The sequence below is a fragment of the Oceanobacter sp. 3_MG-2023 genome, assembly GCF_030688925.1.
In the GTDB taxonomy this organism is placed as follows: Bacteria; Pseudomonadota; Gammaproteobacteria; order Pseudomonadales; family Oceanobacteraceae; genus Oceanobacter.
Map to the genome: position 1 here is coordinate 1 of NZ_JAUYVX010000005.1, position 115,343 is coordinate 115,343.

Annotated in this window: 108 protein-coding genes and 1 pseudogene (1 of these 109 running past the window's edge); 56 read left to right on the forward strand and 53 right to left on the reverse strand. The window is 53.7% G+C overall.

The window, feature by feature from the left end; translation table 11 throughout:
• Positions 1 to 321: 321 nt before the first annotated feature.
• Complete coding sequence (locus tag Q8W32_RS05775; RefSeq protein ID WP_305414115.1) at positions 322 to 1,305, forward strand: fatty acid desaturase; 984 nt, start codon at positions 322 to 324, stop codon at positions 1,303 to 1,305.
• Between the two features lie 137 nt (positions 1,306 to 1,442).
• Positions 1,443 to 1,943: a GNAT family N-acetyltransferase gene (locus tag Q8W32_RS05780; RefSeq protein ID WP_305414116.1), complete on the forward strand. Its 501-nt coding sequence runs from the start codon at positions 1,443 to 1,445 to the stop codon at positions 1,941 to 1,943.
• Positions 1,944 to 1,956: 13 nt separating this feature from the next.
• Here the strand turns inward: Q8W32_RS05780 and Q8W32_RS05785 are convergent, their stop codons facing one another.
• Entirely contained in the window at positions 1,957 to 2,085 is a 129-nt protein-coding gene (locus tag Q8W32_RS05785) for a hypothetical protein (protein WP_303431755.1), read from the reverse strand.
• Positions 2,086 to 2,393: 308 nt separating this feature from the next.
• Positions 2,394 to 2,552, reverse strand: a complete 159-nt coding sequence (locus tag Q8W32_RS05790) for a hypothetical protein (RefSeq protein WP_303431754.1) — start codon at positions 2,550 to 2,552, stop codon at positions 2,394 to 2,396.
• A 152-nt stretch (positions 2,553 to 2,704) separates the two neighbouring features.
• Here Q8W32_RS05790 and Q8W32_RS05795 point away from each other — a divergent pair, with 152 nt between their 5' ends.
• Positions 2,705 to 3,379 (forward strand): arylesterase, encoded by a 675-nt coding sequence (locus Q8W32_RS05795; RefSeq protein WP_305414117.1) that lies wholly within the window; start codon positions 2,705 to 2,707, stop codon positions 3,377 to 3,379.
• 61 nt (positions 3,380 to 3,440) lie between these two features.
• The gene (locus Q8W32_RS05800) at positions 3,441 to 4,250 is read left to right on the forward strand and encodes an inositol monophosphatase family protein (RefSeq protein ID WP_305414118.1); all 810 of its coding nucleotides are present in this window, start codon (positions 3,441 to 3,443) and stop codon (positions 4,248 to 4,250) included.
• Between the two features lie 138 nt (positions 4,251 to 4,388).
• Here Q8W32_RS05800 and ilvN read toward each other — a convergent pair whose 3' ends face one another.
• On the reverse strand, positions 4,389 to 4,880 hold the full coding sequence (gene ilvN, locus Q8W32_RS05805) for an acetolactate synthase small subunit (protein ID WP_303431904.1): 492 nt from the start codon (positions 4,878 to 4,880) through the stop codon (positions 4,389 to 4,391).
• 4 nt (positions 4,881 to 4,884) lie between these two features.
• Complete coding sequence (locus Q8W32_RS05810; protein ID WP_303431751.1) at positions 4,885 to 6,609, reverse strand: acetolactate synthase 3 large subunit; 1,725 nt, start codon at positions 6,607 to 6,609, stop codon at positions 4,885 to 4,887.
• 387 nt (positions 6,610 to 6,996) lie between these two features.
• Here Q8W32_RS05810 and Q8W32_RS05815 point away from each other — a divergent pair, with 387 nt between their 5' ends.
• Positions 6,997 to 7,446 carry a DUF4124 domain-containing protein gene (locus Q8W32_RS05815; RefSeq protein ID WP_303431750.1) on the forward strand — a complete coding sequence of 150 codons (450 nt, stop codon included), beginning with the start codon at positions 6,997 to 6,999 and terminating at the stop codon, positions 7,444 to 7,446.
• 57 nt (positions 7,447 to 7,503) lie between these two features.
• Here Q8W32_RS05815 and pgeF read toward each other — a convergent pair whose 3' ends face one another.
• The gene (gene pgeF / locus Q8W32_RS05820) at positions 7,504 to 8,238 is read right to left on the reverse strand and encodes a peptidoglycan editing factor PgeF (protein WP_305414119.1); all 735 of its coding nucleotides are present in this window, start codon (positions 8,236 to 8,238) and stop codon (positions 7,504 to 7,506) included.
• On the reverse strand, positions 8,219 to 9,184 hold the full coding sequence (gene rluD, locus Q8W32_RS05825) for a 23S rRNA pseudouridine(1911/1915/1917) synthase RluD (protein ID WP_303431748.1): 966 nt from the start codon (positions 9,182 to 9,184) through the stop codon (positions 8,219 to 8,221). Before rluD ends, pgeF begins: the two co-directional genes overlap by 20 nt.
• A 128-nt stretch (positions 9,185 to 9,312) precedes the next feature.
• Here rluD and Q8W32_RS05830 point away from each other — a divergent pair, with 128 nt between their 5' ends.
• Positions 9,313 to 10,134 carry an outer membrane protein assembly factor BamD gene (locus Q8W32_RS05830; protein ID WP_305414120.1) on the forward strand — a complete coding sequence of 274 codons (822 nt, stop codon included), beginning with the start codon at positions 9,313 to 9,315 and terminating at the stop codon, positions 10,132 to 10,134.
• A gap of 95 nt (positions 10,135 to 10,229) precedes the next feature.
• On the opposite strand, the gene Q8W32_RS05835 is transcribed toward Q8W32_RS05830, so the two are convergent.
• Entirely contained in the window at positions 10,230 to 11,864 is a 1,635-nt protein-coding gene (locus tag Q8W32_RS05835) for an NAD+ synthase (protein WP_303431746.1), read from the reverse strand.
• Between the two features lie 114 nt (positions 11,865 to 11,978).
• Here Q8W32_RS05835 and Q8W32_RS05840 point away from each other — a divergent pair, with 114 nt between their 5' ends.
• The 10 genes from Q8W32_RS05840 to Q8W32_RS05885 all read left to right on the forward strand — a co-directional run bounded on the left by Q8W32_RS05840 (position 11,979) and on the right by Q8W32_RS05885 (position 22,492).
• Positions 11,979 to 13,517 (forward strand): PAS domain-containing sensor histidine kinase, encoded by a 1,539-nt coding sequence (locus Q8W32_RS05840; protein WP_305414121.1) that lies wholly within the window; start codon positions 11,979 to 11,981, stop codon positions 13,515 to 13,517.
• The gene (locus Q8W32_RS05845; RefSeq protein ID WP_303431744.1) at positions 13,514 to 14,878 is read left to right on the forward strand and encodes a sigma-54 dependent transcriptional regulator; all 1,365 of its coding nucleotides are present in this window, start codon (positions 13,514 to 13,516) and stop codon (positions 14,876 to 14,878) included. The genes Q8W32_RS05840 and Q8W32_RS05845 overlap by 4 nt, the downstream gene beginning before the upstream one ends.
• 127 nt (positions 14,879 to 15,005) lie before the next feature.
• Positions 15,006 to 15,560, forward strand: a complete 555-nt coding sequence (locus tag Q8W32_RS05850) for a GspH/FimT family pseudopilin (RefSeq protein WP_303431743.1) — start codon at positions 15,006 to 15,008, stop codon at positions 15,558 to 15,560.
• Between the two features lie 131 nt (positions 15,561 to 15,691).
• Positions 15,692 to 16,282: a hypothetical protein gene (locus Q8W32_RS05855; protein WP_305414122.1), complete on the forward strand. Its 591-nt coding sequence runs from the start codon at positions 15,692 to 15,694 to the stop codon at positions 16,280 to 16,282.
• 20 nt (positions 16,283 to 16,302) lie between these two features.
• Complete coding sequence (locus Q8W32_RS05860; RefSeq protein ID WP_303431741.1) at positions 16,303 to 16,653, forward strand: hypothetical protein; 351 nt, start codon at positions 16,303 to 16,305, stop codon at positions 16,651 to 16,653.
• A gap of 11 nt (positions 16,654 to 16,664) precedes the next feature.
• Positions 16,665 to 20,066 carry a PilC/PilY family type IV pilus protein gene (locus tag Q8W32_RS05865; protein WP_305414123.1) on the forward strand — a complete coding sequence of 1,134 codons (3,402 nt, stop codon included), beginning with the start codon at positions 16,665 to 16,667 and terminating at the stop codon, positions 20,064 to 20,066.
• Complete coding sequence (locus Q8W32_RS05870; protein ID WP_305414124.1) at positions 20,063 to 20,560, forward strand: GspH/FimT family pseudopilin; 498 nt, start codon at positions 20,063 to 20,065, stop codon at positions 20,558 to 20,560. The genes Q8W32_RS05865 and Q8W32_RS05870 overlap by 4 nt, the downstream gene beginning before the upstream one ends.
• On the forward strand, positions 20,554 to 21,165 hold the full coding sequence (locus Q8W32_RS05875) for a prepilin-type N-terminal cleavage/methylation domain-containing protein (RefSeq protein WP_303431738.1): 612 nt from the start codon (positions 20,554 to 20,556) through the stop codon (positions 21,163 to 21,165). Before Q8W32_RS05870 ends, Q8W32_RS05875 begins: the two co-directional genes overlap by 7 nt.
• Positions 21,162 to 22,001: a PilW family protein gene (locus Q8W32_RS05880; protein WP_305414125.1), complete on the forward strand. Its 840-nt coding sequence runs from the start codon at positions 21,162 to 21,164 to the stop codon at positions 21,999 to 22,001. Before Q8W32_RS05875 ends, Q8W32_RS05880 begins: the two co-directional genes overlap by 4 nt.
• 50 nt (positions 22,002 to 22,051) lie before the next feature.
• Positions 22,052 to 22,492 (forward strand): type IV pilin protein, encoded by a 441-nt coding sequence (locus Q8W32_RS05885; protein WP_305414126.1) that lies wholly within the window; start codon positions 22,052 to 22,054, stop codon positions 22,490 to 22,492.
• 88 nt (positions 22,493 to 22,580) lie between these two features.
• Here the strand turns inward: Q8W32_RS05885 and ispH are convergent, their stop codons facing one another.
• From ispH to rplU, 12 genes are all read right to left on the reverse strand, one after another.
• Positions 22,581 to 23,525: a 4-hydroxy-3-methylbut-2-enyl diphosphate reductase gene (gene ispH / locus Q8W32_RS05890; RefSeq protein ID WP_303431735.1), complete on the reverse strand. Its 945-nt coding sequence runs from the start codon at positions 23,523 to 23,525 to the stop codon at positions 22,581 to 22,583.
• Positions 23,515 to 23,973 carry a peptidylprolyl isomerase gene (locus tag Q8W32_RS05895; protein WP_303431734.1) on the reverse strand — a complete coding sequence of 153 codons (459 nt, stop codon included), beginning with the start codon at positions 23,971 to 23,973 and terminating at the stop codon, positions 23,515 to 23,517. Before Q8W32_RS05895 ends, ispH begins: the two co-directional genes overlap by 11 nt.
• A 77-nt stretch (positions 23,974 to 24,050) precedes the next feature.
• Positions 24,051 to 24,572 (reverse strand): signal peptidase II, encoded by a 522-nt coding sequence (lspA, locus tag Q8W32_RS05900; RefSeq protein WP_305414127.1) that lies wholly within the window; start codon positions 24,570 to 24,572, stop codon positions 24,051 to 24,053.
• The gene (ileS, locus tag Q8W32_RS05905) at positions 24,572 to 27,478 is read right to left on the reverse strand and encodes an isoleucine--tRNA ligase (protein WP_305414128.1); all 2,907 of its coding nucleotides are present in this window, start codon (positions 27,476 to 27,478) and stop codon (positions 24,572 to 24,574) included. Before ileS ends, lspA begins: the two co-directional genes overlap by 1 nt.
• On the reverse strand, positions 27,468 to 28,484 hold the full coding sequence (gene ribF / locus Q8W32_RS05910) for a bifunctional riboflavin kinase/FAD synthetase (protein WP_305414129.1): 1,017 nt from the start codon (positions 28,482 to 28,484) through the stop codon (positions 27,468 to 27,470). Before ribF ends, ileS begins: the two co-directional genes overlap by 11 nt.
• A gap of 177 nt (positions 28,485 to 28,661) precedes the next feature.
• Positions 28,662 to 30,254 (reverse strand): murein biosynthesis integral membrane protein MurJ, encoded by a 1,593-nt coding sequence (gene murJ, locus Q8W32_RS05915; RefSeq protein WP_305414130.1) that lies wholly within the window; start codon positions 30,252 to 30,254, stop codon positions 28,662 to 28,664.
• A 123-nt stretch (positions 30,255 to 30,377) separates the two neighbouring features.
• A complete protein-coding gene (gene rpsT / locus Q8W32_RS05920) occupies positions 30,378 to 30,644 on the reverse strand; it encodes a 30S ribosomal protein S20 (RefSeq protein ID WP_303431729.1) in 267 nt (88 codons plus the stop codon).
• A 120-nt stretch (positions 30,645 to 30,764) separates the two neighbouring features.
• Positions 30,765 to 31,604, reverse strand: a complete 840-nt coding sequence (gene kdsA / locus Q8W32_RS05925; protein ID WP_305414132.1) for a 3-deoxy-8-phosphooctulonate synthase — start codon at positions 31,602 to 31,604, stop codon at positions 30,765 to 30,767.
• Between the two features lie 101 nt (positions 31,605 to 31,705).
• Complete coding sequence (gene proB / locus Q8W32_RS05930; protein WP_303431727.1) at positions 31,706 to 32,854, reverse strand: glutamate 5-kinase; 1,149 nt, start codon at positions 32,852 to 32,854, stop codon at positions 31,706 to 31,708.
• A gap of 130 nt (positions 32,855 to 32,984) precedes the next feature.
• Positions 32,985 to 34,187, reverse strand: a complete 1,203-nt coding sequence (cgtA, locus tag Q8W32_RS05935; protein ID WP_305414134.1) for an Obg family GTPase CgtA — start codon at positions 34,185 to 34,187, stop codon at positions 32,985 to 32,987.
• Between the two features lie 100 nt (positions 34,188 to 34,287).
• Positions 34,288 to 34,545 (reverse strand): 50S ribosomal protein L27, encoded by a 258-nt coding sequence (rpmA, locus tag Q8W32_RS05940; protein WP_303431725.1) that lies wholly within the window; start codon positions 34,543 to 34,545, stop codon positions 34,288 to 34,290.
• Between the two features lie 91 nt (positions 34,546 to 34,636).
• Positions 34,637 to 34,948 (reverse strand): 50S ribosomal protein L21, encoded by a 312-nt coding sequence (rplU, locus tag Q8W32_RS05945; RefSeq protein WP_303431724.1) that lies wholly within the window; start codon positions 34,946 to 34,948, stop codon positions 34,637 to 34,639.
• A 289-nt stretch (positions 34,949 to 35,237) separates the two neighbouring features.
• On the opposite strand from rplU, the gene Q8W32_RS05950 reads away from it, so the two are divergent.
• The 3 genes from Q8W32_RS05950 to trxC all read left to right on the forward strand — a co-directional run bounded on the left by Q8W32_RS05950 (position 35,238) and on the right by trxC (position 38,942).
• Positions 35,238 to 36,206 carry a polyprenyl synthetase family protein gene (locus Q8W32_RS05950; RefSeq protein WP_305414136.1) on the forward strand — a complete coding sequence of 323 codons (969 nt, stop codon included), beginning with the start codon at positions 35,238 to 35,240 and terminating at the stop codon, positions 36,204 to 36,206.
• 28 nt (positions 36,207 to 36,234) lie between these two features.
• Positions 36,235 to 38,133, forward strand: a complete 1,899-nt coding sequence (gene dsbD / locus Q8W32_RS05955; RefSeq protein ID WP_305414138.1) for a protein-disulfide reductase DsbD — start codon at positions 36,235 to 36,237, stop codon at positions 38,131 to 38,133.
• 380 nt (positions 38,134 to 38,513) lie between these two features.
• Entirely contained in the window at positions 38,514 to 38,942 is a 429-nt protein-coding gene (gene trxC / locus Q8W32_RS05960) for a thioredoxin TrxC (protein ID WP_303432560.1), read from the forward strand.
• Positions 38,943 to 38,972: 30 nt separating this feature from the next.
• Here the strand turns inward: trxC and Q8W32_RS05965 are convergent, their stop codons facing one another.
• The gene (locus Q8W32_RS05965; protein ID WP_305414141.1) at positions 38,973 to 39,713 is read right to left on the reverse strand and encodes a CvpA family protein; all 741 of its coding nucleotides are present in this window, start codon (positions 39,711 to 39,713) and stop codon (positions 38,973 to 38,975) included.
• A 423-nt stretch (positions 39,714 to 40,136) separates the two neighbouring features.
• Here Q8W32_RS05965 and glnL point away from each other — a divergent pair, with 423 nt between their 5' ends.
• The 3 genes from glnL (at position 40,137) to Q8W32_RS05980 (ending at position 43,767) form a co-directional block, all read left to right on the forward strand.
• A complete protein-coding gene (gene glnL / locus Q8W32_RS05970) occupies positions 40,137 to 41,219 on the forward strand; it encodes a nitrogen regulation protein NR(II) (RefSeq protein ID WP_305414143.1) in 1,083 nt (360 codons plus the stop codon).
• Positions 41,216 to 42,640, forward strand: coding sequence for a nitrogen regulation protein NR(I) (ntrC, locus tag Q8W32_RS05975; RefSeq protein WP_303432564.1), 1,425 nt, complete (start codon positions 41,216 to 41,218; stop codon positions 42,638 to 42,640). Before glnL ends, ntrC begins: the two co-directional genes overlap by 4 nt.
• A gap of 359 nt (positions 42,641 to 42,999) precedes the next feature.
• Positions 43,000 to 43,767, forward strand: coding sequence for a 3-hydroxybutyrate dehydrogenase (locus Q8W32_RS05980; protein ID WP_303432565.1), 768 nt, complete (start codon positions 43,000 to 43,002; stop codon positions 43,765 to 43,767).
• A gap of 111 nt (positions 43,768 to 43,878) precedes the next feature.
• Here Q8W32_RS05980 and Q8W32_RS05985 read toward each other — a convergent pair whose 3' ends face one another.
• Positions 43,879 to 44,082, reverse strand: a complete 204-nt coding sequence (locus Q8W32_RS05985) for a hypothetical protein (protein WP_303432566.1) — start codon at positions 44,080 to 44,082, stop codon at positions 43,879 to 43,881.
• A gap of 675 nt (positions 44,083 to 44,757) precedes the next feature.
• On the opposite strand from Q8W32_RS05985, the gene trmL reads away from it, so the two are divergent.
• Positions 44,758 to 45,240, forward strand: a complete 483-nt coding sequence (gene trmL / locus Q8W32_RS05990; protein ID WP_303432567.1) for a tRNA (uridine(34)/cytosine(34)/5-carboxymethylaminomethyluridine(34)-2'-O)-methyltransferase TrmL — start codon at positions 44,758 to 44,760, stop codon at positions 45,238 to 45,240.
• A gap of 99 nt (positions 45,241 to 45,339) precedes the next feature.
• Here trmL and secB read toward each other — a convergent pair whose 3' ends face one another.
• Positions 45,340 to 45,807, reverse strand: coding sequence for a protein-export chaperone SecB (gene secB / locus Q8W32_RS05995; protein ID WP_303432568.1), 468 nt, complete (start codon positions 45,805 to 45,807; stop codon positions 45,340 to 45,342).
• 14 nt (positions 45,808 to 45,821) lie between these two features.
• Positions 45,822 to 46,235: a rhodanese-like domain-containing protein gene (locus tag Q8W32_RS06000; RefSeq protein WP_305414145.1), complete on the reverse strand. Its 414-nt coding sequence runs from the start codon at positions 46,233 to 46,235 to the stop codon at positions 45,822 to 45,824.
• Positions 46,236 to 46,446: 211 nt separating this feature from the next.
• On the opposite strand from Q8W32_RS06000, the gene gpmI reads away from it, so the two are divergent.
• The 4 genes from gpmI (at position 46,447) to Q8W32_RS06020 (ending at position 51,803) form a co-directional block, all read left to right on the forward strand.
• Positions 46,447 to 47,982, forward strand: coding sequence for a 2,3-bisphosphoglycerate-independent phosphoglycerate mutase (gpmI, locus tag Q8W32_RS06005; protein WP_305414146.1), 1,536 nt, complete (start codon positions 46,447 to 46,449; stop codon positions 47,980 to 47,982).
• A 3-nt stretch (positions 47,983 to 47,985) separates the two neighbouring features.
• Entirely contained in the window at positions 47,986 to 49,137 is a 1,152-nt protein-coding gene (locus Q8W32_RS06010) for a murein hydrolase activator EnvC (protein ID WP_305414147.1), read from the forward strand.
• 117 nt (positions 49,138 to 49,254) lie between these two features.
• Positions 49,255 to 50,595: a S41 family peptidase gene (locus Q8W32_RS06015; RefSeq protein WP_305414150.1), complete on the forward strand. Its 1,341-nt coding sequence runs from the start codon at positions 49,255 to 49,257 to the stop codon at positions 50,593 to 50,595.
• A gap of 92 nt (positions 50,596 to 50,687) precedes the next feature.
• Complete coding sequence (locus Q8W32_RS06020; protein ID WP_305414152.1) at positions 50,688 to 51,803, forward strand: divergent polysaccharide deacetylase family protein; 1,116 nt, start codon at positions 50,688 to 50,690, stop codon at positions 51,801 to 51,803.
• Positions 51,804 to 51,950: 147 nt separating this feature from the next.
• Here Q8W32_RS06020 and Q8W32_RS06025 read toward each other — a convergent pair whose 3' ends face one another.
• From Q8W32_RS06025 to Q8W32_RS06045, 5 genes are read right to left on the reverse strand one after another with little or no spacing between them, the layout of a single operon-like run.
• Positions 51,951 to 53,123 carry a porin gene (locus tag Q8W32_RS06025; RefSeq protein WP_303432574.1) on the reverse strand — a complete coding sequence of 391 codons (1,173 nt, stop codon included), beginning with the start codon at positions 53,121 to 53,123 and terminating at the stop codon, positions 51,951 to 51,953.
• A gap of 46 nt (positions 53,124 to 53,169) precedes the next feature.
• Positions 53,170 to 54,255 carry an imelysin family protein gene (locus tag Q8W32_RS06030; protein WP_305414153.1) on the reverse strand — a complete coding sequence of 362 codons (1,086 nt, stop codon included), beginning with the start codon at positions 54,253 to 54,255 and terminating at the stop codon, positions 53,170 to 53,172.
• A gap of 20 nt (positions 54,256 to 54,275) precedes the next feature.
• Positions 54,276 to 55,487: a DUF1513 domain-containing protein gene (locus tag Q8W32_RS06035; protein ID WP_303432577.1), complete on the reverse strand. Its 1,212-nt coding sequence runs from the start codon at positions 55,485 to 55,487 to the stop codon at positions 54,276 to 54,278.
• Between the two features lie 14 nt (positions 55,488 to 55,501).
• Entirely contained in the window at positions 55,502 to 57,013 is a 1,512-nt protein-coding gene (locus tag Q8W32_RS06040; protein ID WP_305414154.1) for a di-heme oxidoredictase family protein, read from the reverse strand.
• A gap of 37 nt (positions 57,014 to 57,050) precedes the next feature.
• Positions 57,051 to 58,532, reverse strand: a complete 1,482-nt coding sequence (locus Q8W32_RS06045; protein ID WP_305414155.1) for an imelysin family protein — start codon at positions 58,530 to 58,532, stop codon at positions 57,051 to 57,053.
• 310 nt (positions 58,533 to 58,842) lie between these two features.
• Between Q8W32_RS06045 and Q8W32_RS06050 the strand changes: the two genes are divergently transcribed.
• The 4 genes from Q8W32_RS06050 (at position 58,843) to Q8W32_RS06065 (ending at position 62,256) form a co-directional block, all read left to right on the forward strand.
• Positions 58,843 to 60,075: a cytochrome-c peroxidase gene (locus tag Q8W32_RS06050; RefSeq protein WP_305414156.1), complete on the forward strand. Its 1,233-nt coding sequence runs from the start codon at positions 58,843 to 58,845 to the stop codon at positions 60,073 to 60,075.
• Positions 60,062 to 60,601, forward strand: coding sequence for an FMN-binding protein (locus Q8W32_RS06055; protein WP_305414157.1), 540 nt, complete (start codon positions 60,062 to 60,064; stop codon positions 60,599 to 60,601). Before Q8W32_RS06050 ends, Q8W32_RS06055 begins: the two co-directional genes overlap by 14 nt.
• Before the next feature lie 20 nt (positions 60,602 to 60,621).
• The gene (locus tag Q8W32_RS06060; protein WP_305414158.1) at positions 60,622 to 61,425 is read left to right on the forward strand and encodes a PepSY-associated TM helix domain-containing protein; all 804 of its coding nucleotides are present in this window, start codon (positions 60,622 to 60,624) and stop codon (positions 61,423 to 61,425) included.
• Positions 61,426 to 61,497: 72 nt separating this feature from the next.
• On the forward strand, positions 61,498 to 62,256 hold the full coding sequence (locus Q8W32_RS06065) for a sulfite exporter TauE/SafE family protein (protein WP_303432583.1): 759 nt from the start codon (positions 61,498 to 61,500) through the stop codon (positions 62,254 to 62,256).
• A gap of 1 nt (position 62,257) precedes the next feature.
• Here Q8W32_RS06065 and Q8W32_RS06070 read toward each other — a convergent pair whose 3' ends face one another.
• From Q8W32_RS06070 to Q8W32_RS06100, 7 genes are all read right to left on the reverse strand, one after another.
• On the reverse strand, positions 62,258 to 63,322 hold the full coding sequence (locus Q8W32_RS06070) for a 3-deoxy-7-phosphoheptulonate synthase (RefSeq protein WP_303432585.1): 1,065 nt from the start codon (positions 63,320 to 63,322) through the stop codon (positions 62,258 to 62,260).
• Between the two features lie 716 nt (positions 63,323 to 64,038).
• Positions 64,039 to 64,878, reverse strand: a complete 840-nt coding sequence (locus Q8W32_RS06075) for a class III extradiol dioxygenase family protein (protein WP_303432586.1) — start codon at positions 64,876 to 64,878, stop codon at positions 64,039 to 64,041.
• Positions 64,871 to 65,236 carry a protocatechuate 3,4-dioxygenase gene (locus Q8W32_RS06080; protein WP_303432587.1) on the reverse strand — a complete coding sequence of 122 codons (366 nt, stop codon included), beginning with the start codon at positions 65,234 to 65,236 and terminating at the stop codon, positions 64,871 to 64,873. The genes Q8W32_RS06075 and Q8W32_RS06080 overlap by 8 nt, the downstream gene beginning before the upstream one ends.
• 46 nt (positions 65,237 to 65,282) lie before the next feature.
• Complete coding sequence (locus tag Q8W32_RS06085; protein WP_303432589.1) at positions 65,283 to 66,152, reverse strand: amidohydrolase family protein; 870 nt, start codon at positions 66,150 to 66,152, stop codon at positions 65,283 to 65,285.
• A 120-nt stretch (positions 66,153 to 66,272) separates the two neighbouring features.
• Positions 66,273 to 67,364 carry a 4-oxalomesaconate tautomerase gene (locus Q8W32_RS06090; protein ID WP_305414161.1) on the reverse strand — a complete coding sequence of 364 codons (1,092 nt, stop codon included), beginning with the start codon at positions 67,362 to 67,364 and terminating at the stop codon, positions 66,273 to 66,275.
• Positions 67,357 to 68,034: a 4-carboxy-4-hydroxy-2-oxoadipate aldolase/oxaloacetate decarboxylase gene (locus Q8W32_RS06095; RefSeq protein ID WP_305414163.1), complete on the reverse strand. Its 678-nt coding sequence runs from the start codon at positions 68,032 to 68,034 to the stop codon at positions 67,357 to 67,359. The genes Q8W32_RS06090 and Q8W32_RS06095 overlap by 8 nt, the downstream gene beginning before the upstream one ends.
• A 46-nt stretch (positions 68,035 to 68,080) precedes the next feature.
• Positions 68,081 to 69,091 (reverse strand): amidohydrolase family protein, encoded by a 1,011-nt coding sequence (locus Q8W32_RS06100; RefSeq protein ID WP_303432593.1) that lies wholly within the window; start codon positions 69,089 to 69,091, stop codon positions 68,081 to 68,083.
• Positions 69,092 to 69,307: 216 nt separating this feature from the next.
• On the opposite strand from Q8W32_RS06100, the gene Q8W32_RS06105 reads away from it, so the two are divergent.
• Positions 69,308 to 70,537, forward strand: a complete 1,230-nt coding sequence (locus Q8W32_RS06105) for a LysR family transcriptional regulator (protein WP_303432594.1) — start codon at positions 69,308 to 69,310, stop codon at positions 70,535 to 70,537.
• A gap of 99 nt (positions 70,538 to 70,636) precedes the next feature.
• On the opposite strand, the gene Q8W32_RS16585 is transcribed toward Q8W32_RS06105, so the two are convergent.
• Positions 70,637 to 70,840 carry a transposase gene (locus Q8W32_RS16585; RefSeq protein ID WP_370693672.1) on the reverse strand — a complete coding sequence of 68 codons (204 nt, stop codon included), beginning with the start codon at positions 70,838 to 70,840 and terminating at the stop codon, positions 70,637 to 70,639.
• 327 nt (positions 70,841 to 71,167) lie between these two features.
• Entirely contained in the window at positions 71,168 to 71,788 is a 621-nt protein-coding gene (locus tag Q8W32_RS06110) for a hypothetical protein (RefSeq protein ID WP_303432595.1), read from the reverse strand.
• A 135-nt stretch (positions 71,789 to 71,923) separates the two neighbouring features.
• Here Q8W32_RS06110 and Q8W32_RS06115 point away from each other — a divergent pair.
• The 5 genes and pseudogenes from Q8W32_RS06115 to Q8W32_RS06135 all read left to right on the forward strand — a co-directional run.
• Positions 71,924 to 72,031 (forward strand): annotated as a pseudogene (locus Q8W32_RS06115) (transposase); the annotation flags it as partial.
• Positions 72,032 to 72,757: 726 nt separating this feature from the next.
• Positions 72,758 to 73,708 carry a Gfo/Idh/MocA family oxidoreductase gene (locus tag Q8W32_RS06120; protein WP_305414165.1) on the forward strand — a complete coding sequence of 317 codons (951 nt, stop codon included), beginning with the start codon at positions 72,758 to 72,760 and terminating at the stop codon, positions 73,706 to 73,708.
• A gap of 113 nt (positions 73,709 to 73,821) precedes the next feature.
• Positions 73,822 to 74,817 carry an aldo/keto reductase gene (locus Q8W32_RS06125; protein ID WP_305414167.1) on the forward strand — a complete coding sequence of 332 codons (996 nt, stop codon included), beginning with the start codon at positions 73,822 to 73,824 and terminating at the stop codon, positions 74,815 to 74,817.
• 99 nt (positions 74,818 to 74,916) lie between these two features.
• Positions 74,917 to 75,879 carry a helix-turn-helix domain-containing protein gene (locus tag Q8W32_RS06130; RefSeq protein WP_303432598.1) on the forward strand — a complete coding sequence of 321 codons (963 nt, stop codon included), beginning with the start codon at positions 74,917 to 74,919 and terminating at the stop codon, positions 75,877 to 75,879.
• 110 nt (positions 75,880 to 75,989) lie between these two features.
• A complete protein-coding gene (locus Q8W32_RS06135; RefSeq protein WP_303432599.1) occupies positions 75,990 to 76,559 on the forward strand; it encodes a peroxiredoxin in 570 nt (189 codons plus the stop codon).
• 42 nt (positions 76,560 to 76,601) lie between these two features.
• On the opposite strand, the gene Q8W32_RS06140 is transcribed toward Q8W32_RS06135, so the two are convergent.
• From Q8W32_RS06140 to Q8W32_RS06180, 9 genes are all read right to left on the reverse strand, one after another.
• The gene (locus Q8W32_RS06140) at positions 76,602 to 77,123 is read right to left on the reverse strand and encodes a GAF domain-containing protein (RefSeq protein ID WP_305414169.1); all 522 of its coding nucleotides are present in this window, start codon (positions 77,121 to 77,123) and stop codon (positions 76,602 to 76,604) included.
• Between the two features lie 277 nt (positions 77,124 to 77,400).
• On the reverse strand, positions 77,401 to 77,847 hold the full coding sequence (locus tag Q8W32_RS06145; RefSeq protein ID WP_303432602.1) for an OsmC family protein: 447 nt from the start codon (positions 77,845 to 77,847) through the stop codon (positions 77,401 to 77,403).
• Positions 77,848 to 78,009: 162 nt separating this feature from the next.
• Positions 78,010 to 78,585, reverse strand: coding sequence for a DUF3365 domain-containing protein (locus Q8W32_RS06150; protein ID WP_305414171.1), 576 nt, complete (start codon positions 78,583 to 78,585; stop codon positions 78,010 to 78,012).
• Positions 78,586 to 78,687: 102 nt separating this feature from the next.
• Positions 78,688 to 79,068, reverse strand: coding sequence for a rhodanese-like domain-containing protein (locus tag Q8W32_RS06155; protein ID WP_303432605.1), 381 nt, complete (start codon positions 79,066 to 79,068; stop codon positions 78,688 to 78,690).
• Between the two features lie 151 nt (positions 79,069 to 79,219).
• Positions 79,220 to 79,528, reverse strand: coding sequence for a cyd operon YbgE family protein (locus Q8W32_RS06160; RefSeq protein ID WP_303605453.1), 309 nt, complete (start codon positions 79,526 to 79,528; stop codon positions 79,220 to 79,222).
• A 4-nt stretch (positions 79,529 to 79,532) separates the two neighbouring features.
• Entirely contained in the window at positions 79,533 to 79,640 is a 108-nt protein-coding gene (cydX, locus tag Q8W32_RS06165; RefSeq protein ID WP_303432607.1) for a cytochrome bd-I oxidase subunit CydX, read from the reverse strand.
• Between the two features lie 145 nt (positions 79,641 to 79,785).
• Positions 79,786 to 80,925 carry a cytochrome d ubiquinol oxidase subunit II gene (gene cydB, locus Q8W32_RS06170; RefSeq protein WP_368501372.1) on the reverse strand — a complete coding sequence of 380 codons (1,140 nt, stop codon included), beginning with the start codon at positions 80,923 to 80,925 and terminating at the stop codon, positions 79,786 to 79,788.
• A gap of 6 nt (positions 80,926 to 80,931) precedes the next feature.
• Positions 80,932 to 82,557: a cytochrome ubiquinol oxidase subunit I gene (locus Q8W32_RS06175; protein WP_305414173.1), complete on the reverse strand. Its 1,626-nt coding sequence runs from the start codon at positions 82,555 to 82,557 to the stop codon at positions 80,932 to 80,934.
• A 241-nt stretch (positions 82,558 to 82,798) separates the two neighbouring features.
• The gene (locus Q8W32_RS06180; RefSeq protein ID WP_303432610.1) at positions 82,799 to 83,341 is read right to left on the reverse strand and encodes a hypothetical protein; all 543 of its coding nucleotides are present in this window, start codon (positions 83,339 to 83,341) and stop codon (positions 82,799 to 82,801) included.
• Between the two features lie 275 nt (positions 83,342 to 83,616).
• Between Q8W32_RS06180 and Q8W32_RS06185 the strand changes: the two genes are divergently transcribed.
• The 5 genes from Q8W32_RS06185 to Q8W32_RS06205 all read left to right on the forward strand — a co-directional run bounded on the left by Q8W32_RS06185 (position 83,617) and on the right by Q8W32_RS06205 (position 88,814).
• The gene (locus Q8W32_RS06185; protein ID WP_303432611.1) at positions 83,617 to 85,017 is read left to right on the forward strand and encodes a sigma-54-dependent Fis family transcriptional regulator; all 1,401 of its coding nucleotides are present in this window, start codon (positions 83,617 to 83,619) and stop codon (positions 85,015 to 85,017) included.
• A gap of 132 nt (positions 85,018 to 85,149) precedes the next feature.
• Positions 85,150 to 85,983, forward strand: a complete 834-nt coding sequence (locus Q8W32_RS06190; protein WP_303432612.1) for a TRAP transporter TatT component family protein — start codon at positions 85,150 to 85,152, stop codon at positions 85,981 to 85,983.
• Positions 85,984 to 86,017: 34 nt separating this feature from the next.
• A complete protein-coding gene (gene dctP / locus Q8W32_RS06195) occupies positions 86,018 to 87,013 on the forward strand; it encodes a TRAP transporter substrate-binding protein DctP (RefSeq protein ID WP_303432613.1) in 996 nt (331 codons plus the stop codon).
• Between the two features lie 2 nt (positions 87,014 to 87,015).
• Positions 87,016 to 87,534, forward strand: a complete 519-nt coding sequence (locus Q8W32_RS06200; protein ID WP_305414174.1) for a TRAP transporter small permease — start codon at positions 87,016 to 87,018, stop codon at positions 87,532 to 87,534.
• On the forward strand, positions 87,531 to 88,814 hold the full coding sequence (locus Q8W32_RS06205) for a TRAP transporter large permease (RefSeq protein WP_305414175.1): 1,284 nt from the start codon (positions 87,531 to 87,533) through the stop codon (positions 88,812 to 88,814). The genes Q8W32_RS06200 and Q8W32_RS06205 overlap by 4 nt, the downstream gene beginning before the upstream one ends.
• Positions 88,815 to 89,115: 301 nt before the next feature.
• Here the strand turns inward: Q8W32_RS06205 and djlA are convergent, their stop codons facing one another.
• Genes djlA through Q8W32_RS06220 form a run of 3 tightly spaced genes read right to left on the reverse strand, consistent with a single transcriptional unit; the run spans position 89,116 to position 91,624 of the window.
• The gene (gene djlA, locus Q8W32_RS06210) at positions 89,116 to 89,916 is read right to left on the reverse strand and encodes a co-chaperone DjlA (RefSeq protein WP_303432616.1); all 801 of its coding nucleotides are present in this window, start codon (positions 89,914 to 89,916) and stop codon (positions 89,116 to 89,118) included.
• Positions 89,916 to 90,608, reverse strand: coding sequence for an N-acetylmuramate alpha-1-phosphate uridylyltransferase MurU (murU, locus tag Q8W32_RS06215; RefSeq protein ID WP_305414176.1), 693 nt, complete (start codon positions 90,606 to 90,608; stop codon positions 89,916 to 89,918). Before murU ends, djlA begins: the two co-directional genes overlap by 1 nt.
• Positions 90,605 to 91,624, reverse strand: a complete 1,020-nt coding sequence (locus Q8W32_RS06220) for an aminoglycoside phosphotransferase family protein (RefSeq protein WP_303432618.1) — start codon at positions 91,622 to 91,624, stop codon at positions 90,605 to 90,607. Before Q8W32_RS06220 ends, murU begins: the two co-directional genes overlap by 4 nt.
• Positions 91,625 to 91,786: 162 nt before the next feature.
• On the opposite strand from Q8W32_RS06220, the gene Q8W32_RS06225 reads away from it, so the two are divergent.
• From Q8W32_RS06225 to nadN, 11 genes are all read left to right on the forward strand, one after another.
• Entirely contained in the window at positions 91,787 to 94,252 is a 2,466-nt protein-coding gene (locus tag Q8W32_RS06225; protein ID WP_305414177.1) for an LPS-assembly protein LptD, read from the forward strand.
• A complete protein-coding gene (locus tag Q8W32_RS06230) occupies positions 94,242 to 95,522 on the forward strand; it encodes a peptidylprolyl isomerase (protein ID WP_303432620.1) in 1,281 nt (426 codons plus the stop codon). Before Q8W32_RS06225 ends, Q8W32_RS06230 begins: the two co-directional genes overlap by 11 nt.
• Entirely contained in the window at positions 95,519 to 96,523 is a 1,005-nt protein-coding gene (pdxA, locus tag Q8W32_RS06235) for a 4-hydroxythreonine-4-phosphate dehydrogenase PdxA (RefSeq protein WP_305414178.1), read from the forward strand. The genes Q8W32_RS06230 and pdxA overlap by 4 nt, the downstream gene beginning before the upstream one ends.
• Complete coding sequence (gene rsmA, locus Q8W32_RS06240) at positions 96,520 to 97,365, forward strand: 16S rRNA (adenine(1518)-N(6)/adenine(1519)-N(6))-dimethyltransferase RsmA (protein ID WP_303432622.1); 846 nt, start codon at positions 96,520 to 96,522, stop codon at positions 97,363 to 97,365. Before pdxA ends, rsmA begins: the two co-directional genes overlap by 4 nt.
• Positions 97,352 to 97,729, forward strand: a complete 378-nt coding sequence (apaG, locus tag Q8W32_RS06245; RefSeq protein ID WP_303432623.1) for a Co2+/Mg2+ efflux protein ApaG — start codon at positions 97,352 to 97,354, stop codon at positions 97,727 to 97,729. Before rsmA ends, apaG begins: the two co-directional genes overlap by 14 nt.
• 211 nt (positions 97,730 to 97,940) lie before the next feature.
• Positions 97,941 to 98,744: a symmetrical bis(5'-nucleosyl)-tetraphosphatase gene (locus Q8W32_RS06250; protein WP_303432624.1), complete on the forward strand. Its 804-nt coding sequence runs from the start codon at positions 97,941 to 97,943 to the stop codon at positions 98,742 to 98,744.
• 38 nt (positions 98,745 to 98,782) lie between these two features.
• The gene (gene glpE / locus Q8W32_RS06255) at positions 98,783 to 99,106 is read left to right on the forward strand and encodes a thiosulfate sulfurtransferase GlpE (RefSeq protein WP_305414179.1); all 324 of its coding nucleotides are present in this window, start codon (positions 98,783 to 98,785) and stop codon (positions 99,104 to 99,106) included.
• A 500-nt stretch (positions 99,107 to 99,606) separates the two neighbouring features.
• Positions 99,607 to 101,529: a PrkA family serine protein kinase gene (locus tag Q8W32_RS06260; protein WP_303432626.1), complete on the forward strand. Its 1,923-nt coding sequence runs from the start codon at positions 99,607 to 99,609 to the stop codon at positions 101,527 to 101,529.
• 103 nt (positions 101,530 to 101,632) lie between these two features.
• The gene (locus Q8W32_RS06265) at positions 101,633 to 102,919 is read left to right on the forward strand and encodes a YeaH/YhbH family protein (protein WP_303432627.1); all 1,287 of its coding nucleotides are present in this window, start codon (positions 101,633 to 101,635) and stop codon (positions 102,917 to 102,919) included.
• Positions 102,916 to 104,442 carry a SpoVR family protein gene (locus tag Q8W32_RS06270; protein WP_303432628.1) on the forward strand — a complete coding sequence of 509 codons (1,527 nt, stop codon included), beginning with the start codon at positions 102,916 to 102,918 and terminating at the stop codon, positions 104,440 to 104,442. The genes Q8W32_RS06265 and Q8W32_RS06270 overlap by 4 nt, the downstream gene beginning before the upstream one ends.
• A 178-nt stretch (positions 104,443 to 104,620) precedes the next feature.
• Entirely contained in the window at positions 104,621 to 106,642 is a 2,022-nt protein-coding gene (nadN, locus tag Q8W32_RS06275; protein WP_305414180.1) for an NAD nucleotidase, read from the forward strand.
• Between the two features lie 221 nt (positions 106,643 to 106,863).
• Here nadN and Q8W32_RS06280 read toward each other — a convergent pair whose 3' ends face one another.
• Positions 106,864 to 108,243, reverse strand: a complete 1,380-nt coding sequence (locus Q8W32_RS06280; protein ID WP_305414181.1) for a deoxyguanosinetriphosphate triphosphohydrolase — start codon at positions 108,241 to 108,243, stop codon at positions 106,864 to 106,866.
• Positions 108,244 to 108,555: 312 nt separating this feature from the next.
• Between Q8W32_RS06280 and Q8W32_RS06285 the strand changes: the two genes are divergently transcribed.
• The 3 genes from Q8W32_RS06285 (at position 108,556) to Q8W32_RS06295 (ending at position 111,740) form a co-directional block, all read left to right on the forward strand.
• A complete protein-coding gene (locus Q8W32_RS06285) occupies positions 108,556 to 108,819 on the forward strand; it encodes a DUF4212 domain-containing protein (protein ID WP_303432632.1) in 264 nt (87 codons plus the stop codon).
• A gap of 27 nt (positions 108,820 to 108,846) precedes the next feature.
• Complete coding sequence (locus Q8W32_RS06290; RefSeq protein WP_305414182.1) at positions 108,847 to 110,628, forward strand: sodium:solute symporter family protein; 1,782 nt, start codon at positions 108,847 to 108,849, stop codon at positions 110,626 to 110,628.
• A gap of 398 nt (positions 110,629 to 111,026) precedes the next feature.
• On the forward strand, positions 111,027 to 111,740 hold the full coding sequence (locus Q8W32_RS06295; protein ID WP_303432636.1) for an NYN domain-containing protein: 714 nt from the start codon (positions 111,027 to 111,029) through the stop codon (positions 111,738 to 111,740).
• A gap of 93 nt (positions 111,741 to 111,833) precedes the next feature.
• Here the strand turns inward: Q8W32_RS06295 and Q8W32_RS06300 are convergent, their stop codons facing one another.
• The 3 genes from Q8W32_RS06300 to ettA all read right to left on the reverse strand — a co-directional run.
• Complete coding sequence (locus Q8W32_RS06300) at positions 111,834 to 112,481, reverse strand: replication protein P (RefSeq protein ID WP_305414183.1); 648 nt, start codon at positions 112,479 to 112,481, stop codon at positions 111,834 to 111,836.
• Positions 112,405 to 113,586: a DnaT-like ssDNA-binding domain-containing protein gene (locus tag Q8W32_RS06305; RefSeq protein WP_305414184.1), complete on the reverse strand. Its 1,182-nt coding sequence runs from the start codon at positions 113,584 to 113,586 to the stop codon at positions 112,405 to 112,407. The genes Q8W32_RS06300 and Q8W32_RS06305 overlap by 77 nt, the downstream gene beginning before the upstream one ends.
• Positions 113,587 to 113,932: 346 nt before the next feature.
• A protein-coding gene (gene ettA, locus Q8W32_RS06310; protein WP_303432642.1) for an energy-dependent translational throttle protein EttA crosses the window boundary here: on the reverse strand, positions 113,933 to 115,343 show its 3' portion. Its footprint extends 251 nt past the window's final position; only the last 1,411 of its 1,662 coding nucleotides appear in the window; the start codon falls outside the window, past its right edge; it ends in the stop codon at positions 113,933 to 113,935.

Genomic DNA, 115,343 nt, shown 5'->3' on the forward strand with positions numbered 1-115,343 from the left:
TTTCGCTGCATTCGTCGCCTTGCTCTGAACAACGGCAACACTCGCGCAGAGCCGTGCAGGATTAAATAGATGTCCCCATCAGCAAGAAACCCGCGAGCGCCGAATGTGAATAGCGTCACATTTATTGAATTGCTCAATAAAAAAATACCATTTATACATTACCATGCAGGAGCCTGAGAACGAGAAAAGCCAGAATAATACAAAGATGCCGCTTAAAAGATGCCGCTTAATAGTTTCAGGTGATATTTAGGCGACTACTGCCTTGAAAAACACTGAAGCATGGGTTATCGTGATTTTTGAATCTGATTCAAAGTATATATTATGAAAAAATCGCACTGGAATACAATAAGAGAGCAATTCCCGCGAAAAGGTTTTTCCAGTGCAACACTATTCATCTGGATATGCGATTTTATTTTGCTTGGACTCTCTTTCTACCTCTTTCAACTAAAAGGGGTTTACATAATATTATCCTGGTTTTTTCTGACCACAGTTTTATTACACGCATATTTATTCCAACACGAAGCCACACACAATACTTTAACCAGGAAAATCACAACCAATGATTTTTTAGGACATTTATTTAGTTGGTTGATTTTTATGCCTTATTTGTCAAGAAAACGGTCACACGTATTACATCACCGTTATACAGGGCATCCGACTCTCGACCCTGCCAACAAAAGAGCGATTGATTTCTTCTCCGTCCTCTCTGACGAAATGTCCAGAAAACTAGAATTTGTCTGGAAATATTGGATACCATTATTTGTACTAAATGACAGAATCGGCCTTTGGCGAGATCCATTTCAAGATATACATAAAAATTATAATTCCCTGTCACTAAAAAAAGAGCGAAAGTATTCTGCTATTTATTTTTCTTTATACCTGTTAGCACTAATAATACTGTTTAGTTCCTCTCTCTTGGTAACGGCATTATTTTGGTATATTCCCGCACTTATATTATTATTCTATCTCGAAGAGCTCGTTAATTTACCACATCATGCAGAAACACCACTATTAGACAAGGAAGACAAACCGTTGCATTTTTCTAAGCAATACTTGGTGTCTCATTCATGCAAGCATGTTCCAGTCTGGTCAAATTTTTTCTTGCTAAACTTCAACCGCCATATTCCGCATCATTTTTTTCCTTGGGTATCCTGGAATCAACTACCTCAATTAGATGAAAAAATCAGAATGAACATTGATCCGGGCTTGATAGAAGACAAAACACGTAATGAAATCAAGTGGTCCATAACCAATCGCAAGCGTTCCATTCTAGATATAATGGGGCATTATTTTGATAAGCGATAGTGTTTTTTGAGATTAGAGAACCCGGCCAATACAAACAAAATCCTTCAATCACAATTATATTACTCCATATGAAATTCAAATTAGTAGAAACTGATCAAGAACGCTATTTGGTACAAAAACTGTATCATGATTGCCTAGTGTCAGAAAACACCATACCTGCCCAAGCATCCGGAATTATCAATATGTATCCTCAACTAGAGGATCTGTACAATAGTGATGTAATATTCGTCAAAGAAGACGATAAAATAGTGGGGACAATCAGTGTTTCAAGAGATGTTCATATGGGCGCACCTGCTGATAAATACTTTCCCAAAGAAATGACACAGATACGTAAAAACAACAGCAATATTTGTAATGTTTGGCGTATTTGCACACACCCGGACTACAGGTCAAAGAACAGTTTGATAAAACAGCTTGTAAAGCAAGCGATACAGATTATCATTAAAAAAGACTATGAAGAGATTGTTATAGCAGTCAATCCTGAAAATGATTTTTTTTATAAGAGAGTTTTAAAATTCACTGAAATCGCCCGGATAACTCAAATGCCCAACGAACTGATACCGGCAGGTGTGGTGCTAATGAAGGTACCTCTACAAAATTTACCAGAATATTGGAAAAAAGGTGTGTCATACTTTTAATCAAGCTATCAGATCACTGGCTTTCATCCAGGTCAATTCGACTGAGTTTTGGCGATAATTCTTCGTTCATCGCACCGCGTTTATCGCCGCAAATCATCCCTCCGGTTGCATCCACCAATACCAGACAGTCATTCAATGGCATCGGGATACCCGCTGGTGAATGTTGTTTCTGATGGCCAATCAATAGCAGAAGGTCAGGGCATTATCGATTGACGGCATTGGCTTTTACTGCGGTTTTCACGTGATTTATTCGACGACGAACAGATGTGTGATCCAGTGTTTCTGGCGGCTGCAGCCATGTCTGCCCGAGCAAACCGTTGTAACAGTACATTGCCCTTGAACAGCCAATGCCAGCGCAGTAGCCCCATATCGTTCCAGTTCTTCCCCTGCTGAATATCAACAAACAGCGCCACATGATAGTGATTCGACATCACTGCATAAGCGGCCTGACTAATAATTTACCGGACAACCATGTTGGAAAATACCGCGGTGTCCGAGCAGTGACAGCTCGCCAACAGAAGGGAAACCCAACCCGGCCATAATCCCTAACAGCGTCGGCTTGTCACTGCCCGAGGTGCCCACCATCGCCAGACTGGTACCGACTTCCACTTTTCCTCTTGCAGAGAAACCGACCCCTTTAACAGGGTCAGCGGTTGTCCTCTTGCTTGCACTGTTTTGCCAACACAGGTTAACTCAGAGCTGGACTGTGGCTACCACCAGCCACAAAGGACGATGTCGATTTTTCAAGGGGACTAAGCGATATGTCACTGTTATCACGCATGGCTGGTATCAAAATCCTGTTAGTGGGGCTGGTCGTATTGACCGGCCTGCCGTCATGGGCTGAGCCAATAGACACCGGTCACAGCAAGAATCCGGTCGTCCTGGTCATTGGAGATAGTATTAGTGCCGGATTTGGCGTGCCGGTTCAACAGGGATGGGTCACTCTGTTCCAACAACAGTTGCAGCAACGTGTTCCACACGTCACGGTAGTTAATGCCAGTATCAGTGGCGACACCACCCAGGGCGGTGTGGCGCGTTTGCCTGCGCTGATACAAAGCCATCAGCCAGACCTGCTGATTATCGAACTTGGTGGCAACGATGGCCTGCGCGGTACGCCACTCAGTGTCATTCGCAGCAATCTGGAACGGATGATCACCATGGCGGAGCATGAGGGTATTATGGTGATGTTACTGGGTATGCAGATACCCCCCAATTACGGCAGCCGTTATACCGAAGGCTTTGCCAATATTTACAGCGAACTCGCCAATCAGCAAGAAACCCTGTTACTCCCCTTTTTGCTGGAAGGCATCGCCACGCAGCCAGAGTTGATGCAGGCTGACGGCATTCATCCTGCCACCGCAGCCCAGCCAATGATGAGCACCGCCGTGATCGATGCCCTCGATATCTGGATACAGTTTGTTAACAACGAACTGTAACCAGGGTTGCATTTAATCGCTGAACGATTCAGCCCTTACTCGCCGACAGGAATCATGCACCATGAATTATCAACCCATGCTCGATCTGGCACTGTCACTGGCGCAACAGGCCGGTGATACTATTGCCCAACTGCGTAATGACCTGCAGATCAATTTCAAATACGACGGTGCTGAATTGGTTACCCAGGCCGACGTCGCCGCTGACCAGTTGATCAGTAACGGCATTCTGGCTGCTTTTCCGGATCATCATTTGTTATCGGAAGAACTGGGGCCGGAAAACAGCACCGAGTGCGAGCATCTCTGGATCATTGATCCGATCGATGGCACCGTCAATTACGCCCATGGCCAGCACCAGGTGGCTGTCTCGATTGCTTATTACCACCAAGGCAAAGCCCGGGCTGCGGTAGTGCATAGCCCGTTTCAGGGAGAAACGTTCCATGCTCTCGAAGGCCAGGGTGCTTGTATGAATAACCAGCCGATTCACTGCTCCGGCAAAACCGAGTTAAACCGCGCCCTGATTGGTACCGGCTTTCCTTATCAGAAAGATGATCTTGATTACCTGATCGGTCGTTTTGGACAAGTGCTCAAGCACTGTGCCGATCTGCGCCGGGTCGGTGCCGCCGCCCTCGATATGTGCTGGGTCGCCTGTGGCCGCCTCGATGGTTACTACGAAAACGTTAAAATCTGGGACTGCGCCGCAGCACAATTGATTGCCCGCGAAGCCGGTGCCCGACTCGGGCATATTCATCCCCTGCCAGACAGCACCAATCCGCAGTTGGTCAGCAGTAATATCATGATTGTGACCCCTGCGCTGTTTGAGCCATTACAAGCGCTGCTACGCCAGTCGGATGCCAGCTTCGGTCGCCACTAGACCACAGCCACCTTCCAGACAGCACTGACCGGCTTGCCGAGCCACTATCCGTCGGTCATTAAAAAACCCGTTGCCAAAAAATATCGGCAACGGGTTTTTTGTATCGATCACCTCCTCTCGGGAAGGTGGCCGGGATCATTACAGGCTCAGGACTTTCTCGCCACGAGAAATACCGGATACCCCTGTCCGCACGGTTTCCAGAACCGCCGCAGACCCAATCGCATCGATAAAGGCTTCCAGTTTGTCAGTCGCCCCTGTCAGCTGAATGGTGTACACACACGGAGATACATCCACGATCTGGCCACGGAAGATATCCGCCGTCCGCTTGATTTCTGCACGCTGGGCTCCTACCGCTTTCACCTTGATCAGCATCAGCTCACGTTCGATATGCTGACCTTCAGACAGGTCCACCAGCTTGACCACTTCAATCAGCTTGTTGAGCTGCTTGGTGATCTGTTCGATCTTGCGATCATCACAGTGTGTGGTCATGGTCAGACGCGACAGCGTTGGATCTTCCGTCGGTGCAACCGTCAGGGTTTCAATGTTGTAGCCACGCTGGGCGAACAGTCCGACCACCCGTGACAAGGCACCTGGTTCGTTTTCCAGCAGGATAGAAATTATATGTCGCATCATCTCAGGTACGCTCCGTCTTGCTCAGCCACATGTCGCGCATGGAACCCAAAGGCACCTGCATTGGATAAACGTGTTCTTCCGGATCAACAGCGACGTCAAGGAAGACCAGACGATCCTTGTACTTGTTCAGAGCATCGTCCAGCGCTTGCGGCAACTCGTCACGGCTTTTCACCTGAATACCGACATGGCCATAGGCTGCTGCCAGCTTGACAAAGTCCGGTAGCGATTTCATGTAGGAATTGGAGTGACGCCCTTCGTAGTTCATATCCTGCCACTGACGCACCATACCCAGAGAACCATTGTTCAGGCAGATGATCTTGACCGGAATACCGTACTGCAGGCAGGTCGACATTTCCTGAATGTTCATCTGGATCGAACCTTCACCGGTAACACATACCACTTCGTGATCCGGGAAGTTCATTTTCACGCCCATCGCAGCCGGAAAACCAAAGCCCATGGTGCCCAGACCGCCAGAGTTGATCCAGCGATTCGGCTTGTCGAACTTGTAGTACTGGGCAGCAAACATCTGGTGCTGACCAACATCAGAGGTAACGTAGGCATCACCCTTGGTCGCAGTCCACAGCGCTTCGATCACTTCCTGGGGTTTCATCAGGCCGTTGTCGTTTTTCTCGTAACGCATGCCATGACGTGGACGCCAGTCGTTGATCTGTTTCCACCAGGAGGCAAGCGCATCGGCGTCGGGAGTTTCTCCGGCTTCGTCCAGCAACGCGGTCATTTCGTCCAGCACGGTACCCACTGGCCCAACGATCGGTACATCGGCAGTGATCGTTTTGGAAATCGACGATGGGTCGATATCGATATGAATGATCTTCGCATCCGGGCAAAACTTGTTGGTCGCATTGGTGACACGGTCGTCAAAGCGCGCACCAACCGCCAGAATAACATCCGCATGGTGCATCACCACGTTGGCTTCGTAGGTGCCGTGCATACCCAGCATGCCGAGGAAACGCTCACCGGTACCGGGATAACCACCCAGCCCCATCAGGGTACTGGTACATGGGAAATCCAGACGGTCGACCAAGGCCCGCAGTTTGTCGGAGCTGCCATCGATAATAACGCCGCCGCCGCTGTATACCACCGGACGTTTGGCCGCCAGCAGCAACTCAACAGCCTTTTTGATCTGGCCGGAGTGACCACGCTGAGGGGGCGTGTAGGAGCGCAACTTGACCTTTTTCGGATAAACGTATTCGTAACGTTCATTCGGCATGGTCATGTCTTTTGGAATATCAATCAGTACAGGCCCTGGGCGGCCGGTATTGGCAATATAAAACGCCTTGGCGATCAGCTCCGGAATTTCTTCTGGCCGACGAACGCTGAAGCTGTGCTTCACTACCGGGCGTGAAACACCCAGCATGTCGGTTTCCTGAAAGGCATCGTCGCCCACCAAATGACTCATCACCTGACCAGAAATGACGACCATTGGAATGGAGTCGGTAAACGCTGTCGCGATACCGGTAATCGTGTTTGTAGCACCAGGGCCAGAGGTCACCATGACCACACCGGCCTTGCCGGTTGCACGTGCATAACCATCTGCCATATGGGCCGCCGCTTGCTCGTGGCGGACCAGGACATGTTTCACGGCACTTTGTTTGTAGACTGCGTCGTAAATGTGCAGCAGTGAGCCGCCCGGATAACCGTAAATGTATTCAACGCCTGCTTCGTGCAGGGCACGAACCAACATCTCTCCGCCGGAAAGTAATTCCACCGTACTATCCTCTTGCACAGGCTCTTGTCAGAGCATGAGTGATATAAAAATTGCAGGATCAACATCATCACACCCTGAAGGTGGATTGATCCCGGTGAGGATGAATAACTTGTAGTTGCTCATCAAGGTCCCGCAATCTGGTCATAAACGGCGGGTTGGAACCGAATCGGAGGATAACTCTGATCCAGAGGCCATGACTGCCAGAGTCCAGTACAGGGGTGTTGACTGTTCAATCCGGCAAAAGCGCTGCAATTTTAGCAGCATAGCGCCGTTTGTCCAGAGAACACGCGGGTCGCAGCATTCCGGAATTGCGGCTGTTTCCTTGACTTATTCCCCCGTTGCCATAGTGTTCGCTGCATCCCGGTTCTGTTGATTTATCAGGTTTTTATGAAATATCTATTTTCAACATCAGCGCTACTGCTAACCATATTGTTATCCAGCCCGTTACAAGCGCAGGTCTATCGCTGGACGGACGCCAATGGCCAGGTACACTTCGGCTCTCAACCGCCGCGGGACCAGCAGGTCAAGGCCGAAGCCTATGAGGTCCAGGTGTCACGCCCTGAAGCCGGCCAGGTTGCCGATGCCGCAGCACCAGCCAATGGCAAGCCGGAAAACGAAGCGCAACAACCAGACCCCGACGCAGGCAAGCCCAAAGTATCCAAAGAAGAGGCTGACAGCCGCTGCCAGCAGGGCCAGCAATACATGAACCAGCTCAGCAGCAATTACAGCCGTCGTTTCAAGGATGCCGAAACCGGTGAATTCCGCCCGTTAAGTGATGCCGAACGGCAACGGGAACAGGATAAGGCCCGTAAAATCATGGCGGATTATTGCCAGTAACGGAAAACACCGTCCGCGCTGGGCACTGCTCACAGATCCCGGAAACACGACAGCGCTTTATTCGCGCCAGATCAGACTGGCCTGGCGTCCGGTCTGGCCATCCCGGCGATAGGAATAGAAACGCTGCGGCTCACTGAAAGTACACCAGTCGCCTCCCAATACCCGCTCAACTCCGGCCTGCTGCAAACGCCAGCGGGCCAGGCCATACAGATCAGCGAAATAACGATCCCCTGCACCGGCTACAAAACAATCTGCCGGCGCATCCGCAAAGCAAGCCTTTACCTCTGGCCCCACTTCAAACGCCGTCGGCCCAATGGCCGGCCCCAGCATGGCGATCACCGGTCGACTGAAACAAGCCAGGGTCTGCTCCAGCACACCTCCCGCCAGACCACGCCAACCGGCATGGGCGGCGGCAACCTGCAAACCATCGTCGCTGACCAGCAACAGCGGCAAACAATCTGCAGTCATGACCGCACAGGCCATGCCGGCTTCTGCACTCCAGCTGGCGTCGGCGCGCAGCAGCACATCGCTGCCACAGGCCTGTACGCAACGATTGCCATGCACCTGATCCAGCCACTGAATCGACTGCAGGCCCGGTAGTTGCCGGATCAGCGACAAGCGGTGCCGCAGTACCTGCTGTCGGTCATCACCTACGTGCAGCCCGAGGTTGGCCCCCTGCCACGGCGATGCAGACCCGTCACCGCACAACAGACGCCGGGTACTGAAAGCGATCTGTACCCCGTCAGGTAAAGACCAGTCCGGACGGATCAGCTCAACGGTTGTGCGCGTCACGCCGGTCTTCCTCCAGCATTTCCAGCAGTTCGATGATGTCATCGGGCAGATCAACTTCCCATTCCATCCATTCCTGTTCTACCGGATGCAATAGCCCCAGCGCCTTAGCATGTAACGCCTGACGGGGAAAACTCTGCAACAGGCTGCGCAGGGAAGAACCAATACCCTTGGTCAGACGCGTACGGGCAGCGTAGGTGGCATCACCAACCAGCGGATGACCGATATGCGTCATATGCACCCGGATCTGGTGTGTCCGGCCGGTTTCCAGCTTGCAGCGAATATGGGTGTGGGTCGGAAATTTATGCAGCACCCGGTAATGGGTTACCGCGTCTTTGCCAACCGGATTGACGGCCATACGGGTACGCTGGGTACCGTGTCGGCCAATCGGCTCGTCCACCTTGCCGCCACCGGTCATATACCCTTGTACAACCGCTTCGTACTCCCGTCCCATGGTGCGGTCTTGCAGCTGCGCCACCAGGTGAGCCTGGGCTTGCAGGGTCTTGGCCACCACCATCAATCCGGTGGTGTCCTTGTCGAGCCGATGCACAATCCCTGCCCGTGGAATATTGGCCAGTTCCGGGCAATGGTGCAGCAGGCCATTCAGCAAGGTGCCTTCGCGATTGCCGGCGGCAGGGTGCACTACCAGATCGGCTTGTTTGTTGAGCACCAGAATATGATCGTCTTCGTAGACGATATCGAGATCCATCGCCTCCGGCAGCCAATCACCTTCCGGTGACAATTCAGCTTCCAGCGCGAGGGTTTCGCCGCCAGTGAGTTTGTCCCGGCCACGCCAGAGCTTGCCATCAACGGTCAGCTGGCCGTCCTTGATCCATTGCTGCAGTCGTGAACGGGAATAATCAGGGAACAGTTGTGCCGCTACCTGGTCTAGTCGTTTGTTGCCCTGGTCGAAGGGCACCTGGGTACTGATAGAAATCTGATTGGTCATAGTTTGCCAAATCGGAGAGGGTCGATACGGTACCAGACCTCTGCGCCGCCAATTGGTTGGGGCTGTGTCGGGACTGTGTTTTAATACCGCGCTTTACTGAAGTATATCCACAATTAGGAATGCGCTCCATGACGTGCCGCTGGCTGTTGATTTTATTATCTGTCCTGATGGTCGCCTGCTCCGGAAATCCGGACAAACCCAGAGAACAGACCGAGCAACAATTGTATCAGGAAGCCCGAGCCGCACTGGACAAGGACAGCAATGTGCTTGCCATTGAAAAACTCAAGGCCCTCGAATCCCAATACCCTTTTGGTGAGTATGCCGAACAGGCCCAGCTGGAGCTGATTTACGTTTATTTCAAAACCAGTGATCTGGAATCTGCCCTCGAAATGGCAGAGCGGTTTATTCGCTTGCATCCGCTGCACCCCCAGATCGACTATGCCTATTACATTCGCGCACTGACAACCTATGAAATGGGCTTCACCATGGTCGAGCGACGCTTGTCCAACGATGTCGCCCAACGGGACCCGACGCCACTGCGCGATGCGTTCCAGTATTTTTCTGAATTATTAACCCGCTTCCCGGACAGCCCTTACACCGCAGATGCCCGGGCACGCATGGTCTATCTGCGTGAACGGCTGGCCAGCCACAATATTGGTGTTGCACGCTATTACATGAAACGCCACGCCTTTATCGCCGCAGCCAACCGGGCCAATAAAGTGGTCTCCGACTACCCTGGCACCACAGCGGTTGCCGATGGTCTGGTTATTATGACGGAAGCTTACCGGGAGCTGTCGATGGACAAGGAAGCCGATCGCTCACTGGCCTTGCTGAAGTACAATTTTCCTGACCATTCACAACTGCAGGATGGTGAATTTATAACCAGCGGTCTGGCTGAGACGGATCGTCGCAGCTGGCTGGAAATCATTACCTTTGGTCTGAGCAAGTAAATCCGCCAACCTGAACAGGCAGCGATCACATGAGCAGCCAGTCTGGCTGCTCATGTTCCCATCCTGCCATAGCGATGACCATGGCAGGACGCCAATCAGATACCGGCGCGCCAGCCACTGGTGATCGGGTAACGGCGGTCACGACCGAAGCCTCGCGGGGTAACCCGCACCCCGACCGGAGCCTGGCGACGCTTGTATTCGTTAACGTCCACCAGCCGCAGTACCCGCATCACATCCTCACGATCAAAGCCGCTGGCAATAATGGCTTCGGCGCTCATGTCCTGTTCGATGTACTGTTCCAGAATGGTATCCAGCACCGGATAAGGTGGCAGACTGTCTTCGTCTTTCTGATCCGGGGCCAATTCTGCAGACGGTGGACGGTCGATCACCCGTTGTGGGATCACTTCGCCATCGCCGATGGTATTGCGGTAGTGTGCCAGCGCAAACACCCGTGTTTTATAAACATCCTTCAAGGCCCCGTAACCACCTGCCATATCGCCATACAGGGTGGCGTATCCGACGGCCATTTCACTCTTGTTTCCGGTAGTCAGCACCATGTATCCGGTTTTGTTTGACAGCGCCATCAGCAGGACACCGCGGCAACGGGCTTGCAGGTTTTCTTCCGTCGTATCAACAGGCAAGCCGGCAAAGTCCGGTGCCAGGGTGTTCATAAACTGTTCGTAGATAGGGGCAATCGATAACGACTGATAACGGACCCCCATTACCTCTGCCTGCCGGGCTGCGTCTTCCTTGCTCATGCCCGAGGTATAGGTAAAGGGCATCATGACGGCCTGCACCCGGTCAGCACCCAGGGCATCTACCGCAATCGCCAGCGTCAGGGCTGAGTCAATACCGCCCGACAATCCCAGAATCACGCCCTTGAAGTGGTTTTTATTGACGTAGTCACGCACCCCCAGCACCAGTGCGTCGTAGAGACTGGCCAGTTCATGATGATGGGCTTCCGGCAGCGGTGCGCTATCCATTCCCTGCAAGGTACCATCAACAAAGCGGATATCCGCCATGGCTTCCTGGTACGCCGGTAACTGAGCCACATTGCGCCCTTCTGCGTCCATCGCAAACGAGGCACCATCAAACACCAGCTCATCTTGTCCACCGACCTGATTGACGTACACAATTGGCACCCCCAGACGGCTGATATGCTCGCGCAGGATGCCCTGGCGTTCGTGGTGTTTGCCAATATGGAACGGCGAAGCGTTCAGGTTAAGAATCAGTTCGGCACCTGCAGCCACACTTTGCTCGGCTGGCCCGGTAAACCAGATGTCTTCACAAATCGTTAATCCCAGTGCAACACCGGCAATGGTCACCACCAACGGCTGATCACCAACACTGAAGTAGCGTTTTTCATCAAACACCTGATAGTTTGGCAAACATTGTTTGGCGTAACGCCCCAGCGATATCCCCTGATGCCACACACCGGCGCAATTATAGAGTTGCCCATCTTGCCGCCATGGAAAACCCGCCACTATGGCGATGTCCTGGCTGGCGTCGGCCAGGCGTTGTATGGCGGCTTCGACACGTGGCTGCAAACTGGGTCGCAGCAACAGATCTTCTGGCGGGTAACCGGTCAGCGCCAGCTCAGAAAACAGGATAAGATCAGCGCCGCGCTGACGGGCGGCGTCCACTTGGCTGAGCATCTGATCGCAGTTGCCGGTAATATCGCCAACCAGAAAGTTGCATTGCGCCATGGCGATGTGGAGTGACTCTGTCATGCTGTCGCGTTACCTTATGCTGTTTTTCCGCGGTATTGTCTGGAAATTCTGCAAGTTAGGCAAACACATTAACGCCCGACCTTATGAACACCAGCAGGCAACAGGACAGTTAACATGCCATCCAACGTGAGTGATCTGGTCGTCAACGGCAAACGACTGCTGCAAATATACAGCTACTATTCATTATTGCTGGCCTTGTTGATTATGGCGGCTCATACCGTCGATGACGCTACCCTGATTGGCCATGATGCCCCTTATATCAGCCTGGTAGCGACGGTACTGTATGTTGTAATCGCCGCCAGTTTTGTTGCCATTGCCAGCCTGGGGCCCCATGTTCAACTGGCAACCAGCTATTTTTTCCTCGAAACCGCTCTGCTATCGATACTGATGTTTGCCTCCGGCGGTCTCGATACCGGGTTTTCCAGTCTGATCCTGCTTTGTGTGGTGATCGCCAACTTGCTAGCCCCGGGAGTCCTCGGCTTTGCGGTCGCCGCCTGGACCACGCTGGCCATTATGGTGATTCAGCATTTCTGGCCGGAACGTTATCAAACGGGTGAGTTGGTCAATTCTGGCATTTACGGCTTTTTGTGCTTTTTGTTGGCGGCCCTGACCCAGGCACTGTCCCGGCGACTGAACAGTGCCCTGGAACTGGCCAGTGACCAATCGGTGCGGTTGCGCCGCCTGCAGAATATCAGCTGGCAGGCATTGGCTGACTTGCCCAACGGTATCATTGCCTGTGATCGCGACAACCATATCCTGTTTTTTAACCAACAAGCACAACGCTGGCTTAATATCAGCGATGACGAAGAGTTGCCGGCACCATTGCTAACCGTGCTGGATGACCCCGGCCGCAAACACGCACTGACACTGCGGGGGGAGTCCCTGCAGGTCAGTAAAATGCTGTTGCCAGATTCCTTGCCTGGCGACTACTTGCTGTTTATCGAAGACCAGTCCCGTATCGCCGCAACAGCACAACAATTGAAACTGGCTTCTCTCGGGCGCCTGACCGCCAGTATTGCCCACGAAATACGCAATCCGCTCAGCGCGTTACGTCAGGCCAGCCAGCTGTTGGCGGAAACCCCTTACCTGAAAGAAGAAGAGCTGTATCTCAGCCAGGTTATTGAACAGCATTGTATGCGAATCAATCGTACCGTCGAAGATATCTTGCAGCTCAGTCGCAAACGCCAGCCCTCGATTGAGGTCTTGCGCCTGAAACCCTGGCTGGAGCACTTTCGTGAGCAGTTTATCGGGATGCACAGGGAGCAGCCGTTCCAGCTGTTTATCCATTGCCACGATCAGCAGCAAATCGCCTTTGACCCGGATCATCTGCAGCAGATTCTGCATAACCTCTGCGCCAACGGTTTGCGTTATGCCCTCAAACAGCAGCCCAAGGATGCCCGCCTGATGCTTTCGGCCAAACCCCAAAGTCACAACCGCATGTCACTGGATGTGATGGACAACGGCACGGGCATCGCCGACGACAAAATCGAACAACTGTTCGAGCCTTTTTTTACCACCGAGCATAACGGCACCGGCCTGGGGCTTTATCTCTGTCGTGAGTTGTGCGAAGCCAATCAGGCCAACATCCAGTATCATCGTATCCGGGCGGGTTCCTGTTTCCGCCTGACATTGAGAACGGACTTAACCCTATGAAAAAATACTCCGCCCTGATCATCGACGATGAACCGGATATCCGCCAACTGATCGCCCTGACCCTCAGTCGTATGGACATGGAGTGTTACCAGGCTGCCAACGTCAGTGAAGCACTGTCATTACTCAGCGAACGCCCATACCATTTCTGCGTCACCGACATGAAACTGCCGGATGGCAACGGCCTCGAGATCATCCAGCTCTGTCACGCCCGTTATAGCGATATGCCAGTCGCCATGATTACCGCGTACGGCAGCATGGACATGGCAGTTGAAGCCCTGAAAGCCGGCGCCTTTGATGTCGTCGCCAAGCCCCTCGATATTACTCGCCTGCGTGAACTGGTTGCCGCCGCCCTGCAACTGACCCGGGTGCCAGTGCATCTGGAGTCGCTGCCATCCAGTGATGCGTTGCTGGGACGCTCCACGGCGATGATGGCACTCAAGGAAAAAATCCAGAAAGTCGCCCGCACCCAGGCACCGGTTTTTATCCATGGCGAATCCGGTACCGGCAAGGAGCTGGTCGCTCGACTGATTCACCATCAAAGCTCCCGCGCCGATAGCCCGTTTATCCCGGTTAACTGCGGTGCGATCCCGAAAGACCTGATGGAAAGTGAATTTTTTGGTCACAAACGCGGGGCATTTACCGGCGCCAGTGCTGACAAGGACGGTTTTTTCAAAGCCGCGGAAGGTGGCACCCTGTTTCTCGATGAAGTGGCCGAATTGCCCATTGAAATGCAAGCCAAGCTGTTACGGGTAATCCAGGAAAAAGCCACCCGTGCCGTTGGCAGTGAGCACGAGATCCCTATCGATGTACGGATTCTCAGTGCCAGCCATAAAGACCTCGCCCAATTGGTCGAGCAGGAGCGTTTCCGCCAGGATTTGTTTTTCCGCCTCGATGTGATCCAGATTGCCGTGCCACGCTTGTCAGAACGACAGGAAGACATCCCCACCCTCGTTGGCCACTTTATTCGCAAATACAGCAGCGAATGGGGTATGCCGGAAGCCAGCATCGATCAGAAGGCCATGACGGCCCTGATCCAGTACCACTACCCCGGCAATGTCCGAGAGCTGGAGAATATTCTCCAACGCGCCGTTACCATGGCGGAAGGAGATGAAATCAGCCAGGCTGACCTGAACCTGCCTGATCAGGTCACTACCACTCCCAGCACGCTATTGATGCCCGCCATCGACCCGGCGGCGGCGATAGAAACCAGTAATCTGGAAGCCTACCTCGAAAATATCGAACGTAATGCCATTACCCAGGCACTGGAAGCGACTCGCTGGAACAAGACAGCGGCAGCCGAGAAACTGGGTATCAGTTTTCGGGCATTACGTTACCGTTGCAAAAAGCTTGATATTGATTAAACCGTGATCAGTCGATGGCATGAGTAACAACCGGTATCACTAAGCCATCTGCCTGAGTGACAAAAGCCGGATCCTCGCTAAGATAACCAGCAAACCCATCGGAATAGCCAGTCAAGGAGGACAGGCCATGACACGGTTTGCACACGGAATGACCTTGACCGAACTGATGGTCGTGATCGCCGTCCTGGCGATCAGTAGCGTGACCATTACTCCTGCCGCGACCCATATTATCCAGCAACAACTCGCGGATCGGGATATTTCCCGGATTCATATGGCCATTGCCAGCGCCCGAACTCGCGCCATCCTGACACAGACCTCCCATACGTTATGCCCGCTCGACAGCAGCAAGCGCTGCAGTTCACTCTGGAATGGCGAATTAACCCTGTTTTCTGACCGTGAGCGTAACCGCACACTGGATGATGACGACCAGGTGTTGCAGCGTATCCCCGCCGCCGATGACACCGTGCTGCGCAGCTACAACCGTATTGCCATCGCCTTCAGCGCCACTGGATTTGCTGGCGGCTACAACGGCTCTTTCGGTTATTGCCGCACCATGCCCGACGGCCAGTACAAAAGCGCCGCTTTTATTCTCTCGCGCATCGGCCGTTTGCGACCGGGCATCGACGCCAACAACAATGATCGCGTCGAGCTGGCCAACGGCCAAGACGTATCGTGTCGCTGAAACCTCACCGACCCCAGGCCAGGGCCAGATACCATTTGTCGTCTTCACTACTCCGTTAGTCCAGCATCTCTGGGCCTCACAGGGTCGCAACAGGTACTGTCCTACAATCAGTACGTCGGCGGAGATTTATCATGCACATTCACTGGACCACACAAGCATCCCGGCAACGAGGGTCAACCCTTCTGGTTAGCTTGGGGGTACTCACTGCGATTACCATTGGCGCCACCGTAGCCATGCAACAATCCACCACGCAAGTACGCATGGTGACCAGTATGAATGTTGAAAAACAGACCTTTGCAGCCTCTTATAGCCACCTTAGCCGAGCCGTAAAAAACCTGGGAAACTCCGGTGGTACCCTGCTAACCGATTTGATCACCCGACAAAATGCCAATATCGAGGCACAGATTAATGACGGTGTGGAGGAAAGCGACCTGCAATACAACTCCGAATACATCAATGCCTATTCCGATTTTGGCTGGCAGACCCCGGACGTGGATTTACTCACCGGCGTCGCCGCCACCACCGTGCTGATTACCTACCCTTCCGACCAGATTGCACAGACTGACACCAGCACACCGAATCTGAAAAACACCGAAGGCTCGTCCGGATCAGCCAGCTCTGCCTATCCATTTGTATTAACGGCTACAACGGCCAGTTCAAGCGGCAATATTTCGTCGACCCAGCAGGTTGGCATAAAAAGAATTGGTGCTTCGGCTCAGTAACGACATTCGCGAGGATTATCATGAATACCCGACTTATTAGCTTGTTCTCCCTGCTGTTATTGTTCAGCCCGATCAGCCTGGCGGTCTCTCCCAACCTGATGCGACATGCTGAATTTCATGTACCGCCGCAAGATCTGATCACCTTTTCCAGTGCCGCCATCACCGTCAAGCTGTGTGATGAATGCCAGGCTGAAAGTATTGCCCTGAAAGCCGATACCGCCTTGTTTGAATATGAACAAGCCATTGACCTCAGCCGGGCATCTGAGATTTACCTGCGCAAGAACATCCCGGTTATTTTTATCGGCATCGACCGCCAGCAAAAACTGGTGGACTACATTAACTTTGGCGGCCATGCGCCGGGCGAACACTGAGGAGCCTTCTTATGAAACTCTACTGGCTAACACTGATCGCCCTGGGGCTGTTCAGTCATCGTCCGGTCCTGGCCGACGACACCGAAATTTACGTTCAGACCACCACCACCACAGCGCCGAATGTGGTCTTTATCATGGATACCTCGGGCAGTATGGGCAGCAGCGTCTACGAAGACGGTTCTTATGCCGGCTCTCGCCTGGATGTGGTTCGGGATGCCGCGATTGAGGTGATCAACAGCACAACCGGTATCAACCTCTCCTTGTTCCGCTTCAACAGTTCCAGCTCCGAGGGTGCCTGGATGAGTAGCCCGATGTTATCGATTGATGCTGAAGGCGTCCGTAGCATGGTCGAGGATATTCTCGATTCCTACTCTCCCGGTGGTGCCACCCCGATTACAGAAAGTGTTTATGAAGCGGCGGCCTACCTCCGTGGCGATGCCATGAAATACGGCAAAACCACCACCGCCAACTCCGATTTGTGTATGGTCTGGGAAGAACAGGAAATCGCTGTTACCGGCTCCGGCTCCGGTTCCAGCAGTAGCTCCAGCTCATCTTCTGGCAGTGTTGATACCAGCCTCTGGTGGTTTCAAATGATGGCCGGTGATGATACCTGGGCCATCGAAGACTACTATCTGAAAAACAACAACACTGACTGGAACTCCTGGAACAAGGTCCATAAAAACTACAAGGGAACCTTACTGGAGAGCTACGGCGTAACCCAGTCGGAGTACGAAGCCAGTGAACCCGCCTGGTTTATGGTAATGGATACCTGGAGATGGCCATATGTGGTTGATACAGACACCGGGGCTTATACACCATGGGACGACCTGGACAGCTGGTTTCAAAACGCTCTGATCAAAACTTACGGCATCAGTGAATCCGACTATATTGCCTATACCGCCTCCTCTTCTGAAGATGATGATGATTCAGGGGATGACAGTGAACCTGCCACAGAAACCATTCTGGTCTGTACCGAGTATCTGAACCTGGATGATACCCACGATGGTAACGGCAATTATATCTCGCCCATCACCGAAGAATGCCAAACCAACCACGTGGTGATTTTCAGTGACGGTGCGCCTTACTACGACACCAGTATCAACTCCAAGGTGAGATCATTACTGACCGAACTGCCCAGTGCCGATTTCCCCAATGACGATGACTTCAGCTCCTCTTGCACCGGTGACGGTGGTTGCGCCGAAGAACTGGCCTATTACCTGTATAACGCCGACAACAGTGATGACTTCAGTGGCCGTCAGCCGATTTATGTGCACACGATTGGTGGTTTTGTCGCCGGCAGCACCCAGGAACGACTCGATGATATGGCCTCTTACGGTGGCGGTGTTGCCGGTAGCGGTTCCGATTCAGACTCCCTGCGCCTGGCGCTGGTCAAGGTTTTTGAAAACATCTCCAAAACCTCCGGTACCTTTGCCGCCCCCGCCGTGGCGGTCAACGCCTATAACAGCCTGGAGCATCTCGACCAGCTGTATTATTCCGTATTCAGTCCATCCACTGCTGCAGACTGGACCGGCAATATCAAACGCTACCGGCTCGACAGCAGCGGTGACATCATGGACGTTGATGGCGATCTTGCCATCGACTCATCCACAGGCTACTTTTCTGACAATGCCCGCAGCTACTGGACCCTGGATGAAGATGCTCCGGATGGCGAAACCGTCACCAAGGGAGGGATCGCCCGTCGCCTGTCTGATCCTGGCAGCCGCCGTATCATGACCGATATCGCAGGAAGCAGCATCAGCACAACGGACAACCGTATCAGCAGCAGCAATACGTCACTGCCGGACAACCTGCCGAGCGTCGTACCGGATGACGAAAAATCCGACTTTATCCTCTGGCTGGCTGGCTACGATCCCGACTCATCCAGCACTACTCCACGACGGGAAATCGAAGACGCCCTGCACAGCCGCCCGGTATTGATGTCCTACAGTTCCGGCAGCAGCAGCAAAACCGCGCTGTTTGTTGGTACCAACTCGGGCTATCTGCACGCATTTAACACCGATGAGGATAATCCTGAAGAATACTTTGCCTTTATTCCTTCGGATCTGTTTGAAAGCGCTTATGCCTATTTCGACCAAAGTCCTGATCGGACCTACGGTATGGATGGGTATATCTCCAAATATCACATCGACAGTAACAGCAACAATATCGTCGACTCCGGAGAAAAAGCATATCTGTACAGCGGCATGCGCCGTGGCGGACGAAACTATTACGCACTCGACGTCAGTGATCTTGATTCCCCAACACTGGCCTGGACCATTGAAGGCGGCAGCGGTGATTTTGCTGAGCTGGGACAAACCTGGTCCAAGATGCTGCCAATTACCGTACTGTGGAAAGGTGAGCAAACCGATGTACTGGTCTTTGCCGGTGGTTATGACGAGGCTGAAGACGACTATACCAAGCGCACCGCCCACAGCATGGGTAACGCCATTTATATGGTTGACCCGACGACTGGAGAGCTGCTCTGGAAAGCCTCGAAATCCAGCGGTAATCTGAGGCTGAGTGATATGACCAGTGGCATAGTTGGTGATCTGGTACCTGCCGATAACGATGGCGATGGCGATGTTGACACTATGTATGCCGCAGACCTCGGTGGTCGTATCTGGCGTATAGACTTCGCCCAGGAAGACAGCCTGTCCAATAATGCCTCTACTTTTGCAACCGGCGGCATGATTGCCGACCTGGGTAATGACGAGACCGAAATCAATAACGTCCGGTTTTTCGCCACACCGGATCTGACTTACTCGTCACGGGATACTTTTCTGGATAAAACCACCGGTTACAGTTACGCCGCCAGTCGCTACCAGCTGGTCATCGGCTCTGGTTACCGGGCGCACCCGTTAAACACCATCACCAAGGACCGTATCTATATCATCAACGATTTTGATGTAGATGCGGCACCGGAAACGTACACAGCGCTAACGCAGGATGATCTGGTTGATTACGACGATATCGCAACAGCCGATACCGACGATCTCAAGAACGGGGTCTACCTCGACTTGTCAGGCAGTGGCGAAAAAGTACTTTCCAATGCCATCTCATTAAATTACTACAGCTATATCAACAGTTATCAGCCAACGGATGAGGCTTATCGTTCCGGTTGTGAGCCAGATACCGGCCAGAGCACCCTGTACGTCCTGTCATTGCAGTACACCGCTGGTGAACTCTCGGTCTACAAGGATGAAATTGAATCCAACTTCCCCGGTATCCAGGACACCCCGGTTGTTGTGTACCAGGAAACTGCACAGCCCGTTGATGAAGATGATGAGGAAGAAGATCAGGACAGCACCGTCATCACTTCCAAGCCCACTATCGTCAACGGCACCACTACCGTTGATGCCCTGGGCGCATCAGAACCGGTTGAACAAACCTTCTGGAGGGAATTGGAACAATGATTCAGGCCAGACGGGTTGCAGTATCAGCAAGGGGACCAGTGGCAGGGCTTACCCTGATCGAACTGATGATCACCATCGCGGTATTCGCCATTCTGGCTGCGGTGGGCACCCCTTCCATGACTCGTTACCTGAATAACCAGACTGCCGACCGGATTGCCCGACAGCTGCATACCGACATTCAGTATGCCCGCAGCCATGCCGCCAATTACAAGCTGACGGTTAATGTTCAGCCCAAATCCGGCAGCTGGAGCAATGGCTGGGAGGTCCGCGAGGCCACATCCAATACCATCCTGCGCCAGTCCAGCCTGGATTCCAGCGACGGTACCATCACGGCATCCTCCATGGGTTCCGGGCTTTTATCCTTCAATGGTGCCGGTCGCGCAACCGCCGTCGGAGCCTTGACCATCAAGATTACCGGCTGCAGCGGGAACAGGGTATACCGCATAGAAATACTGGCGATTGGTCAGATCATTCGATCGGAGAGTGCATGTTGATCCAAAGCAAGCGGAGCATATCCGCCACAAAAGGTTTCAGCCTGATAGAAATTCTGGTGACTGTCGCCATTACCACCGTCGGGCTGGTTGGACTGGTGGCTCTGTTGCTGGAGTCTGACCGTTCAGCCCAAGATTCGACCAGTCGCTCCCTGGCGGCCTGGATGATCGATGACCTGACCAACCGTATCATGGCCAATCAGGATGCCGTTGCCAGTTATGACACTGGCGCAGCGGCGGTCAGCTGCGCCGCTCGCCCGACCATGTGTGCCTACTATCACGATGGCACTTCACGCAAGGCCAGCGCCAATTGCAGCGGCGCTCAAATGGCAGCGTTTGATTTATGGGACGTGGCCTGCCCTTCTGATGTATCGGTAACAGACTCCGATATTACCCGCGCCGGTAATGCCGACTTTCTTGCACCGCCTTCCCTCGTTGTTGATGTACAGGCCGGACTCGGCGTCGGTGCTTCGTCAACCCAAGTGCAAATCACGATAACCTGGGATGTCAGAACCTCAGGTACCCTGGATGATGGCAGCACCAACTATCTGAACGAAGGCGACATTACCAACCGTACCGACTCTCTTTCAACGGAGATCGACTTGTGAAAACGTTACCGATAAAACAGCAGGGCATGACACTGATCGAGTTAATGATCGCCGGGATTATCTCGATCATTATCGGTCTGGCTGTGATGCAATTAATGGTCGGCTCCAACCGTGCATCCAACCGTATTGATGGCATGTCACAAGTGCAAGAGAGTGCCCGCTTCACCCTCACCTGGCTATCCAAGCAGGTTCGCCACGGAGGATTCAACCCAGACCTGTTTGGTGAGGCCATTCAACCCGTTGCCGACCTTTGCAGCGATGCCACCCTGATACCTCCAGCCGCTAATGCGGACTGCAACTGGGAATCCACAGATCAGGCCGGTGACCGACTGGCCATCCGCCGCACCTTTGAAGATTCAACGGCGAATACCTGGGACCAGACGACCTGTAGCGGTGTCGACCTGTCAGGGGCGGGCGTTGCTTCGGGTTCAGTGATCGTTGATGTGTACTGGGTTGCACTGGATACCAGCGGTGGTACTGATGATGAATATGACGATGTCTTGCGCTGTGCCAGCTATCTGGAAAATGATGCCGGTTCTGACACTATTCTCGGAGACGGTGTACAGACGATTGCCTCCGGGATCGAATCCTTTCAGGTGCTGTATACCGACCCGGGCGCAGGCAACACCAATGCCAGCCGTTATGTCAGCGCCGACCTCGCCACTCTGGCTGACGTTACAGCTGTCCGTATTGCTATCCTGACCAAAGCGTTCAGCGATGCAGCCCGAGTCGATGGTACCCGCAGCTATCTGGTACTGGATGCTGATCCGATTACCCGGACAGATAATATACCGCGCCAGATTCTTGAAACGACTGTATTTTTCCCGAACCGCTAACCTTCACCATGAAGGCTATTTCCCGATCGACAACAGGAAACCTGAAACCGATGAGATTGCCAGCCCACCTTGCTCCCAGCCGAGGTTTTACCCTGATTGAACTGATGATTGTGATTGCCATTATCGGCATTCTGGCAGCAATCGTTATACCTGGCTATCACAGCTATATAAGCCGGGCCATTCGTGCAGACACTGCCCAGGAATTATCACGTATCATGGCCGCCCAGGAACGTTATTATTCCGATGAGCTGACCTACACCACGGATTTGAGCAAACTGGGACTGACTCTCAGCAGCGGCTATTACCTGATCAAAAGCGGCGATACCACCGCCTACAAAGTGAGTGCTTCCAGTTGCTCTGGAGCTTCCCTGAGCCAATGTATCCAGATCACTGCCACGGCGGTCGGCAGCCAGGCAAGCGACGGTAATCTGGTACTGGACTCCACCGGTACCCAGACCCGTACCGTAGGCAGTGACGTCTTCGAATGGTAAAACGGCCAGCCGGTATTGGTTGACAGCCTGCGGCTATCACAAATGACGGCAGGTCGGCCAACCACCGTCAGCAGGCGCCAGACCGGGCTCAGACTTCGCTCAAGCGCAGTTCCTTGGGCAGCGAAAACACCACGTTTTCTTCGGTTCCCTGAACTTCTTCAGGGGTCCGACCGCCCAGATTCACCAGGCACTGCACTACTTCTTTCACCAGCACTTCCGGAGCTGATGCACCGGCCGTCACCCCTACGTGGCCAATGTCGTTCAACCATTCAGGGCGGATTTCGCTGGCGTTATCAACCAGATAGGCCTTGGCTCCCATACGCTCTCCCAGCTCGCGCAAGCGATTCGAGTTTGAGCTGTTGGGTGAACCAACCACCAACAGGACTTCACATTCAGCAGCCAGTTGTTTCACGGCATCCTGCCGGTTCTGGGTGGCGTAGCAAATATCATTCTTGCGTGGCCCCTGAATAGCAGGGAACTTCTGTCTCAGGGCATCGATTACCTTGGCGGTATCGTCCATCGACAAGGTCGTCTGGGTCACATAAGACAACCGGGAGGCGTCACGGACAGACAGGTTGGCGACATCCTCTTCATTTTCAACCAGGTAAATACTGCCACCCCGGCTGTAATCGTATTGCCCCATGGTGCCTTCCACTTCGGGATGGCCTTTATGTCCAATCAGCACACACTCGCTGCCATCGGCACTGTACCGGGCCACTTCAAGGTGGACCTTGGTAACCAGTGGGCAGGTGGCATCAAAAACCTTGAGGTGGCGGTCAGTGGCATTCTTGCGTACCGCCTGGGCCACACCATGGGCAGAAAAGATAACAATGCTGCCGTCCGGTATTTCATCCAGCTCATCCACAAAGATGGCGCCACGCTGGCGTAAATCGTTCACCACAAACTTGTTGTGTACCACTTCATGGCGCACATAAATCGGTGGCTCGAACAATTCCAGTGCCCGGTTGACGATATCGATAGCCCGATCAACCCCCGCACAAAATCCGCGTGGATTGGCGAGTTTAATTTGCATGGCTGATCTCTGTCGGTTTGACGTCAAGAATCTGAACCTCGAATGTCAGGATTTTACCTGCCAGAGGATGATTAAAATCCACCTCGACCCACTCGCCTTCCACACTGGCAATCACGCCTGGCAGCTCGGTGTTGGATGCATCCGCAAATGACACCACCAGACCGGGAGAAATCGGCAAGTCCGCGGCAAAGTCGGAACGCTTCATCCGCTGGACATTGTTCGGGTTATGCTGGCCAAAAGCGTGTTCAGGAGCAACACTGAAGGTTTCATGAGCTCCGGGGGCCAAACCTACAAGCAGGCTTTCAAAGCCTTCTGGCAAATTGCCATCACCAATCACCAGCTGCGCAGGCGTGGCATCAAAGGTTGAGTCAATCACCTGGCCATCTGCCAGTTTCAGGGCAAAATGCAGGGATACTGTGCTGCCACTGGAAATAATGTCTGCGGCCATGAGTTCACCTCTTGTTAGGCGTTTGTTGGGCGCTCGCCAGATACCGGGTTACGCCAATGTATGTCAGCCGTACGGATTCAATCGCTGCGACTGACGGAGTCAGAAGCCGGTTTCTGTGTGCTGATGCTGTCCCGTATCACGTCGATTGCCATCATGATGGCCCCTGCCGTAATGGCAGAGTCCGCAATATTGAAGGCAGGAAAATACGCGTTGTCCCAATGCACGGAAATAAAGTCAATCACATGACCAAACAGCACCCGGTCGACCAGATTGCCCACCGCGCCCCCCAGAATCAGTGCCAGTGACACCGCCAGCCAGGGTTGGCTGCGCGGTAAGCGCCGCATCCAGACCATCAGCATGACACTGACGGCGGCTGAGATAATCGTAAAGAACCAGCGTTGCCAGCCCGGCTGGTCGGCCAGCAAACTGAATGCAGCCCCCTTGTTATACAGCAAGGTAAAATCCAGCACCGGTAACAGATATACCGGATTGCCATAGTGCAACCAGGCTTCGGCCATTTGTTTGGTGGCCAGATCAATGACCAGAACCAGCAGGCTGAGCCACGACCAGATCAGGGCGCTGTTTTTTATCGATGTCATCAGGCGTACAGGCGAACTTCGCCCTCTCCCTCAACGTTGTCGATGCAACGGCGACACAGCGTTGGATGGGCGGCATCGCTGCCAACCGTCTCGCTGTGATGCCAGCAACGCTCACATTTTTCTGCTGTCGAGGCGACGACACTGACGCGCAAGTCGCTCAGATCAGTGGCTTCGCCTTGCTCATCATCCCATGCAGCCACCCGGGCTGAAGACGTCATCAGCACAAAGCGTAATTCATCACCCAGTTGCTCCAGCGCCACTCGCAGTTCGGCATTGGCGTACAGCACCAGATCTGCTCCCAGGCTGGCACCGATCAGCTTGTCACTACGGGCTTTTTCCAGCTGGCCATTTACGGCTTCCTTGACCTTGAGAATGGTTTGCCAGTACCCGTTGTCGAAGCCGTTATCAGACACAACCGGAAAGTCGGTGTACCACTCGGCCAACAACACAGAGGCATCACGATCACCGGGCAAGTTGTCCCAGATTTCTTCCGCAGTAAAGGACAATACCGGGGCAATCCAGCGAGCCATGGCTTCCAGTACATGGAACAACGCCGTCTGGGCACTGCGACGCGGCAAGCCATCATGTTTGCCGGTGTATTGACGGTCCTTGATGATATCCAGATAGAAGCCACCCAACTCACTGACACAGAAATTCATCAACGTTTTGGTCAGCCCCTTGAAATCGTAATCCAGGTAGAAGGCGATCACCTTCTCTTGCAGGGTGCAGGTGTAGTCCACAATCCAGGCGTCCAGCGGCAGCAGTTGTTCACCGGCCACCAGATCTGTTTTTGGATCAAAACCATGAATATTGGCCAACAGGAAACGACAGGTATTACGCACCCGACGGTAGGCATCGGCGTTGCGCTTGAGAATCTCGTCCGAGACGGTCATTTCACCGCTGTAGTCGGTATCGGCCACCCACCAGCGCAGGATGTCGCCACCCAGGCTGTTAAGCACTTTCTGTGGTTCAACCGTGTTGCCCAGGGATTTGGACATCTTGCGACCGTTGGCGTCGACGGTGAAACCATGGGTCAGCACCGTTTTATAGGGGGCATGGCCATACGCAGCCACACTGGTCAGCAAGGAACTCTGGAACCAGCCACGATGCTGGTCAGAACCTTCCAGATACATATCGGCCGGGAAGGTCAGTTCTTCACGACGCTGACAAACGGAAGTATGGGTGACGCCGGAGTCAAACCAGACATCCAGGGTATCCGTCACCTTGACGTAGTCGGCGGCTTCATCGCCCAACAGTTCCGCGGCATCCAGTTCAAACCAGGCATCAATACCCACGGCTTCTACTTTTTGCGCTACCTGTTCAATCAGTTCGGCAGTACGGGGATGCAATTCACTGCTGTCTTTATGGACAAACAGCGCGATCGGTACACCCCAGGTACGCTGACGCGAAATACACCAGTCCGGCCGGTCGGTCAGCATGCCTTCAATACGGGCCTTGCCCCAACCCGGGCGCCATTCCACTGCGTTTTCCACTTCGTCCATGGCCTGCTGCAGCAAGCCATTCTGATTCATGGCAATAAACCACTGGGGCGTTGCCCGGAAAATAATCGGGGTTTTGTGACGCCAGCAGTGTGGATAACTGTGGGTGATATTGGCTTTTTTCAGCAACGCACCACATTCATTAAGAATGGCCAATACCCGGAAGTTACCCTTGTTCGCGGTGCTTAACCCGGTCAGTTCCAAGGCTTGCAAGGTGGCGTTATCGATAAAATTGCCGTGGCTGTCGACCAGCATCTCGGCGGAGCGGATGCCGAAGGTCTGACACACGCTGTAGTCATCCGCACCGTGCATTGGAGCGGTATGGACAGAGCCGGTACCGGAATCGGCGGTGACGTGCTCGCCGGTGATGATCGGTACGTATTTTTCGGCGCTATCGGCTGCTGGCATAAAAGGGTGTCGAACCACAAACGGAGCGCTGTCACCAGCCGCCAGCTGTTCCGGAGTCCAACCCAATACTGAGCCCTTGGCAGTAGCCACCACCTCGTAATCACTGGCATCAATGCCATAACGGGCCATTGAGTCAGCCACCAGGTCGGCCGCCAGCACCAATAGTTCATCCTGTTCTTTCAGCAGTACCAGCGAGTATTCCAGCGTCGGGTGTACCGATACGGCTTCGTTCGCCGGCAGAGTCCAGGGAGTGGTTGTCCAGATCACAATGCTGGCCGTTTTACTCGCCAGTGTCGCTTCGGCACCAAAGGCCGCCAGCAACTGCGCGGTATCCGGGAAAGCAAACTTCACATCAATCGCTACGGACTTTTTATCCTGGTGCTCAACTTCCGCTTCCGCCAATGCAGAACCACATTCCGGGCACCAGTTCACTGGCTTGAAGCCCTTGTGCAGGTGGCCCTTGTCGATGATTTTGCCCAGCGTACGAATGATGTCCGCTTCGGTTGTAAAATCCATGGTGAGATAAGGGTTATCCCAGTCTCCCAACACCATCAGGCGTTTGAAGTCCTCGCGCTGGCCATCGACCTGTTTGGCGGCGTATTCGCGGCAATGACGACGAAATTCACTGGCGCTGACCTTGTCACCCGCCTTGCCTACCTGCTCTTCCACTTTCAGTTCAATCGGCAAGCCATGGCAATCCCATCCCGGTACATAAGGAGCATCAAAGCCACTCATGGTCCGAGACTTGACGATCATGTCTTTCAGAATCTTGTTAACGGCGTGACCAATATGAATCTTGCCATTGGCGTATGGCGGGCCATCATGCAGGATAAACTTGTTACGACCGGCACGTGCCGCACGAATCTGCTGGTACAGCCCCATTTTTTCCCAACGAGCCAGCATGTCAGGCTCTCGCTTGGCCAAATTACCGCGCATGGGAAATTCGGTATCCGGTAAATTCAGGGTCGATTTGTACTGGCTGTCCACTTTATCGTTCATAACGGGTCACTTCTGATAAATTCAATTCGGTCGTCGTTATCCGGGTCGATCCCGAATCACGGAAAGAGTATGGCAATGTGGCGAAATAATGCTGGGCCGAGCGTTTGTCATCGTCAATAGCGGCTTGTAGTGATTCCAGGCTATCAAAGGCACGCTCACCACGAATACGATGCCAGAATTCGACCGTCAGATGCTGGCCATACAGATCACCGGAAAATCCGAACAGGTGAACCTCCAGTGACGGCTCAGGTTTCAGGCTGATGGTCGGTTTGATTCCGACATTGGCCACTCCCAGATATTCTTCGCCGGTCTCCTGGATGCGTGTGGCCACAGCATACACTCCACACAAAGGCAGGCGGCGGCGATGGATCATCACATTGGCGGTGGGAGTATTCAGCGTACGGCCCAGTTCCCGGCCGTGGGCAACCCGCCCGGACATGCGATAGGTACGCCCCAGCAACTTGCGCACTTCGCCCAGACGGTTGGCTTCCAGCTCCTTGCGGATACGGGTACTGCTGACGCGTTCTCCAGCCACCAGAAAGGTTGAGGAGTCCTGCACCACAAAACCGTATTGCTGGCCAGCACCGGCCAGCAGCGCATAATCACCCCGGCGATCACAGCCAAAGCGGAAGTCATCTCCCACGATCAGATGGCGAATACCGAGCGTATCCACCAGTACCTGCTTGATAAAATCATCCGCCGACATTGATCGCAGCGCCTGATTAAACGGCAGGCACAGAACGTAATCGACGTGATCGGCGTCAAGATCAAGTAATTTCTCGCGCAGATTGGCCAGTCGCGCGGGGGCTTGGTCCGCGGCAAAAAATTCCTTGGGCTGCGGCTCAAAAATCATTACCAGCGTTGGCACAGCCAACCCGGTTGCCGCTGCATGGAGTCCATGCAAAATAGCCTGATGCCCCAGATGCAAGCCATCAAAATTACCAATGGTGATCGCACAGCCAGAGAATTCCGCTGGAATATTATGTAAGCCTCGCAGCAGACGCATGAGCGATGACAGTCCTCAGTGATTCAGTTACCGGAACAAACAGATAACCAGACAAAAATACAAGGGGCTGGATTATAGCCAAGGCACCGCGCCGGGAACAGTCAAACACCGGAAACAGCCGCTATAGACTGAATTTAGCCTCGAACCACCCCATCAGGCGCAGCGGGCACCAGCCCTCTAGTCAAACAAGGCACCACGCAAGTGCCGGGGCCGCAGCCCGGCAACAAGCAACACCAGCACATAGACGACAACGCCCGAAACAACCACCAGCGTCATTTGTACCATACGCTCAGAAGCTGACCACAGCAGCCAATCGGCCACATCCCCCATGAGCCACCAGGTCACTCCCAGCAAGGCAGCATTTGCCAATGCCAGCTTGGCCATAAACCCCAACCAGCCTCGACTGTGTTGCAGCACCCCGGCTTTGCGCAACCCCAGATATAACATCAGAGCATTAAAGTACGATGAGATAGCGGTGGCCAGCGCCAGCCCGACATGGGCAAACGGCAACACCAGCGCCAGATTAAACACCATATTCACGACCATCGCCTGAATACCAATACGTACCGGTGTGCGGGTATCCTGCCGTGCATAATAACCGGGAGCCAAGACCTTGATCAGCATAAAGGCCAACAGGCCCGAGGCGTAAGCTTGCAAGGCGACCGACATTTGCTCAATGTCATAAGTCGTCATTTCACCGTGATAAAAAATGGTTGCCATCAACGGCTGAGCCAACAGTGCCAGCGCCAGGGCTGCCGGTAATGCCAGCAGCAACACCATGCGCACCGCCCAGTCGAGCGTACGAGCAAAACCCTCAGCCTGTTCTCCAGCGTGCTTACTCGACAGCGCAGGCAAGATCACCACACCAATGGCGATGGCAAAAATTCCCAGCGGCAGGTTATTGAGCCGATCGGCATAATACAGCCAGCTGACGCTGCCCTCTTCCAGAAATGATGCCAGTACCGTATCCAGCAACAGATTAATCTGACTGACCGACACCCCGAACAAAGCCGGTATCATCAAGCTGACAATACGTCGAACCCCTTCATCATCCCGTTTTACCGTCGGCCGCACCAACAGCTGCAAGCGGGCGAGAAACGGCAGCTGAAACAGCAATTGCAGCAGTCCGGCAAAAAAGACTCCCCAGGCCAATGCAAACAATGGCTCCTCAAACCAGTCAACCATCAGCCATGTTGCGGCAATCAGTGTCAGATTCAGCAACACCGGAGTAAAAGCCGGGATGGCAAAACGGCCGTAACTGTTCAGCACCCCACCCGCAAAGGCCGTCATGGCAATAAACAACAGATAAGGAAAGGTAATACGCAGCAGATCCCCGGTCAGGGCAAATTTTTCCGGATTGGTAGCAAAACCGGGGGCAAACAACCAGGGCAGGTAGTCCGCCGATAACAACGCCAGTGTCGTCACCATCAGCAATGCCAGACCCAGGGTACCGGATACCCGCGACACCAGCAGTTGCACCTCATCCAGAGAACGACGGGTACGGTATTCACTCAGTACCGGAACAAAAGCGACCGAGAAGGCACCTTCGGCAAACAGGCGACGAAAAAAATTGGGGATTTTAAAAGCCACCAGAAAGGCATCAACCCGGGTGCCAAAATACTGTGCCACCACAATATCACGCACCAGCCCCAGCACCCGACTGAGCAAGGTGAACACGCTGACGACCGATGAAGAACGCAGCAGACTGCTGCCTGTCGACCGGGCACCCGCTTCCGTGGTTGTTGACGATGCTGCTTTTTGTTTGTCCACGACGGATTTCTCTTGTTGTACAACCTGGTACGGGCTGCGCAGGATGCTTCACCCAGAAGGGCCTTGCCAACAGACAGCCACAAAAAAGCCCGCAAAAGCGGGCTTTTTTATCGTCGAAAGGCCTTAGCCTTTCAGCGCAACAACCTGCGAATTCAGACGGCTTTTGGTACGGGCTGCAGTGTTTTTATGCAGAATACCTTTGTTGACCATCTTATCGATATACGGTTGGGCTTTAACGAACGCAGCTTGGGCCTGTTCGTAGTTATCAGACGCTACAGCAGCGTGTACTTTCTTGATGTAGGTACGCACCATAGAACGCAGTGCGATCGTACGGGCACGGCGTTTGATAGCCTGACGGGCGCGTTTACGAGAACCAGCAGAATTTGCCACAGTCGGCTCCTTAATAAGGGGTTTAGTGAATTCCAAGAGGGCCGGGATTATCCCGGCCAGCCCCTTTCATGTCAACCAGAAGTCGCTTTATTTCAACAAACTGGCCGGTTTTATTGCAACTTAGCCGATAACAACCTTATCGAACGATTTAACCAGGTCATCCACTGCTTTCATTTGCTTCAAATAAACTTCCAGCTTATCGAGTGGCAAGGCGCAAGGGCCATCACATTTGGCTTCTGCAGGGTTAGGGTGAGCCTCGATAAACAGGCCACCAATACCCAACGCCATCCCCGAACGCGCCAGTTCAAACGCCTGCTGACGACGCCCATCCGCCGAATCCGTACGACCACCCGGGCGCTGCAACGCATGGGTCGCATCAAAGATAACCGGTGCCATGGGTTTCATATCATCCATACCGAGCATATCAACCACCAGGTTGTTATAGCCGAATGAAGAACCACGCTCACACAACATCACCCGCTCGTTACCGGCTTCGGCAAATTTCTTGATGATATGACGCATTTCATGCGGTGCCAGAAACTGGGGTTTTTTCACATTAATGGCAGCACCTGTCTCAGCCATCGCCACCACCAGGTCGGTCTGACGCGCCAGAAAAGCCGGTAACTGAATCACATCAACCACCTCGGCAACAGGAGCCGCCTGATAGGTTTCATGAACGTCGGTAATAATTGGCACATTAAACGTTGCCTTGATCTCTTCAAAGATCTTCAGGCCTTCTTCCATACCGGGACCGCGATAGGAGTTGATCGAGGAACGGTTCGCCTTGTCAAACGACGCCTTGAAGACATACGGAATACCCAGGCGAGTGGTTACTTCCACATAATGCTCACAAATGGCCATGGCAAGATCACGGCTCTCAAGCACATTCATACCGCCAAACAGGGTAAAAGGCTTGTCGTTGCTGACTTCCAGACCGCCAACGGCTACCGACTCAATCATAGTGTTCCTCAGATATATATTTATAAGGTTCAGGTACTCAGACGTGCGTCCTGCACGAATGAAGCGCAAAGCAATAATAACGGTTTATTGCGTCTGTTTGGTTATATTACCACCAGATTATCCCTGTGGATCATTTCCTGTTCCACAACAAAACCCAGCACCTGTTCCAACTCGGACGACGGTGTGCGCAAGATCTTGTTGGCTTCGCTGCGACTGTAATTCACCAGCCCTTTGGCAACCAGCTCGCCACGTTCATTTTTACAGGCAACCACTTCGCCGCGCTCAAAGCGGCCATTCAGCGCCACCACACCAATCGGCAGCAGACTGCGATGACCATTACGCAGGGCATTTACCGCCCCATCGTCCAGAATCAATTCCCCGCGAGTCTGCAGGTGACCGGCAATCCACTGCTTGCGCGCCGCAACTGGCTCGCGATCAGCCACCAACAAGGTGCCCAGCAGTTCACCCGCACGCAAACGCGGCAACACATTCTCAATCCGGCCGCCGACAATCAGGGTATCCGCTCCGGAACGGGATGCCAGAGACGCCGCTCGTACCTTGGTGACCATGCCACCACGCCCCAACGCACCACCGCTGCCCGCCATATCGGCAATGGCAGGGTCAGACGCCTTGGCTTCCAGTACCAGCTCGGCATCCGGGCAGGAACGGGGATCGGCAGTGAACAGCCCTTGCTGATCGGTCAGAATCACCAGTACATCAGCCTCTACCAGATTGGCAACCAGAGCGCCCAGCGTATCGTTATCCCCAAAGCAGATTTCATCGGTTACGACGGTGTCATTTTCATTCACCACCGGCACCACACCCAGATTCATCAGAGTGCGTAACGTGCTGCGAGCGTTAAGATAACGGGTACGGTTACTGAGGTCATCATGGGTCAGCAACACCTGGGCGGTGAGCCGGTCATGTTTACCAAAAGCGGTTTCATAAGCCTGCACCAACCCCATCTGCCCGACCGCTGCCGCCGCCTGCAACTGATAAAGTTCTTCCGGTCGCTTATGCCAGCCAAGACGGGTCATACCGGCGGCAACCGAGCCGGACGAGACCAGAATAATATCGTGCCCCAGGCGCTGTAATTCGGCCATCTGATCGACCCAGGATTGCATCCCTTCGAGATCAAGACCCTGACCGTCATTGGTCAGCAGAGCGCTGCCAATCTTGATAACCCAGCGCTTTTTCTGCGCCAGCCGAATACGATGCTGCTGAATTTGCTGTTGAGAGTCCAAAGCCATTCCAAAAGCTATTGATGCAAGGCCATGGCAGAAAGCAATGGCCGGGATACTGGGACAACCTGGCTGGCGCGGCAATCACACCAACAGGGAGCCAACCAGCGACGTGGTAACCGCGGCGGCTACCTGAAAACTATTCGTTAAGATAAACAACTTCGACGTCGTAGTCATCGTCGTCGTCATTGTCGTTTGACGCCGCCCGAATCGCAGCCCGCTCGGCGCGATGCCGCTCTTCCAGCTCTTCGATACGTTCGCGGGCTTCTTCTTCGACCACTTCGCGCTCCCGCTCGATCTGGGCAGCAAACTCTTCGTCCTGCTCAGCCCGCAGGCGGCGTTCTTCGATATATTCCATAATGTCGCAACTCAACGGGAAAGTACCATCCTTGTTGATTGCAGCAATCTGGTAAACCGGGCCTTGCCAGTCCAGCTTGTTCAGAACGTCCTGACAGGCGGCTTGTCGCTCGTCTTCCGGCAACAGATCCAGCTTGTTCAGAATCAGCCAGCGATCCCGCTTGACCAGTCCGGGAGAAAAATACTCCAGCTCATCGATAATGGTACGCGCACACTCTGCAGGATCAGCGCCATCCGGTGGAGCCATATCCACAATATGCAGTAACAAATGAGTCCGCACCAAATGCTTCAGAAAGCGAACACCCAAGCCCGCACCTTCTGATGCACCTTCGATCAGCCCGGGAATATCGGCAATCACAAAACTGCGATGCTGCTCTATGGAAACCACCCCCAGATTCGGCACCAGTGTGGTGAAGGGATAATCAGCAACCTTCGGGCGAGCGGCAGAGACAGACCGGATAAAGGTAGATTTACCAGCATTGGGCAAGCCCAGCAAACCGACATCAGCCAGTACTTTCAACTCCAGCTTGAGGTTACGTGACTCTCCCTCTTGCCCTGGCTTGGTCTGGCGTGGTGCCTGGTTGGTACTCGACTTGTAACGGGTATTCCCAAGACCGTGAAAACCACCCCGAGCCACCATCAGGCGTTGGCCGATTGCCGTCAGATCACCCAGCGTCTCACCGGTATCTTCGTCGATCGCCGTGGTACCGACAGGTACCGGCAAGACAATATCTTCACCTTTGGCACCGGTACAGTTACGACTGGCGCCACCCTGACCGTTCTGGGCGCGATGACGCCGGGTATAACGATAATCCACCAGCGTATTGATCGAGTCGTTGGCTTCAAGATACACCGAACCACCGTCGCCGCCGTCGCCGCCATCCGGGCCGCCTTTAGGAATGAACTTTTCGCGACGAAAGCTCAAACAGCCGTTGCCGCCCTTTCCCGCTTCAACTGTAATTCGTGCTTCGTCAACGAACTTCATATCGATACCTCAAAAAAACATACAAAAACGCCCCAACTGCAAGCAGCTGGGGCGCTTTTTACGGCAAACCAACCGCCGACAACCTTGAACCGGTTGTCGATCAGGCAGGAACGACGCTAACAGTCTTGCGATTGTTTGGACCTTTCACTTCAAATTTGACAACGCCTTCGGCAGTTGCAAACAGAGTGTGGTCACGAGCAACACGGACATTGTCACCGGCGTGTACACGAGTGCCACGCTGGCGAATAATGATTGCGCCTGCTTTTGCTGCCTGGCCGCCGTACAGTTTCACGCCAAGGCGTTTACTTTCGGAATCGCGACCGTTCTTGGTAGAACCACCAGCTTTTTTGTGAGCCATGCTTCTTTCTCCTTCTGAGGGACCACTACAACACTGCGGATGCGGTGACCGTCATTCACAGTCACCCGGGCCCAAATTGAATTTAAAAAAATTAGCCAGCGATGCTGGTGATTTTCAGTTCAGTGAACCACTGACGGTGGCCCATTTGTTTCATGTGGTGCTTACGACGCTTGAACTTCATGATTTTCACTTTCTTGTGACGACCATGGGCAACCACTTCTGCCGTTACTTTAGCGCCTTCAACCACAGGAGTGCCAATTTTAACGTCATCGCCGTTACCAATCAGCAAAACTTTTTCCAGTTCAACCGCATCGCCTGTTGCTACTTCCAGTTTTTCAACTTTCAGCGTTTGGCCTTCTTCAACACGGTATTGCTTACCGCCGGTAATTACTACTGCGTACATGAGGTTCTCCACCTGCTGCATTTTTAGCCGGGCCTCTGATCAGCACCGGTCCATAACCGAATACGCTACTTTCACAACCTGCTTCTACTGGGAACGCACGGGTTACCATATGGCAGGGAGCTGAAATTCGGGCGCGAGACTGTACCTCAGAGCAAGCTGCGTTGCAAGTCGGAGATTCTCGCATTTCCTTGACAGTGTCGACGCTCAACTCTAGCATTTGCGGCAGTTTTCCCGAGACATTATGAATATGCCGTCATCCAACATCACATCCCCATCTCCGGCCCCGTCCATGTCGCTGGCCGACATACTGACATGTGTTGATGATGATTTTCAGGCGGTCAACCGGCTCATCAACGAGCAGCTGGAATCCCGCGTTCCACTGGTCGAAAAAATCGCTGACTATATCGTCAACAGTGGTGGCAAGCGCATCCGGCCATTGCTGGTGCTTCTGAGCGCCCGGGCATTGGGCAACTGCGATCAGGGTGTGATCAAACTGGCGGCCATTATCGAGTTCTTGCACACCGCCACCCTGTTACATGACGATGTGGTGGATACCTCGGACATGCGCCGGGGCAACCCGACCGCCAATGCCAAATGGGGTAATGCTCCCAGCGTACTGGTCGGTGACTTCCTTTACAGCCGCTCGTTTAACATGCTGGTGGAACTGGCCAACCTCAAGGTAATGGATATTCTTTCCTCGACTACCTGTGTGATTGCCGAAGGCGAGGTGCTGCAGCTGACCAACGTCAAAAACCCGAATATCACCGAAGCCCAGTATATGGACGTGATTCAGGGTAAAACCGCACAACTGTTTGAAGCCTCAACCCACGGCACCGCCGCCCTGCTGCAAGCTCCGGATGACATCCAGGAAGCGCTGCGTATTTACGGCAAGGAACTGGGGCTGGCCTTCCAGTTAATCGACGATGTGCTGGATTACGAAGGCAATGCCGCCGATCTCGGCAAAAACGTTGGTGATGACCTGGCGGAAGGCAAGCCAACACTGCCACTGATTCATGCCATGGCCAATGCCGATGAAACCGGCCGCAAACTGGTGCGCCAGGCCATTCGCAAAGGTGGTCTGGATAACATGAATGATGTCATGGCCGTGGTCACACATACCCGCTCAATGGAGTACACCCGCAACAAAGCCAATGCCTGTGTGCAACGGGCCGAACAACAGCTGCAACTTTTACCCCAATCGGCGGCCAAAGACGCCCTGATTGCTCTGGCCAGAATCGCCGTCCAGCGCAAAACCTAACTCTACCCACCCAGAACCGGGGATTTTTATGCAGGTTGTTGCCAGATATCTGATTGCCATCCTGGCGCTGCTCGCCCTGACGCCTACTGTCCAGGCCGGGCTATTTGATCCACTCGGCGGCGCTGAACCCAAATTTTTACCGGTGGAACAGGCTTTTCCACTCCAGACAGATATTGATGGCGGCCTGTTAATTGCCCAATGGCAAACCCCGCCTGGCTACTATTTGTATCAACATCGTATTTATCTGAGCCAGGATGACATACAGCAGGACCCTGCCAGCTTTTCAGAACCCGGCATTGATAAATACGACGAAGCCTTTGGCGATATCATTGCCCATTACGGCCCACGGGAAGTTATCTTCAAGCTGGATTCATTCAGTGCCGGTGTCGTCACCCTCCACTATCAGGGTTGCGCCGATGCCGGGCTGTGTTACCCACCCCAGCGTATCAATATCACCATTGCGGCCAGTGACCTTCCATCAGCCAGTCCGGTTCCCGCAGCTGCCACACCATCGGCTCCCTGGGAAAATACCGCAACAGATACCGCAACTACCGCAGCAGGCACCACCGCGAACGCTGTCACTCAGTCAGCAACCACCAGCGCCAGCTCTGGCATTAACAGCAACAATACTTATCCTCCCGCGACCGGCCAGCCAGCCAGCAGTTCCGCCCACTGGTTTGAAGGCTCCTGGCTGACCACCATTGGCCTGTTCTTCCTGCTCGGCATCGGACTGACATTTACCCCTTGTGTGCTGCCGATGATTCCGATCATGTCGGCGGTGGTGATGGGGCAAAACCAGACCATTTCCGCCCGGCGCGGTTTTTTGCTTTCCAGCACCTATGTACTCGGAATGGCCATTACCTACGCCCTGGCGGGGGTTATCATGGGACTACTGGGAGCCGGAGCCAATATCCAGGCCTGGATGCAAACCCCCTGGGTGCTGGTGCTCTTTGCCCTGCTGTTCGTGTTGCTGGCGTTGTCGATGTTTGGTCTCTATGAACTGCAATTACCCAGCAAACTCCGCAATCGCCTTAATCAAATGAGCCAACAGCAATCCGGTGGCCACCTGCTCAGCGTGTTTGTGATTGGCATCCTTTCGGCACTGGTTGTGTCGCCCTGTGTCTCGGCACCGTTGGCCGGAGCACTGGTTTACCTCAGTACCACCGGCAACGTCTGGCTCGGCGGTGGCGCCCTGCTGGCGCTTGGGTTGGGCATGGGGGCACCACTTATTATCCTGGGTACCAGCGGCGGCTCGCTGATGCCCAAAGCCGGTGCCTGGATGAACCAGATCAAAATCTTTTTTGGGGTATTACTGCTGGCCGTTGCACTCTGGCTGGTCAGCCGCATTCTGCCCGGGTCACTGAGTCTTGCACTCTGGGGGCTGCTGGCACTGGTTTATGCCGTGGTTGCCGGTGTATTTGAACCGGCATCAACACCACGCCATCGCGCCTTCAAAGGCCTGGCCTGGGCACTGCTGGTTTACGGCGTCGCCGCCTTCTGGGGCGCATTGCAAGGCAACCATAATCCGTTACAGCCACTGGTATCTACTCATGCCGGGTCTGCTCCCAGCGCTGAACAGCAGGCCAACGCTTTTTATCGCACCGAGTCGGTGACTGACATCCAGCGCCTGATCAAAAACAGCCAGCAACCCGTCATGCTGGATCTCTACGCCGACTGGTGTATCAGCTGCAAAGTCATGGATGAAGAAATTTTTGCCGATGATGAAGTACAGCGCCAATTGAGCCATATGACCTGGCTGCAGCTCGACATTACCCGTAATACCGACGAACAGATTGCCCTGTTACAAAGCCTGGCCGTTTTTGGCCCTCCGACGGTACTGTTCTTCCACGAAGGTATTGAAGTTCCTGAGCGCCGTATCGTCGGGGAAATATCCAAAGCCGAATTTCTGCGCCTGACCCAACCCTGACTCGACACCAACCGATGCAAGTGCCCATCCGCATATCGGGGATATACTTGAATAATCATAACCAGGCACACATATAGGGGGTATCTATTTAATCCGGTGCTCACTCTGGGCTACCGGATGGTTTCGAATCACGAAGCCGACTTGCAGGCCTGACGGGTCAAGTCAAAAGTCGGCGACACCGAGTCGAGATCATCCGGCAGCCCCCGAAGGGCGCGGGTTGCCGCCGTCCAGTGCGGTGTTGACGAATTTGAAAAGGACTCGTCATTTCGCTGCATTCGTCGCCTTGCCCTGAACAACGGCAACTCTCGCGCAGAGCCGTGCAGGATTAAATGGATGTCCCCTATAGCTATAATCAACACGTTATTATCTGGAGAGATACCATGCACTATACCTGCCCATCCTGCGGTGCCATCAACCGTATCCCCGATGACAAACACAACAGCCAGGGCCAGTGTGGCAAATGTAAAGCCCCCCTGTTTAATGGCACCCCGACGGATTTGAGCGACAGCAGCTATCAACGCTTTCTGGCCAAAAATGATTTACCGGTACTGGTCGATTTCTGGGCGGAATGGTGCGGACCGTGCAAGATGATGGGGCCTGTTTTCAAGGAGTTGTGCGCAGAACAGCAACATCAGCTGCGCTTCGCCAAGGTCAATACCGAACAGGCGCCCATGGTGAGTCAACAATTGGGCATTCGCAGCATTCCAACGCTGATCCTGTTCCGCCACGGCAAAGAAGTCGATCGTCTCGCCGGCGCCTTGCCAGCACCCCAGCTACGCCAGTGGATCGCTGCCGCGCTGCAGAAATAACGGCCACAGCCAACCGCCCCCCGTCGACGGCTAATGCAAGCCGTTGGACGGTTCGGTGCTGGTCATGATGGTTTCTTCGATCACGGTTGGCGACGTGTCGGGCTTCCGTTCAAATTCCTGCAGTGTTTTATTCAGTGCATCCCGCGCCCGAACAATGGTCGAGCGCTGAATTTCTTCCGAAATATCAGTCAGCATGGTCTTGTCTGTGACCGTTTTCAGTATCAGTTCGATCTTGGTCGTGCCGGTTGGATCATTAATCAATGCATCCACAAACTGGCCGTTCACCATATGGCGGCAAATACGGTCAATGGCCGGATAGGAAATCGAGTTTGCCATCAGATAGCTCTTGTAGTCCTTGGGCACAAAGCTCACCTGGGTGCTGAGAAAACTGAAAAACGTCAATAACAACAGTGCCTGCAGACCATTGGCAATCGCACAAAAAATCCGGTTGGTGAAGCTGGTAAAACGATTCTCCTTGATCCAGCGCCCATGTATGTCATAGCGGATTGCCACACGCTCCACCAAGCGAATAACAAACCACATCGCCAGAAACAGAACCAGAAACCCGGTCAATGTTAATACGGCCCAATCGTTAGCCCTTAAAATTCCGATCTGAGTCAGATACAACCCAAAATGATCGCTATAGGCACTGGCGATGGATATAGGCAAAAACACCTTGGCCAGATCCAGCATTTCCTTTGAGGTACCGTATCGATACCCCAATACAATCAGCGTCAGAAGCGCCAGTAAAATAACGACATCAAATATCATAAGCTGCGTGCCACCGTGAGATCATCCTTGTTTTTGCTATTATTTCATCCGAACAACGGCACTGACCAAGGGTCGAAGATGCGTCAGGCCGGGACATGAGAGCCTCGTTGAACGCAAGTTACAGACCAAATATTACGACTTGCCCAATTTCCCCTCAGTACCACCCAACAAACACACCGATCACCGGTACACGGGTACCAATATCAATTATTCTCGAGTAAATATTTCCGCAAAATACTCAAAATGCACCAAAAAACAACAACCATATTTAAAAACGCACCATAACAGAACAAAATAAGTCTTGAGTTATCATCAATTAACTCGCCACGCCACAACTTAATGCGATCATGGCGCTATTGTTGTGCACCCAATGATAACTGGCTTATTTTTTGCAAATTAGGTGTGAATACGGAGAATCTGACAATGCGCGCCAGCCCCCTGCTCAACCAACGAATCATGGAACACCTGAATACCGGTGTACTGCTGCTGGATGCCGACCTGATTATTATTCATATGAACCCTTCCGCCGAAGCCCTGCTGGAAGTCAGCGGTACACGCGGCGTGGGAGCTCACTTTTTCGACCTGGCCGTTGAAGATCAACGCGATATCGACGCCATGCGGGATGCCGTTATTACCGGCCATTCCTACACCAAGCGGGAAGCCCAGATTCATTTACAAAACCAGCAAACCCTGACTCTCGACTACAGCGTCAGCCCTGTAACGCACCCGGAGACCCGTACGCCAACGCTACTGGTTGAATTGCAGGGCCGTGATCGCCTGATGCGTATCAGTCGGGAAGAGCAACTGATTGCCAAACAAGAAACCACCCGCTCCCTGGTTCGCGGACTGGCCCATGAGGTCAAGAACCCTCTTGGTGGCATCCGCGGTGCCGCTCAGCTGCTTGAACGCGAATTACCCTCCGCCGAACTGAAAGAATACACCCACATTATTATTGAAGAAGCCGACCGCCTGCGCGATCTGGTCGACCGCCTGCTCGGGCCACGCAATATTCCCAAACAGGAACCGGTCAATATCCACGAAGTGCTGGAACGTATCTGTCAGTTGGTGGATGTCGAAAGTCGTGGTCAGGTGGTTATTCACCGGGATTACGACCCGTCGATCCCGGAAATTGAAGCCGACAAGGGTCAACTGATCCAGGCCTTGCTGAATATTGGCCGTAACGCCATGCAAGCCATGCTGGAAAATCCGGATCAGCAAGAACGCCCAAGCCTGACCATTCGTACCCGCAGTGTCCGTCAATTCACCATCAGCCATCACAGTCACCGACTGGTTGCCCAGATTGAAATCATCGACAACGGTCCGGGCATACCGGACTCGATCAAGGACAACCTGTTTTACCCCATGGTCAGTGGCCGTGCCGAAGGCTCCGGACTGGGGTTATCGATCTCCCAATCCATCATCAATCAAATTAACGGCATTATCGAATTTACCAGTGTGCCTCACCGCACTGTGTTCTCCATCTTTTTACCATTGGAATCGCTATGAGTACTGTCTGGATCATCGACGACGACAAATCCATTCGCTGGGTGCTGGAGAAAGCACTTGATCAAGCCAATATCCAGACTCGGGTATTCGAACAGGCGGAGCCTGCCCTTAATCAGCTGAAGCGGGAACAACCGGACGCCATCATCACCGACATCCGGATGCCGGGTATGGACGGCCTGATGATGCTGGAACAAGTACACGAAGCCAGCCCGGACTTGCCCGTCATTATTATGACGGCCCACTCCGATCTCGAGAGCGCAGTCTCTTCGTACCGCCGCGGGGCGTTCGAATACTTGCCCAAACCCTTTGATGTCGATGAGGCAGTCAGCCTGATTGAACGGGCCATCGCCCACTTTGAAGAAATGTCCGCCAATACCACGGCACCGGAAAAAGAAATCAACGAACATGAGATCATCGGTGAAGCACCGGCGATGCAGGAAGTGTTCCGTGCTATCGGGCGCCTGTCCCACTCCCACATCACAGTACTGATCAATGGCGAATCCGGTACTGGTAAAGAACTGGTTGCCCATGCCTTGCACAAGCATAGCCCACGGGCAATTGAACCGTTTATTGCCCTGAATATGGCGGCCATTCCACGAGACCTGATTGAATCGGAATTGTTTGGCCACGAAAAAGGCTCCTTTACCGGAGCTGGCGGGCAGCGTCGCGGCCGTTTTGAACAAGCCAACGGCGGTACCCTGTTTCTCGATGAAATCGGTGATATGCCATCCGAAACCCAGACCCGGTTGTTACGAGTACTGGCCGATGGTGAATTTTACCGGGTCGGTGGCACCACTCCGATCAACGTCAACGTCCGTATTATCGCCGCCACTCACCAGAACCTCGAAACCCTGGTGAAAGAAGGCCGCTTCCGGGAAGATTTGTTTCATCGCCTGAACGTGATCCGGATTCATATCCCGCGCCTGGCCGATCGTCGTGAAGATATTCCGCAGCTACTCAGCCACTTTCTGCAGTCAGCTGCCGAAGAGCTGGATGTTGAATCCAAAACCCTGCGACCAGAAACCGAGGACTTTCTCAGCTCACTGGACTGGCCCGGTAACGTCCGCCAGCTCGAAAACACCTGTCGCTGGATTACCGTCATGGCCTCTGGCCGTGAAGTACTGATCAATGACCTGCCACCCGAGCTGCTGGAACAGCAAAGCAGCACACAAACCTCCGGCAACTGGGAACAGAACCTGCGATTCTGGGCCGATCAACAGCTGTCCCATGGTGCGGTCAACTTGCTGGATACGGCCGTTCCCATCTTTGAACGCATCATGATTGAAACCGCCTTGAAGCATACCGCCGGGCGTCGTCGGGATGCCGCCAACCTGCTCGGATGGGGACGTAATACCCTGACCCGCAAGATCAAGGAACTGGATATGGAAACCGGCAGCGACGATTCTGAAGCAGAAGAATAAGCCTGCCACACCCGATGCAATCGTCTTCTCGATAGGATAAGGCGATTGCAGTATTGCCCAGCCAGACGCCATCGTCGGCTGGGTGATGCCAAACCATACATCCCCACCCCGTCTCCATACATCCCGGCTCAGGGCATGGCTTGACCACTCTTGTTTATCCTGGCTTGATTTCCGGGCTGACCTGATCTCTTTACACAACCAACGGGCCACCGCTCGTCGATTTCCTGTGATATTGGCCGCCCCAGCGCCACCCCTGTGCTAAAACCATCACGCCTTCTCGTAACAAAGACGGATACTCTGTGGTCAGAGCGATTGCTATAGTCAAAATCAAAACCGAAAGGACAGGAGGCTAGACCCGTATGAACAAGCTGCACATTCTGATTACTGGCGGCGCCAGTGGTATCGGCCTGGGAATTGCCGAACACCTGGGCAAGCAAGGCGCTCGAATCGTGATTTCTGACATTAGCCAGGAAGCGCTGGACAAAGGTGTATTGCAGTTGCAAGCCGCCGGTATCGATGCGAGTACCGCGATGGCGGATATGTCCGATGTCACTGCCATTGATGCCCTTGCCAGCCAGTTTGCCAATGATCCCATTAACGTCGTGATCAATAACGCTGGCCTACAGTTTGTATCCCGGCTGGAAGACTTCCCTGCCGATCGCTGGAAGCTGCTGATTGACGTTATGCTGGTCGGCCCGGCAATGTTGTCACGCGCATTACTACCCGCCATGCGTGAACAAGGATTCGGTCGCATCATCAATATTGGCTCAATTCATAGCCTGGTCGCTTCGCCATACAAATCGGCTTATGTCGCTGCCAAACATGGCCTGATTGGTTTTTCCAAAACCCTGGCGCTGGAAACCGGTGATACCGACATCACGGTCAATACCATTTGTCCGTCGTACGTCAAAACCCCGCTGGTCGAAAAGCAGATTGCCGCCCAGGCCAAGGAAAACGGTATTTCTGAAGAAGAAGTGATCAACAAGATCATGCTGGAACCCATGCCGAAAAAACAATTTATCGATATCTCGGAAATTGCTGGCACCGTGGCATTTCTGGCCAGTCCTGCCGCCAAAAACATTACCGGTCAGACCATGGTACTAGATGGCGGCTGGGTCGCCCGCTAGCGCCGGGTCATTATCGACTGCGGTAGATCACGGCCGGTGGCAGTCAGGCATGGATGGATGGACAAAAAAAACCAGCGTCAGACGCTGGTTTTTTTATAGACCCTCAAACGACTAGCCGTAAATCAGCCAGCTGGTCAGGAAGGTAATGCCGACCACAACCAGCACTGACCCTCCCAGTACCAGCACGACGTCTTTTAATGGAAGTTCCCTTTCCGGAGTATCGTGCAGCATATGACTGCGCACATGGTGGCGCACGGGATGCGTCCCGGCAAAAGCGGCTGTCGCCGCTCCTTTTCCATACCATTGGTTATTCATGGTGTAACCCTCCGGGTAAATACGGATGGCGACAGAATAAAAAGCGGTGACGGGTTTTCCCGATCACTGTTTTCCTCTGGCACTATCCACAATGTGCGGCTGGATCAGTATGATCAGCTCGCGTTTCACACAGGCCTGTCGGAACCAGCCATACAGCCAGCCCAACAGGGAAATCTCGCCCTGTTCACCATCGTGGCATCCATTCATCTTGAGGTGGTTTGATGTCTGATAATCGTCTGGTAGTCGTTACAGCTGTCGATCCCACTACCAACCGTTCCCTGCTGTACACATCCTGACGGACATACAGGTTTGGGCATAAGACGCGTGAGTGTGAGGCTATCCTGGATTCTTATTTGTATTATCAAGACTCACTGCTCACACGGGCGTTGTGTGCGTCTGTTGCCCGCTATTACTGGTCTGTTTTTACCAGGTTCTTTACCAAGCCAAATTGGCTCCTTCTGAAAGTTTAGACACACCTTGACGATAATGTTCAATAATTAACCATTTTTTGCGGCTGATTCACATGGCATATCGAGCCAGTTTCTGTTTTTACAAACCAGTTAAAAGATTCAGCCAAGAAAAAATGTCAGCCGCAAACCTTCTGCTTTGAACATATCTGGTGGTCATTCCCCTGAAAAACTATACTGGCTCACCGTCAGCTCTCCGGATAACAGCATGTTTCATATCGTTTTATTTGAACCGGAAATTCCACCCAATACCGGTAATATCATCCGCCTGTGCGCCAATACCGGCTGCCAGTTACATCTGATCGAGCCGCTGGGATTCTCTCTGGAAGAAAAGGCACTGCGCCGTGCCGGGCTGGATTATCACGAATATGCCCAGGTCAAAACCTACCCTGATTTTGGTCAATTCTTGCAACAGGCTCAGCCTGGCCGACTGTTTCCGTTAACAACCAAGGGCAGCCGGGTGCATTCTTCCGCAACATTTCAGCCAGACGACTATTTTATGTTTGGACCAGAAACCCGTGGCTTGCCCGCCGAGGTGTTACAACAGTTTCCCGCAGACCACTGGCTAAGGCTGCCAATGCTTCCCGACAGCCGTAGTCTTAACCTCTCGAATACTGTTGCGGTACTGGTGTTTGAAGCCTGGCGGCAGGTTGGATATGAAGGTGCCAGATTGGCAGGGGATGGTATCTAGACGAAGGCTATTGAGACAAAAATGCCCGGCATAAGCCAGGCGTTTTATCAGTCAGACAGCGCATTCCATTCTCCCTGATCAGTACCAGGGAGCCAGCACTTAATGAGTTGCTTCAGGTGCTGCTACTGCTTCTTCCGCTTCTTGCTGCATGCGCTGGGCGAACAGGGCATCGAAGTTGATCGGTGCCAGCATCAGTGCCGGGAAGCCGCCTTTTACAACCAGGCTGTCAACCGACTCACGCAGGTATGGGAACAGGATATTAGGGCACATCGCACCCATCATTGGCTTCAGCTGTTCTTCCGGAATATTGTCGGCAAGGAACAGGCCACACTGCATGACTTCAACCAGAAAGGCGGTTTCGTCATCGGCCAGTTTTGCCGTTGCAGTCACTTTAACAAACACTTCAAAATGGCTTTCATCAACCCGACGCGCGCCAGTGTTCAGATCCAGCTTGATTTCAGGCTTCCACTCTTTGGTAAACACCATCGGCGCATTAGGCACTTCAATGGAAGCATCCTTGACATAAACGCGCTGCAGAGCGAATTGTGGTTGTGCATTCTCAGTCATAAATAGTTCCTTGGTTATTTGCGTACTACCGGAAGATTCTGTGCATTCCACTCCATCATGCCGCCTGAAAGACGTACGGTGTTGAAGCCTTTTTCCTTGAGCATTTTGGCAGCCACGGACACTGTTGTACCGGTTTTACAGATCAGTACAATCGGGTGATCTTTATGAGCATTCAACTCGTTCATCCGCTTGGCCAGCTCGGAAAACGGAATATTGCGAGCATTGGCCAAATGGCCGCTGCTGAAGTCTTTTTTATCGCGGATATCGACGACAATAGCGTCTTCACGATTAATCAATTGAGTCGCTTGAGCCGGAGAAACCGACGCGCCACTACGTTGCTTGTTATCAAACAACAGGGCCGCCAGAAACGCGCCCCAGATAGCCACCAGCCACCAGTGGTTACCGATAAATTCGAACACCTGTTCCATAATTCTCGTCATTGCCAGAAAAATCAGGCCCGGAGTATAACCTCTGACCGCGCTACTGTCCCACTCTTGCAGCACTCCGGGGAGCGGCGGTTTGATCTGCTCCAATGAAGCACAAGTGCCAATGATTATATCGAACCATTTTGCCCACTGTGATCAGTAGCTGGCTTTCAGTACAATCAGGGCATCAAATCATTACACACGGTGCCGAATCATGAACAAGCGTCCCAAACCCGTTGCATTAATTATTCTGGACGGCTGGGGTTATCGGGCAGAAACCGATAACAACGCCATTGCCAATGCCAACACACCGACCTGGGATCGTTTGCTGGATGTCTTCCCCAACACCCTGATCCAGACTTCTGGAGAAGCGGTTGGCTTGCCAGATGGGCAAATGGGCAACTCCGAAGTCGGCCATATGAATCTCGGGGCTGGTCGCATCGTTTACCAGAACTTCACCCGTATCAACAAAGCCATTGTTGATGGCGAGCTGCAACAGAACCCGGCACTGGTGGCAGCGATGGACAAGGCCAAAGCCGCAGGGGGCGCAGTACATTTCACCGGTCTGCTATCACCTGGCGGTGTTCATAGCCATGAAGACCATCTGGTCGCCCTGCTCGAAATGGCCCATGAGCGTGGTATCAAGCAAGTCTGTGTTACCGGCATTCTCGACGGCCGGGATACCCCGCCCCGCTCGGCCGCCGACTCCATTGCCAAAATAGAAGCCAAATGCACCGAGCTGGGCAACGCCCGCCTCACCGGTATCGTCGGTCGCTACTTTGCCATGGACCGTGACAATCGTTGGGAACGGGTACAGACCGCCTACGACCTGATGACCACTGGCAACGCCCAGTACACCGCCAGCAACGGTAGCGATGCCCTGCAGGCCGCCTACGAGCGTGATGAAAACGACGAATTTGTCACCGCTACCCTGATCGGCGAGCCAGCCCCGGTACAGGATGGCGATGCCATTATCTGCTTCAACTTCCGCCCTGACCGCTCCCGCGAACTGACCCGGGCGTTTGTGGAAGGTGACGAATTCAACGGCTTTGACCGAGCGCTACGTCCAGCCCTGAGTGACTTTGTCATGTTGACTGAATACGCAGCCAGCATCGATGCCAGCTGTGCTTTCCCACCCGAACCCCTGAGCAACGGCCTGGGTGAATACATTGCCAACCAGGGCATGAAACAACTGCGGATTGCTGAAACCGAAAAATACGCCCACGTTACCTTTTTCTTCTCCGGCGGGCAGGAAACCGAATACGACGGTGAAACCCGTATTCTGGTGAACTCTCCCAGCGTGGCAACCTATGACTTGCAGCCTGAAATGAGCGCACCGGAAGTCACCGAAAAACTGGTTGATGCCATTAAGCATGGTGATTACGACCTGATCGTCTGTAACTATGCCAATGGCGATATGGTAGGTCATACCGGTATTATGGATGCCGCTGTCAAGGCCGCCGAAGCCATCGACACCGCTCTCGAAGCCGTCACCAGCGCCATTCTCGAAGTGGGCGGTGAGTGTCTGATCACCGCCGACCACGGTAACGCCGAGCAAATGCTCGACGATCAGGGCCGGGCCATGACCCAGCACACCACCGGCCCGGTCAACCTGGTGTACGTTAACGAACGTGAACAGGGCGCCATTCAACCCGGTCGACTGTGTGATATCGCGCCAACCTTATTGGCCATGATGGGCCTGGAACAACCTGCCGAAATGACCGGCAATTCTCTGGTGGACTATAGCTGAACCATGAAAATCCCGACTCCGTCCAGCCTGCTGCTGACCTGTTTGCTCAGCCTCGCCACCACGCTCCCTGTGGTTGCTGAAGAAGCCGGTGATGCCGCCAAACTTCAAGCCTTGAAGCAGGATATCGCCAAGCTGCAGCAATGGCTGAATGAAGCCAGCGCCGAACACAGCAAGCTGTCGGAGTCGTTACGCAACACCGACCAGGACATCGGCGCCATAACGCGCAAGATAGAAGAAACCCGGCGCTTGCTCAAGGAGGAGCAAGACCGCCTAAAAAAGCTCCGACAGGATCAGGCGCAGCTCAATGAGCTGCGCAGTCGGCATACCTTGCGTTTAAAAGAGCAGCTGCAGGCTGCTTATCGTCTTGGTGGCGACAGTCCGATCAAAATGCTGCTGAACCAGGATGATTCCCAACAAGCCCAGCGTATGCTGAGCTACTTTGGCTATTTTAATCGCGCCCGTATGGAAGAAATCAACCACACGCTCAGCGAGCTGACCCGACTGGAACATATTGCCGACGAAATCATCGCCCAGGAACAACAGTTACAACGTACCCAGCAGTCGCTGGATCAGAAAAACCGCCAGCTGACGCAACAAAAGAAAAAACAGAATCGCCTGCTGGCACAATTAAGTCAGCAAATGACCAGCGAGAAAAGCACGCTGGCGCGTAAACAGGCCGATCGTAAACGCCTCGAATCCCTGTTTGATGAAGTCCAGACCCTGGTCGAAAAAAGCCCGCGCAAACAGGATGTACGCCCCTTTAAAGCCCTCAAACGGTCGCTTCCCCGTCCGCTGGCCGGGCGCATCATCGCCGCTTATGGCAATCCCAATACTGGTGGCGTTGGTCGCTGGGAAGGCTGGTTGATTGCCGCTCCGGAAGGCACCAATATCCAGGCCGTCCATCACGGCCGGGTCGTCTACTCCGACTGGTTGCGAGGCTTTGGCCTGTTGATGATTCTTGATCACGGTAATGGTTATATGACGCTGTACGCCCACAACCAGACCCTGATGTACGACGTCGGTGCCTGGGTCAATCAAGGGGATGTGATTGGTGCCGTTGGACGCAGTGGCGGGCTACAGGAACCCCGGCTGTATTTTGAAATTCGCCACCGTGGCAAGCCACTGGACCCTGCCGCCTGGCTGGTCAAACGCTGATATTCGGCAACAACAACACATCAACGTGAGTGAAACTCCAGTGCCAATAGGGAGTCTGCGTTAACAGCTCCCCGCTTTTATGCCATGCTTCGACCACTGACGACTACGAGAACCTCCATGCACGCTATCGTTTCAACTGCCACTGCACTGTCTCTGGCGCTGGCCTTGTCCGCTCCGGTATCTGCCGACCAAATACCGCCAACCACAACGGAACCCGTTCTGGCAGAGCAAGCGCAGGCCCCGCTGCCGCTGGATGAACTCAGAAACTTCGCCGAAGTATTCGAGCGTATTCGCAGCGCCTACGTAGAAGAAGTCGATGACAAGACCCTGTTTGGCTACGCCATTAACGGCATGCTGACAGCCCTGGACCCGCACTCGGTGTATTTACAACCCGACGACTTTTCGGAACTGCAGGAAACCACCTCCGGCAAATTTGGTGGCCTGGGCATGGAAGTGGGTCAGCAAGATGGCATGGTCATGGTGGTCTCTCCAATTGACGATACCCCCGCCGCCAAGGCTGGTATCAAGTCCGGTGATCTGATTGTCAGCCTTGATGGCGAAGCCATGGTCGGTGTATCACTGAGCGATGCCATCGAAAAAATGCGCGGTGAACCTGGCTCTCCCATCACGCTGGAAATACGCCGTCAAAACGAACCGCAGCTGCTGAAGTTCGACTTGATTCGCGATGAAATCAAGGTTCGCAGTGTGCGCTCGGAGTTACTCAGCGACCAGATCGGCTACCTCCGTATTACCCAGTTCCAGGAACATACCGGTGCCGAACTGGTACGTATCCTGTCACAGTGGCAAGCTGATCACAGCGTCAGGGGATTGATTCTTGATCTGCGTAATAACCCCGGTGGGGTCTTGGGTGCTGCCGTCGATGTCAGTGATGCCTTCCTTGACGAAGGCCTGATCGTCTATACCAAGGGCAGGGGCAACAGCTCGGATATGCGCTTTTCAGCCAGCCCTGCCACGGTTGCCGAACGCTTGCCCTTGATTGTGCTGATCAATGGCGGCTCAGCGTCGGCCTCTGAAATTGTTGCCGGAGCACTGCAAGATCATCAACGCGCCGTTGTGGTGGGTACCCAGTCGTTTGGCAAAGGCTCAGTACAGACCGTATTACCGCTAGCGGACAACAAAGCCGTCAAGCTGACCACCGCACGCTACTTCACCCCTAACGGCCGTTCCATTCAAGCCAAAGGGATTATCCCCGACATTCTGGTAGAACAAAGCGATGTGACCCCGCGTGCTCGTAGCCGGACATTCAAGGAATCCGATTTGCGGGGCCACCTGTCCAACCCGCAAAAAGGCGAGTCGACGACCAATAAGGACGTTGCCAGCAATACTGACGAAGCCGATGAAGCCGCGGCCAATGCCGACCAGCTACTGAAAGACTTTCAGCTCTACGAAGCCCATACCCTGCTGCGTGGCATGACCATTCTGGGAGCCAGGCAGTAGCCATGCAGCCAATCACCATCCAGATGTTGTTGATGCCCGACGCCACAGTAGGTGTTCCACAAACCAGTGTGTTGCAAGGAATCTGAGTCACCATGATGGCACCACATATATGGCTGACCCTGTGTCTCGGCAGTTGGGCATTACCTGCAGCGGCGGCTGAGTTATTGCTGGTCATTGATGATATTGGCAACAATCGTCTCCTTGGCGAGCAACTGCTGGCGCTACCCGCTCCGGTCAATATGGCATTTTTACCCCACACACCTTTTGCTGCCAGTCTTGCCGCCAAAGCCGCTGCGCAAGGGCATACCGTGATGCTGCACGCTCCGATGGCGACCGAGTCCGGGGTCAAACTGGGGCCAGGTGGGCTTTACCCAACGATGGACAAAGCCACGTTGAGCGCCACGTTAAACGCTGACCTCGATGCGATTCCCGCCGTCAGTGGCCTTAATAATCATATGGGCAGCCTGTTAACCCAGGATTGTGAACGAATGAGCTGGGTGATGGATATCGCCCGTCAACGGCGACTGTTTTTTATCGATAGTCGCACGACTGCCGCCACCTGTGCCCGCCAGGCCGCCTTGCAGGCGGGCGTCCCCGTACTGGCCAGAGATGTATTTCTGGATAACGATCGCTCCGCAGCAGCACTGGCACAGCAGTTTGATAAAGCAATCACATTGGCCAATCAACACGGCCAGGCGGTGTTGATTGGCCACCCCTACCCGGAGACCATTCAGTTTCTGCAGCAACGCCTGCGTCCAACGGAGTCCCGGGGTTGGCACCTGGCTGCGCTGCACGACAAACTGGCGCCGACCGCCGCACAGCAGCTATTGGTTGCCAGCAAAACAGACCCGCATAACAGTGTGATTCATACCGCCGATGCCGACCCCTTATTCCATCATCCGGCTCAAGAGATGCCCTGCCCGATAACCGCAGGTCAGCCAACTCGTACTGCAAATACAGCGAAGGGAAGAGCGCTGCTGAATGCGAAGACCCTGGCGCTGCGGTCACTCACAAATATCAGTCTGACCCTGGCAAGACCGACCCCTGGCCCAACACCATTAACCGCTCCCTTAACCTCTTCACCAGTGCTCACACCGACGTGCACAACAGCGCATGCCGCGACGACAAAGGCCGAGCAGAGTATCGGTGTATTACGTTTGCCAGAATCTCACGCCCGCCGAGTGATGCGAGTCCATCTACAGCCTTGAACGTTGCGGCTGGCTGCTACTAGTTGCTCTTGGGCGTTATCAACAAGGAAGGATTAAGCAACCAACAACCCGGCGGTTATAAACGCAATCGGCTTCCTGTTGGAAGCCGATTGCGTTGCCGGTGTAACTGGCGCCATCAGGCAGCTGTCAGAAATGGTAGCCCATACCAAGATAGAAACCGTCGGTATTGCCCGCCGCTTCGTTCTGTAGCTGATAGTCAAATTTGAATACCACCTGATCGACCGGATAATAATTGACACCGGCGTTGGTCTGGATCTTATCCACGCCTTCTTCCTGCGACCAGGCAGTCTGACGGGCAAACACCCCTACCGATGGCAATGCTTTCCAGGAGACTTCCAGCTGACCGCCGTCCTGAACCTGCTTGCCTGCCTCCTTGGCGTCATCTCCTGCCAGATCCCAACGGGCATACATGCCTTTCAGGGTGACATCGTTCAACTGATACACCAGATGGGCACCCAGCAAGGTGGCCGAGTCGGCGTAGGATTCTACTGCGCTCTGGTCCAGGTCAGGCTGGTACTGGGCATACGCCGCCAGCTCCAGGCCACTGACGCCGGTGTAACGCACGCGCACGGTAGTTGCCAGATCAAAGGCATCGGCATTGGAAGTTTTTTGCTTGCCGGCTTTCAGATCAAAAGGATCAGCATCGGAATCGGTGCTGGGATCATCGGTTTTCATCCCTTCCGACAGCATGACATCGTAGCTCAGGCCACTGGAAAACTGCTGGCTGTACATGATACCGCCAACATACCAGGTGGTTGGTACGATGGTGGTTTCCAGCACCGGCCGTTCAACCCCGTAGTAAGTGGTTGGTTCGTGGGTTTCGTTGACGATACCGACAGGAACCAGCTGGATACCGGTTTTGACCTGCTGGGTATCCGACAAGTCCACTTGCAAGAAAGCCTGTTCCAGCTCAACCGCCCCTTCGCCATCAGAGCCGGGAACAACGGTATGCTCCACTTCAAATTCTGAGTGGAAATGCACCCGATCAGAAAAATCGTATCCCACAAACAGCACCCAGCGACGGAAATCAAGCTGCTTGTCATCAGTGCCATCCACACTGAGATTGTGATAGTTCAATTCACCATAACCACCAAAGTGAATATTGCTGTGCGACGATGTCTGTTGCTGGGCATCAATGGCATCGGCCATCATTTCCATACGGCCATTCAGTGACTCTTCCAGCTGCTGGATACGTTGCTCCAGCTGGCGGATGGTATCTTGCTGGTCATCGGCAGCGTATGCCGGAGTAACCAATCCTGTCGCGGCAATCACTGCCAAAGGGGCCAGGGTGTATTTCATTACGGTATCCTGCTTAAGGTATCTAAGGTTAAATTCAGTCACTATGTCAGTCGCCATCACTGAAATTGATGCCAAGGCTGACATCAAGCCCATCGGGAATTTCACGTTTGAAGTTGCCATCCAGTGCCGCTGCCATGCTGTTAAAACTGGTGGCATCCTGATCGCTGATGGCATCGTTGGCTTGCTCCAGATTGCTGCGTACCGTATCGGCATCGGCGCTGTTACCGGCGGATTCCATCAAGTCAAACAAGCTCACGGTGGTGGATTCGGAGCCTTCCAGCAATTCAGTAATCACGTCGATACTGGCCTGCATTTCGGGCCAGGCATTGCCCGACAAGGCCGCGACGTTGCTGACGGTGTCACGCTGTTGCAAATAGTCGAGATAGCTTTGCACGGCAGAAATCAATGCTGTCAGTGGCTCCGAACCATCATCCAGATCCCCCGCCAGAAACAGGTCCCGGTAAGATGTGCCGCTCTCCAGATGATCAAGGGTCCAGCCATTTACCACGTAGTCAGCGCGATTTTGCACACTGCCTGCCAAGCCTTCCATCACCTCACATTTGCGTGGTTGCTGTATAAACTCAGCAACGATATCAGCCGCCACCTGGCTCTGGTCACTGGAGGTTTCAAATGCCACGACTTCCAGCGGCAGCAAGCCGACATACTGGAACGTAAGGCCGTCGAAGTAGCTACTGCCAAGCTCTGTTTCCGACTCTGAATCTATCAGGGTCTGGATATTCGAGCGCACCGTGGCAGTATAATTGGTCCCACGCACCCGGTAGGAGTCAACGAACTGGTACACCGGGAAAACGGTGTCGTCGAACAATGGGCCAAAATTGAATGGCAACAAGCGGTACCAGCTATCTGCCATTGTTTTCCAGTCCGTTTGCAGCTGGCTCAAGCCAGCTTCATCCGGAGCGCTACAAAAGCTGTCGACACTGTTGTTGAAGTCACTGACTTCACTGGCAAATTGCTCACTGGCAACGATGATGGTGCCATCAACCAGCTGCTCCAGCGCCAGAGACAGAGAGCCTTCGGTCAAGGCAACGGCATCGTTTTCACGACTGCCACCACAGCTGGCCAGTGTCAGACAGGTGCCCAGACACAACCAGGCAGAAGCGGATTTCAACATCGGGATTCTCTTTATCAAGGTCATACAGATTGGTCTGGTAGGGTAAAGGTAAACATATGATTGTCCCAGTGACGGCCAGCAAATGAGCGCCGCATCGCGCGGTCTTCTTTCAGGCTGCGGACATCAATCATGCGCACATCACCACGGGAATTACTCAATACAAAGTACTGCTGGTCACGGCTGACGGTCAGGCCACAGACATCAAAAAAGGCGTGATAGCCAACCAGCTGGTGCGTATCCAGATGCCAGAATGCCACCAGATCGCCCCGCGGGCTGGAAAATGCCGCAATACGCTCTCCATTGTGCAAGGCAGCACTGCCCATATAATCGTTAAATTTAAGGATCAGGGTTTCCGGCCCTTGCAGCGTAACCAGCGGCTGACCAGGTTTGTGTATTGCCGCCAGAGGTACCAGTGCATGACTGTGCATCGCCGGGCGCTGCAATTGGGTCGCAATGGCAACGGTGCCATCGTCCGCCAATGCCAGGTGACGAATACTGGCTTTGCTTTCCGGCAAGCGATGCTGACTGATCAGGGTGCCATTAGCGAGTGACAGATACACCAGCGATGGGTCCATGGTGTCCAGATTCAGCACCTTGCGACCACTGTCCGGATGCGTCAGCAAACCGCCATTGGCAACCACTAGCGACTGGCCATCCGGCATCACGTGGACATCGTGGGGGCCGATACCATGGGTCAGATATTCGGCCTCGAGCTGCCAGTTAACCGTATTGCGCACCATCAGCTTGCCGGTGCCAGTGCGGTAATCCGATTCGGTGGTCAACAAATGCTGACCATCCGGACTGAAACACCCATGACCGTGCATATGATGGCCAGTGGTGCACTCGATCACCTGTTCGACGGAACCATCCAGCAGGTTAAGCACCAATGCCTGGGTACCTGGCCGACGGGCAAACATGACCGCCTGATCCAGACGCTGTGGGTGTTGGGCCAAACCATGGCCACGAAAACCACTGCTGGCAGAGTGCAACTCAGCACGCCGCTCGCCATCGACAATCCAGCTGGCAAAATAGCCGTCTTCGCCATCGCCTTCGGCACTGACCCAGGCTTCGGTGCCGGTGACGACTGCGCTGGTCGAATACCGACTGGCCGATGTTGCCGCAAATGCCGTTCCTGGCAAGGCGGAGGCCGCCAGGGCACTGGCGACTCCTCCCAACAGACGCCGTCGTGACGGGTCCTGTGCTAATCCTGATGATGCTGAATCCGCTGACATCACGGTTCTCCCATCTAGAGTGATTCAACAAACTGAAGCAGATTGTGACGCTCTTCGGCGCTTAGATCCGCGAATTTCTGGCGTGCCATGGCGGCTTCGCCACCATGCCACAGAATCGCCTCTTCAATGCTGCGAGCCCGGCCATCGTGCAAATATTGCTGACTGCCGTTGACTCGCGCCATCAAGCCGACGCCCCACAAGGGTGGCGTGCGCCATTCACTGCCACTGGCAGCAAAGTCTGGGCGACCATCGGCCAGTGCCGGCCCCATATCATGTAATAGCAGGTCGGTATAAGGCCAGATACGCTGATTGCCCAAGTGTGGCTGTGTTGTACTGGCGACGGTGGTATAGCTCGGCTGATGGCACGCCACACACCCGGTGGCATAAAAAAGCGTACGTCCTTCGAGGACCTCGGCATTATCAACATTCCGCCGCTGGGGCACACCCAGATTGCGAGTGAAATTCGTGACCAGGCGCAAAAGATTATCAGGTAATTCCATTCCCTGACTATCATTTCCATTTCTTTGTTGCTCACACAGTGGCTGATACGCCGTACAGGGCTGGGATGGAAACAGTGGATTACTGATACCAATATCATTGGCAAATGCCGACGCGACAATCATGTCCATGTTGGGACGGTTGGCCTTGTGGCCAAAGCGGCCTGGTAGCCAGCGCTGGCTTCTGGCATCCCAAACCCGGTTCTGTCGACCGGAAATGCCATTACCATCAGCGTCTTCCGGATCGGCCAGGGCTTCCAAGTCGGACTGTGCGATCAATTCCAGCAACCCCATCCCGTGGATCGCCGGCGCATTGCGCACACTAAAACGGGTGTTAGTGTCGAAGTCCCCATAAGCGGCGTAACGCAAATCCAGCTCCGGCTTGCGCAAACTGACGCTACTGCCATCCGGGTATATAAAGGCTTGTTCATGCCATGTGATATAGGCATATGCTTCTGGTGGCACCTGTTGTTGCTCAGCCATGGCCGTTGGTGTGGCTTGACGTAACTGGTGCATCAGGGCAATTGATTGGGTTTGTAACTGGTCGCCATACACAGGGTCAGGAATAACACCGTCATGGCTGTTTGCAGCCGCTGTCATGGCGGCGGCATCATCCAACACCACACTCATACGAATCAGTGGCCCAAACAAAGGGGTATCGGCATTATCCGGCATACGGCTTTTACCGCCCCGAATATGGCAAGCGAGACAACCGCGGGCGTTATAAATCGGCCCCAGTCCATCACGTGCATCGGTAATAGTAGGTGCCTTGACCCAAGGTTGGTGCGCCAAGGCCCGACCGGCATAAAACAGCGGCCGCTCTTGCTCTGGCAAATTAGGTGTTACCTTGTCCAGTTCCGGGAACGGGATAATCGAGGTTGTCGCAGCCCCACCAGGGCGTGTTTCTGCCGGTTCAGGCTCCGGTATCCGCTCGGAACAACCACTGCTGGCAATAACCCAAACTGCCAACATAAAAATGCCAAAAAGCCGGGATAAACCCGGCTTCAGGTGAAAACAGAGACGGCGCATCAGCCAGCCTCCGTCAACAATTGATCAGCCATTGAAATTAGCACTCAGTGGTTGGATCAGTGGTATCACACTCGGAAGCATCAACATCGACAACCACATCGCCGTCGATCTCAAGCGCTTCAGCAACATCGGCAATCACGATTGATTGAGCGTTTAATGCCTTGATTGTATCGTAGGCTGGCTCCTCGGTGGTAGCGTCCATGATCTGTACGTCGAAGGGGGTACCTTCACGGGCCAGGCTATCAATGCTTTCGTAAGCGGTGCTGGTGGTGCTCAACGCCGTTACCATGGAAGCCGCTACCTCTGTCAGACCGGCATCAGCCAGGTAATCATCAAGACCATAACCACTTACCGCATTGGTCGTCACATCGTCAGTGCCGTCCAATGTGCTGTCGTAACCGGCGTATTCACCGTAATAGCTGTTGGAGACGCCTTCGGCATTCAGCCAGATATCGCGGTGCGTGTTATCCGAGAAGCAAGAATGCTCGTCTTCCTGGGAGTTGGAAGAAAAGGCAATCTGCATCCGCTCACCCGCCAGCTCGCCTTCAGACAATGTACCCATACCGGTGAGGATTTCGGCCAGCTTCTGTTTGGCGTCATCTTCGCTGCTGATGGTGGTGAACTCAGTGCGGTATGAAGCGCCGTCAGCCCAGCTATCACGAACGGTTTCCAAATCGTCGATCAGCTTCTCAACCGCCACTTCCATAAATTTGTGACGACGCTCAGACAAGTTGCTGCTGTCGTAAGTGTCGGTCTCAGAATAGCCTTCAGCCAGGTCACTCAGAGGACGGTCACCGCCTTCAGCGTAGTTATACGCTTCGTTGGTTTTAACCGCCTCTTCACGGTCAGTCCCATCCGTGGTTTCACCATCATTGTTCAGGTCCTGTCCCCACAGCAGGAATTCAATTGCGTGGTATCCGGCAATCACATCATGCTCGTCATCGGCGGTGGCAGTATTGGCCAACAGGTCGGCAGTGATATCAATCGTTACATCACCAATGATGTTATTCGACTGATCTTCCGCATCGGCTGCCGTCAAGGCACCACCACCATTAATGCCAGCCGAGTTGGCGGTTACGCCCACCTGATCGGTGCCAAAGTCAGTATCGTTGGTCTGCACATAGTCGATCAGGGCTTCACCTAATGGCCAGGCATTGATATCACCTTCCGGGCCGTCTTCCGAGCTGTAGTCGGTAGAGTCAATCGGGCTCAGGCGGAAGCGATAAACTTCAGTCTGGCCATAAGGTTCACGCGCAACCAGCCAGGCGGTTTTAGCGGCAACAAAGTTATCTTCGGTCGGATCTTCGCGGAAGGTTTGCAAGGCGGTTTGTAATGCTTTGGCCGTGGTCACGGCATCTGAATAAGCGGCGTAGGCAATATCAGCGTTGGTTTCCAACACCTTGCTGACGTTATCAACATTGATAACGGAATCAGACGAAGAGCTGTCTGAGCTACTGCCACAAGCAGTTAACAGGGAAGTTACGGCGATAGCCGCAGCAAGCGAGGTCAGTTTCATCATTTAACACTCCGATCTGGCAATAAAGGAATTTGGCGGACTATTTGTCTTTCGGATAACATCTCATTTACATTAAAACGAAATAGTTCCGATTCGATTTGATTGAGATCATATTACTAATGCAAATGATTTACAAATAGACTTGGGATTGCATTATCGTTAGCAGGATTATTGACGCATGCTAAACTGGCCACCTTGGTAGCAGCCTTCCTGATCACCACAACAAGCTGGGGATCACAACAGACAAGAGCAACCAGCCACCATGCGATTTATCAGCCATTACCCCAAGGGAATGGGCAATACCGGAGTCACCGTGAAAAAGTATTCAATTTTATTGTTGGCGCTGCTACTGAGCAGTTGTGGCAGTTCGTCTGATTCGTCAAGCCTTGCCTTCGAAAGCAAGGCAGCCCTCGGCGAAAGCCTGTTCAACGATACCAATCTCTCATTCAACCGCACCCAGTCCTGTGCCAGCTGTCACGATGCCGACAAGGCCTTTACCGACAGCCGCGAAGATGACAACGGGCTGACTGCTGCCGTATCACTTGGTGATGACGATGTATCCCTGGGAGACCGTAATGCACCAACGGTGCTGTACGCCTCACTGTCACCGGAGTTTCAGGAAGGTACGCGCAGTCGCTTCAACAGCAGCCAGTCCGATTACAGTGGCTGGCTGGGCGGCCAGTTTCATGATGGCCGCTCTTCCACCCTCGCCGATCAGGCCGGTGGCCCGCCATTAAACCCGATTGAAATGGGCATGGCAGATCGCGCCAGCGTAGTCGAACGCCTGTTAGAAAATGAAGATTATATTGCAGCCTTCGAATCCTTGTATGGTACCGATGTGTTTGACGATACTGATACCGCTTACGAAGCCATGACCGACGCCATTGCCACCTTTGAGGCAACGGATGTTTTTGCTCCCTTCGATTCCAAATACGATCGTTCACAACTGAGTTCAAATGATGAGGACTACTACGATTACGGCGTATTATCCAAAGTCGCCTCGGGCAAGGTGCTGTTTTTCTCCCAGCAATTCACCAACTGCGCCACGTGTCACCAACTCAAGTCCCAGGGCTACAGCGGCGAGACCTTTACCGGCTATGAGTACCACAATATTGGTGTCCCGGTGAATACCGCAGTACGGCTGGCCAATGGCTCGGACGATGACTTTATTGATACCGGTTTGCAATTAAACAACAGCGCCGTCACCGCCGATACCGAAGCCGGTAAATTCAAGGTACCAACGCTGCGTAACGTCGCCATCACTGCGCCTTATATGCATAACGGCGTGTTTAATGAGTTGGCCACGGTCGTCAAGTTTTACGATCACTGGCTCACGGGCAGCCGCTACACAATCAACCCTGAAACCGGTGTGGAATGGGCGGAGCCGGAAATCAGCGAGACCATCAGCCTGACCGAACTGCAGGATGGCAGCCTGTTCGATGACGATGACGTCGAAGCACTGGTCTGTTTTATGATGACGCTCACCGATGCCCGCTATGAAAGCCTGATTTCTGATGCCGAGTGGGAAAACTGTGAAACGGAATAATATTCTCTGGAGCCTGACATTATGGTGTCTGGCCAGCATGGCCAGCGCCGACAACTACCTCAGTCAGGAAGCGTTCCTGTCACAGGCGTTTGGCGAGCAGCCAGCAGCGGCCAAAACCCTGTGGCTCAAACCGGAACATAAAGAAGCCGCCACCGCCTTGCTCGGCCATTCTTACGTTGGTTTGCGGGTACGATACTGGCAAGCCGACACCACCAGCGCCTGGATTCTGCAAGAGATTGGCAAAGAGAAGCCAATCACCATCGGCGTGGTGATTACCGATAACCAGATACAATCGGTTGCGGTACTGGCGTTTCTCGAATCCCGTGGCTGGGAAGTACGATACCCGTTTTTTACTGACCAGTTTACCGGGGCGAGGCTGGACAAGTCCCAACAACTCAGCCAGCATATCGACGGCATTACCGGTGCAACCTTGTCGGTGCGGGCCGTAACCAATGTCGCCCGTCTGGCACTGTATCTTGCAGAGCAAACCGGGGTCAGCCACAATCAGGCCGCCACCCAACCCTGACTCCTGATACAGGCTCTGTTTTGAAACTTGTTCCTTTTCTGATTCATTGGCATCGCCGCGGCGGCCTGATCATCCTGCCGGTTCTATTGATGCTGGCCATTACCGGCATCCTGATCAATCACAGCCAGTCACTGGGATGGGCCAAAACACCGGTCTATTCCTCCTGGATCGCCTGGCTGTATGGCATTCAGGACACCACTGTCGAGCAAGGGTTTGCCGCTGGGGATCACTGGGTCAGTCAGGTTGGCGACACCCTGTATCTGGATCACGATGCCATCGGCCATTGCGATCAGCCCTTGTTGGGTGCCTTGCGTTGGCAAGAAACCATTGCCCTGCTGTGTGATAACCGCATTGCCCTGTATTTGCCTGATGGCCAACTGGTTGAAGAACTGGGCAGTCTGCCACTGCAAGCCAGCACACTGGGCATGCTGCCGGATCAAGATGCCCTGCTGCTGTCCAGCCCACCCTATTATCTCGATAACAACAGCTGGAGCTGGCAACCACTACCGCCCGAATCCGTCCCGACAGCGGACTCGCCTTGGGCCACTCTCACTCCCTTGCCTGCTGAACTGGTCGAGTCTCTGAACAAGGACAAGCCCTTGCCGGGGATTTCCCGCGAACGTTTGCTGCTGGATTTACACAGCGGCCGTCTGTTTGGCGAGGTGGGCGTCTGGGTGGTGGATGCCGTCAGCCTTGTGCTGATATTTCTGGCCTTGAGCGGTACCCTCACCTGGCTGAAGCGCGCCTGGCTAAAACGCGGCGGACGTCATGGTCGTCATGGTTGTAGTCGACAGAAGCCGCGGCGCCACAAGCCCGGAATGTAACCTTTAGACATCACCGCAAAACGCCACCTTGCTAACAATACCGATACCCGATCGTCAACGGAGATACTGGCCATGTTGCTTGAACTGCTCACTCCCGCCGACCTGTCGCTGACAGCGGCCATTATCCTGATCGCAGTGGCCGGGTTTACGTCACTGATGACGGCTGCTGTCGGTATTGGTGGTGGCCTGCTGCTATTGGCAGTCATGGCATCACTGGTACCCGTCAACGCCCTGATTCCAGTACATGGTCTGGTGCAGCTGGGTTCCAATGGTAATCGCATGGTGATGACCTGGCGTCATATCGACTGGGCCATGCTGAGGTATTTCAGTATCGGGGCATTGCTGGGAGCCGGGCTGGCCAGTGTGGTCGTGGTGCAATTGCCGCTGTACCTGATTCAGTTTGCGGTGGCGGGTTTTATTCTGTTTCTGGTGTGGGGCAACAAGCCAGGCAAACGTCAGCTCAGCTCAACAGGGCGGGTATTTGCCGGCGCCTTGACAACCTTCCTCACCATGTTTGTTGGTGCCACCGGGCCACTGGTAGCCGGTTTTGTGCATCGCAACAACTACAGCAAATTACAGCTCACCAGTACCTTTGCGACCTGTATGACGCTGCAACATTCGTTCAAGGCTGTGGTATTCGGCACCATTGGTTTTGCTTTCTGGGAGTGGCTGCCACTGGTGCTGCTGATGGTTCTCAGTGGCACCATGGGCACCTGGCTGGGGCTGAAACTGTTAAACCGTATTCCGGGCCGCTGGTTTAAACAGACCTTCCGGATTGTGGTTACTCTGCTCGCCCTGCGCCTGCTCTGGCAGGGCTGGCAGAGTATGTGAGTCACGGTTTGATCTCGCCCAGTTGCTGATGCATTTCACGCAACAGGACTTCGGTCTGATCCCATCCCAGACAAGGATCGGTAATGGACTGGCCGTACACCAGATTGGCCGACATTTTCTGGTTGCCTTCGTTGATGAAGCTTTCCAGCATCACCCCCAGAATCCGCTCATTACCTGCCAGCCGCTGCGCCACCACATCCAGCGCAATGGCGGTTTGGCGACGATGCTGCTTGCAGGCATTGGCATGGCTGCAATCCACCAGTACACCAACATGACAGCCAGCCGCCTGTAACTGCTGTTGTGCCGATGCAATGCTGTCGGCATCGTAGTTCGTCAGGCCATTGCCGCCACGCAGGACAATATGGGTATCCGGATTGCCCGGAGTGGTCAGCATGGCCATTTGACCATGGCAATCCACCCCCAGCGTGTGGTGGCTATGACGGGCGGCCACCATGGCATTGATCGCTGTCATCATGGAGCCGTCGGTGCCATTTTTCAATCCGGTGGGCATACCCAGATGGCTGACCATTTCACGATGGATCTGTGACTCCGCGGTGCGGGCACCAATGGCCGTCCAGCTGATCAGGTCGTCCAGGTACATCATTACCAGCGGGTTCAATGCTTCGGTTGCCAGTGGCAAACCCATTTCGGCCAGTGCCAGCATCACTTTGCGGGAGCGCTCCAGTCCGGCTTGCATATCGCCTTCGCCATTACAATCCGGGTCGTAAGCCAGTCCTTTCCAGCCCACATGCGTCCGTGGTTTCTCGACGTAGGCGCGCATCACAATCAGCAGACGGTCGCCCAGTTCTTTATTCAGGGCGACCAGCCGCTGGCCGTAATCCAGCGCGGCGGTTTCATCATGAATGGAGCAAGGCCCGGTAATCACCAGCAGGCGTGAATCATCACCGTTCAGGATGTTGCGAATCTGCTGGCGTTGCTGCTCAATCTGGATACGCAGGCCATCACTCAATGCCATACGGGCCTTGAGCATGGCGGGGGTGGTAATCGGTCGGACTGCCGGGTCATTGCTACTGGCAGAACGGGAAGTCAAAGTAGATGTTGTCATGTTGCTATTCCTCAAATTTTTTACTGGATATGGTGTCTTTGCTGTGGTCCGGTGATGGGCCAGCGCCAATATCGCGCCCGCACATCACCGCAGCTAAATCGCCACAACCAGAAGCCGCACAGACTGGTGCAAGCTTGAGAAATTTTGAGTTTTGCCAATACTTGCATAGCAACCTCGAACTGAATCCTGTGAAAAACAATCATAAAAAAACCCCGATCAGCCTGCTGCCAATCGGGGTTTCCGGTGGCAGCTGGCTTGAAGCCAAACTGCCGGGTGTTCTATTGACACTACGGGCAGCCTGGCTCCTGACTAAAATAGTCATAACCAAACCACCAATACGCCACGCTGACATCACTCAGGCACAGGCTCGCCGCTGCGACCGGGGTCGTAGAGCTGTTCAAGCGTTGCTGTAACCGTGCTGGGTTCATTGTTGTACCGGGGCATTTGTTCAGGTGATGTGTTTATCCTAATCCCGAATGTCTGAATTGCAACCATAAATATCAATATTCTGTGCTGTATATGGTATTCACAGGGTGAATACTGGCTGAAAGCCCGGCATAGCTTTCAAGACAGCACATCCAGACAGTTCGTCAAAAAAGACCGCCCCTGCCCATAATAAATCATCGTCCCAGGAGAGCGATGACCGGGAGCAGACACGGCCAGAACATCGTCACCACCGCCAACCACACTTGCCGATGGAGCCGAAGTTGATACGGTCAGGTATTGACCAGCAGCTGCACACCGACCCCGGTATTGGAAATCGGTGACACATAGCTGCGTAACACTTCTTTCACTTCGCCGGTCATGGTGCCACGCATGGCCATCCACATTGCCAGTTCGACCATTTGCGCACCGCCTTTTTCGATCAGGTCGGCATTGCTGTACTGGCATAGGGCTTCCGGGTCGTTGACCAGTTTATCCATGCAGTCGTTGTCAAAATCGCCATTGAGTATCCCGGCACGTTGACCATCAAGCTGATGCGACAAGCCGCCGGTACCCAGTACTACAACCTTCTGGTCGCTGTCCCAGGAGCGGATGGCATCACCAATAGCCTGGCCAAAGGCATAGCTGCGGGATGGTTTGGGCATCGGATGACGTTCGCAGTTGATGCTGACCGGAATCACCTTGATACCCTGATAGGTAAAGTTCGGCCACAGCAACGTCAGCGGAACGGTAGCGCCGTGATCGACCTTGATGTCCTGACACACGGTCGGGTCAAAATCATTGTCGATCAAATGATTGACAATATGCCAGCTCAGCTCGGTTTCACCCGTCACTGGCGGGATCGGGTTAATCCCCCAGCCTTCATCCGCATTGTGGTATTCCGGCGCGCAACCAATGGCGAACGTCGGTTTTTTGTCGAGGAACATTTCCAGGCCGTGATCGTTATAGAACAACACGGCGATATCCGGTTTTTCCTGCTGCAACCACTCTCGAATGGGAGGGTAAATGGCAAACAGATCCCGATAATAAGGGGTGTCTTCCAGATGTTTATCCATCGCCACCCCAATGGCAGGGATGTGTGAGGTGGTAATACCACCGATCAGCTTAGCCATGGTGCTTACCTCGCCCCTGGCTCTCCAGGTATGCTTTGAATTCTTCGGTGGTACGGCCAGTTTGCATACCGCCAATGATCTGCATGTTCCAGCCAAAGATAATGGCAAATTTAGCCATATAGTAGATGCTGCCGCCCAACTCCAGCATACGGATGATGTCCTGGTCTCGCACCGCCTGCCGCTGCTCGTCGGAGATACCAAAACGCTCCATATAGGCTTCCGGGTCGTCACGGAACGCCTGACGGTTGTCTTCGCTGTTAAACGAATAACACATCTTGTTGAACCTGAAGCCTTTGGTGGCCATGGGGCCATCAAAGTGGATGGTGCCCTCGACGGCTCGTAATTGATTGTCTGACATGACTGTATTCTCACTGATTAGGTCGGACGCAGAACGCCAGGGCTGATTACCAATACAAACGCATCGGGTTATCCACCAGCAGTTTCTGCTGCTGCTCGGCAGTCGGGGCAATCATCGGGATAACATCCACCAGCTTGCCGTCATCCGGGGTATGGGATTTCATATTCGGATGTGGCCAGTCGGTTCCCCACAGCACCCGGTCAGGAAACAGTTCGACCAGCTTTTTGCCAAATGGGACAACGTCGCGATAATCCGGCGCCGTCAGGGTCAGGCGTTCCGGGCAAGTAACTTTGACCCAGATTTTGTCATTGTTGTTCATCATATCGATAAAGCGCTGGAAGTCCGGGTGATCCACTCCCTTGGCAACATCCGGGCGGCCCATATGATCCACCACAATGGTGGTATCCAGCTCGTTCAGGAATGGAATCAGCTCTTCCAGGTCCGGGGCTTCGAAGTACACCACGATATGCCAGCCCAGCGGCTTGATCTTTTCAGCCACCGACAGGAACACTGCTTTTGGCGTGGTATCGACCAGGCGTTTGACGAAGTTGAAACGCACGGCGCGAACACCGGCCTTGTCCATCGCTTCCAGCTCTTCCACCGTAATCGCAGGATCAACCACAGCCACCCCACGGGCCAGCTCACCGGCACTGTCCAGGGCATCCATCAGAGCCGCGTTATCAGTACCATGGCAGGATGCCTGAACAATCACATTACGTTCAAAGCCCAGGTAGTCGCGCAGCGCAAACAGCTGCTCTTTCGAAGCATCACACGGAGTGTATTTACGCTTCGGGTGGTACGGAAACTGTGCCGCCGGGCCAAAAACATGGCAGTGCGCATCAACCGCACCAGCCGGTGTCTTGAACTCTGGTTTGCTCGGGTTGGCATGAAATGGCAGGTAATCTGGATCCATCATAATTAGGTCGCCCTTGTTTTTATCGGGTCATTATTGGCACTTTTATTGACTGGTATACACCAGCAGAAACGGACAGATGCGGATCGTTCGGCACTGTCCCTTCCCATAAAAGCAGCCGGTTTATTCGTTGGGATGCGCAAACACATCGCCATCAAACAGTTTGCGGGCCGTACGCAGCAAGGCCGCCGAAGCAACGTTACCGCCGTCGTCCATATTCAGAATCACGGTCATTTCACCGATCGGATGCTCGACCGCCAGGGTTTTCTGCTGACCCTCCGGCACACAGGCAACAGCAGCGGCCGGCGAGCCGGGTAACACCGCCGCTGTTGCCACACTGACCGCGCCCAACACCCCAATCGAGGCATGACAGCGATGAGGAATAAAAGTCCGGGTCGACAAGGCTCCGCCGTTGCTGGCAGCACTGACCATGGTCATCTTGGGCACGGATTTGTCTTTCACATCCCCCAGATTCATCAATGGCCCGGCCTGTAAACGAATGGACTCCAGCCGCGCTCGCAAGTCATCGTTGGCTTCCAGTTCTTCACGGCTTTCGGTACCGGAAATACCCATGTCTGCAGCCTGCATAACCACCACGGGCATGCCGTTATCAATCAACGTAACCTCAACGCCATCAATCACATCCACACAGTGACCGGTGGGCAACAAGGCACCACAACTGGAACCGGCGGTATCGGCAAAGGTAACGGGAATGGCTGCGGCACAACCGGGCACGCCATCAATACGGGCGTTGCCAACATAACTGACCTTGCCTTCAGGCGTCGGAACCCGAGCCGTGGCAATTTGTCCGGTGTTAGCCATAAAAATACGCACATCGGTGTCTTCACCGGTGGTTTCAACCAGGCCCCGTTCAATCGCAAACGGGCCAACCCCCGCAAGGATGTTGCCGCAGTTTTGCGCATCCGTAACGATGGCCTGATCCACAAACACTTGCAGAAACAGGTAATCCACATCGGCGTCTTCACGCTCGGAACGCTGCACCACGGCCACTTTGGCAGTTAAGGGGTCGGCTGCACCCAGACCATCAATCTGACGCGGGTCTGGAGATCCCATGACCCGCAACAGAAACGCATCTCTAACGGCCGTATCAGCCGGAAGGTCTTGCGCCAGGAAGTAGCCCCCTTTTGAGGTGCCACCTCGCATCCACATACAGCGCACCCCGTCAATCGGATCGAAGGTGCGGGCCTCAGACATATTTAAGGCCTTTGTCTTGCAGGCGGCCACGCATGTCATAAATATCCAGCCCCAGCTCGCCGTTGGCCATTCGCACACGCTTGGATTCTTCCAGCGCCATACGGGCACGGGCTTTTTCCAGCACCGCGGCGGCTTGCTCACGGCGCACAACAACAACGCCGTCGTCATCCGCCACCACCACGTCACCGGGATAAATCAGTTCATCTGCACACACCAGTGGCACGTTGACCGAGCCAACGGTTTCCTTGATGGTGCCTTCCGCAAAGACCGCTTTTGACCACACCGGGAATTCCATCTGACGCAGATCACGGGTATCCCGAACGCCACCATCAATAATCAGTCCGACCACCCCGCGTGACTGGGCGGAGGTCGCCAGCAAGTCACCAAAGAAGCCATGAATCGACGGTGAAGTCGGCGCAAAAACCATGATGTCGCCGGGCTGACACTGCTCAATGGCAACGTGCATCATCCAGTTATCACCAGCGGCACCAGAGATGGTAATGGCGGAGCCGGCGACACTTTTATCCTGTTGAATCGGGCGCAGGTAATGCGCCAGCAAACCAACACGGCCCTGGGCTTCATGAACCGTGGCCACACCACATTCCGCCAGACCATCAATCACGGCCTGGTCGGCCCGTTCAATATGTTGTACTACGACTGTTTCTTTCATGCTGTTGCTTCCTTTGGTCTATCACACCGGCACACCGGCCAGTTGATTACGGCAGTACCAGACGACTGAAAACGCGACGAGTGTTGTGCTCGAAGATGTCGGCTTTCTGGGCCGCAGACAGCGCCGTGTTCCCATCGATATAACGTTTGGTATCGTCGAAGAAGTGACCGGTATCTGGGTCGATGCCGCGTACCGCACCAATCATTTCTGAGGCAAAGAGGATGTTTTTGGTCGGAATAACATCGAGCAATAAATCAATGCCGCGCTGGTGATACACACAGGTGTCGAAATACACGTTGTTCAGTACCCGTTCTTCCAGCTCAAATCCCTTATCAAGGGCCATCCCACGGAAACGTCCCCAGTGATAAGGCACCGCACCGCCGCCATGAGGAATAATGATTTTCAGCTCAGGGAAATCCTTGAACACATCCGACATCATCAATTGCTGAAAGCCGGTGGTATCGGCGCCCAGATAATGGGAACCCGTGGTGTGGAAACAGTCGTTACAGGATGCCGATACGTGCACCATGGCGGGAATATCGTACTCAACCATTTTTTCGTAAATCGGATAAAACGCCCGATCCGCCAGCGATGACCCATTCCAGAAACCACCACTGGGGTCCGGGTTCAGGTTAATACCGATAAAGCCCATTTCCTCGACGGTACGAACAATCTCAGGCACCGACTTGGCCGGGTCGACTCCCGGTGATTGCGGTAACTGGGCTACCGGGACAAAATTCTCCGGGAACAGGTCACACACCCGGCGAATAATATCGTTCTGATGCTCGGTCCAGTACTGGCTGGTGTATTCGTTACCAACGTGATGCCCCATCCAGCTGGCGCGAGGAGAGAAAATGGTCAGGTCAGTGCCGCGCTGTTGCTGCAGCTTCAACTGATTATTAACGATCGATTCGCGAATCTCATCATCCGTGATATTGATCGTGCCTTTTTCACCCTTGAACAGAGGGTCCGCCGCAACCGCTGCTTTTTGCTGATCGCGGTATTCGCCGACGCCGGGCGGCGTCGTGGTGTAATGCCCATGGCAATCGATGATCATTATTCTTCTCTCACTCGTTGATGGAGTGGCCCGCAGGGCCTGTACCAGCGGCACAGGCAAACAGCGCACCGCACGTCCGTGAATGCCAAAGGCACCCAACGACCTGGATAATGCCCCCATGGTAGGAACTGAGCAGCCGGGCTGGCTATTTCAATTTCACTGTTACAATATTGGATTTTGATATAGACCTGTTTATTCGAAGCTCTGGAGCAAGCGATGGATTTTGTTATACCCAACCTGCGGCACCTGCGCGTTTTTCTGGAAGTAGCCGAACAAAAGAGCATCAGCAAGGCGGCTCCGAGAGTCTTTCTGTCGCAACCAGCCATCACCCAGGCACTGGCACGACTGGAAAACATGCTGCAAACCGGATTATTTGATCGCCGGGCCGAAGGCATGTACCCCACCGCCTCCGGTGAGGTCTGGTATAACCGGGTCGAACGCTGTATTGCCTGCTTGCTGCAAGGCACCCGCGAAGCATTACGCTCTGGCAGCCGTACCCAATCGGCGCAACAGATGGTGTCGTTACTGACCACCACCCAGCTCAAGGCATTGGTAGCCGTCACCGAAGCAGAAAACTTCAGCATTGCCAGCCGGGCGGTGGGCGTCTCACAATCATCGTTACATCGGGCTGCCCGCGAGCTGGAGCATTTGCTGCAAGTGCCCTTGTTTGAAAAGACCAGTACCGGCATCAGCGCCACCAAGGCAGCCCAGGCTCTGGCCCGTGCCACCAAGCTGGCATTTTCGGAGCTGTACCAGGGCTACTCCGAAGTCAGTGCGCTACAGTTTCGGGAAGTGGGTAAAATCGTGCTCGGCAGTATGCCGCTGGCGCGGACCTCGATCCTGCCCGAAGCCATTATTCGGTTTAGTGAACGCCATCCGGATATTGATATTCAGGTTGTCGATGCGCCCTACGATGACTTGCTGCATCATTTACGCCACGGCGATCTCGATTTTCTGATTGGTGCCCTGCGTTTTCCGCCGCCGGTCGATGATGTGGTGCAGGAAGAACTGCTTTCTCCGCCACTGGCGATTATTTGTCGCCCGGAGCATCCATTACTGGTGGCCGCGACCAGCACATCGTCTCCAGAGCTGACGGATCTCACCCACTACCCCTGGATTGTGCCCCGCAATGGCACCCCGACCCGCAAAGCCTTTGAGACCCTGTTTGCCCAATGTGATATTCAGCCACCGCAACGACTGGTCGAATCCAGCTCACAGATCCTGACCCGTGAGCTGCTGCGCGGCAGTGACCGCCTGACACTGATCTCTACCCATCAGATCGAACAGGAATTAAACAGCGGATTATTGTCGGTATTGCCCGTCAACCTGGAAGATACCCGCCGGGCCATCGGCATCACCTTGCGTCAAAACTGGCAGCCAACGCCGAGCCAGATGCAGTTTCTCGATATTCTGCGGGAACAGGCAGCCGCCTGCCGGGATCAGTAATGCTGCACTGACAAGTCTGCCAGGCATCAGGCCAACCTGAAGAAAGGACGGGGAACGGCCTGTAGGGAAATGGACTCTCCCGGTCTAAAACAGGAACAGTCATGGTCGACTCATTCCAGACACGGCCTTAAAGATGATGTTTGTTTCGCAGCACTGCTTGGTCTCTCGGCTGGAGGTGATGCCCTTGGAGTGAGTAAGCGGGATGATTTTCAGCAGACTCGCCGAATCATAAACAGGGCGGTTTTCGCTATCCTTGACCACCATCGACGTTTGATTATCGTCATGATGTTTGAACCTGGGCATCCGTTACTGGAAGCGTCCAGCCAGACCCTTGTCTCACCGACCTGAACTGACCCGTTATGGATTGTATCCCGTAACGGCATTCCAACCCGCAAAGCGTTTGCAGCGCTGTTTGCCCAATGTAAGATACAGCCGCCACAACGTCTGGTTGTTCAAGGTACACCAGTCCAGCCCGGCAACATATAAAACGGGATGTGACGGCCTATATGAAGTACTACAACCAGGAACGACTGCATTCCTGAAATGGTGACTTGTCACCGATGGGGTATGAAAAACCAGCCAATTAATGTGTCCGGTTTTGTTGACCAGAACATACCCCAAGGCGACGCCTCAACCATTCCCCCAATCATCAATATTATTTCGGTTCGCACTTACAAGCACTGTTGGTAACGGCTTGGTATGGTTGATCTGTACATAAGCGTCTACCTTAGTAGCGAATTCATATAAAACGGTAATACCTGACGCCTTTTCCGTTGGATCTTGCTCCTGCTCATTATCAAGCGGAAAGCCTGTATATTCTGCAAATATCCTTGAGGTACGACTTTCATTTTTATTATAAAGAACAACATTAAATTGTCCGTCAAGATCAAGGCCAGGAGGAATAACGCATGTGGTCTCCAAAGTGCCAACGACGAGGCGCAGAAGTCCCCAGTGGTCACTCTTGATTTCAAGTCGCATCGTGCGAGCTTGAGCGTCTCCATCACCGAGAGGTGGCGTAAGGGCATACGCAGCACCCGCCAGAGCTGCTGCTGTAGCTGCTGCTGTTCCCGATGAGATTAAGGCTGCAACAATCACTACTGGAATATGGATCGCCCGGCTTCTATTTTCCAATTGGTCATTAGCTTTGTCAGTCACTTCTTGTATGTAAGCGTTAAGGCTATTGTATTTCGTTGGATCGGACATATTACCACTCTCTTTTTTGGTTATTGTTTCGGAATAATTAATTTTCAAACATTAAGTAATTCATTTGTCTCGTTAAAAACCAACCTACATCATTTATTTAAAACCATACCACTGTACTTGGCCGCATATTGTGTCGTGGTCTACTAATTCCGTCCTGATTCCGGACAACCAGCAAGGTTTTCAATAAAAAAACAGCACCGTTCCTTCTCTGCTGAGTTCAAGCTTGAAGCCGCCAGTTTGGTGCTTGATCAGGGATATTCTGCTTCTGAAGCCAGTCAGTCACTGGATGTTCTTTGCGGCGCGGGGTTGGTCAGCGTCGTATCGATCGAGGTGTCCAGCAATTGGATGATCGATGAAACTGCGGACCGCCTCCGCCACATGCAAACTGGGAAGGTTCTACTTGCCTTAAAGAGATTGTTCGCATTATTGGTTTGAATCGAGCCATTACCGCTTCCTGCGTTTCAAAACCCGATCAGACCATCGCTCGGGATAGTTTTTTTACAGCCTGCACAAATTGATCAAAGGCCGGATTGCACCATAAAATACAGAAAATGAAAGTAACCTGGTGTAAAAAACCAATACCTTGTTGCCGACCACTGGCACTATTTTAAAGCCTGTAAACACAGGTTTTTCAATGCTTGACCAACAACTGACAGGACAAATTTTCACTGTTGGGTCAGACGGCATTATCAAAATTGAATCATTCGTCCGGTTTATTAATTACCCTGCAGACAAGGCCAATGCTAGATTGAAGTTCTCGAACTTGGTCGTTTTGAGTGTTGTGACATTACCCGCCGCCGATCACCCGACCCACTGCCTCTGTAGTGGCAGACGGTAATCGGCGGCGGGCTTTTTCAAGACCGTTCGATGTTCATCGTCAGTACGCTTGTCAGCAGCAGGCCATAACAGCCTCACTGATAGCCAACAAGCCGTAACAGGTACCGGCGGCACCTTACATGACCTACCCGGCCAACAACCGGCATCCGGTGCTACCGCTACACCGATCAGGAGAACAAAATGAGATTATGTGTTGCAGGTGCCGCAGGCGCCTTTGGCCAGAAACACCTGGACGCCGTCGCTAACATCGATGGCGCGGACGTCGTATCCGTTGTCGGCACCCGCCCTGACGTGATCAAACAAGTCGCAGAAGAACGTGGCATTCCACACTATTGCACCGACCTGGCAGAAGCCCTCGCCCGCGACGACATCGACGGTGTCTTGCTCGCCACCCCGACCGGTATGCACGCCGCCCAGGCCATTCAGTGCCTGGAAGCTGGCAAACACGTCATGGTCGAAATTCCCATGGCCGACAATATTGAAGATTCGCGCAAGCTGGTTGAAGTCCAGCAGCGTACCGGGCTGGTGGCCATGTCTGGCCAGACGCGCCGCTTTAATCCGTCACACCAGTGGATTCATAACAAGATTCAGGCCGGTGAACTGAACGTGCAGCAAATGGACGTACAGACCTATTTTTTCCGTCGCACCAACACCAATGCCAAAGGTCAGGCCCGCTCCTGGACCGACCATTTGTTATGGCATCACGCCTGCCACACGGTTGACCTGTTCCAGTATCAGACAGGCGAAACCTGCAGCAAGGTCCAGGGAATGCAAGGTCCGATTCACCCCGACCTCGGTATCGCCATGGACATGAGCATTGGCCTGAAAGTCCCCAGTGGCGCGATTTGTACGCTGTCGCTGTCGTTTAACAACGAAGGGCCTTTTGGTACTTTCTTCCGCTACATCTGTGACCAGGGTACCTATATCGCCCGTTATGATGATCTGGTCGATGGTTACGAAAACCCGATCGACCTGTCCGGTGTCGCCGTCTCCAACAACGGCATCGAACTGCAGGATCGCGAGTTTATCGCCGCGGTCAAGGAAGGCCGGGAGCCAAATTCCAGCGTCGCGCAAGTGTTGCCGGCGATGGAAACCCTGGATCAGCTGGAGCAACTGCTGAACGCAGACTGAGCAGCCAGCAGGCCTCTGCCTTGAAAGCTTGAAAAGACAGGGGCCGATGTATCATCCAGATATTTCCAGAAACCGGCTTGGCCGGTTTTTCCGTTTCTGACACGAGGTATTTTATGACTGCGCTGAACACTGAATTTAATCATCCAGGCATCGGTTTTGGTTGTATGAACCTGTCTCATGCCTACGGTGTGCCACTACCGGAAGACGACGCCATCCAGGCCTTACACGCCGCTTTCGATATGGGCTACCGCCATTTTGATACCGCCACCTTGTACGGCGGCGGCAAAAACGAACAGCTGCTGGGCAAAGCCCTGAAACCACTGCGCAACGATATTTTCCTGGCCTCCAAAGGTGGCATGCAGATTGGCGAGCAAAGCGGCCTCAAGGAAATCAACGGCTGCCCGACGACCTTGCAGCAACAGGTCGAAAACAGTCTGCGCCGCTTGCAAGTTGATCATATCGACCTCTACTACCTGCATCGCCTTGACCCCAACACGCCGATTGAAGAATCCGTTGGAGCACTGGCCGAGATGGTCAAAGCGGGCAAGATCGGCGCGATCGGTTTATCCGAAGTCTCCGCCGCAACCTTGCGCCGGGCCCATGCGATACATCCGATTGCCGCACTGCAAACAGAGTATTCACTGTGGAGCCGTAACGCCGAGATTGCCGTACTACAGGCCACCCGGGAACTGGGCACGGCATTTGTGGCCTTTTCTCCCCTTGCCCGTGGTTTTCTGGCAGATGGCCTGCAAGAGGTTGACTCGCTGGAGCCAAAGGATATCCGTCGCAATATGCCACGCTTCCATCCAGACAACTTTGCCGCCAACCTCACCTTGCTGGACGCATTCAGACTAGTGGCAAAACGGGTTGGCTGTACGCCAGCTCAGCTATCTCTGGCCTGGGTCTGCGCGCAAGGAGATCATATTGTGCCGATCCCGGGTACCCGCAGTGTTGCCCATATGCAAGAAAACCTGCAAGCCGCCACGGTCTCGCTATCGGCCGATGTTATCCATGAGCTGAATCAATTGATCAATCAGCAGACGGTCAGCGGCAGACGCTATAACCTGGCACAGCAAGTCGAAGTGGATACCGAAGAATTCGCAGAGTAAGTGGCTTCGATGACCGCCATGGCATGCCGCAATCAGCAACACCAGTTCGGGCCATGGCACTTATGCTATAAAAATAACAAACATGTATAACAACGCCTTATGAATACCACCCCGTTACACCTTATAGTCGATCAGGCCCGCCCACCTGCTGGCAGCCATCAACGCATTTCCCGCTACACCCTGTATAGTGAGGCCCCATCGGACAGCGATCCCGAATTTGTCCATATCGAGGACATCCCCAGTCGAGCCAGACTGTTCGACTGGGCCATTAATATTCATACCCATCCGAACATGTTCCAGCTGATTTTTGTGCGCAGCGGTTCGGTACGCGTCTTTATTGATGGCCAGGAAGAACATCATCAGGCCCCTGTGATTGTTTCGGTGCCTGCCGGTGTCGTGCATGGCTTTGAGTTTGAACGGGAAGCCACCGAAGGCTGTGTGATTACCGTTTCCCGGCTGTTGATTCAGGATGACCAGTTTGCCCGCCAGTTTCCGTTCGGGCAGGAACTGCTGCAAAGTGCCCGGATTATTCAGCTGAGCCAGCACCCAAAAGAGCTGACCTTTATCGACCAGACGGTACAGCAGCTGACCGAAGAGTACCTGGGTAACGCCCTGGGCAAAAAATCCATGTTTGCCTGGTTGCTGTTTGGTTTGTTACTCAAACTTGGACGCCTGCTTGAAGAGCACCCGGACAACATCCCGGAAGACATTCATAGTGAGCGCTTTCGCCACCTCAACAGCCTGATCGAAGGGCATTACCGCCAGCATCAATCGGTCGAATTTTACGCCCAGGCACTGCACACCACTCCCACCAGCCTCAGCCGTACCTGCAAACAAATCGCCGACAAGAACATCACCGATCTGCTCTACGACAGGCTGGTTCTGGAAGCCCAGCGCATGCTGATTTACTCCTCCGTCCCGGTATCTCTGATTGCCTACGACCTCGGATTCCACGACCCGGCGTATTTCTCACGTTTTTTCCGCCGCCGGGTGGGTTTGGCACCCACCGCCTTTCGAGAGCAACGTGACGGCACTCATGTGTCCGCTGGATCAGCCGATTGAACGAACATTTGAACGAACGATCAAACAGATGGTCTGAAAGTACCATCGACCGCTGCCTGTAACCACTCACGCAGTGATTATTCTCATGCTTGATTTGACAGGCTTCCCCTATGAAACTCACCGCCCCATGTACGCCTATCGAGTTCTCAACCAAAGATATTTATGGCAACTCCGTCAGCTTGAGCCATTACTCGGGCAAAAAAATTCTCTTGGCTTTTTTTCGCGATGCCGCCTGCCCTTTTTGTAATGTGCGCCTTTATGAACTCACCAACCAATACAATGCTTTTCAGGAGGCCAATGTTGAAATCATTGCAGTCTTCAGCTCAACAGCGGAAGAAGTCCGGCGTTTTGTGGCTCGCAACCCGCGTCCGTTTATCTTGCTCAGTGACCCCGATCTACAGCTGTACGAACGTTATGGTATCGAACACTCCACCACCGCCCTTATCAAAGCCATGTTGTTCCGTCTGCCACAGATGATCCGCGGCTTGCTCAAAGGAGGAAAAAGCGATATTCACAACCCGCACATGAAACTGGTACCGGCGGATTTTTTGATTTCGGAGCAAGGAGAAGTCCAGCTCGCGTGGTACGGCCGCGACACCGGCGACCATGTTCCAATGACTACCCTGAAACAGTTTGCAGCGGGCCAACTCAGTAGCGCAGAGAGCTGCCCAACCCGTTAAACCAACAACTTGCCACACTGTGTGAGCCGAAAGGACCCTGGCTCAGTTCCCCACCAACGACTCTTGCGCCAGCAACTGCTCTACCCAGTGTCCCCACAAGGTGCAATAAGACGCCATCGGCGCGGTAAAATAATTGATAGTGCGAGCATTCAGAAACAACATCCCCAGCAAACGACCGTCACTCATCATCGGCATGGTCAGACTGGAACGATAACCCTGTCCCAGTAACGCCGCACTGTGTGCCGGCAACTCTTCCACCCGAAACTTGCGCATATCCCCCACCACCCGAATACCCGGACTGGCGACCAGGGATTGCAGCGATGGCACATTTTCCAGCAACATCTGATAACCGTCCAATAGCCGGGTATCATCTCCGGCGCAGGTCAGGCTGGACAAGTAACCTGTGTCGGCTTGATAGCGCGCCAGAGAAAAACGATCGATACCAGAGTACTGCTCACGTAAGACACGATAGAGATGGTGTACATGATCCTCAAACGACCGCGATGGCGATAACTGCCGATAAGGGTCGATATAGTGTTGTTCTGAGGCTGGGTTATCGGCCATAGCGGTCTCCGGGGGCTGAAAGCTGAAAGAATACGGCAAAAGCCATTGTTTTCAGTCTAGCCAACGCAACCGGCGATACCGCTGACTCATATCAAGGCAGCCAGGTAACAGCCAGGGCCATTAAACAGACAGACACGCCAAACAAGTCAGCGTTGATTAAATCAAATTATTCAGGGAAGCCGGTTTCAGCAGAGCGGCCGGTTACTGACCAGCCGCTTGTTACAATGATTATTGGACGGAGTACGGCGTTCGGCGTTACCCCGTGTCCAACCGTCGGCTAGCGTGGGTTAACCTCAACCTCGCACAGTACCGAGTTGGCAATAAAGCAGTGTTCATGGGCTTTGTGATGCATGGCCAGAATGGCTTCAGCATCGGGAATTTTATCACCTTCAAATACCGCCAGTGGCGACAGAAGAATACGGCTAATATGAAAGCGACCGTCGTCTCGCTGGGCCAGTTCCGCAACCGCGTGGTCTTCATACGACACCACGTTCAGACGTTTTTTGGCGGCCAACGCCAGGAAGGTCATCATATGACAACTGGCCATGGAGGCTGCCAGCATTTGCTCCGGGTCACTGCCATAATCGTTACCGGCACCGCCAGCGGCCAGCTGTACCTGATGGCCAAAGTCGAGTTGATGGCGGCGCTCAAACCCCTGGTGAGAAAATTCACCTTCGCGCTGCCAGTGTAAATCCATGCTGTGTTCTGAAATCTTCTGGGTCATTCTCTATCCTTCCTGAAACAGGCGGCTGTCCAATCCATGCGTTTACTTGATCCAATACCTACGGCCTGCCAATACCCTGATGCAGGCGATACCTTGGCCGTCAAATCATAAAACGCCTCGGTATTATTGCTGCAAACAGGGTAGTTATTCACATCGGGGGTATTACTCGGCCAATGTTTTACGCAAAGTAAATGCACCCCGTAGCTGACCGGCCTGATAACCCACAGCCCTGTCATGCGGATACAGTTTACTGAGACGGGTTTGTACTGGCTCTGCCAAGGCCGAACCATGGCAGTTCAGACACAATGCCCCTGTTGGTATCGCTTTCATATAACGATATTCGCCGTTTTCAACGGTACTGGCTTCCAGCGTAGCCGGGGTTTCTCCTGCAGCCAGGCGCTGGTCAAAGTCCTTCAGCGTGGCCAGCTCCCAGCTGTCCGGGGCATTGTCCGGGTTACGTATTTTTAATGAGGTACGTCCTACCGCCCAGTCTCCCTGACTATGTGCTGTAGCAATCTCAGGGGCCTCCACATTACACAGATGGATCGCTTCGGTTGGGCCACCCGCCTTCATACCTTTTTGTACGGTTTGCATCAGCTGCTTGCCAAACATCATGGCTTGCTGCCGCGCTTCCTGGTTGAGGCTGCCTTCTTCAGGCTGCTCGGCACGAACGGCAGTACTTGCCAGCGCACCTGCCAGGCCGCCAACCAGACACGTCAACGTTAATAGTTTTTTCATTGTTATCTCTCTCAAAAATAACCAAATATGCACAAAGGAATACAATCAGCCTGAAAAAGCGGATTGGTTATCACCAAATCCGCTGTCTGGGTTGTACTGGAATTATCGGTAAACACTTGGATCAATTTCCACTTTGTGGACATCGCCACTCCAGCCATCAAAACCACCCACCAGCATTTTTACCTGATCAAACCCCATACGTTTCAGGGTATGGGCGGCCAATGTACTGCGGCCACCATTTTTGCAATACAACAAGATGCTGGCGGTGTTATCAGTCAACGCCGGATGATCCCCCACCCTGAATTCCAGCACACCACGCGGTACATTGACCGCTCCCGGCAAGTGGCCCATCTCGAACTCAGCCGGTTCCCGTACATCCAGCACGACTGCGCCATTGGCCAGCAGTCCTTCAGCTTCCTCTGCGTTGACCGGGTTAACGGACACTGAGGCTTCAGACAATAAATCTTCTTTTTTGAGTACCATTGGGTTTCCTCTCGATGATCGATCGTATCAGAACAACATGCCTGCATGGCTATATTGACAGTGTGCCACGTAACGTCAATCGTCACCAACTGGCGTGTGACCCGCTGGCCCAATCTGAGCATGGTTTATCAGTCGTGACATCGCCAGCTGCTCAGAGCAGCCACAGGCCAGCACAGAGACTCATCAATGGCCAACCCGCATAAGGACTGAATAGATAACGCCAAATGCGCAGCACAGGGACATAACCAATACCGTGAACCAAACCCGCCGCAATACCCCACAACCCGAGTGGTAGTAATATGTGCGTCTGTTCATCCGGTGCAACAGCCACCAGTTGCGGCATGGCCAGCCATAATCCAGCCAGTCCCAGCGCTCCCAGGAAGGATAACCCGCGCGCCCAAAAAGCATACAGCGGCCCGTAGGCCGCATAATCCACTGGAGGTTTGTCTGGAACAGGCATTGCCTTACTCTGCATCCCGATCCATATCTTCGTAAAACTCCAGCCACATAGCGTTTATCAGGCCAAATGAGCAGGCCAGTAATACACCGAGAATCCAGGCAAAATACCACATACTATTTTCCTCGTAGTGCGAGCCAGACATCTGTGTCTGGCTACCTGTTTGGGTTTTGCTGTTTCCGTTTACCGGGTGTGGCCAGGCCAGATCATCCGAGCACTGCTCGGCTGATCCGGACACTGCCAGCAACAGCCTTGATTCATTAATACGTGCTGTATTTGTTGTCTTCAATAAACTGGTTGGTCAGGCGACCCCACATTTTGTAGTAGCCCCAGATGGTGTAGCTCAACACAATCGGTACAAACACCATGGCGACCCAGAACATGATATTCAGCGTCATTTCACTGGATACCACATCCCATACGGTCAGGCTGTGAGACGGCTCCAGACTGGATGGCATAATGAACGGGAACAGTGAGAACCCAGCGGTCAGAATAATGCCGGTAATCGCCAGCGAGCTGGAGACAAAAGCCATCACACCACGATTCATCATCGACATCAGTACCGTCAGTGCCAGTCCGGCAAAACCCAACAAGGGTGCGATCATCATCCAGGGATGCTGGCCATAGTTGCTCAGCCAGGCCCCTTCTTGCGTTGTCACCACTTTATCCAGAGGGGTCACTGCCGCAGCGGTGCTTTTGATATCCATGATCACATAGCCATCAATACCCATCCAGATCCAGACACCGGCGAGGGCAAACAGCGCCGCCACCAGTACTGCCAGCGCAACCGTAATCCGGCGGGCGCGCTCATGGAGTGCTCCGTCAGTCCGCATTTGCAACCAGGTGCCACCGTGCATCATCAACATTCCCAGACTCACCAGACCAGCCACCAGACCAAAGGGATTCAGCAAGGCCCAAAAAGAACCGGTATAGGTAGAACGCATAAACTCATCCAGACTGAATGGCACTCCCAGAATCAGGTTGCCAAACGCCACACCAAACACCAGGGCAGGCACCGCACCGCCGATGGTCAGGCCCCAGTCCCACAGGCTGCGCCAGCGGGGATCATCCACTTTGGCGCGGTATTCAAACCCGACCGGGCGAAAAAACATGGCAAACAACACCAGTAACATTGCCCAGTAAAAGCCCGAAAATGCCACCGCATAAACCACAGGCCAAGCGGCAAAAATGGCCCCACCGGCAGTAATAAACCAGACCTGGTTACCATCCCAGTGCGGCCCGATGGTGTTCAGCATCACCCGGCGCTCGGTATCGGTACGGCCGATGATTCGCAGCAGCGCACCAACCCCCATATCAAAGCCATCGGTAACAGCAAAGCCGACCAGCAATACGCCAATCAGTACCCACCACACCAGTTTCAATACTTCGTAATCCATAATTCCCCCTTACGCCTGTTCGTTACGGGCTTGCAACGGCTGCGCTTTTGGCCCAGCTGCTGTACCGCCTGTCATGGAGTGACTTGCCTCTTTCTCGAAATGATAACGACCAGTATGCAGAGCAGATGGCCCCAGACGGGCAAACTTGAACATCAGATACACTTCGGCAACCAACAAGGCGGTATAGAACAGTACAAAACCGGCAATACTCATCCACAGCTCTTCAACCGACCGGGTTGAGGTGGATAAATGAGTTGGCAGGACTTCACCAATAGACCAGGGCTGACGACCGTATTCCGCTACAAACCAACCCATTTCACAGGCCAGGAAAGGTAATGGGATCGCCCATAACAAGGCTTTTTGCAGCCAGGTCTGCTTATCGATGGTTTGACGGGCAGAATGCCAGAACGCCAGCGCCACCAGCAGGAACATGGTAAAGCCAATAGCCACCATGATACGGAAGGTAAAGAACATGGGGGCAACGCCCGGAATAGTGTCCCGTGCGGCCGACTTGATCTGGTCTTCTGTAGCGTCAATAACGTCCGGAGTATATTTTTTCAGCAGCAGGCCGTACCCCAGATCGTCCTTGACCTCATCGAATGCCGCCATGGTTGCAGGTGATTCATCCCCGGCTTTCAGTTGCGTAAAGAGGTCGTAAGCGCCCATACCATTACGCACGCGCTCCTCGTGTTCGACCAGCAGGTCCTTGATACCCACCACTTGTTCGTCCGTTGATCGGGTCGCAATCAGGCCCAGCACCCAGGGAATCCGAATCGCATAGTCGGTCTCCATGGTTTCTTCATTAGGCAAACCAAACAGGGTAAAGGCAGCAGGAGCCGGATGGGTTTCCCATTCCGCTTCAATGGCAGCCAGCTTGGTTTTTTGTACATCGCCAATTTCGTAACCCGATTCATCACCCAGCAGAATCACACTCAGAATGGCCGCCAAACCAAAGCTGGAGGCAATGGCAAACGAGCGACGGGCAAAGGGCAGGTCACGTTTTTTCAGCAAATAATAAGAGGAAATCCCCAGTACAAACATGGCACCGGTGACATAACCAGCCGACACGGTATGCACAAACTTGACCTGGGCAACCGGGTTAAACAACACCTCAACAAAGCTGGTCATCTCCATACGCATGGTGTTGTAGTTGAACTCAGCGCCGACCGGGTTTTGCATCCAGCCATTGGCAATCAGAATCCACAAGGCCGACAGGTTCGAACCCAGTGCCACCAGCCAGGTGACGATCATATGCTGTATCCGTGTCAGGCGATCCCAGCCGAAGAAAAACAGGCCGATAAACGTACTTTCAAGGAAGAAAGCCATCAGACCTTCAATCGCCAGCGGTGCGCCAAAAATGTCACCGACATAATGGGAGTAGTAAGCCCAGTTGGTACCGAACTGGAATTCCATCGTCAGGCCTGTCGTCACACCCAAAGCGAAGTTAATACCAAACAGCTTGCCCCAGAACTTGACCATGTCCTGATAGACCTGCTTGCCTGTCATCACATAAGCCGATTCCATGATGGCAAGAATAAACGATAACCCCAACGTCAGGGGTACAAACAAAAAGTGGTACAGCGCGGTCATAGCAAATTGCAGCCGCGACAAGTCCACCATACTTTCACTGATCATGGTTGATCCTCCAAAGGCAGTGCCGTGGAACGTTCAGTTGAGTGTTGTGAAACGAAAATTCAGCGACTGAACCTGGCGGAAATACAACGCTCCGCCATCGCTCAGCGACTGTAACAAAACAGCTTGTGGATCACGCAGATCTCCAAGCTGAGACAAAACCGGTCTTACAAAACAATGATCAATCTGCCCCGCAAACAACCACCAGTACCAGAGATATTCCGGCAGCAGCGAAGCAGCTGTACTAACCCGATGGAGCGCCAGCACAAGCCGGAAGCGGGTCGTAACACAGGGCTTTTTCCTGTGCCACCGAACTGATACACAAAGACCCGATCGCCCGGCCGGGATACAGTACATAGTCATCGGGAAGTTGGAGAAGCGGCAATTTATCAACGTCAGCTTCCGGCTCAGATGCAACAAAGGGACGTAACCCACCGGGAAGCCACCACATACCGCTAAAAATCAGTCCATCACACACATAGGCAACCCGCAGCGCCGCAGGGTCCACCACCACCCGGATGTAGCTTTCACCCAGTGCCAGTGTGTCTGGAGCGGCCGAGCCTGACAGGGCGCCAGCATCCAACATCTGACCCGGTATATTCATGATCTGGGTCATTTCTCCAGTAAACAGTAAATAGGCATTGGCGACCCCCAACTGCTCCAATGTCTGGATGTAGCAAGACACCAATGCAGGTTGCGGATCAATCAGCGCACCACGGCGAGAAATAGGATCAAACAATAAATAACTAAGCTGTTGGTTAACCCGCCACTGCTTTACTCTAGCCATAGCCTTCCTGCCAATTCCGCCGAATTTGTCACCACAGACATCCGTCTGTACCCCATCAGGGTGAAATAGCAATTCACGGGCCAGTCCGTTCCCACCAGCAAGAATTCATATTAAAAACCCCGGAGTCTTGCCACCAGCCACAGCAATCGCGGCTATCATCAGCGTTTCAGGGGTGGCTAACAAGATCACTGCGACAGTTTGCCCCGCTGCCAATCCTTTGCAAAATGGCCGACATCCACTAATATCATGTCAATATTGACAGCCTGGTGACACCAATGTCAGATCCCCGCAGTTACAACCACTTGCCTGGTATCTCTTCTTTACTGGACGCCATTGCTGCTCCCGCCATTCTGATGGATCGCGAGTATCGTATTTGTGCTGCCAACCAGGCATACCGGGAACACTTTTCCGGCAACAGCGCCCTGCTCGGTCGGCATTGCTACGAGGTCTCCCATGGCTACAAAGTCCCTTGTGACCAGGCCGGAGAAACCTGCCCGCTACAGGGCTGTCTGCGTACCGGCCAGCGCCAGCGTATCCTGCATATTCATAACACCTGCCAGGGCAAGGAACACGTTGATGTGGAGCTGAGCCCGGTACGTAATGACGATGGCCAGATTGAGTTTTTTGTTGAAATCATGTCGCCCGTACGCACTCCGGACACCCCAGGGTCGCGGCCCATGCTGGGGTTCAGTCAGGCCTATACCGACATGCTGGCCATGCTCAGCCGAGCGGCTCCGACCGAGATCAATGTACTGCTGCTGGGTGAATCCGGCACCGGCAAAGAGCTCGCCGCCCGACACATTCATCAGCACAGCAGCCGCGCCAACAAGCCATTTGTAACGGTGGAATGTTCTGGTCTGACCGAAAGCCTGTTTGAAAGTGAACTGTTTGGTCACGAAAAAGGCGCCTTTACCGGAGCCACCCAACGCAAGCCAGGCCTGGTCGAAGCCGCCCGGGGCGGAACGTTGTTTCTGGATGAAGTAGGGGATATTCCGCTTGCCATGCAGGTCAAGCTGCTGCGTCTGATCGAAACCGGCAGCTACCGCCCGGTGGGCAGCGTAACGCTGCAACAGGCCGACTTCCGGTTGGTGTGTGCCACCCATCGGCAACTGACCCAGATGGTTGATGCCGGCACTTTCCGGCAAGATCTCTACTACCGGATATCACCCTTTCCGATTCTGTTGCCCTCGCTGGCAGAACGGCGGGCTGATATTGTTCCACTGGCCCGCAAACTGCTGCAACAACTGAGTCAGGAACGGCCACACGTACTGTCTGCTGCCGCCTGCGACTGGCTCGAACAACAGCAGTTTCCCGGTAATATTCGCGAACTGAGAAACCGCCTCGAACGAGCCACTATATTATGTGATGATCGCGAAATCGAACCACGTCACCTGACGTTACCCGATGCCCTGAGACCGGAAGCCACGGAGACTCCCAGCCATTCCGCCACCCGGATACCAACAAAACGGATCACCGGTCTGGCCACCGATCCAGATCAGGCCATGCCACTGGACCAACTCGAAGCCCGCTACCTGCTTGCCATTACCCAACAATTTGATGGCGACAACACCCGTTTAGCCAAACAACTGGGCATCAGTGAGCGTACCCTGTACCGCAAGCTGGCCAATGCCCGAGCCAGTCAAACCAACAACGCCAGTGATTCGTCAACCGACTGAGCCATCAGCAGCAGCAAAACACTGAATTTTGCTGCAATAATGACCACTTCAGGGCGGTTATGACTATTGTTCATTAGATACCAGCGTTCAGGTGTGTACAATTGCGCCAAATTTTTACAAGCACCCGTGACTATGAAACGACTCACTATTGCACTGGCCGCTTTGGCACTGAGTGCCTGCTCGGTTGGCAACCTGCCCAAGAACCTCTCACGCTCGATGATGAACAACGACAATCCGGAAGTCGTGGCCGCGGGAGCACCGGCATATCTGCTTTTGCTCGACGCGCTGGTACTCACCTATCCTCATGACGAAGACTTCTTGCTGTCTGCGTCCCAGCTGTATGGCGCTTACTCGGGTGTCTTTTCCCGCGACCCAAGCCAGGCACAACGGATGGCCGACAAGGCACTGGAATACGCCACCCGCGGCTTGTGTGAATACGATGACGACGCCTGTGAAGCCGTCGAGTTACCGCAGGACGACATGCTGACGGCGCTCGACCGGCACTTTGATGAAGACGATATTCACGTCTTCTATGCCTATGCCGCCGCCAAGGCCGGCTGGATTCAGGCCAACAGCAGCGACTGGGGTGCCATTGCCGAACTGGGTAAAACCAAGGCTTTGATGCAGTGGGTCGCCAATATCCAGCCGGACTACGACCAGGGAACCTTGCAGGTATATCTCGGCGTCATGGAAACCCAGCTGCCACCATCTCTGGGTGGCCGCCCGGAAATCGGCCGCGAGCATTTTGAAAAGGCCCTGCAATACAGTGATGGCAAACATCTGATGGCCAAGGTGCTGTACGCCAAACAATATGCCCGCTTGATGTTTGATCAGGAACTTCACGACCGTCTGCTCAACGAAGCTATTGCGGCCGACCCGGAAGCCGAAGGTCTGACCCTGATTAATCATCTGGCCCAGAGCCAGGCCACTGAACTGTTGGCAGAATCTGCCGATTTTTTTGAATAATCGCCTTTTGAATACCAGCCAAGAGTAACCACACATGAAAAACAAACTGATTGCCCTGGGTCTGATGCTGCTATGCCTGAGCCCGCTGTCCCAAGCTGCAACATTAAAAATAGCCACCCTCGCTCCCGATGGCACCAACTGGATGAAGCAGATGCGTTCCGCCGCAGCTGACATCAAAAAAGCGACCGATGGCCGCGTCAAAATCAAATACTTTCCTGGCGGTGTGCAAGGCAGTGACAAAAGTGTGCTGCGCAAAATGAAAATCGGCCAGCTGCAAGGTGGCGCCGTTTCGGCAGGAGCGCTCGCGAATATCGCCAACGAAGTGCAGCTGTACAGCTTGCCATTTACCTTTCAGAACCCGGCAGAACTGAGTGCTGTTCGCCCCGAATTTGACCACTACATTATTGATGCGCTGGAAGCCAAGGGTTACGTCGTCCTCGGTCTGACCGAAGGTGGCTTTGCCTATGTCATGGGCAACAAACCCCTGAAAACCACGGCCGACTTCAGTGGCCAGAAAGTCTGGACTCCTGAAGGTGACCTGGTCACCCAGACCGTATTCCAGAAAGCCGGTGTCGAGCCGATTTCGCTGCCGATTTCGGATGTCTACACCAGCTTGCAAACCGGCCTGATCGATACTGTTGGTGTTAACCTGACGGCCTCTATCGCGCTGCAATGGCACAGCAAACTGAGCCACGCAACCGACCTGCCATTACTCTCGCTGCTGGGCATGATGGTGGTCGATCAAAAAGCCTTTAACAAACTGTCGGCGGAAGACCAGACCACCGTGCGCAGCATTATGAAATCCACCTACGCCCAGATGGACAAACAGAATCTTGTTGATGAAGCCGGCGCACGTCAGGCACTGGAAAACAGCGGCATGACATTTGTACAACTGACCGATGCCGAAAAAGCCACCTGGCAACAACTGGCCAATGACAGCCTGACCGAACTGGCCAGCCAAGGTGTTTACCCGGTTGAATTGTATCGTCAACTACAGGCACATATTGCCGGAATCCGTGCAGGTCAATAACCTTGAAACACTCCCCTTTGCGGCGTCTGCTCGGCGCCATTCACACCCTGGAAGATGGCATTCTGGTGCTGGTGCTGATGGTCATGGTGTTGCTGGCCGGTATTGATATTGTCGCCCGCAGTGTCTTCGGCGGCGGTATCATGTGGATTCCTCCCGCCCTGAGGGTGATGGTGCTGTGGCTTGGTCTGATCGGAGGCATGGTCGCCACCCGCGGCCGTGAGCATATCGCCATCGACCTGGTTAACCGACTGGCTCCCAAGGTTGTCGCTGACACCATCGCGATTATCACCTCAGCCTTTGCCGCCTTTATTTGCGCAGTTATCGCCTGGTACGGCTATGCCTATATCGAACTGGCCATTGAATTTGGTGATATCGCCTTCGCCAATATTCCTGCCTGGCCCTTACAGTTGATTATCCCCTTCAGCTTTGCCGTGATGGCGTTGCGCTTTGCCATTCAAAGTATTGAATCCTTGCTCAACATACTGGGTAACCATGCTGTAGCCGACGAGGCCCACTCATGAGCGTTCTGGTTCCACTGATTTTATTGGTATTGGCGCTGTCCGGTACGCCGCTGTTTGTGGTTATTGCTGCCAGCGCCATCTGGGGGTTTTACCAGACTGACGTTGATCTGATGGTTATGGCCATCGAGATTTACCGGATTGCCGAAATGCCGGTACTGATCGCCATCCCATTGTTTACCTTTGCCGGTTATTTGCTCGGGGAAAGCAAGGCACCGCAGCGGCTGGTACGTATTACCGATGCCTTCCTTGGCTGGATGCCCGGCGGACTGGCGATCGTTGCCCTGGTGACCTGTGCCCTGTTTACTGCCTTTACCGGTGCCTCCGGCGTTACCATTGTCGCCCTGGGCGCCCTGCTGGTACCAGCGTTACAGAAGTCCGGTTATCCGGAGCGCTTTAATCTTGGTCTGGTCACCACCTCTGGCTCCCTCGGGTTGCTGTTTGCACCGTCGCTGCCCTTGATCCTGTACGGCGTTGTAGCGCAGCAAATGTCGCTCGACGTCGCAGTCAGTATCGATGACCTGTTTCTGGCTGGGTTACTGCCCGGCGGCCTGATGCTGGTTGCGCTGTCGCTGTACAGTGGCTGGGTATCCCGTAATGCTGAACGTAATCACCACCCGTTCGACAAGGCCGAGGCCTGGGCTGCACTGAAGGATACCAAGTGGGAAATGCCGCTACCTTTTCTGGTACTGGGAGGTATTTATGGTGGCTGGTTTGCGGTTTCAGAAGCGGCGGCCATTACTGCGTTTTACGTACTGATTGTTTCCACTCTGATTCGATGTGAAATTCCGTTCAAGCAGCTAGTGACCGTGATGCGGGATTCCATGAAGCTGGTTGGCGCAATCTTGCTGATTCTGGCGGTTTCCATGGCATCCACCAATTACATGATTGATGCCGGTGTGCCGGAAAAAATCTTTGGTTTTATTCAGCAGCACGTCAGTGACAGCTTTACCTTCCTGCTGTTACTCACCCTGTTCCTGCTGATACTGGGCATGATGCTGGATATATTCTCCGCGATTGTGATCATGATTCCCATTATTCTGCCGATTGCGGTGGAATACGGTATTCATCCGATTCATCTGGGGATTTTATTCCTCGCCAATATGCAGCTGGGGTACTTTACTCCACCGGTCGGGATGAACCTGTTTATTGCCAGCTTCCGCTTTAACAAACCGGTGATGGAGTTGTATCGCGCTACCTTGCCGTTCTTCTTTATCCTGCTGGCAACAGTGCTGATCATTACCTTCTGGCCCGGCCTGAGCCTGGCCTTTATCGGGGAATAAACGCCACTCCCGAAGAGTCGTCGTGAATGGCGGCTCTCTTTTTTCTCTCCTCGCTACAAAACCTCTACTCTCTTATCCATACCTTCTGATTCGCACCCTGTTCCCTATCGGCTTGTTATCCGCGTTAGCCAGTCCAGAATGTTTGTGTACAGAACATCAGCTGCAATCAATCACAACCAGACCTGGCAGCCACAAGCAATAGCCGACAGCACTGGCTTGACTGCTGTCTATATTGGTGCGGGTGTGGGTGGTGCGGGTAGCAGAGTAGTTGGTGCAGGGTTAACCCCCACACCAAAACAATTTAATGCGCGTGGCCCCGGCTTTTGCGAATCAAGGCATAGGAGGTTTGGATCTGCTGGGTTTTTTCCTTGGCCAGTCGCAGCATTTCTTCAGGCATACCGCTGGCAGAGAGTTTGTCAGGATGGTTCTGGCTCATTAATCGCCGATAGGTTTTTTTCAGGGTATCGTCATCCACATCGGCCGGGACACCCAGCGTGGCGTAGGCTTGTTCCAGCTGATCACTTTGGCTGACACCGCCGTTACGGGCCTGGAACATGGCCGCTTCAATACGATCCCGTACCCGCTCAATCTGGGTCTGACTGATCCCCAGCACATTACTGAGGCGTTCGATCATCGCCCACTCCAAAGGCGACAACTCACCATCGGAATAACCGATGGTCATCACCACCTCAAGAAACATTTGCGCCATCGGCAAACTCAGTTGTGGTCGTAGCTGTTCCAGGTCGGCATTAAAGTCACAGTCCATATCCTTGCCTTCCTGAAACCAGGCAATCGCCCGTTGGCGGTCATCGCCCTTGAGCTGCATGCGGTCCATCACAAAATTGGCGGCGGCGATTTCTTCTTCGCTGACGCGGCCATCGGCTTTGGCTATCCGCCCCATGCAACGGCATAACGATGAAATATAAAGCAGTCGCACGTTATTGGCTGTACTGGTACGAACCAGAACAGGAAATTGACCGCTCCAGATATTTTCAAGATTCTGGTCAAACATATGACCAACAAATGCGCCTATCATCATGCCAAACGGGCCACCGGTCATCAATCCGACCATGCCGCCCATGGCTTTTCCCATCCATAGCATCAGAACGTCTCTCTGGTGAGTTGCTGTTCCAGTTCAGCCAGACGTTGTGGCGTTCCCACATCCGTCCAGCGGCCATCCAGCAGGCAACCCTTGACTCGCCCACTGTCCATTGCCTGTCGCAGTATCGGAGCCAGTGGCTGCTTTGCCACCGGCAAGGCTGCCAGCAGATCCGGGTGGATCAGGCTGATCCCGGTAAAGGTGAAACCGGGGCCATCAGCCTCTGCCGCAACGTCGGTACCGTCAAGGAAAAAATCACCCGTCGGGTTATGATCAGGATTATCGGTTAACCAAAGCCAGGCCAATGTGTTCCCCGTCACCATTTCGGAAGATGCCACTTGCACAGCTTCCCGGTAATCCCAATCAGTCCAGACATCGCCATTGATCACTAAAAACGGCTGATCACCTAACAATGGTAACGCCTTGCGAATACCACCAGCGGTTTCCAGTGCATCGGTTTCGGCGGAGTAGCGAATGTTAGCGCCAAACTGATGGCCATCCTGCAACCGGGCCTCGATCATCTCCCCCAGCCAGGCGTGGTTGATGACCAGATCGGTCATGCCGGCGGCAACCAGTTTGTCAATATGGTGTTCAATCAGAGGCTTGCCGGCCAGCGCCAGCAGTGGCTTCGGGCAGTGATCCGTGAGCGGCGCCATACGTTGACCTCGCCCGGCTGCCAGTATCATGGCTTTCATCGTGATAACTGCACCAATTCTGGCATCAAACGCTGGTTCAGCCAGTGACTGAAGTCACTCAACTCGTCATACCGCCTGGCGATATCGATCAGGTACTGGCAGGTATTGGGAATATCCGCCAGGTAGGTCGGCTTGTGATCGCGCAGGTTCAGACGGGCAAAAATACCCGCGGCCTTGAGGTGTCGCTGCAATCCCATCCAGTCGACGTCACGCACACACTGTTGCCAGTCGCCGAGGTAATAACCACAGGGCCGCGCCAGCTCCCAATAATAGGCCACCAGCTCATCCACCAGCCCCTGTGGCCAGCGTACGTAACAATCCCGCACCAATGACACCAGATCGTAAGTGGACGGGCCTGCCAGAGCGTCCTGGAAATCAATGATGCCCAACATGCCATCCGGCTTCAGCATCAGGTTGCGGGAATGGTAATCCCGGTGCACGGTGACAACCGGTTGCGCCAAGGCCTGCCGAGCCAGCAAATCAAACACGCGGTCAAACATGGCCCGTTCAGCGTCCGTCAACGTCATTTGCAGCTGCTGTTCACATAACCAGTCACGGAACAGCGCCATCTCCTGCAGCAGGAGAGTGTTATCGTAAGCAGGCAGGTCGCGACAGCTGACACCCTGAAGCTGCACCAGCTGCTCTATCGCCTGGCGATACAGGCCCAGTATCTGTTTTTCGGTCACATCCGGCTCATGCAGGGCAGTCCATAACAGCTGGTCACCAAAGTCTTCCAGTAGCATAAAGCCCTGATCAAGATCGGCGGCCAGCACCTGTGGCACCTCGACCTGCTGATGACGCCACTGTTTGGCGATACGGATAAAACGCGGATTATCTTCCTTGTCTGGTGGAGCATCGACAAGAATCCAGCTCTTGCCCAGACCGCGCAGGCGGAAGTAACGACGGAAACTGGCATCACCGGATACCGTTTCCAGGCTGGCATTGACGTCCAGATTCGCTTTGCGGCGAATGGTGCTGGACGCCCAGTTGATCAGGTGATCAAGGCGCGGGTCCATGTTGGCCTCACATTTGTTATCGATCTAAAATTGCGCGCATTGAGCGCCCCCCGTATCATCTGCGCGCTAAGATACCACACTTCACTGTACAGGCACCCACGCTCAGCCATGGCGGATCACAGACATTCAGATGCAATATCCCTCCAGCGGCTCCCCATCCGGGTGTCGTTTCTGCCAGCGCGTCTGGCGCTTTTGGGCAGCTCCGAGCGGTTCCTGGCGGTACTGTGCCTGACCGCGACCAGTATGATCACCAGTGTCTCCGTCCAGGCGGACACACCGGCATTAAACTGGTACCCGCGGGCATTACTGAGCGATGCCGAGCAGGCCGACCTGCCATCGTTTTGCTCCGGGCGTTATTTACCCAATACCTTGCAACCTGTACCTGATGGCCGTCTCGAAGCAGAATCCGAGCAAGCCTTTGTTGATCGTCTTGGCAACGCAGAGTTTACTGGCGACGTCATCATGCAGCGGGAAGATTACGTTTTAAAGAGCCGGTCAGCGTACTGGGATGCGGACTTGCGTCAGGCCGAATTTGAAGGCGATGTCAGCTTTTTGAATAATGAAGTGACCGTCCACAGTGACAGCGCCCGTTTTCGCGAGCGTCTGAACGATACGGCAACAAGCCCAGATAGCACCGACAGCACGAATAGCAGCGAGCTGGTTCTGCAAAACGCCCGCTATGCCCTGCCCGCTCGCCATATGCGCGGCACCGCCACCCGCATGATCACCCGCTCGGAAGGGACTATTGAGCTGAATGAAGCCACCGTCACCTGGTGCGAACCCGGGCAGAACGACTGGCGTATTGCTGCCAGCAATATTTATCTGGATCAGGAACGCGGTGTCGGCAGCGCCTGGAATACCCGTCTGGAAGTGATGGACGTACCGGTTTTTTATATTCCCTACTACCGCTTTCCGATTGATGACCGTCGCACCACAGGTTTTCTCGACCCCAGTTTCTCTCTTGGTGGCGACGCCGGACTGGACGAGCTGAAAATGCCGTTCTACCTGAATCTGGCCAGCAACCTGGATGCCACCATTACGCCCCATTACTTCAATCAGCGTGGCTGGTTGTGGGAAAGCCAGCTGCGTCATAAAACCGGGTTATTCGGCGATGGTGAGCTGAACTACGCCTATATCGATCAGGATGCCACGGAAGATAGTGAACGCTGGCTGATCAATTACCAGCAATCCGGCAGGTTTGGCCAACACTGGCAACATCGCTGGATCTACAACCATGTCAGCGATGACGACTACCTGTCCGACCTGAACTCCTCGGCCACCATCGACCGCACCACCCACTTGCCGCGAATGGGGCTACTGAGCTACCAGAAAGACGCCTGGCAGCTGGATCTCCTGGTCGAAGGGTTCCAGACCATTGACGACAGCATTGACCTCGAAGACCGGCCCTACAAACGCCTGCCACAAGCCACACTCGATTACCGGCAACAATACGACCGCTGGCAGGTCAGCAGCCGTTTGCAAGCGACCCGTTTTGAGCGGGATAACAGCGCTGTAATCGATGGCACGGAACAAACCCTGACGGATTTCGATTCACTGAATGGCCGTCGACTGGTCAGTGACAACACCATCGCCTGGCGTTTCGAACAGCCGTACAGCTATCTTCAGCCAGAAGCCAGTTATCGCTACCGCTATTACCGTCTCAGCAGTCAAGACAGCTTTGATTACGATGACACGATCAACTACGGCGTTCCCCGTTACAGCCTTGATTCCGGCCTGTTTTTCGAACGGTCGTTACACTGGTTTAATGAACATCAGACACAAACGCTGGAGCCTCGACTGTTTTGGGTCAAAAGCCCTTACCAGTCCGGTCAGGATGACATTCCGGCCTTTGATACCAAGGTCACCAGCGTCACCTACGACAGCCTGTTTGTCGGCGATCGTTTTATCGGCTCTGACCGGCTTGCCGATCTGGAACAGGTCAGCCTCGGCATCACCAGCCGGATTATCGATCAAAGTGGCGACGAATGGCTGCGCTTCAGTCTTGGCCGGGTCTACTTCGGTGACGAACGCCAGGTGCTGCTCGACAGTGACGAAGTCAATGACAGCAATAATACATCCAGCACTATCGCCGAAGTGGAATGGCGGCCCGGTGATCACTGGCGGCTCAATCAGACGCTGGAGTGGGACGCCTACGGCGATTATGCTCGTCAGCACCGTTTTGGCGCAGGCTATACACCGGGCAACAACCGCATGCTGAACCTTTCAGTCAACAAGGTTCAAAGTGAGGATTCCGACAGCGGTGACATTGAAACCGATCTCTATCAGGCCGATGTCAGTGCTTACTGGGCACTGAATGACAGCTGGGCCTTGACCGGGCGCGTACTCAAGGACATGAAAGACTATCCTGCAGACGAACGTCGCCCGGTCAGCTCCGTACTCGAAGCACTGGCCGGATTTGAATATCAGAATTGTTGCTGGCGTCTGCAAGTGCTGTACAAGGAGTATTCTCCGACAGCCGACGACGACAGCAGCTATAGTACCGAAAAGACCGAGAGTCTGATGTTCAGTATTCAGCTCAAAGGTCTCAGCACGCTGGGGGGTGGCACCGACGCCACCATAAGCAACAGCATCAAGGGTTACTCCAAACGGCAATACCATGACTATTAACAAGCTGATTTTTTTGTTTTTTCTTACCCTCGGCAGCACGCTGAGCCAGGCCCAGCCAGTACTGATTGACCATGTGGTGGCGATTGTCGACGATGACGTCATTATGGCGTCCCAGTTGCAGCAACGTATCCAGAATGTCCGCAACCAGAACCGGGGGGCCAACCTGCCGGAAGACGCCGTGCTGGGCAAACAGGTACTGGATCGCCTGATTGAGGAAAGTATTCAGCTGCAACTGGCCAAGCGGATTGGTATCCGTATCAGCGATGCCCAGTTGAACGACTCCCTGCAACGTATTGCCGCCCAGAACAAGATGAATCTGGAGCAGTTCCGGGTGGCGATGGAAGCCGAAGGTATTCCCTTTGCCACTGCCCGGGCGCAGATTGAAACCGAGATGATCACCAGCCGTTTGCAGCGCATCCGGGTCGGCGAAACCATCCAGATTACCGATCAGGATGTGGATTATTTCCTCGCCTCCGAAGTGGGCAAAATGGCCTCCGCTGCCGAATACCGTCTTGGCCACATTCTGGTATCCATCCCTGCTGACGCCAACGCCAGCGACCTGCAAAAAGCCGAGTTGAAAGCCCGCAGCCTGGCGTCCCGCATTCGTGGCGGTGCCAACTTCAGCGATGTCGCCATTGCCGATTCCGACGGCCGCAATGCCCTCAAGGGTGGTGATCTCGGCTGGCGTAAAGAAGGCCAGTTACCCGGTATTTTTGCACCCGTCGTACCAGACCTGGCTATTGGTGATGTCTCCGATCCAATCCGCAGCTCCAGTGGTTATCACCTGGTTGCAGTGCTGGAAAAACGCGGTGGTAACAGCCAGATGATCACCCAGTATCAAGTGCGCCATATTCTCGTCAGCCCGAACGAATTACGCAGTGAAAGCGACACTGAAACCCTGATCAACCAGCTTTATCAGCGCCTGCAACAAGGGCAGGACTTCGCCGTGTTGGCCAAGGAGTTCAGTGATGACCCCGGCAGCGGTGCCGCGGGCGGAGACCTTGGCTGGGTCAGCCCGGGTGCCATGGTGCCAGAGTTCGATACCACCATGCAGCAATCCCAGGTTGGCCATATCAGCGCACCGTTTGAAACCCAGTTCGGCTGGCACATTCTGCAAGTACAGGATCAACGCCAAAGTGATATCGGCAAGGAAATGCAGCGTAATCAGGTGCGTCAGTTACTGTACTCGCGCCGCTTTGAAGAAGAGCTGCCCTTGTGGCTACGTAAAATCCGCACCGAAGCGTACGTCGATATCAAGGAGCCGGCATGACCCTGCGCCTGGCTATCACCGCCGGTGAACCCGGTGGCATTGGCCCTGACCTTTGTATTCAGCTGGCCCAACAAGGCAGTGAGCACCAACTGGTCGTGATCGCCGACCCGCAGCTATTGGCCGAACGGGCACAGTTGCTCGGTTTGCCACTGATGCTGGCAACCTTTGATCCGGCCACCGCGGCCACTCCAACGCCCGCGGGCACCCTGTACGTACAGGCCGTTGCCCTGCAACAACCTGCCGTGGCCGGTGAACTTGACCCGGCCAATGCCGCGTACGTTCTGACCACCCTGACCATGGCCGCACAAGGCTGCCAGCAAGGTCATTGGGACGGTATCGTCACCGCGCCGGTACACAAGGGCATCATCAACGATGCCGGTATTCCGTTCAGTGGCCATACCGAATACTTCCGGGATTTTGCCGGCGTTGAAGAAGTCGTCATGATGTTGGCCACCACCGATTTACGCGTCGCACTGGTGACCACTCACTTGCCGCTGCGCCAAGTGGCGGATGCCATTACCCCGGAACGCCTGAGCCGGGTGATCCATATCCTGGATCATGACCTGAAAACCTTTTTTGGCTGCGTGCAACCTCGTATCCTGGTCGCGGGCCTCAACCCCCATGCCGGAGAAAACGGTCACCTCGGTCACGAAGAGCAAGATATTATCGAGCCAACGCTGGCCCAACTTCGAGCGCAAGGTATCGATCTGGTTGGGCCACTGCCCGCCGATACCCTGTACACCCCCAAACATCTGGCTGGCGCCGATGCCACCCTCGCCATGTATCATGACCAGGGCCTGCCGGTGCTGAAGTTTCATGGCTTTGGCCGCGCCGCCAACATTACGCTGGGCCTGCCCTTTATTCGTACTTCTGTTGACCATGGCACCGCCCTCGACCTGGCCGCCACCGGCAAGGCAGACAGCGGCAGCTTGCACACGGCCATCGCCGTGGCAGCCCACATGGCCAACAGCCGCCACACCGCTGGAGCCAAACCCGCATGAGCCGTCATCCCAAACCCAATAACATGCACGGCCACAAGGCCCGTAAACGCTTTGGGCAGAATTTCCTCCATGATCCTTACGTCATTGGCAAAATCGTTGATGCCATCTACCCCAAGGATGATGACTGCCTGGTCGAAATCGGTCCCGGAATGGGAGCCATTACCGAGCCGTTACTGGAAGCCACTGGCAAGCTGAACGTGGTCGAGCTGGATCGCGACCTGATTCCAATCCTGCGCACCAAGTTTTTCAACTACCCCGGTTTTCAGATTCATGAAGGCGATGCGTTAAAATTCGACTTCAGTCAATTGGTCAACGATGGCCAGCGCCTGCGCATTATTGGCAACCTGCCCTACAATATATCGACGCCTTTGATTTTTCATTTGCTCAGCCACCACACCTTGGTGCAAGACATGCATTTCATGTTGCAAAAGGAAGTCGTCGAGCGTTTGGCAGCCCGACCAGGTACGTCGGACTATGGCCGCTTGAGCATCATGACGCAGTACTACTGCAAGGTAGAACTGCTGTTTGTGGTGGGGCCGGGATCATTTAACCCGCCCCCCAAAGTGGATTCAGCCATTGTCAGAATGACGCCCTACAAAGAACTGCCTCTCGTTGCAAAAGATACAAAAATGCTACAGCGCGTTGTACGTGAAGCCTTTAGCATGCGCCGTAAAACCATACGAAATACATTAAAAAAGCTCATCAGTGCCGAACAGCTTCAAGCACTGGGTATCGACACACAGCTGCGCCCGGAAGTACTGACACTGGAAGAGTACGTTCGTATTTCTGATGCCGTATCGCAGCTGACAGAGCAAGCGGAGAAAGACAATGGAATTGAATGAAACCATCATGGTGAATGTACTGCCAGAATACCTGGAAGAGCAATCCGACCCGGAAGATGAACGTTTTGTCTTCTCCTACAAGGTTTATATCAGCAATATTGGGAAGCAGGGTGCCACGTTAAAAACCCGCCACTGGTTTATTACCAATGGCAATGGTGATGTGCAGGAAGTCAAAGGCGAAGGAGTCATCGGCGAGCAGCCCAACATCGCCCCTGGACAACAGTTCGACTACATATCCGGAGCAGTATTAAGCACTCCGGTGGGGAGCATGCGAGGCTATTACGTTATGGAAGCGGATGATGGCACCCTGTTTCATGCCAATATTCCGGTGTTCACCCTGGCGACCACCTTTGCCCTGAATTAACCCTCTTGGCCCAAACCTGAAGTGATGGACGGCAATACAGGTTGTTTATGCCGTCCCGAATACCGATACAACACCTGAGACAACACCAGCGACAGCAACCGATACAATCGACAGATATTGAACACAGATTCTGATACCGACCAATAACCAGCCCGGGCAAGACAGGCACACAACACCGGCCAATGCCCACAGACAACCAGAGAGGCAAATCGTGACCACTTACGCCATTGGTGATATCCAGGGCTGCTATGAACCCCTTCAGCGCTTGCTCGATCGTATTGAGTTTGACCCTCAGCACGATCAGCTCTGGCTCGCCGGAGATCTGGTCAATCGTGGCCCGCAAAGTCTGGAAGTGCTGCGCTGGGCCAAATCCCTCGGCGACCGTGTGGTCGCCGTACTTGGCAACCACGACCTGCACCTGCTGGCGCGTTATTACGGCAACAACCACAAAAGCAAAAAAGACACCCTCGACGCGGTACTGACGGCCCCGGATCGCGACGAACTGATGTACTGGCTCCGGCACCGCCCACTGGTACACCTGAGTGCAGACAAGCAATGGTGCATGAGCCACGCGGGTATTCCACCGTTCTGGTCCGCCGCACACGCCAAGACACTGGCCAGTGAGGTCGAACAGATATTACAGGGCGACCAGTATTCGCAATTGCTGAACTCCTTGTACGGTAACAAGCCAGATCAGTGGGATGAACACCTCACCGGCACGAATCGCTGGCGTGCAATTGTCAATTATTTGACACGTATGCGCTTTATCGATGCCCATAACCGCCTGGATTTCAGCGCCAAAGAAGGACTCGACAGCGCTCCCGCCGGTTTTATGCCCTGGTTTGAGGCAAGCAAGACCCAAACACGCCTTGTTTTTGGTCACTGGGCGGCCCTTAACGGCGAAGTCAACCATACTCGAATTGATGCCCTTGACACCGGCTGTGTCTGGGGTGGTTCTCTTACAGCCATGCGCCTGGACAACCGGCAGCGTTATGCCGTGCCGGCTCACCCCTGAGCCTGATGACAGCAACCACCGATAAAAAGGAGTAACAGATGAGCGGTTTTACCCAAATCAGCGCGGAAGACGCCAAAACCATGATCGCCAATAACGATGTCCAGATTGCCGACATTCGTGACGCAATGAGCTACGAAGTCGGTCATATGACCGCGGCACAGCGGGTCGACAACCAGAACCTCAACGAGTTTATTACCGCCACCAGCAAGCAGAAACCCCTGATCGTCTGTTGCTACCATGGCAACTCCAGCCAAGGCGTGGCGCAGTTTTTTTCTGAACAAGGCTACGAAGCGGTATACAGCCTGAAAGGCGGTTACGAAATGTGGAAAATCGCCTGCCCGGAATTGTGCCAGCGCAGTTAGTTCGCCACTGCCAATCATGATATGACAACAACAGGCGTTGCCCATGGTCAGCGTCTGCTTGCTCTCGCCTGTTGAATTTGCCGTCCCTCTGTTCTTTACCTTCCTGACCTTCCTGCTCTCTCGCCAACGCTGCTGAAACGCTGTTGTCTCTGCCCTGACGACCGTTTTATTACCACTTGCAGAGCCACCCCTGCCTGCTTGTCAGACGCTTTTTTATGGTCGCAAACCGGCCTGCCGTTCGTGTCAGACCACGCATTTTCAAACAAGTCCACGCTGTTACGGCACACTCGATGCATGACATTTTCTGTATCAACACATCATTCATCAGCCACCACCGCCGGACTGAACCAATCGATTACTGTCTGGCCAAAGTAAAAGATAACCCGTTTTAAAGGCCTGTTTACACGGGTCTTTGCATCTGAAAACCGAATCAAAAAGAGGAACGCCGCCGTTCTGGACATCAACTGAACAACGATATTTATCAGCCGAAGAGGTGCCAAATGAGTGTATTCAGCCGCTATCAAGATCGTTACCAGGCCACTCAGCAAGAAGTCATGAGCCTGCAAGACTACCTCGATCTCTGCAAACAAGACCCGAGTGTGTATGCCACCGCCGCCGAACGTTTGTTATTAGCCATCGGTGAGCCACAACTGGTAGACACGTCCAAGGACCTGCGGCTCAGCCGCATCTTCTCCAACAAGATCATCAAGCGTTATCCAGCCTTTAACGAGTTTTACGGCATGGAAGAAGCGGTCGAAAGCATCGTGTCCTACTTCCGTCATGCCGCCCAGGGCCTCGAAGAACGCAAACAGGTATTGTATTTACTGGGGCCGGTGGGCGGAGGTAAATCCTCGCTGGCAGAACGTCTGAAACTGTTGATCCAGAATGTACCGTTTTACGCCATCAAGGGCTCACCGGTATTTGAATCACCACTGGGGCTGTTCGACCCGGCCGAAGACGCCGAGATTCTGGAAGAAGACTTTGGCATTCCACGTCGCTATCTCGGTCGCGTCATGTCGCCCTGGGCAGTCAAACGCCTGCATGAAATGGGCGGCGACATCAGCAAGTTCGAAGTCGTCAAACTCTACCCCTCCAGCCTCGACCAGGTTGGTGTGGCCAAAACCGAACCCGGCGATGAAAACAACCAGGATATTTCCTCACTGGTCGGCAAGGTCGATATTCGTAAACTGGAAGATTTCCCCCAGGACGATCCAGACGCCTATTCCTACTCCGGCTCCTTGTGCCGCGCCAACCAGGGGATGATGGAATTTGTCGAAATGTTCAAGGCTCCCATCAAGGTGCTGCACCCGCTGCTGACGGCCACCCAGGAAGGTAACTACAACGGCACTGAAGGCATGGGCGCGATTCCCTTCGAAGGCGTGATTCTGGCGCACTCCAACGAATCCGAATGGCAGACCTTCAAGAACAACAAGAACAACGAAGCCTTCCTCGACCGGGTCTATATCGTCAAGGTACCGTACTGCCTGCGTGTCGATGAAGAAGTCAAGATTTACGAAAAACTGCTCGAACACAGCTCTCTGGCCAGCGCTCCCTGCGCCCCCGATACCTTGAAAATGCTGGCCAAGTTCACCGTATTGTCACGACTGAAAGAGCCTGAGAATTCCAGCGTCTACTCCAAGATGCGTATCTACAACGGCGAGAATCTCAAGGACACCGATCCGAAAGCCAAGTCGCTGCAGGAATACCGGGATGCCGCGGGTGTCGATGAAGGCATGAACGGCATATCCACCCGTTTTGCCTTCAAGATTTTATCCAAGGTGTTCAACTTCGATGCCACCGAAGTGGCCGCCAATCCGGTGCACCTGATGTATATCCTCGAACAGGCGATAGAACAGGAGCAATACCCGGAAGAAACCCACAACCGCTACCTTAACTACCTGAAAGAATACCTGGCCCAGGATTATGTCGAGTTTATCGGCAAGGAAATCCAGACCGCCTATCTCGAATCCTATTCCGAATACGGCCAGAATATTTTTGACCGTTACGTCACCTACGCCGACTTCTGGATTCAGGATCAGGAGTACCGCGACCCGGAAACCGGTGAAATTCTGGACCGGGTCTCGATCAACGAAGAACTGGAAAAAATCGAGAAATCTGCAGGTATCAGCAATCCAAAAGATTTCCGTAACGAGATCGTCAATTTCGTCTTGCGCGCCAGAGCCAACCATAATGGCAATAACCCATCCTGGCAGTCGTACGAGAAAATGCGCTCGGTGATTGAGAAAAAAATGTTCTCCAACACCGAAGATCTGCTGCCGGTTATTTCCTTTTCTGCCAAATCTTCCCATCAGGATCAGAAAAAGCACAACGACTTTGTCGCCCGCATGACCGAACGAGGCTATACCGAGAAACAGGTTCGTCTGTTATCCGAATGGTACTTGCGTGTACGCAAGTCCCAGTAACCGGTGAACCCCGTGCAGCAGCATAAACGGTTGCTGCGCGGCTGAGTGCCGCAAACGCAGGGCCACGCTTCACGGGGAAGCTTCTGACGAGTGGAGACACTGTATGTCTTATATTATCGATCGACGCCTGAACGGCAAAAACAAGAGCATGGTGAACCGGCAACGGTTTTTACGGCGCTATAACCAACATATCAAGGAAGCGGTTGCGGATGCCGTAACGCGCCGTTCCATCACCGACATGGAACGCGGCGAGCAGATCAGCATCCCGACCCGCAACACCCACGAACCGGTTATCAGCCATGGTCAGGGCGGCAAGCAGCACCGGGTATTTCCGGGCAACAAAGAATTCAACACCGGCGACCAGCTGGAAAAACCCAAAGGTGGTGGTGGCGGCTCCGGCTCAGGAAAAGCCAGCAACCAGGGGGAAGGTGAAGACGACTTCCGCTTCTTTATTACCAAGGAGGAGTTTCTCAAATACCTGTTCGATGACCTCGAACTGCCCAACATGATCAAGAAAACCCTGTCGCAGTCAAAAGAGTTCAAGACCCGGCGAGGCGGCTTTGTTTCCGAAGGTACCCCCAACAACCTCTCGGTAGTACGGTCACTGCGTAATGCCCACGCTCGTCGTATTGGCATGGGCGCAGGCAAACGCCGCCGGATTCGTGAACTGACCGCCACCATCGATGCCTTGCTGGCCGACGGCGCAGGCGACAGCAACGCCGACCAGATCAACGCCCTGCGAGAAGAAATTCTCTCGCTGGAGAAAAAACTCAAACGGCTGCCGTTTATCGACCAGCTCGACTTGCGCTATCGCAACCAGATCAAGGTGCCCACCCCCACCAGCAAGGCCGTTATGTTTTGCCTGATGGATGTTTCCGGCTCCATGACCCAGGACGTCAAGGATCTGGCCAAGCGTTTTTACCTGCTGCTGTATCTGTTTCTGGAAAAGAACTACGAACACATCGAGATTGTTTTTATTCGTCACCACACCAGCGCCAAGGAAGTCACCGAAGAAGAGTTTTTCTACTCCAGAGAAACCGGCGGCACCATTGTCTCCAGCGCACTGAAGCTGATGAATAATATCGTCCAGGAACGCTACCTCAGTGGCGGCTGGAATATCTACGGCGCCCAGGCATCCGACGGCGACAACTGGGATGATGACTCACCGCTGTGCGCCAGTATTCTTGCCGAACAGCTGTTACCCGCCATTCAGCACTTTGCCTATATCGAAATCACGCCCCATGAACACCAGGCACTCTGGTACGCCTATCAGAGCGTCGCCAAAGCCTATAGCCAACAGTTTGCAACAGCCCAGATCCGCAATCCCGGCGATATTTTTCCGGTCTTCCGGGAGCTGTTCGCCAAAGAGCGTTATAAGGAGGCGGTATGACCCCAAAACCAGCGACAGACCAGCGTGAGTACCTGTCGACCGATTCCGACTGGAGCTTTGCCCTGCTGGAAGACTACGATCGGGAAATCGCCCGCATTGCCAAAAGCTACGGTCTCGATACCTACCCCAACCAGATTGAAATCATCAGTGCCGAACAAATGATGGATGCCTATTCCTCGGTGGGTATGCCGATTGGCTACAACCACTGGTCTTACGGCAAACAGTTTCTCGCCACCCAGAAAAGCTATCAGCGCGGACAAATGGGTCTGGCCTACGAGATCGTTATCAACTCCGATCCTTGTATCGCCTACCTGATGGAAGAAAACACCATGCCGATGCAAGCGCTGGTGATTGCCCACGCCTGTTACGGTCACAACTCCTTTTTCAAGGGTAATTACCTGTTCCAGACCTGGACAGATGCCAGCTCCATTATTGACTACCTGATGTTTGCCAAGCACTACGTCCGCAAGTGTGAAGAACGTTACGGCAACGAAGAAGTCGAACGAGTGTTAGATGCCTGTCATTCCCTGCAAAACTACGGCGTCGATCGTTATCGTCGGCCACGGCCGATCTCCGCCGCCGAAGAAAAGTTGCGCCAGGAAGAACGGGAAGACCAGATGCAACGGCAAATCAACGACCTCTGGCGTACCTTGCCGACCCACAGCACTGATGAAGTCAAAAACAAACCGCGTAAATTCCCGGAAGAACCACAGGAAAACCTGCTGTATTTCCTCGAAAAAAACGCCCCTCTGCTCGCCCCCTGGCAGCGTGAGCTGGTGCGTATCGTACGCAAAATTTCGCAGTACTTTTACCCGCAACGCCAGACTCAGGTGATGAACGAAGGGTGGGCCACCTTCTGGCACTACACATTGCTGAATCACCTGTACGATGAAGGCAAGGTCACCGACGGCTTTATGATGGAAGTGCTGGCGTCACACGCCAATGTGGTGCATCAACCGAGCTTCGATTCTCCACACTATTCCGGCATCAATCCCTACGCCCTCGGCTTCAATATGTTCCGGGACATCAAGCGCATTTGCGAAAACCCCACCGCAGAAGATCGCGACTGGTTTCCGGATATCGCCGGTAAAGACTGGCTGGAAACCCTGCACTTTGCCATGCACAACTTCAAGGATGAAAGTTTTGTCCAGCAGTTCCTGTCGCCGCACTTGATGCGGGAGTTTCATCTCTTCAGTATTTACGACGACGATGAACGAGCCCACTACGAGGTTGAAGCCATTCATAACGACAGCGGCTATCGCAAGGTTCGGGAAATGCTGGCGCGGCAGTACGACTTGTCAGTCCGGGAACCCAATATCCAGGTCTGGGCAGTCGATTTGCAAGGGGATCGCTCGATGACATTACGCCACACCATGCAGGATGGCACCCCACTGTCTGAGGATGTACATGAAGTACTCAAACATCTGAATTATTTATGGGGATTTGATATTCACCTGGAAACCTACAAGGACGGCAAACAAGTCAACAAACAAAGTTGCCCAGCCATGACCGTGGCGCACTGATCCCCACAGCCACTCCACGGGCAGCGTCTCAGCAGAGGCGCTGCCCGCCTCCCGCCTCCGCACTCTTCTTTGAATAAGTGTCATTTACAAATCACATCTCCGTAATGGTAAATTCATCAAATTTACTTACGTTTCTATGCTTTCGACGACCCCTATATACTATTCAGAGGAAAAGGACATGAACCTGTTCAGATTATCCACGCTGGCATTGGCCATTTCATTGGCAGCCTGTGGTAGCGATGGCAGTGATGGCAAAGATGGTGTCGACGGTATCGATGGCACCAATGGTGTTAACGGCGTAGACGGCCAGGATGGTACTGATGGTGTTGACGGCCAGGACGGTACTGACGGCCAGGACGGTCAAGATGGTGCCGATGCATCAACTGCCAAAGCCATCGACCTGACCATTCTGCATATGAATGATCACCACTCACACATCGCCGCCGACACCTTTGACTTTGATGTCTCCGGCCTGACTCTGGACACCAGCCTGACAGACGGTTCGGACATTGCCGAAGTAGAGGTCACTTACGGCGGTTTCCCGATGATGGTGACCCTGTTCGACACCCTTGCCAGCCAAAGTGACAATGTCCTGAAGCTGCATGCTGGTGATGCCGTCACCGGAACACTTTACTACTCGCTGTTTAATGGTCTGGCCGATGCCGAAATGATGAACCAGGTGTGCTTCGACGCTTTCGCACTGGGTAATCACGAGTTCGACAATGGTGATGATGGCCTTGCAGTCTTTATCGATGCCTTGAACGCCTCTGCTTGCGAAACCCCGACGCTGGCAGCCAACGTCGTGCCTCACGATGACTCAGCCATCAAGGACAAGATCCAGCCCTACCAGATCTTTGAACGTGACGGCGAGCAAATTGGTGTTATCGGTATCGATATTGCCAATAAAACCAAAAACTCCTCATTCCCTGATGACGGCACCGAATTCCTCGACGAAACCACTACCGCACAGCAATATATTGATGAGCTGGAAGGTATGGGCGTTAACAAAATCGTGCTGATGACCCACTACCAGTACAACAACGACCTGACGCTGGCCGCAGCACTGACCGGTGTTGACGTGATTGTGGGTGGTGATTCCCACACCTTGCTCGGCGATGACACCTTTGCCAGCGTCGGAGTTGGCTCCTCGGTCGCTGAATACCCAACCGTCGTGACCAACGCCGACGGCGAAACTGTCTGTGTGGTACAAGCCTGGGAATACGCCCACCTGCTGGGCAAGCTGACGGTCAGCTTCGACGCCGATGGTGTGGTTAGCGCCTGTGAAGGCCAGCCATACATGCCGATTGCCAACAGCTACCAATACGAAGACAGCACTGGTGAAGATGCCACGCTGAGCGGCAACTCGGCCTTTGCCATCAGCCAGGCTTTGACCGCCCATGACGAAATCGTCCTGACTCAGGAAGACTCTGTTACCGCCGACCTGCTGGCCGTATACGACGAACAGACCTCAATACTGGAACAAACCGTTATCGGCACTATCGCTGAAGATATGTGTTTCGAGCGTATTCCTGGTCAAGGCCGCTCCAGCATCTGTGACGTCACAGCCACCAGCGCCCACGGTTCTGATATTACCGGTCAGGTCGCCAAGGGTTTTGTCACCGTCACACCAACCGCGGATATCGGCATTCAGAATGGCGGTGGTGTTCGTGATGATCTGGCTGCTGGCGACGCCACCATTGCCGATGCCTTTACCCTGATGCCTTTTGCCAACACATTGGTAACGCTGGATATGACCGGCCAACAAATTCAGGATGTACTGGAAGACGCGCTGGATTACACACTGGATACCGACGGTTCAACCGGTGCCTACCCTTACGCTTACGGCCTGCGTTTTGATGTCGACCTGACTCAGGAAAAAGGCAGCCGCTTCAGCAATATTGAAGTCAACTCCCGTGGCGCAGGCGACTGGAGCAGTATGGATCTGGCGACCACCTACACCGTCGTAACCAATAACTACATTGCGGCAGGCCAGGATGGCTACACCACATTTGGCACCATCACTGGTGACGCTTATGTGGATACTTTCACTGAGTATGCCCAGAGCTTCGTTGACTATATGACGCTTCTGACCGACAACGGTGAATCCCTGAGCAAGCTGCCAGTTACTGAGTACTCGACTCAAACCTTGATCGATACCAATGGCTGCAACCACAGCACAGAAACCTGTACTGGCTACTAATAAACCGGCCATCAGGCTTCACCGGGCAACGAACGTTGCCTGACTAAAACAAAACCGGCCAACCTGAACAGGTTGGCCGGTTTTTCTGTTTTTATCTTGCCGTCTTAACCGATCTCACTACTCTCGCTACTTGCGCGACCAGCAACCAAGCATAAACCACCCATTCCCCCCTATTTAACCCGGCAACTATTAACAAGCAGGCGGTAACCATAACCAACCGACTATTGGGACGGCGGATTATAGCCTTCAAGCTGCCGGGCCAGACTGGCGGCAAAGGTGTCGGTCATTCCGGAAATATAATCCAGCGTACGCATATAACTTTCATACAGGGTCCAGCCAGGCTTGGGGGCAGAACCGCCCATCAACGCCAGCAAGCGCGTATTCCGAAACGTGGCGGCCTGACCCAAGGCACATTCCCGCGCTGCACTGAGAAAGGATTCCAGCAGCACCCCCAATGTGGTGTACGAGCCGATTTCAATGGTCAACTTGCGGCCGTCGCGGAAAATACGCTGACGGGCCAGTTCCTTGGCATCCGCCACCACCTGGCGTACCGCTGGCGGGCAATAATCGATAATGCCGCCGGCCAGGTTCCCTTGCAGCAATTGTGCTTCATGGCGTGTAAAACTGGCACTGACAGCCTGCACCATCACCTCCATGGCGTAGCCGCGTAAAATCTGCAGCTTGCGGCGATCGCCGTCTTCATTGGCAATATCTTCCTTCACCTGCTCCCACTGATCCACCAGCAATGGACTGAGCAGGGCTTCAACCTCGTGGTACTGCAGCAGGCCAACTTCCACACCATCTTCCAGATCAATCAGCCCATAACAAATATCATCGGCGGCCTCGACCAGATACACCAGAGGGTGACGACACCAACGATCTTCACCACGCGGCAACAGCCCCAACGTCGCGGCGACTTCACGCAAGATCGGCAATTCTGACTGATAACAGCCAAATTTTTTCGCCCGCCCCTCGGTTACTTCCATCACACTCCAGGGGTATTTGAGAAACGTCCCCAGGGTGGCATAGGTCAGCCGCATCCCCCCCTTGAAACGGTTGTATTCCACCTGAGTGACCAGCCGCAGCCCCTGGGCGTTACCTTCAAACGTCATCAGGTCAGCCTGCTGCTGCGCCGTCAGGTCTTCCAGAAAATGTCGGTTCTGTGCATCCATAAACCAGTGCCGAATCGCTTCTTCTCCACTGTGGCCGTAAGGAGGGTTGCCGATATCGTGGGCAAGACATGCCGCCTGTACCAAGGCTCCCAGGTCTCCGGCATCCATAAATTCCGGCAGTTGATGCGCCATGGCATTTCCTACCATGCTGCCCAGCGAGCGCCCCACACACCCCACTTCCAATGAATGCGTCAGGCGACTGTGCAAGTGGTCGTTCTCAGTCAGGGGGTGCACCTGGGTTTTACGATTCAGGCGCCGAAACGCCGATGAAAAAATAATACGGTCATAATCCTTGTGAAAAGGCGTTCGACCGATATCCAGCGCCAGCCGGGCCTGGGTTTCGCCATAACGCAGCGGCAACAACAATTGCCGCCAGTTCATACTGCTGCCAGCCATTCCCTCAGTGCCACCATCCGCTTGTTTTGCCATCAATTATTCTCTCCTTGCGCCGGGCCAGGCCTCTGGCTGTTCGACGACACCATGCCGTTATGACTGAATTCTGGTCTTTTAACCGCAGCGGTCATCTTTCCTGTCTCTCCATGCCACCCACTGCAAGGTCGCCAGCGGTCACTTGCGACCATGGTATAGCCTTTTAAAAAATATATTTAACCGATTGATTTTATTGAAGTTTTCAAAAAACTTCCGATTTATCCCGAAGCTAATACCAAGGTCTATCTATTGCCCAATCGAACTTAACTGATAGGTTACAACTGACCTATAAAATAACAATTAGGAGGGGTTATGTCTTTCAAGTCTGAAGACGATAAAAAAGCCTACTGGCGCAGAAACATCAACTTGATGAAGGTGCTGCTGGTTATCTGGGCTGTCTGTTCATATGGATTCGGTATTTTGCTACGGCCATTACTCGACAATATCCCGGTGGGTGGTGTCGGCTTGGGGTTCTGGTTTGCACAGCAAGGTTCAATCTACGTGTTCCTAGCAATCGTATTTTATTACGCTAAAAAAATGCGTGATCTCGACCGTGAATTCGGCGTTGACGACTAATAAAAATAAATAGCTGAGGAATCAATAATGGATCTCACGACCTTAACCTACATTGTTGTAGGTCTTACGTTTGCCCTGTATATGGGTATTGCAGTTTGGGCCCGAGCGGGTACTACTGGCGAATTCTACTCTGCTGGCGGCGGTGTTCACCCGGTCGCTAACGGTATGGCAACCGGTGCTGACTGGATGTCTGCTGCTTCTTTTATCGGCATGGCCGGTCTGATTGCATTTAAAGGTTACGACGCGTCTATCTTTCTGATGGGCTGGACCGGTGGTTATGTACTGCTGGCTCTGTGCTTGGCACCTTACCTGCGCAAGTTCGGCAAGTTTACCGTGCCTGATTTTATTGGTGATCGTTACTACTCCAGAACAGCCCGTATCGTTGCGGTTGTCTGCCTGATCGTTGCTTCCCTGACCTATGTAATTGGTCAAATGAAAGGCATCGGCGTGGCTTTCTCCCGCTTCCTCGACGTTGATTATGCAACTGGCCTGTACTCCGGTATGGCGATTGTATTCTTCTACGCCGTACTCGGCGGTATGAAAGGCGTTACCTACACCCAGATCGCGCAATACTGTGTACTGATCTTTGCTTACACCGTACCTGCGGTCTTTATCTCCCTGAACCTGACTGGCAACCCAATCCCACAACTCGGTTTCATGGGTGATACTGCCGACGGCACTCCCCTGCTGATCAAGCTTGACCAGACCCTGGTTGACCTCGGCTTTGCGGAATACACCGCCCAGAAAGGCGGCACCTTCAATATGATGATGTACACCCTGTCACTGATGTTTGGTACAGCCGGTCTGCCTCACGTTATTATCCGCTTCTTCACGGTTCCTAAAGTATCTGATGCGCGTAAGTCTGCGGGCTGGGCATTGCTGTTTATTGCCATCCTGTACACCACGGCCCCTGCAGTTGGCTCTATGGCTCGTCTGAACCTGACCAACACCATCCAGAATCCTGAATTTGCCGTTGGTGATCCACAAGCCAACCTGGAATACTCCGAACGTCCTGACTGGTTCAAAAACTGGGAAACCACTGGTCTGCTGCAGTTTGAAGACAAAAACGGTGATGGCCGCATCCAGTACTACAACGATCAAAACCCTGAATTTGCTGCCAAAGCCGAATCTTATGGCTGGGAAGGCAATGAAATGGTGAAAGTTGACCGTGACATCATGGTACTGGCCAACCCTGAAATCGCTAACCTGCCTAACTGGGTAATCGCTCTGGTTGCTGCCGGTGGTCTGGCTGCAGCACTGTCTACAGCCGCTGGTTTGTTGCTGGCCATTTCCTCTGCTATCTCGCACGATTTGCTGAAAAGCACCTTCATGCCGAATATCACAGAGAAACAGGAACTGCTGGCCGCTCGTGTTGCCATGGCCGGTGCCATTATGGTCGCAGGCTACCTTGGCCTGAACCCTCCTGGCTTCGCCGCTCAGGTAGTTGCCCTGGCCTTTGGTCTGGCTGCCGCGTCTATCTTCCCGGCCTTGATGATGGGTATCTTCAGCAGCAAGATTAACAACACCGGTGCAGTAAGCGGTATGTTGGCAGGCCTGGTTTCAACACTGGTTTATATCTTCGTCTACAAAGGCTGGTTCTTTGTTGCCGGTACCGAGATGTTGCCAAACACTCCAGATAACTGGTTCCTGGGGGTATCCCCTGAGGCCTTCGGTGCTCTGGGTGCGTTGATCAACTTTGTGGTTGCTTTTGTTGTCACCAACATGACAGCACCAGTACCGAAACATATTGAAGAAATGGTTGAAAGCATCCGTGTTCCTAAAGGCGCCAGCGCCGCTCAGGATCACTAAGATGTGATAAACGAACTCTCGTTATAACCCGGCTTCGGCCGGGTTTTTTTATGGCTGTTGTTTGGTGTTGCAGATACAGGCTCAAGCAGCTTGAAAGGTCCCAGCCGCAACAGAGAAAGAGGAAAAGCTGTCGTGAAGGCGGCAATCTCCGCCAAGGTCAGGATAGCCTCGGTATTGTAAACCCTGATAAATTTACAGAGGCATTTACAGGGGCGTTTACAGGGACAGGTCTCTGGGCATTCAACCAGAACAGAGGTTGCGCGTTTTTTCAGTGGCTGCTAGCTTGAATAGCTGAATGATAAAGCATTGCCTTGGCGTACTGTCGTTTTACGTGTCAAGGCTACTTGAAAAATGCGCATTCGAAGAAACAAAACGGCTAAACAGAAAGGACAAGAAGAATGTCAGAAAACGATAGGTTGGCTGTACTCATTGATGCCGACAATGCCCAGGCTGCAATCTGCGAAGAACTATTGGCGGAAATATCAAAATTTGGTGTAGCCAGTGTGAAACGAGCATATGGAGATTGGACAACAACCAATCTGAAAAGCTGGAAGCCACACCTTCACAAGTACGCGATCCAACCAATACAGCAGTTCAGCTACACACAAGGTAAAAACTCCACGGATTCATCTCTGATTATTGATGCAATGGATCTGTTACACGAGGGAAGGCTTGATGGTTTTTGCCTGATTTCTTCTGATAGTGATTTCACCAGGCTGGCGAACAGGATTCGCGAAAGTGGATTGGTTGTATATGGTTTTGGCGAAAAGAAAACACCAGAGCCATTTGTAGCCGCATGTGACAAATTTGTATATACAGAAGTGTTAAGAAAATCTGAACATCAAAATATCAAGGATGAATCCGGCAACCCGGAATTAAAAAGAATTATTATCGATGCAGTTAATGCTGTATCCAAAGATGATGGCTGGTCACCGTTATCAGCGGTTGGAGGATATATCAATAAGAAAACACCCTCGTTTGATCCAAGAAATTATGGTTTTGAAAAACTCGGAAAACTGGTTAGATCGTTGATTTACCTGGAGTTTCAAGAACGGAAATTTGGTGATGAATCCTCTAATGTACATATTTATGTTAGAGAAAAAACGGCGTAACAAGTACGGTAACGTCTATTTATTTCCAGAGGATATTTCAGGGTTTTTTTTGGCTACAACAAATATATCCTGAAACACTCTGAAACAACCACATCACAGCAAGGATTTCAGCTGCTGCAGTTTTTCTTGCTGTTGCTGACGCGCCAATGGCCGTTCGCTGGTTTCTGGCAGTGCTTTCTCAATGGTCAGCTGAATATCCTCGCCCTGTTGCAGCCGCTGCAATAGCAGGTCGTAGTTACGTTTGAATACCGGAAAGGCTTTGTATTCCGCATTATTGGCAAGAAAAAACCAGTCACTGGCCCGTCCGGCGAAATACACCACCGGGTGACTCCAGGCGAAGGTTTTTTTCGGCGAAGGCGCCCGGCAGGCTTCAATATACGCGGCATGAGCATCCGGTACGCCCAACTCCCCTGCCAGGTCACAGCGAGAAATCACTTCATGGACATTGGGCAAATAGCTGGATTCCTTAACGGCGCGCTCCGCGGCCGCCAGGATCGTACTGGCCGGGTAATCCACCAGCAGCCGGGACCACAAGCGCTTGGCGGTGATCAGGGTCGCAGCATCGGGAAAGGCTTTGAGAAACTGGTTGTGGTAGTTGAAGCGAAACAGCTCAAACATTTGGTTCAAGGCCGATTTCTGCTCGGTGTTGGCGGCTTTTTGCCCTTCACCAGCTGGTGTCCTTGAGTCGGCGCAAACTTGCTTCAACTGTTGTGTAGTCCGGTTCAGCAGTTGCTTGTCCATTCTTGCCTCCTGATGTTGTCGACGGGGTCGGTTGTGACAGCTGCCGCGCCCATTGCTGTTTGATGTATTGCAAGAAGCGGCTGTTCCAGCTGTTGTGTACCTGACGGGAATCACGCCAGTAAAGCACAAATTCGGCTACCCGTTCACGGGCAAATTGCGGGTTGATATGTGCCATGGAGAGAATATCGTAACAGTCGCTCGAGGGTTGCCAGTCGCTGGGAATCGGCAAGGGTACGGTCGAATGTTCCACCGCCGCCGAATAACGCGCCCATTGCTGACGAATGTGCTGGATAAACTTGCTGTTCCAGGTTTTTAGCGCATCGCCCCGCTCACGCCAGTACAGGATAAATTCTGCCACGGCATCATCAATAAACTGCTGTTCAATCCCGGAACGTTGTAATATCTGCAAGGCATCTTCACTGGGGCGCCACTGATGGCCAATGGGAGCGGCTTCGTCACTGGCAACACTGAAACCACTGCGGTTCAGCTGGCCTTCTTGCTGCAGCCGTTGACGTTCGGCGTCGTTCTGGGCGTATACCCACTGTTTTTTGACGAAGCGGAAAAAGCGGGTATTCCAGTCGTTCCGGTTAGCCCCTTGCTCTTGCCCTTGTAATAAAAAGACATCCCGCTGGGCCCAGATAAAACTGGCCGGAATACCATGCTGTTGCAGTCGGGTCAGTGTATCCGCACTGGGCTGCCAATCCTGGCCAATACTGTGGTGAGCATGGGCGGCTGGTATTCCCTGTGCCATCGGTACTGCGCTAGCACCACCCAGAGGTCGGGCCGGTGCTGCAGCGGCCGACTGGCTGTGTTCAAAACTCAGTACCAGTTCAACGCTTTCCGGGTACATCGGGCCATGCAAGCGAATAAGCCCCTTGTCTACCAAGCTTGCCAGCGTACGGCGAATCGTCACATCATCCCAAAAAGGCAGTTGCTGGCGCACGGTATCACGCGCCAGCCGGATACCCTGATGGTGGCTGTCGGGCTGTAATATCGCAGCCTGGTTGATAATCGTCAGTAAGACTGCATCTTCCAGCCCGATCGTGGCGGCCAGCGTCACAGACAAAGGGATGGAATAATCGTTGAACAGAGGGTGATTACTCATGATGCATTGCTTGAATTAACCTGAATCAAAAACGGAAGAATAAAACGAGAGCATTAACCGTAGCGGCTAGTGGCATTGCACCATGCTACCGTCATAGCGCCAGAGAGTCATACGATTCTGTGATGCCAGTGTTTGCTGTTCGGGGCCGGGCACGATAAAAGCGCATCCGGCTCCTTTACTGCGACATTGTGCCACCGCTCAAGAGCACCTGCGATCCACGCTCTCCATTAACCCTGAAAAAACCTGTCACCAGAGAAGCGTTTATCGTGTTTAAAATGCTTAAAAAAGCCGCTCAATCAAGCGGCTTGATTTTACCGGCAGGCAGGTGCCAGCATTCCGGAACGAATTACGCCAAACGCTTGTATTTCATACGTTTTGGCGCTGCGTCGGCACCCAGGCGTTTCTTCCGATCGGCTTCGTATTCAGTGTAGTTGCCTTCAAAAAAGCTGACTTTTGAATCACCTTCATACGCCATGATATGAGTGGCGATACGGTCGAGGAACCAGCGATCGTGGGATACCACCATCACGGCTCCGGGGAAGGCCAGTACGGCTTCTTCCAATGCGCGCAAGGTTTCTACATCGAGGTCGTTGGACGGTTCGTCCAGCAACAGAACGTTGGCTCCCTGTTTCAGGGTATGGGCCAGCTGCAGGCGGCCACGTTCACCACCGGAAAGGTCTCCAACCCGTTTTTGCTGGTCTCCACCCTTGAAGTTAAAGCGGCCAATGTAAGAACGACTGGGGTATTCCTTGCCATTGATGGTCAGCATGTCCAGACCGCCAGAGATGGCTTCCCAGACGCTTTTGCTGTCGTCCAGCTCGTCACGCAGCTGTTCTACAAAGGCCAGTTTGACGCTGTCGCCCATAACCACTTCGCCGCTATCGGGTTGCTCTGTCCCGGCAATCATACGGAACAGGGTGGATTTACCCGCTCCGTTACCCCCAACGATCCCGACGATCGCACCCGCGGGTACGGTAAAGCTGAGGTCATCAATCAGAACGCGATCACCGTAAGCCTTGGTCACATTATGGAATTCGATCACCTTGTCACCCAAACGTGGGCCAGGCGGGATGTAGATTTCGTTGGTTTCGTTGCGGGTCTGGAATTCGCGGGAGTTCATTTCCTCGAATCGGGCCAGACGTGCCTTGGATTTGGACTGACGCCCTTTGGCACCTTGTCGCACCCATTCCAGCTCGTGTTTGATGGCCTTGGCATGGGCATCTTCTTCTTTCTTTTCTTGCTCCAGGCGTTTCTCTTTGGCTTCCAGCCAGGTGGTGTAGTTACCTTCGTAAGGAATACCATGGCCGCGATCCAGCTCCAGAATCCATTCGGCACAATTGTCGAGGAAATAACGATCGTGGGTAATTGCTACCACGGTGCCAGGGTATTCTTCCAGGAATTTCTCCAGCCAGCCGACGGATTCTGCATCCAGGTGGTTGGTGGGTTCGTCCAGCAACAGCATGTCGGGTTTTGACATCAACAGACGGCACAGGGCAACACGACGACGCTCTCCCCCTGACAATTTGGTAACATCAGCATCCCAGGGTGGCAGTCGCAGCGCATCGGCGGCAATTTCCATCTGGCGGTCGCTGTCATGGCCGTCAGCCGCTTCGATCAGGGCTTCAAGCTGGCCCTGCTTTTTGGCCAGGGCGTCAAAGTCGGCATCCGGCTCGGCATAGGCGGCGTATACGGCATCCAGTTCGGCCTTGGCGTTCATCAGTTCGCTGAGGCCATCTTCAACATTGCCTCTGACGTCT

Excerpts from the sequence above, each read along its gene's own strand:
- Q8W32_RS05775 (WP_305414115.1), top strand. The coding sequence starts at position 322 with ATGAAAAAATCGCACTGGAATACAATAAGAGAGCAATTCCCGCGAAAA.
- Q8W32_RS05785 (WP_303431755.1), bottom strand. The coding sequence starts at position 2,085 with ATGCCATTGAATGACTGTCTGGTATTGGTGGATGCAACCGGAGGGATG.
- Q8W32_RS05795 (WP_305414117.1), top strand. The coding sequence starts at position 2,705 with ATGTCACTGTTATCACGCATGGCTGGTATCAAAATCCTGTTAGTGGGG.
- Q8W32_RS05800 (WP_305414118.1), top strand. The coding sequence starts at position 3,441 with ATGAATTATCAACCCATGCTCGATCTGGCACTGTCACTGGCGCAACAG.
- ilvN (WP_303431904.1), bottom strand. The coding sequence starts at position 4,880 with ATGCGACATATAATTTCTATCCTGCTGGAAAACGAACCAGGTGCCTTG.
- Q8W32_RS05815 (WP_303431750.1), top strand. The coding sequence starts at position 6,997 with ATGAAATATCTATTTTCAACATCAGCGCTACTGCTAACCATATTGTTA.
- rluD (WP_303431748.1), bottom strand. The coding sequence starts at position 9,184 with ATGACCAATCAGATTTCTATCAGTACCCAGGTGCCCTTCGACCAGGGC.
- Q8W32_RS05830 (WP_305414120.1), top strand. The coding sequence starts at position 9,313 with ATGACGTGCCGCTGGCTGTTGATTTTATTATCTGTCCTGATGGTCGCC.
- Q8W32_RS05835 (WP_303431746.1), bottom strand. The coding sequence starts at position 11,864 with ATGACAGAGTCACTCCACATCGCCATGGCGCAATGCAACTTTCTGGTT.
- Q8W32_RS05840 (WP_305414121.1), top strand. The coding sequence starts at position 11,979 with ATGCCATCCAACGTGAGTGATCTGGTCGTCAACGGCAAACGACTGCTG.
- Q8W32_RS05845 (WP_303431744.1), top strand. The coding sequence starts at position 13,514 with ATGAAAAAATACTCCGCCCTGATCATCGACGATGAACCGGATATCCGC.
- Q8W32_RS05850 (WP_303431743.1), top strand. The coding sequence starts at position 15,006 with ATGACACGGTTTGCACACGGAATGACCTTGACCGAACTGATGGTCGTG.
- Q8W32_RS05855 (WP_305414122.1), top strand. The coding sequence starts at position 15,692 with ATGCACATTCACTGGACCACACAAGCATCCCGGCAACGAGGGTCAACC.
- Q8W32_RS05860 (WP_303431741.1), top strand. The coding sequence starts at position 16,303 with ATGAATACCCGACTTATTAGCTTGTTCTCCCTGCTGTTATTGTTCAGC.
- Q8W32_RS05865 (WP_305414123.1), top strand. The coding sequence starts at position 16,665 with ATGAAACTCTACTGGCTAACACTGATCGCCCTGGGGCTGTTCAGTCAT.
- Q8W32_RS05870 (WP_305414124.1), top strand. The coding sequence starts at position 20,063 with ATGATTCAGGCCAGACGGGTTGCAGTATCAGCAAGGGGACCAGTGGCA.
- Q8W32_RS05875 (WP_303431738.1), top strand. The coding sequence starts at position 20,554 with ATGTTGATCCAAAGCAAGCGGAGCATATCCGCCACAAAAGGTTTCAGC.
- Q8W32_RS05885 (WP_305414126.1), top strand. The coding sequence starts at position 22,052 with ATGAGATTGCCAGCCCACCTTGCTCCCAGCCGAGGTTTTACCCTGATT.
- ispH (WP_303431735.1), bottom strand. The coding sequence starts at position 23,525 with ATGCAAATTAAACTCGCCAATCCACGCGGATTTTGTGCGGGGGTTGAT.
- Q8W32_RS05895 (WP_303431734.1), bottom strand. The coding sequence starts at position 23,973 with ATGGCCGCAGACATTATTTCCAGTGGCAGCACAGTATCCCTGCATTTT.
- lspA (WP_305414127.1), bottom strand. The coding sequence starts at position 24,572 with ATGACATCGATAAAAAACAGCGCCCTGATCTGGTCGTGGCTCAGCCTG.
- ileS (WP_305414128.1), bottom strand. The coding sequence starts at position 27,478 with ATGAACGATAAAGTGGACAGCCAGTACAAATCGACCCTGAATTTACCG.
- ribF (WP_305414129.1), bottom strand. The coding sequence starts at position 28,484 with ATGCGTCTGCTGCGAGGCTTACATAATATTCCAGCGGAATTCTCTGGC.
- kdsA (WP_305414132.1), bottom strand. The coding sequence starts at position 31,604 with ATGATTGAGTCGGTAGCCGTTGGCGGTCTGGAAGTCAGCAACGACAAG.
- proB (WP_303431727.1), bottom strand. The coding sequence starts at position 32,854 with ATGGCTTTGGACTCTCAACAGCAAATTCAGCAGCATCGTATTCGGCTG.
- cgtA (WP_305414134.1), bottom strand. The coding sequence starts at position 34,187 with ATGAAGTTCGTTGACGAAGCACGAATTACAGTTGAAGCGGGAAAGGGC.
- rpmA (WP_303431725.1), bottom strand. The coding sequence starts at position 34,545 with ATGGCTCACAAAAAAGCTGGTGGTTCTACCAAGAACGGTCGCGATTCC.
- rplU (WP_303431724.1), bottom strand. The coding sequence starts at position 34,948 with ATGTACGCAGTAGTAATTACCGGCGGTAAGCAATACCGTGTTGAAGAA.
- Q8W32_RS05950 (WP_305414136.1), top strand. The coding sequence starts at position 35,238 with ATGTCGCTGGCCGACATACTGACATGTGTTGATGATGATTTTCAGGCG.
- dsbD (WP_305414138.1), top strand. The coding sequence starts at position 36,235 with ATGCAGGTTGTTGCCAGATATCTGATTGCCATCCTGGCGCTGCTCGCC.
- trxC (WP_303432560.1), top strand. The coding sequence starts at position 38,514 with ATGCACTATACCTGCCCATCCTGCGGTGCCATCAACCGTATCCCCGAT.
- Q8W32_RS05965 (WP_305414141.1), bottom strand. The coding sequence starts at position 39,713 with ATGATATTTGATGTCGTTATTTTACTGGCGCTTCTGACGCTGATTGTA.
- glnL (WP_305414143.1), top strand. The coding sequence starts at position 40,137 with ATGCGCGCCAGCCCCCTGCTCAACCAACGAATCATGGAACACCTGAAT.
- ntrC (WP_303432564.1), top strand. The coding sequence starts at position 41,216 with ATGAGTACTGTCTGGATCATCGACGACGACAAATCCATTCGCTGGGTG.
- Q8W32_RS05980 (WP_303432565.1), top strand. The coding sequence starts at position 43,000 with ATGAACAAGCTGCACATTCTGATTACTGGCGGCGCCAGTGGTATCGGC.
- Q8W32_RS05985 (WP_303432566.1), bottom strand. The coding sequence starts at position 44,082 with ATGAATAACCAATGGTATGGAAAAGGAGCGGCGACAGCCGCTTTTGCC.
- trmL (WP_303432567.1), top strand. The coding sequence starts at position 44,758 with ATGTTTCATATCGTTTTATTTGAACCGGAAATTCCACCCAATACCGGT.
- secB (WP_303432568.1), bottom strand. The coding sequence starts at position 45,807 with ATGACTGAGAATGCACAACCACAATTCGCTCTGCAGCGCGTTTATGTC.
- Q8W32_RS06000 (WP_305414145.1), bottom strand. The coding sequence starts at position 46,235 with ATGGAACAGGTGTTCGAATTTATCGGTAACCACTGGTGGCTGGTGGCT.
- gpmI (WP_305414146.1), top strand. The coding sequence starts at position 46,447 with ATGAACAAGCGTCCCAAACCCGTTGCATTAATTATTCTGGACGGCTGG.
- Q8W32_RS06010 (WP_305414147.1), top strand. The coding sequence starts at position 47,986 with ATGAAAATCCCGACTCCGTCCAGCCTGCTGCTGACCTGTTTGCTCAGC.
- Q8W32_RS06015 (WP_305414150.1), top strand. The coding sequence starts at position 49,255 with ATGCACGCTATCGTTTCAACTGCCACTGCACTGTCTCTGGCGCTGGCC.
- Q8W32_RS06020 (WP_305414152.1), top strand. The coding sequence starts at position 50,688 with ATGATGGCACCACATATATGGCTGACCCTGTGTCTCGGCAGTTGGGCA.
- Q8W32_RS06025 (WP_303432574.1), bottom strand. The coding sequence starts at position 53,123 with ATGAAATACACCCTGGCCCCTTTGGCAGTGATTGCCGCGACAGGATTG.
- Q8W32_RS06030 (WP_305414153.1), bottom strand. The coding sequence starts at position 54,255 with ATGTTGAAATCCGCTTCTGCCTGGTTGTGTCTGGGCACCTGTCTGACA.
- Q8W32_RS06035 (WP_303432577.1), bottom strand. The coding sequence starts at position 55,487 with ATGTCAGCGGATTCAGCATCATCAGGATTAGCACAGGACCCGTCACGA.
- Q8W32_RS06040 (WP_305414154.1), bottom strand. The coding sequence starts at position 57,013 with ATGCGCCGTCTCTGTTTTCACCTGAAGCCGGGTTTATCCCGGCTTTTT.
- Q8W32_RS06045 (WP_305414155.1), bottom strand. The coding sequence starts at position 58,532 with ATGATGAAACTGACCTCGCTTGCTGCGGCTATCGCCGTAACTTCCCTG.
- Q8W32_RS06065 (WP_303432583.1), top strand. The coding sequence starts at position 61,498 with ATGTTGCTTGAACTGCTCACTCCCGCCGACCTGTCGCTGACAGCGGCC.
- Q8W32_RS06070 (WP_303432585.1), bottom strand. The coding sequence starts at position 63,322 with ATGACAACATCTACTTTGACTTCCCGTTCTGCCAGTAGCAATGACCCG.
- Q8W32_RS06075 (WP_303432586.1), bottom strand. The coding sequence starts at position 64,878 with ATGGCTAAGCTGATCGGTGGTATTACCACCTCACACATCCCTGCCATT.
- Q8W32_RS06080 (WP_303432587.1), bottom strand. The coding sequence starts at position 65,236 with ATGTCAGACAATCAATTACGAGCCGTCGAGGGCACCATCCACTTTGAT.
- Q8W32_RS06085 (WP_303432589.1), bottom strand. The coding sequence starts at position 66,152 with ATGATGGATCCAGATTACCTGCCATTTCATGCCAACCCGAGCAAACCA.
- Q8W32_RS06090 (WP_305414161.1), bottom strand. The coding sequence starts at position 67,364 with ATGTCTGAGGCCCGCACCTTCGATCCGATTGACGGGGTGCGCTGTATG.
- Q8W32_RS06095 (WP_305414163.1), bottom strand. The coding sequence starts at position 68,034 with ATGAAAGAAACAGTCGTAGTACAACATATTGAACGGGCCGACCAGGCC.
- Q8W32_RS06100 (WP_303432593.1), bottom strand. The coding sequence starts at position 69,091 with ATGATCATCGATTGCCATGGGCATTACACCACGACGCCGCCCGGCGTC.
- Q8W32_RS06105 (WP_303432594.1), top strand. The coding sequence starts at position 69,308 with ATGGATTTTGTTATACCCAACCTGCGGCACCTGCGCGTTTTTCTGGAA.
- Q8W32_RS16585 (WP_370693672.1), bottom strand. The coding sequence starts at position 70,840 with ATGCCCAGGTTCAAACATCATGACGATAATCAAACGTCGATGGTGGTC.
- Q8W32_RS06120 (WP_305414165.1), top strand. The coding sequence starts at position 72,758 with ATGAGATTATGTGTTGCAGGTGCCGCAGGCGCCTTTGGCCAGAAACAC.
- Q8W32_RS06125 (WP_305414167.1), top strand. The coding sequence starts at position 73,822 with ATGACTGCGCTGAACACTGAATTTAATCATCCAGGCATCGGTTTTGGT.
- Q8W32_RS06130 (WP_303432598.1), top strand. The coding sequence starts at position 74,917 with ATGAATACCACCCCGTTACACCTTATAGTCGATCAGGCCCGCCCACCT.
- Q8W32_RS06135 (WP_303432599.1), top strand. The coding sequence starts at position 75,990 with ATGAAACTCACCGCCCCATGTACGCCTATCGAGTTCTCAACCAAAGAT.
- Q8W32_RS06140 (WP_305414169.1), bottom strand. The coding sequence starts at position 77,123 with ATGGCCGATAACCCAGCCTCAGAACAACACTATATCGACCCTTATCGG.
- Q8W32_RS06145 (WP_303432602.1), bottom strand. The coding sequence starts at position 77,847 with ATGACCCAGAAGATTTCAGAACACAGCATGGATTTACACTGGCAGCGC.
- Q8W32_RS06150 (WP_305414171.1), bottom strand. The coding sequence starts at position 78,585 with ATGAAAAAACTATTAACGTTGACGTGTCTGGTTGGCGGCCTGGCAGGT.
- Q8W32_RS06155 (WP_303432605.1), bottom strand. The coding sequence starts at position 79,068 with ATGGTACTCAAAAAAGAAGATTTATTGTCTGAAGCCTCAGTGTCCGTT.
- Q8W32_RS06160 (WP_303605453.1), bottom strand. The coding sequence starts at position 79,528 with ATGCCTGTTCCAGACAAACCTCCAGTGGATTATGCGGCCTACGGGCCG.
- cydX (WP_303432607.1), bottom strand. The coding sequence starts at position 79,640 with ATGTGGTATTTTGCCTGGATTCTCGGTGTATTACTGGCCTGCTCATTT.
- Q8W32_RS06175 (WP_305414173.1), bottom strand. The coding sequence starts at position 82,557 with ATGATCAGTGAAAGTATGGTGGACTTGTCGCGGCTGCAATTTGCTATG.
- Q8W32_RS06180 (WP_303432610.1), bottom strand. The coding sequence starts at position 83,341 with ATGGCTAGAGTAAAGCAGTGGCGGGTTAACCAACAGCTTAGTTATTTA.
- Q8W32_RS06185 (WP_303432611.1), top strand. The coding sequence starts at position 83,617 with ATGTCAGATCCCCGCAGTTACAACCACTTGCCTGGTATCTCTTCTTTA.
- Q8W32_RS06190 (WP_303432612.1), top strand. The coding sequence starts at position 85,150 with ATGAAACGACTCACTATTGCACTGGCCGCTTTGGCACTGAGTGCCTGC.
- dctP (WP_303432613.1), top strand. The coding sequence starts at position 86,018 with ATGAAAAACAAACTGATTGCCCTGGGTCTGATGCTGCTATGCCTGAGC.
- Q8W32_RS06205 (WP_305414175.1), top strand. The coding sequence starts at position 87,531 with ATGAGCGTTCTGGTTCCACTGATTTTATTGGTATTGGCGCTGTCCGGT.
- djlA (WP_303432616.1), bottom strand. The coding sequence starts at position 89,916 with ATGCTATGGATGGGAAAAGCCATGGGCGGCATGGTCGGATTGATGACC.
- murU (WP_305414176.1), bottom strand. The coding sequence starts at position 90,608 with ATGAAAGCCATGATACTGGCAGCCGGGCGAGGTCAACGTATGGCGCCG.
- Q8W32_RS06220 (WP_303432618.1), bottom strand. The coding sequence starts at position 91,624 with ATGGACCCGCGCCTTGATCACCTGATCAACTGGGCGTCCAGCACCATT.
- Q8W32_RS06230 (WP_303432620.1), top strand. The coding sequence starts at position 94,242 with ATGACTATTAACAAGCTGATTTTTTTGTTTTTTCTTACCCTCGGCAGC.
- pdxA (WP_305414178.1), top strand. The coding sequence starts at position 95,519 with ATGACCCTGCGCCTGGCTATCACCGCCGGTGAACCCGGTGGCATTGGC.
- rsmA (WP_303432622.1), top strand. The coding sequence starts at position 96,520 with ATGAGCCGTCATCCCAAACCCAATAACATGCACGGCCACAAGGCCCGT.
- apaG (WP_303432623.1), top strand. The coding sequence starts at position 97,352 with ATGGAATTGAATGAAACCATCATGGTGAATGTACTGCCAGAATACCTG.
- glpE (WP_305414179.1), top strand. The coding sequence starts at position 98,783 with ATGAGCGGTTTTACCCAAATCAGCGCGGAAGACGCCAAAACCATGATC.
- Q8W32_RS06260 (WP_303432626.1), top strand. The coding sequence starts at position 99,607 with ATGAGTGTATTCAGCCGCTATCAAGATCGTTACCAGGCCACTCAGCAA.
- Q8W32_RS06265 (WP_303432627.1), top strand. The coding sequence starts at position 101,633 with ATGTCTTATATTATCGATCGACGCCTGAACGGCAAAAACAAGAGCATG.
- Q8W32_RS06270 (WP_303432628.1), top strand. The coding sequence starts at position 102,916 with ATGACCCCAAAACCAGCGACAGACCAGCGTGAGTACCTGTCGACCGAT.
- nadN (WP_305414180.1), top strand. The coding sequence starts at position 104,621 with ATGAACCTGTTCAGATTATCCACGCTGGCATTGGCCATTTCATTGGCA.
- Q8W32_RS06280 (WP_305414181.1), bottom strand. The coding sequence starts at position 108,243 with ATGGCAAAACAAGCGGATGGTGGCACTGAGGGAATGGCTGGCAGCAGT.
- Q8W32_RS06285 (WP_303432632.1), top strand. The coding sequence starts at position 108,556 with ATGTCTTTCAAGTCTGAAGACGATAAAAAAGCCTACTGGCGCAGAAAC.
- Q8W32_RS06290 (WP_305414182.1), top strand. The coding sequence starts at position 108,847 with ATGGATCTCACGACCTTAACCTACATTGTTGTAGGTCTTACGTTTGCC.
- Q8W32_RS06295 (WP_303432636.1), top strand. The coding sequence starts at position 111,027 with ATGTCAGAAAACGATAGGTTGGCTGTACTCATTGATGCCGACAATGCC.
- Q8W32_RS06300 (WP_305414183.1), bottom strand. The coding sequence starts at position 112,481 with ATGGACAAGCAACTGCTGAACCGGACTACACAACAGTTGAAGCAAGTT.
- Q8W32_RS06305 (WP_305414184.1), bottom strand. The coding sequence starts at position 113,586 with ATGAGTAATCACCCTCTGTTCAACGATTATTCCATCCCTTTGTCTGTG.